The sequence below is a fragment of the Cellulomonas palmilytica genome (assembly GCF_021590045.1).
In the GTDB taxonomy this organism is placed as follows: Bacteria; Actinomycetota; Actinomycetes; order Actinomycetales; family Cellulomonadaceae; genus Cellulomonas; species Cellulomonas palmilytica.
Map to the genome: position 1 here is coordinate 3,156,191 of NZ_CP062221.1, position 115,343 is coordinate 3,271,533.

100 protein-coding genes, 2 tRNA genes and 1 pseudogene (2 of these 103 running past the window's edge) are annotated in these 115,343 nt (G+C 75.0%); 36 read left to right on the plus strand and 67 right to left on the minus strand.

Annotated elements, in window-relative coordinates; translation table 11 throughout:
- From F1D97_RS14280 to F1D97_RS14315, 8 genes are all read right to left on the minus strand, one after another.
- A protein-coding gene (locus tag F1D97_RS14280; RefSeq protein ID WP_236121179.1) for a dipeptide ABC transporter ATP-binding protein crosses the window boundary here: on the minus strand, positions 1–478 show its 5' portion. Its footprint begins 1,223 nt before the window's first position; the window shows 478 of its 1,701 coding nt (coding positions 1–478); the start codon lies at positions 476–478; its stop codon lies off the left edge, out of view.
- Positions 475–1,386 carry an ABC transporter permease gene (locus F1D97_RS14285; RefSeq protein ID WP_236121180.1) on the minus strand — a complete coding sequence of 304 codons (912 nt, stop codon included), beginning with the start codon at positions 1,384–1,386 and terminating at the stop codon, positions 475–477. The genes F1D97_RS14280 and F1D97_RS14285 overlap by 4 nt, the downstream gene beginning before the upstream one ends.
- On the minus strand, positions 1,383–2,393 hold the full coding sequence (locus tag F1D97_RS14290) for an ABC transporter permease (protein ID WP_236121181.1): 1,011 nt from the start codon (positions 2,391–2,393) through the stop codon (positions 1,383–1,385). The genes F1D97_RS14285 and F1D97_RS14290 overlap by 4 nt, the downstream gene beginning before the upstream one ends.
- Before the next feature lie 577 nt (positions 2,394–2,970).
- Positions 2,971–4,116 (minus strand): glutamate 5-kinase, encoded by a 1,146-nt coding sequence (gene proB / locus F1D97_RS14295; RefSeq protein ID WP_236121182.1) that lies wholly within the window; start codon positions 4,114–4,116, stop codon positions 2,971–2,973.
- A gap of 16 nt (positions 4,117–4,132) precedes the next feature.
- Positions 4,133–5,650 (minus strand): GTPase ObgE, encoded by a 1,518-nt coding sequence (gene obgE, locus F1D97_RS14300; RefSeq protein WP_236121183.1) that lies wholly within the window; start codon positions 5,648–5,650, stop codon positions 4,133–4,135.
- Positions 5,651–5,744: 94 nt separating this feature from the next.
- A complete protein-coding gene (rpmA, locus tag F1D97_RS14305; RefSeq protein ID WP_094180429.1) occupies positions 5,745–6,002 on the minus strand; it encodes a 50S ribosomal protein L27 in 258 nt (85 codons plus the stop codon).
- Positions 6,003–6,065: 63 nt separating this feature from the next.
- Positions 6,066–6,374 carry a 50S ribosomal protein L21 gene (gene rplU, locus F1D97_RS14310; RefSeq protein ID WP_174773827.1) on the minus strand — a complete coding sequence of 103 codons (309 nt, stop codon included), beginning with the start codon at positions 6,372–6,374 and terminating at the stop codon, positions 6,066–6,068.
- A gap of 298 nt (positions 6,375–6,672) precedes the next feature.
- Positions 6,673–9,996, minus strand: a complete 3,324-nt coding sequence (locus F1D97_RS14315) for an Rne/Rng family ribonuclease (RefSeq protein ID WP_236121184.1) — start codon at positions 9,994–9,996, stop codon at positions 6,673–6,675.
- A gap of 429 nt (positions 9,997–10,425) precedes the next feature.
- Here F1D97_RS14315 and F1D97_RS14320 point away from each other — a divergent pair, with 429 nt between their 5' ends.
- The 6 genes from F1D97_RS14320 (at position 10,426) to F1D97_RS14345 (ending at position 19,015) form a co-directional block, all read left to right on the plus strand.
- Positions 10,426–11,934, plus strand: a complete 1,509-nt coding sequence (locus F1D97_RS14320; protein WP_236121185.1) for a cytochrome ubiquinol oxidase subunit I — start codon at positions 10,426–10,428, stop codon at positions 11,932–11,934.
- A gap of 22 nt (positions 11,935–11,956) precedes the next feature.
- Positions 11,957–13,066, plus strand: a complete 1,110-nt coding sequence (gene cydB, locus F1D97_RS14325; protein ID WP_236121186.1) for a cytochrome d ubiquinol oxidase subunit II — start codon at positions 11,957–11,959, stop codon at positions 13,064–13,066.
- Positions 13,063–14,742, plus strand: a complete 1,680-nt coding sequence (gene cydD, locus F1D97_RS14330) for a thiol reductant ABC exporter subunit CydD (protein ID WP_236121187.1) — start codon at positions 13,063–13,065, stop codon at positions 14,740–14,742. Before cydB ends, cydD begins: the two co-directional genes overlap by 4 nt.
- A gap of 26 nt (positions 14,743–14,768) precedes the next feature.
- Positions 14,769–16,520, plus strand: coding sequence for a thiol reductant ABC exporter subunit CydC (cydC, locus tag F1D97_RS14335; RefSeq protein WP_236121188.1), 1,752 nt, complete (start codon positions 14,769–14,771; stop codon positions 16,518–16,520).
- A complete protein-coding gene (locus tag F1D97_RS14340; protein WP_236121189.1) occupies positions 16,517–18,298 on the plus strand; it encodes a GAF domain-containing sensor histidine kinase in 1,782 nt (593 codons plus the stop codon). Before cydC ends, F1D97_RS14340 begins: the two co-directional genes overlap by 4 nt.
- Positions 18,299–18,367: 69 nt before the next feature.
- Positions 18,368–19,015, plus strand: coding sequence for a DUF6318 family protein (locus tag F1D97_RS14345; protein ID WP_236121190.1), 648 nt, complete (start codon positions 18,368–18,370; stop codon positions 19,013–19,015).
- An 808-nt stretch (positions 19,016–19,823) separates the two neighbouring features.
- Here F1D97_RS14345 and F1D97_RS14350 read toward each other — a convergent pair.
- Positions 19,824–19,931 (minus strand): annotated as a pseudogene (locus tag F1D97_RS14350) (DNA-binding response regulator); the annotation flags it as partial.
- 219 nt (positions 19,932–20,150) lie between these two features.
- On the opposite strand from F1D97_RS14350, the gene F1D97_RS14355 reads away from it, so the two are divergent.
- Together F1D97_RS14355 and F1D97_RS14360 are read left to right on the plus strand one after the other, a co-directional pair.
- Positions 20,151–20,630 (plus strand): DUF6318 family protein, encoded by a 480-nt coding sequence (locus tag F1D97_RS14355; RefSeq protein WP_236121191.1) that lies wholly within the window; start codon positions 20,151–20,153, stop codon positions 20,628–20,630.
- Entirely contained in the window at positions 20,627–21,490 is an 864-nt protein-coding gene (locus F1D97_RS14360) for a PKD domain-containing protein (protein WP_236121192.1), read from the plus strand. The genes F1D97_RS14355 and F1D97_RS14360 overlap by 4 nt, the downstream gene beginning before the upstream one ends.
- Before the next feature lie 39 nt (positions 21,491–21,529).
- Here the strand turns inward: F1D97_RS14360 and F1D97_RS14365 are convergent, their stop codons facing one another.
- Complete coding sequence (locus F1D97_RS14365) at positions 21,530–22,156, minus strand: response regulator (RefSeq protein WP_094180452.1); 627 nt, start codon at positions 22,154–22,156, stop codon at positions 21,530–21,532.
- 67 nt (positions 22,157–22,223) lie between these two features.
- Between F1D97_RS14365 and F1D97_RS14370 the strand changes: the two genes are divergently transcribed.
- On the plus strand, positions 22,224–23,165 hold the full coding sequence (locus F1D97_RS14370) for an NAD(P)-dependent oxidoreductase (protein WP_236121193.1): 942 nt from the start codon (positions 22,224–22,226) through the stop codon (positions 23,163–23,165).
- 18 nt (positions 23,166–23,183) lie between these two features.
- Here the strand turns inward: F1D97_RS14370 and mutM are convergent, their stop codons facing one another.
- From mutM to F1D97_RS14420, 10 genes are all read right to left on the minus strand, one after another.
- Positions 23,184–24,137 (minus strand): bifunctional DNA-formamidopyrimidine glycosylase/DNA-(apurinic or apyrimidinic site) lyase, encoded by a 954-nt coding sequence (mutM, locus tag F1D97_RS14375; protein ID WP_236121194.1) that lies wholly within the window; start codon positions 24,135–24,137, stop codon positions 23,184–23,186.
- Between the two features lie 3 nt (positions 24,138–24,140).
- Positions 24,141–24,860, minus strand: a complete 720-nt coding sequence (gene rnc / locus F1D97_RS14380; RefSeq protein WP_236121195.1) for a ribonuclease III — start codon at positions 24,858–24,860, stop codon at positions 24,141–24,143.
- A 58-nt stretch (positions 24,861–24,918) separates the two neighbouring features.
- Positions 24,919–25,116 (minus strand): 50S ribosomal protein L32, encoded by a 198-nt coding sequence (gene rpmF / locus F1D97_RS14385; protein WP_094180454.1) that lies wholly within the window; start codon positions 25,114–25,116, stop codon positions 24,919–24,921.
- Between the two features lie 2 nt (positions 25,117–25,118).
- Positions 25,119–25,697, minus strand: coding sequence for a YceD family protein (locus F1D97_RS14390; protein ID WP_236123615.1), 579 nt, complete (start codon positions 25,695–25,697; stop codon positions 25,119–25,121).
- A 138-nt stretch (positions 25,698–25,835) separates the two neighbouring features.
- On the minus strand, positions 25,836–26,318 hold the full coding sequence (locus F1D97_RS14395; protein ID WP_236121196.1) for a hypothetical protein: 483 nt from the start codon (positions 26,316–26,318) through the stop codon (positions 25,836–25,838).
- Between the two features lie 128 nt (positions 26,319–26,446).
- The gene (gene coaD, locus F1D97_RS14400) at positions 26,447–26,926 is read right to left on the minus strand and encodes a pantetheine-phosphate adenylyltransferase (RefSeq protein WP_236121197.1); all 480 of its coding nucleotides are present in this window, start codon (positions 26,924–26,926) and stop codon (positions 26,447–26,449) included.
- 5 nt (positions 26,927–26,931) lie between these two features.
- Complete coding sequence (locus F1D97_RS14405) at positions 26,932–27,561, minus strand: GNAT family N-acetyltransferase (protein ID WP_236121198.1); 630 nt, start codon at positions 27,559–27,561, stop codon at positions 26,932–26,934.
- On the minus strand, positions 27,558–28,130 hold the full coding sequence (gene rsmD, locus F1D97_RS14410; protein ID WP_236121199.1) for a 16S rRNA (guanine(966)-N(2))-methyltransferase RsmD: 573 nt from the start codon (positions 28,128–28,130) through the stop codon (positions 27,558–27,560). The genes F1D97_RS14405 and rsmD overlap by 4 nt, the downstream gene beginning before the upstream one ends.
- A gap of 117 nt (positions 28,131–28,247) precedes the next feature.
- Positions 28,248–30,482 carry an ATP-dependent DNA helicase RecG gene (locus F1D97_RS14415; RefSeq protein WP_236121200.1) on the minus strand — a complete coding sequence of 745 codons (2,235 nt, stop codon included), beginning with the start codon at positions 30,480–30,482 and terminating at the stop codon, positions 28,248–28,250.
- 51 nt (positions 30,483–30,533) lie between these two features.
- Positions 30,534–32,201 carry a DAK2 domain-containing protein gene (locus F1D97_RS14420; protein WP_236121201.1) on the minus strand — a complete coding sequence of 556 codons (1,668 nt, stop codon included), beginning with the start codon at positions 32,199–32,201 and terminating at the stop codon, positions 30,534–30,536.
- Between the two features lie 390 nt (positions 32,202–32,591).
- On the opposite strand from F1D97_RS14420, the gene rpmB reads away from it, so the two are divergent.
- Together rpmB and F1D97_RS14430 are read left to right on the plus strand one after the other, a co-directional pair.
- Positions 32,592–32,783, plus strand: coding sequence for a 50S ribosomal protein L28 (gene rpmB, locus F1D97_RS14425; RefSeq protein WP_019136706.1), 192 nt, complete (start codon positions 32,592–32,594; stop codon positions 32,781–32,783).
- An 87-nt stretch (positions 32,784–32,870) separates the two neighbouring features.
- A complete protein-coding gene (locus F1D97_RS14430) occupies positions 32,871–33,395 on the plus strand; it encodes a GNAT family N-acetyltransferase (protein ID WP_236121202.1) in 525 nt (174 codons plus the stop codon).
- Positions 33,396–33,430: 35 nt separating this feature from the next.
- On the opposite strand, the gene F1D97_RS14435 is transcribed toward F1D97_RS14430, so the two are convergent.
- The gene (locus F1D97_RS14435; protein WP_236121203.1) at positions 33,431–34,408 is read right to left on the minus strand and encodes a thiamine-phosphate kinase; all 978 of its coding nucleotides are present in this window, start codon (positions 34,406–34,408) and stop codon (positions 33,431–33,433) included.
- Positions 34,409–34,485: 77 nt separating this feature from the next.
- Here F1D97_RS14435 and F1D97_RS14440 point away from each other — a divergent pair, with 77 nt between their 5' ends.
- On the plus strand, positions 34,486–34,971 hold the full coding sequence (locus F1D97_RS14440) for a DUF3515 family protein (protein WP_236121204.1): 486 nt from the start codon (positions 34,486–34,488) through the stop codon (positions 34,969–34,971).
- Between the two features lie 4 nt (positions 34,972–34,975).
- Here F1D97_RS14440 and F1D97_RS14445 read toward each other — a convergent pair whose 3' ends face one another.
- Positions 34,976–36,133 (minus strand): D-alanine--D-alanine ligase family protein, encoded by a 1,158-nt coding sequence (locus F1D97_RS14445; protein WP_236121205.1) that lies wholly within the window; start codon positions 36,131–36,133, stop codon positions 34,976–34,978.
- Between the two features lie 58 nt (positions 36,134–36,191).
- On the opposite strand from F1D97_RS14445, the gene F1D97_RS14450 reads away from it, so the two are divergent.
- On the plus strand, positions 36,192–37,349 hold the full coding sequence (locus F1D97_RS14450; RefSeq protein ID WP_236121206.1) for a trans-sulfuration enzyme family protein: 1,158 nt from the start codon (positions 36,192–36,194) through the stop codon (positions 37,347–37,349).
- Positions 37,350–37,357: 8 nt separating this feature from the next.
- Here the strand turns inward: F1D97_RS14450 and F1D97_RS14455 are convergent, their stop codons facing one another.
- The 8 genes from F1D97_RS14455 to leuC all read right to left on the minus strand — a co-directional run bounded on the left by F1D97_RS14455 (position 37,358) and on the right by leuC (position 46,595).
- Complete coding sequence (locus F1D97_RS14455; RefSeq protein ID WP_141317961.1) at positions 37,358–37,789, minus strand: hypothetical protein; 432 nt, start codon at positions 37,787–37,789, stop codon at positions 37,358–37,360.
- Between the two features lie 46 nt (positions 37,790–37,835).
- Entirely contained in the window at positions 37,836–40,118 is a 2,283-nt protein-coding gene (locus tag F1D97_RS14460; RefSeq protein ID WP_236121207.1) for an FtsX-like permease family protein, read from the minus strand.
- A complete protein-coding gene (locus F1D97_RS14465) occupies positions 40,108–40,776 on the minus strand; it encodes an ABC transporter ATP-binding protein (protein ID WP_236121208.1) in 669 nt (222 codons plus the stop codon). Before F1D97_RS14465 ends, F1D97_RS14460 begins: the two co-directional genes overlap by 11 nt.
- A 126-nt stretch (positions 40,777–40,902) precedes the next feature.
- Positions 40,903–41,961 carry an NAD(P)H-dependent glycerol-3-phosphate dehydrogenase gene (locus F1D97_RS14470; RefSeq protein WP_396022524.1) on the minus strand — a complete coding sequence of 353 codons (1,059 nt, stop codon included), beginning with the start codon at positions 41,959–41,961 and terminating at the stop codon, positions 40,903–40,905.
- A complete protein-coding gene (locus F1D97_RS14475; RefSeq protein ID WP_236121209.1) occupies positions 41,958–42,713 on the minus strand; it encodes a lysophospholipid acyltransferase family protein in 756 nt (251 codons plus the stop codon). The genes F1D97_RS14470 and F1D97_RS14475 overlap by 4 nt, the downstream gene beginning before the upstream one ends.
- 34 nt (positions 42,714–42,747) lie before the next feature.
- Entirely contained in the window at positions 42,748–44,064 is a 1,317-nt protein-coding gene (murA, locus tag F1D97_RS14480) for a UDP-N-acetylglucosamine 1-carboxyvinyltransferase (RefSeq protein WP_236121210.1), read from the minus strand.
- A gap of 370 nt (positions 44,065–44,434) precedes the next feature.
- Complete coding sequence (leuD, locus tag F1D97_RS14485) at positions 44,435–45,097, minus strand: 3-isopropylmalate dehydratase small subunit (protein WP_236121211.1); 663 nt, start codon at positions 45,095–45,097, stop codon at positions 44,435–44,437.
- 31 nt (positions 45,098–45,128) lie between these two features.
- On the minus strand, positions 45,129–46,595 hold the full coding sequence (gene leuC / locus F1D97_RS14490) for a 3-isopropylmalate dehydratase large subunit (RefSeq protein WP_236121212.1): 1,467 nt from the start codon (positions 46,593–46,595) through the stop codon (positions 45,129–45,131).
- Between the two features lie 127 nt (positions 46,596–46,722).
- Here leuC and F1D97_RS14495 point away from each other — a divergent pair, with 127 nt between their 5' ends.
- Positions 46,723–47,442 carry an IclR family transcriptional regulator gene (locus tag F1D97_RS14495; protein WP_094180472.1) on the plus strand — a complete coding sequence of 240 codons (720 nt, stop codon included), beginning with the start codon at positions 46,723–46,725 and terminating at the stop codon, positions 47,440–47,442.
- Between the two features lie 202 nt (positions 47,443–47,644).
- Here F1D97_RS14495 and F1D97_RS14500 read toward each other — a convergent pair.
- From F1D97_RS14500 to F1D97_RS14520, 5 genes are all read right to left on the minus strand, one after another.
- Positions 47,645–47,717: transfer RNA gene (locus tag F1D97_RS14500), tRNA-Glu, on the minus strand.
- A 94-nt stretch (positions 47,718–47,811) separates the two neighbouring features.
- Positions 47,812–47,883 (minus strand) — tRNA-Gln (locus tag F1D97_RS14505).
- A 191-nt stretch (positions 47,884–48,074) separates the two neighbouring features.
- Positions 48,075–48,542, minus strand: coding sequence for a DUF6912 family protein (locus tag F1D97_RS14510; protein WP_236121213.1), 468 nt, complete (start codon positions 48,540–48,542; stop codon positions 48,075–48,077).
- Positions 48,543–48,653: 111 nt separating this feature from the next.
- Complete coding sequence (locus tag F1D97_RS14515; RefSeq protein ID WP_236121214.1) at positions 48,654–49,982, minus strand: AAA family ATPase; 1,329 nt, start codon at positions 49,980–49,982, stop codon at positions 48,654–48,656.
- Positions 49,979–50,674, minus strand: a complete 696-nt coding sequence (locus tag F1D97_RS14520; protein ID WP_236121215.1) for a hypothetical protein — start codon at positions 50,672–50,674, stop codon at positions 49,979–49,981. Before F1D97_RS14520 ends, F1D97_RS14515 begins: the two co-directional genes overlap by 4 nt.
- A gap of 120 nt (positions 50,675–50,794) precedes the next feature.
- Here F1D97_RS14520 and F1D97_RS14525 point away from each other — a divergent pair, with 120 nt between their 5' ends.
- Positions 50,795–51,031, plus strand: coding sequence for a helix-turn-helix domain-containing protein (locus F1D97_RS14525; protein WP_236121216.1), 237 nt, complete (start codon positions 50,795–50,797; stop codon positions 51,029–51,031).
- A 24-nt stretch (positions 51,032–51,055) separates the two neighbouring features.
- Here F1D97_RS14525 and F1D97_RS14530 read toward each other — a convergent pair whose 3' ends face one another.
- Entirely contained in the window at positions 51,056–51,583 is a 528-nt protein-coding gene (locus F1D97_RS14530; protein WP_236121217.1) for a hypothetical protein, read from the minus strand.
- A 165-nt stretch (positions 51,584–51,748) separates the two neighbouring features.
- Between F1D97_RS14530 and F1D97_RS14535 the strand changes: the two genes are divergently transcribed.
- Both F1D97_RS14535 and F1D97_RS14540 read left to right on the plus strand, forming a co-directional pair.
- Positions 51,749–52,870: a LysM peptidoglycan-binding domain-containing protein gene (locus tag F1D97_RS14535; protein WP_236121218.1), complete on the plus strand. Its 1,122-nt coding sequence runs from the start codon at positions 51,749–51,751 to the stop codon at positions 52,868–52,870.
- Positions 52,867–53,475 (plus strand): Rv3235 family protein, encoded by a 609-nt coding sequence (locus F1D97_RS14540; protein ID WP_236121219.1) that lies wholly within the window; start codon positions 52,867–52,869, stop codon positions 53,473–53,475. Before F1D97_RS14535 ends, F1D97_RS14540 begins: the two co-directional genes overlap by 4 nt.
- 98 nt (positions 53,476–53,573) lie before the next feature.
- On the opposite strand, the gene secA is transcribed toward F1D97_RS14540, so the two are convergent.
- The 5 genes from secA to F1D97_RS14565 all read right to left on the minus strand — a co-directional run bounded on the left by secA (position 53,574) and on the right by F1D97_RS14565 (position 60,589).
- The gene (gene secA, locus F1D97_RS14545; RefSeq protein ID WP_236121220.1) at positions 53,574–56,342 is read right to left on the minus strand and encodes a preprotein translocase subunit SecA; all 2,769 of its coding nucleotides are present in this window, start codon (positions 56,340–56,342) and stop codon (positions 53,574–53,576) included.
- Positions 56,305–57,309, minus strand: a complete 1,005-nt coding sequence (locus F1D97_RS14550) for a DMT family transporter (protein ID WP_236121221.1) — start codon at positions 57,307–57,309, stop codon at positions 56,305–56,307. The genes secA and F1D97_RS14550 overlap by 38 nt, the downstream gene beginning before the upstream one ends.
- Positions 57,310–57,378: 69 nt before the next feature.
- Entirely contained in the window at positions 57,379–58,722 is a 1,344-nt protein-coding gene (locus F1D97_RS14555) for a winged helix-turn-helix domain-containing protein (RefSeq protein ID WP_317618888.1), read from the minus strand.
- A 144-nt stretch (positions 58,723–58,866) separates the two neighbouring features.
- Positions 58,867–59,499, minus strand: a complete 633-nt coding sequence (gene hpf, locus F1D97_RS14560; protein ID WP_236121222.1) for a ribosome hibernation-promoting factor, HPF/YfiA family — start codon at positions 59,497–59,499, stop codon at positions 58,867–58,869.
- A 223-nt stretch (positions 59,500–59,722) separates the two neighbouring features.
- The gene (locus F1D97_RS14565) at positions 59,723–60,589 is read right to left on the minus strand and encodes a ComF family protein (RefSeq protein WP_236121223.1); all 867 of its coding nucleotides are present in this window, start codon (positions 60,587–60,589) and stop codon (positions 59,723–59,725) included.
- 281 nt (positions 60,590–60,870) lie between these two features.
- On the opposite strand from F1D97_RS14565, the gene F1D97_RS14570 reads away from it, so the two are divergent.
- Together F1D97_RS14570 and F1D97_RS14575 are read left to right on the plus strand one after the other, a co-directional pair.
- Positions 60,871–61,038 (plus strand): hypothetical protein, encoded by a 168-nt coding sequence (locus tag F1D97_RS14570; protein WP_236121224.1) that lies wholly within the window; start codon positions 60,871–60,873, stop codon positions 61,036–61,038.
- 75 nt (positions 61,039–61,113) lie between these two features.
- Positions 61,114–62,034, plus strand: coding sequence for a PH domain-containing protein (locus F1D97_RS14575; protein ID WP_236121225.1), 921 nt, complete (start codon positions 61,114–61,116; stop codon positions 62,032–62,034).
- A gap of 37 nt (positions 62,035–62,071) precedes the next feature.
- Here the strand turns inward: F1D97_RS14575 and F1D97_RS14580 are convergent, their stop codons facing one another.
- From F1D97_RS14580 to mtrA, 3 genes are read right to left on the minus strand one after another with little or no spacing between them, the layout of a single operon-like run.
- Entirely contained in the window at positions 62,072–63,760 is a 1,689-nt protein-coding gene (locus F1D97_RS14580; protein ID WP_236121226.1) for an LpqB family beta-propeller domain-containing protein, read from the minus strand.
- Entirely contained in the window at positions 63,757–65,460 is a 1,704-nt protein-coding gene (mtrB, locus tag F1D97_RS14585; protein ID WP_236121227.1) for an MtrAB system histidine kinase MtrB, read from the minus strand. The genes F1D97_RS14580 and mtrB overlap by 4 nt, the downstream gene beginning before the upstream one ends.
- Positions 65,461–65,488: 28 nt before the next feature.
- Entirely contained in the window at positions 65,489–66,172 is a 684-nt protein-coding gene (gene mtrA / locus F1D97_RS14590) for an MtrAB system response regulator MtrA (protein WP_236121228.1), read from the minus strand.
- Between the two features lie 172 nt (positions 66,173–66,344).
- Between mtrA and F1D97_RS14595 the strand changes: the two genes are divergently transcribed.
- From F1D97_RS14595 to F1D97_RS14615, 5 genes are read left to right on the plus strand one after another with little or no spacing between them, the layout of a single operon-like run.
- Positions 66,345–67,634 carry a hypothetical protein gene (locus F1D97_RS14595; protein ID WP_236121229.1) on the plus strand — a complete coding sequence of 430 codons (1,290 nt, stop codon included), beginning with the start codon at positions 66,345–66,347 and terminating at the stop codon, positions 67,632–67,634.
- On the plus strand, positions 67,631–68,311 hold the full coding sequence (locus F1D97_RS14600; protein WP_236121230.1) for a DUF4129 domain-containing protein: 681 nt from the start codon (positions 67,631–67,633) through the stop codon (positions 68,309–68,311). The genes F1D97_RS14595 and F1D97_RS14600 overlap by 4 nt, the downstream gene beginning before the upstream one ends.
- The gene (locus F1D97_RS14605; protein ID WP_236121231.1) at positions 68,308–69,513 is read left to right on the plus strand and encodes a DUF4350 domain-containing protein; all 1,206 of its coding nucleotides are present in this window, start codon (positions 68,308–68,310) and stop codon (positions 69,511–69,513) included. Before F1D97_RS14600 ends, F1D97_RS14605 begins: the two co-directional genes overlap by 4 nt.
- On the plus strand, positions 69,510–70,658 hold the full coding sequence (locus F1D97_RS14610; RefSeq protein WP_255701576.1) for an AAA family ATPase: 1,149 nt from the start codon (positions 69,510–69,512) through the stop codon (positions 70,656–70,658). Before F1D97_RS14605 ends, F1D97_RS14610 begins: the two co-directional genes overlap by 4 nt.
- Positions 70,659–70,667: 9 nt before the next feature.
- A complete protein-coding gene (locus F1D97_RS14615) occupies positions 70,668–72,008 on the plus strand; it encodes a DUF58 domain-containing protein (RefSeq protein WP_236121232.1) in 1,341 nt (446 codons plus the stop codon).
- A 43-nt stretch (positions 72,009–72,051) separates the two neighbouring features.
- Here the strand turns inward: F1D97_RS14615 and F1D97_RS14620 are convergent, their stop codons facing one another.
- Positions 72,052–73,041 carry a stage II sporulation protein M gene (locus F1D97_RS14620; protein ID WP_236121233.1) on the minus strand — a complete coding sequence of 330 codons (990 nt, stop codon included), beginning with the start codon at positions 73,039–73,041 and terminating at the stop codon, positions 72,052–72,054.
- Between the two features lie 103 nt (positions 73,042–73,144).
- Here F1D97_RS14620 and F1D97_RS14625 point away from each other — a divergent pair, with 103 nt between their 5' ends.
- Positions 73,145–73,963 carry an RDD family protein gene (locus F1D97_RS14625; protein ID WP_236121234.1) on the plus strand — a complete coding sequence of 273 codons (819 nt, stop codon included), beginning with the start codon at positions 73,145–73,147 and terminating at the stop codon, positions 73,961–73,963.
- Positions 73,964–74,011: 48 nt separating this feature from the next.
- On the opposite strand, the gene F1D97_RS14630 is transcribed toward F1D97_RS14625, so the two are convergent.
- From F1D97_RS14630 to F1D97_RS14650, 6 genes are all read right to left on the minus strand, one after another.
- Positions 74,012–75,274 (minus strand): SGNH hydrolase domain-containing protein, encoded by a 1,263-nt coding sequence (locus F1D97_RS14630; RefSeq protein WP_236121235.1) that lies wholly within the window; start codon positions 75,272–75,274, stop codon positions 74,012–74,014.
- Between the two features lie 49 nt (positions 75,275–75,323).
- Positions 75,324–76,739: an SGNH hydrolase domain-containing protein gene (locus tag F1D97_RS14635; RefSeq protein WP_236121236.1), complete on the minus strand. Its 1,416-nt coding sequence runs from the start codon at positions 76,737–76,739 to the stop codon at positions 75,324–75,326.
- Between the two features lie 118 nt (positions 76,740–76,857).
- Positions 76,858–77,076: a Trm112 family protein gene (locus F1D97_RS14640; protein WP_236121237.1), complete on the minus strand. Its 219-nt coding sequence runs from the start codon at positions 77,074–77,076 to the stop codon at positions 76,858–76,860.
- Positions 77,073–78,551 carry a phosphomannomutase/phosphoglucomutase gene (locus F1D97_RS14645; protein ID WP_236121238.1) on the minus strand — a complete coding sequence of 493 codons (1,479 nt, stop codon included), beginning with the start codon at positions 78,549–78,551 and terminating at the stop codon, positions 77,073–77,075. Before F1D97_RS14645 ends, F1D97_RS14640 begins: the two co-directional genes overlap by 4 nt.
- 70 nt (positions 78,552–78,621) lie before the next feature.
- On the minus strand, positions 78,622–78,747 hold the full coding sequence (locus tag F1D97_RS17385) for a hypothetical protein (protein WP_255701577.1): 126 nt from the start codon (positions 78,745–78,747) through the stop codon (positions 78,622–78,624).
- Positions 78,748–78,896: 149 nt separating this feature from the next.
- Positions 78,897–79,289 (minus strand): DUF3499 domain-containing protein, encoded by a 393-nt coding sequence (locus F1D97_RS14650; RefSeq protein WP_236121239.1) that lies wholly within the window; start codon positions 79,287–79,289, stop codon positions 78,897–78,899.
- A 167-nt stretch (positions 79,290–79,456) separates the two neighbouring features.
- Between F1D97_RS14650 and F1D97_RS14655 the strand changes: the two genes are divergently transcribed.
- On the plus strand, positions 79,457–79,942 hold the full coding sequence (locus F1D97_RS14655; RefSeq protein WP_317618889.1) for a metallopeptidase family protein: 486 nt from the start codon (positions 79,457–79,459) through the stop codon (positions 79,940–79,942).
- A 4-nt stretch (positions 79,943–79,946) separates the two neighbouring features.
- Here F1D97_RS14655 and F1D97_RS14660 read toward each other — a convergent pair whose 3' ends face one another.
- The 3 genes from F1D97_RS14660 to F1D97_RS17505 all read right to left on the minus strand — a co-directional run bounded on the left by F1D97_RS14660 (position 79,947) and on the right by F1D97_RS17505 (position 85,738).
- On the minus strand, positions 79,947–81,539 hold the full coding sequence (locus F1D97_RS14660; protein WP_236121240.1) for a DUF5719 family protein: 1,593 nt from the start codon (positions 81,537–81,539) through the stop codon (positions 79,947–79,949).
- Positions 81,536–85,312 carry a glycosyltransferase gene (locus tag F1D97_RS14665; RefSeq protein WP_236121241.1) on the minus strand — a complete coding sequence of 1,259 codons (3,777 nt, stop codon included), beginning with the start codon at positions 85,310–85,312 and terminating at the stop codon, positions 81,536–81,538. Before F1D97_RS14665 ends, F1D97_RS14660 begins: the two co-directional genes overlap by 4 nt.
- A gap of 87 nt (positions 85,313–85,399) precedes the next feature.
- Entirely contained in the window at positions 85,400–85,738 is a 339-nt protein-coding gene (locus F1D97_RS17505) for a WhiB family transcriptional regulator (protein WP_317618891.1), read from the minus strand.
- Positions 85,739–86,000: 262 nt separating this feature from the next.
- On the opposite strand from F1D97_RS17505, the gene F1D97_RS14675 reads away from it, so the two are divergent.
- The 4 genes from F1D97_RS14675 to F1D97_RS14690 all read left to right on the plus strand — a co-directional run bounded on the left by F1D97_RS14675 (position 86,001) and on the right by F1D97_RS14690 (position 89,665).
- Complete coding sequence (locus F1D97_RS14675) at positions 86,001–86,843, plus strand: TIGR03089 family protein (RefSeq protein ID WP_236121242.1); 843 nt, start codon at positions 86,001–86,003, stop codon at positions 86,841–86,843.
- A 118-nt stretch (positions 86,844–86,961) separates the two neighbouring features.
- Positions 86,962–87,579, plus strand: coding sequence for an acyltransferase (locus F1D97_RS14680; protein ID WP_236121243.1), 618 nt, complete (start codon positions 86,962–86,964; stop codon positions 87,577–87,579).
- A complete protein-coding gene (locus F1D97_RS14685) occupies positions 87,576–88,676 on the plus strand; it encodes a DegT/DnrJ/EryC1/StrS family aminotransferase (RefSeq protein ID WP_236121244.1) in 1,101 nt (366 codons plus the stop codon). The genes F1D97_RS14680 and F1D97_RS14685 overlap by 4 nt, the downstream gene beginning before the upstream one ends.
- Positions 88,676–89,665 carry a Gfo/Idh/MocA family protein gene (locus tag F1D97_RS14690; protein ID WP_236121245.1) on the plus strand — a complete coding sequence of 330 codons (990 nt, stop codon included), beginning with the start codon at positions 88,676–88,678 and terminating at the stop codon, positions 89,663–89,665. Before F1D97_RS14685 ends, F1D97_RS14690 begins: the two co-directional genes overlap by 1 nt.
- A 115-nt stretch (positions 89,666–89,780) precedes the next feature.
- Here F1D97_RS14690 and F1D97_RS14695 read toward each other — a convergent pair whose 3' ends face one another.
- The 6 genes from F1D97_RS14695 to F1D97_RS14720 form a co-directional block, all read right to left on the minus strand.
- Positions 89,781–91,145, minus strand: coding sequence for a SpoIID/LytB domain-containing protein (locus F1D97_RS14695; protein ID WP_236121246.1), 1,365 nt, complete (start codon positions 91,143–91,145; stop codon positions 89,781–89,783).
- A complete protein-coding gene (wecB, locus tag F1D97_RS14700; protein ID WP_236121247.1) occupies positions 91,142–92,218 on the minus strand; it encodes a non-hydrolyzing UDP-N-acetylglucosamine 2-epimerase in 1,077 nt (358 codons plus the stop codon). Before wecB ends, F1D97_RS14695 begins: the two co-directional genes overlap by 4 nt.
- Entirely contained in the window at positions 92,215–94,440 is a 2,226-nt protein-coding gene (locus F1D97_RS14705; protein WP_236121248.1) for a SpoIID/LytB domain-containing protein, read from the minus strand. Before F1D97_RS14705 ends, wecB begins: the two co-directional genes overlap by 4 nt.
- Positions 94,440–96,950: a cell wall-binding repeat-containing protein gene (locus F1D97_RS14710; protein ID WP_236121249.1), complete on the minus strand. Its 2,511-nt coding sequence runs from the start codon at positions 96,948–96,950 to the stop codon at positions 94,440–94,442. The genes F1D97_RS14705 and F1D97_RS14710 overlap by 1 nt, the downstream gene beginning before the upstream one ends.
- A gap of 121 nt (positions 96,951–97,071) precedes the next feature.
- On the minus strand, positions 97,072–98,865 hold the full coding sequence (locus F1D97_RS14715) for a glycosyltransferase (protein WP_236121250.1): 1,794 nt from the start codon (positions 98,863–98,865) through the stop codon (positions 97,072–97,074).
- Positions 98,858–100,177, minus strand: a complete 1,320-nt coding sequence (locus F1D97_RS14720) for a glycosyltransferase (RefSeq protein WP_236121251.1) — start codon at positions 100,175–100,177, stop codon at positions 98,858–98,860. Before F1D97_RS14720 ends, F1D97_RS14715 begins: the two co-directional genes overlap by 8 nt.
- A gap of 173 nt (positions 100,178–100,350) precedes the next feature.
- Between F1D97_RS14720 and F1D97_RS14725 the strand changes: the two genes are divergently transcribed.
- Positions 100,351–101,652, plus strand: coding sequence for a nucleotide sugar dehydrogenase (locus F1D97_RS14725; RefSeq protein ID WP_236121252.1), 1,302 nt, complete (start codon positions 100,351–100,353; stop codon positions 101,650–101,652).
- Positions 101,649–103,409 (plus strand): glycosyltransferase, encoded by a 1,761-nt coding sequence (locus F1D97_RS14730; RefSeq protein ID WP_236121253.1) that lies wholly within the window; start codon positions 101,649–101,651, stop codon positions 103,407–103,409. The genes F1D97_RS14725 and F1D97_RS14730 overlap by 4 nt, the downstream gene beginning before the upstream one ends.
- Before the next feature lie 52 nt (positions 103,410–103,461).
- Here the strand turns inward: F1D97_RS14730 and F1D97_RS14735 are convergent, their stop codons facing one another.
- Positions 103,462–104,688, minus strand: coding sequence for a hypothetical protein (locus F1D97_RS14735; protein WP_236121254.1), 1,227 nt, complete (start codon positions 104,686–104,688; stop codon positions 103,462–103,464).
- A gap of 127 nt (positions 104,689–104,815) precedes the next feature.
- Between F1D97_RS14735 and F1D97_RS14740 the strand changes: the two genes are divergently transcribed.
- Entirely contained in the window at positions 104,816–106,135 is a 1,320-nt protein-coding gene (locus F1D97_RS14740) for a glycosyltransferase (RefSeq protein WP_236121255.1), read from the plus strand.
- Positions 106,132–106,488, plus strand: a complete 357-nt coding sequence (locus F1D97_RS14745; RefSeq protein WP_236121256.1) for a hypothetical protein — start codon at positions 106,132–106,134, stop codon at positions 106,486–106,488. Before F1D97_RS14740 ends, F1D97_RS14745 begins: the two co-directional genes overlap by 4 nt.
- Before the next feature lie 27 nt (positions 106,489–106,515).
- Here F1D97_RS14745 and F1D97_RS14750 read toward each other — a convergent pair whose 3' ends face one another.
- From F1D97_RS14750 to F1D97_RS14770, 5 genes are all read right to left on the minus strand, one after another.
- Complete coding sequence (locus F1D97_RS14750; RefSeq protein ID WP_236121257.1) at positions 106,516–106,785, minus strand: hypothetical protein; 270 nt, start codon at positions 106,783–106,785, stop codon at positions 106,516–106,518.
- Positions 106,786–106,874: 89 nt separating this feature from the next.
- Positions 106,875–107,972 (minus strand): glycosyltransferase, encoded by a 1,098-nt coding sequence (locus F1D97_RS14755; protein ID WP_236121258.1) that lies wholly within the window; start codon positions 107,970–107,972, stop codon positions 106,875–106,877.
- 25 nt (positions 107,973–107,997) lie between these two features.
- Positions 107,998–109,107 (minus strand): ABC transporter ATP-binding protein, encoded by a 1,110-nt coding sequence (locus F1D97_RS14760; protein ID WP_236121259.1) that lies wholly within the window; start codon positions 109,105–109,107, stop codon positions 107,998–108,000.
- Complete coding sequence (locus F1D97_RS14765) at positions 109,085–109,954, minus strand: ABC transporter permease (RefSeq protein ID WP_236121260.1); 870 nt, start codon at positions 109,952–109,954, stop codon at positions 109,085–109,087. The genes F1D97_RS14760 and F1D97_RS14765 overlap by 23 nt, the downstream gene beginning before the upstream one ends.
- A 7-nt stretch (positions 109,955–109,961) precedes the next feature.
- Positions 109,962–111,128 (minus strand): glycosyltransferase family 2 protein, encoded by a 1,167-nt coding sequence (locus F1D97_RS14770; protein ID WP_236121261.1) that lies wholly within the window; start codon positions 111,126–111,128, stop codon positions 109,962–109,964.
- A 372-nt stretch (positions 111,129–111,500) separates the two neighbouring features.
- Between F1D97_RS14770 and F1D97_RS14775 the strand changes: the two genes are divergently transcribed.
- Positions 111,501–112,760, plus strand: a complete 1,260-nt coding sequence (locus tag F1D97_RS14775) for an LCP family protein (RefSeq protein WP_236121262.1) — start codon at positions 111,501–111,503, stop codon at positions 112,758–112,760.
- A 2-nt stretch (positions 112,761–112,762) separates the two neighbouring features.
- Complete coding sequence (locus F1D97_RS14780; RefSeq protein WP_236121263.1) at positions 112,763–114,100, plus strand: LCP family protein; 1,338 nt, start codon at positions 112,763–112,765, stop codon at positions 114,098–114,100.
- 30 nt (positions 114,101–114,130) lie between these two features.
- Here F1D97_RS14780 and F1D97_RS14785 read toward each other — a convergent pair whose 3' ends face one another.
- On the minus strand, positions 114,131–115,343 hold the 3' portion of the coding sequence (locus F1D97_RS14785) for a sulfate adenylyltransferase subunit 1 (RefSeq protein ID WP_236121264.1). The gene runs 47 nt beyond the window's last position; only the last 1,213 of its 1,260 coding nucleotides appear in the window; the start codon falls outside the window, past its right edge — the gene reads right to left on this strand; it ends in the stop codon at positions 114,131–114,133.

Consider the following 115,343-nt stretch of genomic DNA (forward strand, 5'->3'; position numbering starts at 1 on the left):
CGACCTGCTCGCGCGCCGCACGCCGCGGCGTGCCCGCGGGCAGCGCCTCCGCGACCTGGCGCCCGATGCGCAGGCGCGGGTTGAGCGCAGGCGTCGGGTTCTGGAACACGACGCCGACGTGCGCGGCGAGGTGGGCCCGCCGGTCCCGCGGCGCGAGCGCGCGCACGTCACGCCCGACGACGTCCACGCCGCCCGACCAGACCTCGACGCCGGCGGGCAGCAGGCCGGCCACCGCGAGCGCGGTGAGCGTCTTGCCCGAGCCGGACTCCCCGACGAGCCCGACGACCGACCCCGCGGGGACGTCGAGGGACACCCCGCGGACGATCGGCACGGGCTCGGAGTCCCGGCCCGCCGCGCCTCGTCGTGCCGCCGGCCGTTCCAGGCCCACGACGAGGTCGCGCACGGCGAGCGCGGCGGTGCCGGTCGGCCGGGCCTCGAGCGTGGCGAGCGACGGACGGTCGTGCAGGTCGACGCTCATCGGTCGACTCCCTTCGACGAGGCGCCGGTCCGGCCGGCGCCGAACCGCTCCGCGAGGCCGTCGCCCAGCAGCTGCAGGGCGACGATCGTGACGATGAGGGCGACGCCCGGGACGAGCGAGAGCCAGGGGGCGGTCGCGAGGCGCGCCTGCCCGGCCGAGACCATCTGGCCCCAGTCGGGCTGCGGCGGCTGCACCCCGAGCCCCAGGAACCCGAGGCTGGACTCGAGCAGCAGCACGGCCGAGGCGGACAGGGTCACCGCGACGAAGAACAGCGGCAGCACGCTCGGGACCACGTGGCGGCACGCGACCGCACCGCGGCCCGCGCCGGCCACGCGCGCGGCCTCGACGTACGGCTGCGCGACGACGGCACGCGCGTGCCCGCGGATCACCCGGAACGTCAGCACCCAGGCGCCCAGCACGAGCACGACGACGATCGGCACGAACGAGTTGCCGACGAACGACAGGATGACGATCGCGAGCACGATCGACGGCACCGCGAGCTGCACGTCCGCGAGCCGACCGCCGATCGCGTCGACCACGCCTCCGAACAGCGCGCCGGCCACGGCGAGGCCGAGGCCCAGCACGGACGCGACGAGGCTCGCGACCGCCGTCACCGCGAGCGCCGTGCGCCCGCCGTGCACGGTGCGTGCGAGCAGGTCCCGTCCGAGCTCGTCGGTGCCGAACCAGTGCTCGGCCGACGGCGCCTGCAGGATCGCCGTGAAGTCCTGCGCGTACGGGTCGGCCACCAGCAGCGGCCCGACGACCGTGGCGGCGACGACGAGGGCGAGCAGCGACGCGCCCACCCACGTGCCCACGCTGAGCCGCGCACGGCGCCGCGGCGCGGCCACCTCGCGGACGGAGGTGGACGTGGCGCCGTCGACGACGACGGCGGCGAGCTCGGCGGTCATGAGCGCAACCTCGGTTCGGCGATGGCGGCCAGGACGTCGACGAGCAGGTTGATCAGCACGAAGCCGACCGCGATGACCAGCACGCAGACGATGACCAGCGGGTAGTCGCGGTTCTGGACCGCGTTGATGGACAGCTGCCCGATGCCGGGCCAGCCGAAGATCGACTCGGTCACCACGGCTCCCCCGAGCAGCACGCCCGCCTGGATGCCGACGACCGAGAGCGTGGGGCCGAGCGAGTTGCCGAGCACGTGGCGACGCACGAGCACGTGGCGCGACAGACCCTTGGCCCGCGCGGTCCGCACGTGGTCGGCGCCGAGCGTGTCGAGCACCGCGGTGCGCAGCACGCGGGCGATCGCGGGGACGAACGCGACCGCGAGCGTGAGCGCCGGCAGCACGAGGCCCGCCGGGCCGGTCCCGCCGGTCGCGGGGAGCCAGCCGAGGTTCACCGCGAACACGAGCGTCACGAGGATGCCGAAGAAGAAGGTCGGGATCGCGTCGAGCCCGACGACGAACGACAGCGGGACGCGGCGCCAGAACGCCGAGCGTGCGGTCGCCGAGACGTACCCGATCGTCCCGCCGACCAGGATGCCGAGCGCGAGCCCCGCGAACCCGAGCTGCAGGCTCGCGGGCAGCCGCTCGAGCGCGATCCCGACCGGGTCCGCGCCGTAGCGCAGCGAGTCCGGGAAGTCACCGCGCACCGCGGCGCCGAGGAAGCTGACGTACTGCACCGCGACGGGCCGGTCGAAGCCGAGCTGCGCGGTGAGCCGCGCGGCCTCCTCGGGCGGGGCGTCGGGCGCGATGAGCAGCAGCGCGGGGTTGCCGGTCGAGTACAGCGCGAAGAAGACGAGCGTCGCGGCACCCCACACGGCGACCAGCCCCGTGAGGAGGCGGCCGCCCAGGTAACGCCAGCCGACGGGCGGACGCAGGCGGCGCGCGACCGCGGCGAGCCGCGGGCCGGTGCCGGACGCCGCGGGTACCGCGGGCGGTCGGGCGGTGAGGACGGACATGGGTGCTCCGGAGGTCTGGGGCGGACCGGGACGGCCGGTCGGGCAGGAGGGGACGCACGACGACCGCGAGGGCGGCCGGCGAGACGCGCAGGGCGCGACGACGACGCGGGCCGGGCGGCGCCACGAGGCGGCCCGGTCCGGGCGTGCGGGAGGGCGTCGACCACCGTGACGGTCGACGGCGGGCGCGCGGCCCGCGGCGGGGTGCGGCGTGTCGAGGGCGCGCGTGGGCGCCCGCGCTCAGGCGTCGCTCAGGTCAGCGACAGCACGCGACGGCGGGACAGCAGCGCATCGCGGTGAGGTGGTGGTGCTTCGACATGGCCGCCTCCGGCGGGAGGTCGTACGGGGTCCGGCGCCGAGACGACGCGGACGCGGTGCGCCCGGGGACACGTGCCCGGTCGCCCGGGTCGCGCCGCACCGCCAGCCGGGCCTGACGGCGGTGCGTGAAACCGCGAGGAACGTACGAGCGCGCCCGGCAAGGGTCAATGGTCCCCCTCGTACGTCCCACGATCCGAGACCCGCCGCCCGCGATCAGGGCCGACGCCGTGCGGTCAGCCGGGGGGTCAGCCGTGCGGACGGGTCAGGAGGCGACGCGGCGGCGGGTGAGCACGAGGTCGTCGCGGTGGACGAGCTCACGGTCGTAGCCCGCGCCGAGCTCGCGGCGCAGGTCGCGCGTCGATCGACCGAGCAGGCTCGGCACCTCGTCGGAGCCGAACGCCACGAGACCCCGCGCGACGACGCGCCCGTCCGGGGCGACGAGCTCGACCGGGTCCCCCGCCTCGAAGTCGCCCTCGACGGCGGTGACCCCCGCGGGCAGCAGCGACGTGCGCCGCTCGACGACGGCCTTGACCGCGCCCTCGTCGAGGACGAGCCGACCGCGGACGCGCGCGGCGTGCGCGAGCCACAGCAGACGGATCGACTTGCGCCGACCGGTCGCCGCGAACCACGTGCCGACGTCGTCGCCCGCGAGCGCCTGGGCGGCCTGCGCGGCTGAGGTCAGCACCACGGGGATGCCCGACGCGGTCGCGATCGCGACCGACTCGAGCTTGGTGACCATGCCGCCCGTGCCGACCGCCGAGCCGCGCCGCGACACGTCGATGCCCTCGAGGTCGCGCGCGCTGTCGACGCGCGAGATCCGCCGCGCTCCCGGCGAGGACGGTGCGGCCGTGTACAGGGCGTCCACGTCGGTGAGCAGCACGAGTGCGTCGGCGTGCACGAGGTGGGAGACGAGGGCCGCGAGGCGGTCGTTGTCGCCGAACCGGATCTCGTCGGTCGCGACCGCGTCGTTCTCGTTGATCACGGGGACGACACCGAGGTCGAGCAGGCGCGTCAGCGCGCGGTGCGCGTTGCGGTAGTGCACGCGCCTGACCGTGTCGTCGGCGGTGAGCAGCACCTGCCCGACGCGCAGGCCGAGGTCCGCGAACGCCTTCGTGTAGTGCGCGACGAGCAGCCCCTGCCCCACCGACGCGGCCGCCTGCTGCGTCGCGAGGTCCCGCGGGCGCGCCGCGAGGCCGAGCGGCCCGATCGCCGCGGCGATGGCACCCGACGAGACGAGCACGACCTGGCCGCCCGCGGCGCGACGCTTCGCGAGGACGTCGACCAGCGCCCGGAGCCGCTCGGGGTCGAGCCTTCCGTCCGGGCTCGTCAGGGACGACGAGCCGACCTTGACGACGACCCGCGAGGCCGTGGCGATCTCGGCGCGGTCGTGCAACGGAGGGGCGGTCACCTGGGCATTCTCCCGGTCAGTCGGCGTCGGGGTCGGTCCACACGCCGTGCTCACGCTCGGAGCGCAGCTCGGCACGCGCGGCCGCCTTCGCGTCCATGCGCTCCTTGAACTCGGCGCGCTTCTCGCCGCGCGTCGGACGCGAGTGGTCCTCGAGGCGCAGGTCCGTGCCGCGCGCGCCGAGCAGCTCGGCACCCGTGACCAGCGTCGGCTCCCAGTCGAACACCACGGAGTTCGTCTCCGGGCCGATGCGCACCTCGTCGCCGGCCACGGCACCGGCCGCGAACAGCCGCTCCTCGACGCCGAGCCGCGCGAGGCGGTCCGCGAGGTAGCCCACCGCCTCGTCGTTGTTGAAGTCGGTCTGGCGCACCCAGCGCTCGGGCTTCTCGCCGCGCACCTGGAACCAGACCTCGCCCCCGGCCTCGCGCCGCGTGACGGTGAAGCCCGCGTCGTCGACCGCACGCGGCCGCAGCACGACGCGCGTCGCCTCGGGCGCGGGCGCCTCGCGGCGCGCCGTCTCGACGATCTGCGCGAGCGCGAACGTCAGCGGGCGCAGCCCCTCGTGACTCGCGGTCGACACCTCGAACACGCGCAGGCCGCGCGCCTCGAGCTCGGGACGTACCAGCTCCGCGAGGTCGCGGGCCTCGGGGACGTCGATCTTGTTGAGCACGACGACGCGCGGACGCTCGGTCAGCGGCACGCGGCCGCCCTCGATCTCCAGGTCGCCGGCGTACGCCGCGAGCTCGGACTCGATGACGTCGAGGTCGGACAGCGGGTCGCGGCCCGGCTCGAGCGTCGCGCAGTCGAGCACGTGGACGAGCACGGCGCAGCGCTCGACGTGCCGCAGGAACTCCAGGCCCAGCCCGCGCCCCTCGGACGCACCCGGGATGAGCCCCGGGACGTCCGCGACCGTGTAGCGCGCGTCGCCCGCCTGCACGACGCCGAGGTTCGGCACGAGCGTCGTGAACGGGTAGTCGGCGATCTTCGGGCGCGCCGCGGAGATCGCGGCCACGAGGCTCGACTTGCCCGCCGACGGGTACCCGACGAGCGCGACGTCGGCGATCGTCTTGAGCTCGAGCACGACGTCGGCGCTCTCCCCCGGCTCGCCGAGCAGCGCGAAGCCGGGCGCCTTGCGGCGCGGCGACGCGAGGGCCGCGTTGCCCAGTCCGCCGCGGCCGCCGGACGCGACGACGTACTCGGCGCCGACGCCCACGAGGTCGGCGACGACCTCGCCGTCCGGGGTCTTGACGACCGTGCCGTCCGGGACACCGAGGACGAGGTCCTCACCGGTCGCACCCGCGCGGTGGTCCCCCATGCCCTGCGTGCCGGACGAGGCGCGCCGGTGCGGCAGGTGGTGGAACTCGAGCAGCGTGGTGACCTGCGGGTCGACCCGCAGGATCACCGAGCCGCCGTTTCCTCCGTTGCCGCCGTCGGGGCCGGCGAGCGGCTTGAACTTCTCGCGGTGGATGGAGGCGCAGCCGTGCCCGCCGTCACCACCGGTCGCGTGCAGCACCACGCGGTCGACGAACGTCGCCACGGCGGACCTCCTGGGATAGCGGGACTTCGATGGTCGAACGACGAAGGGGCGCACCGAGACGGTGCGCCCCTTCGTGACGAGTCGTGGAGAGGACTCAGGCCTCGGCAGCGACGATGTCGACGACCTTGCGGCCGCGGCGCGTGCCGAACTGCACCGCACCGGCAGCCAGCGCGAACAGCGTGTCGTCGCCACCGCGACCCACGTTGTTGCCGGGGTGGAAGTGGGTGCCGCGCTGGCGGACGATGATCTCGCCGGCCTTGACGACCTGGCCACCGAAGCGCTTCACGCCCAGGCGCTGGGCGTTCGAGTCGCGACCGTTGCGCGAGGAGCTCGCGCCCTTCTTGTGTGCCATGACGAACCTGCTCTCGGGTTGCTCAGAACTGTCGCTGCAGCCGCGGCGTGCCGCGGCGCGAGATCACTTGATGCCGGTGACCTTGAGGCGCGTGAGGGCCTGACGGTGGCCCTGGCGCTTGCGGTAGCCGGTCTTGTTCTTGTACTTGAGGATGTCGATCTTCGGGCCCTTCTCGTCCCGGACGACCTCCGCCGTGACCTTGACCTTCGCGAGCGCACCCGCGTCGGTGGTCACCTTCTCGCCGTCGACGAGCAGGAGTGCCGGCAGCTCGACCGTCGAACCCGCCTCGGCGGCGAGACGGTCGACGACGACGACGTCGCCGACGGCGACCTTCTCCTGGCGGCCGCCGGCCTTCACGATCGCGTACACCACGTTGCTGCTCATCTCTGCTCGTCGAACTGCTCGGTCCAAGGTGTCAGGTGCCTGCCAGCGCCCGCGCGCGTCCCACAGCGTCCGGTCAGGACCGGTCCGTCGGGGAGTCGCGTTCGCGCCGACCTCGTTCGTCGATCGGCGGCACACATGACCAGCGCGCACACGGCGCACCGTCGATCTAGGTTACGGACCCCGCGCCGCAGGGTCAAACCTGGTGAGCGCTGCCGCCGTCCGCGGGACGAACGTCACACCGCTCGGGCGGTGCTCCCGCGACGTCGCCGCGGGAGCACCCTCGCCGTCAGCCGGCGTCGTCCGCCGCGCCCTCGTCCTGCGACGCCTCGTCGGCGTCGAACGTCACGAAGACCGACGGGTCGACCGGGGTCAGCTCGAGCCGCTCCGCGGGGGCGTGCTCCTTGCGCAGCGACGAGAGCTCGGCGAGCACGTCGAGCTCGGGTCCGGAGGCCTTGTCGGGCTCCCCCGTCCCGCCCTCGGGCGCGTCGACGTCCACCGTCTCTGACGTCGCCGCGACGGACTCGACGACGGTGTCGACGACGAGCTCCGCCGCCGGCTCCGTGACCGGCTCGGCCGCGGGCTCCACCGGCGCGGCGGTGGCCTCGACGCCCGTCACGGCCGGCTCGGGCGCCGGGGCGTCCCCGAGGTGCTCGTGGTCGTGCTCATGGTCGTGCTCGTGGGCGTGCGCAGCCGCCGCGGCGATCGTCGCGAGCGTCGCCTTCACGGCCGAGCGCTCCTGCGGGAGCACCGGGACGCCGGCGTGCGCGGCCGCGGGGGCCGTCTCCTTCGCCCCGCCGCGCTTGCGACGCGAGCGCTTGGGCTCGTCGGTCGCGGCGGGCTGCGGCGCGCCAGCGTCGGGCCGCGGGTTCTTCTCGACCGGCTGGTCGTGCACGATGAAGCCGCGCCCGTGGCAGTGCTCGCACGTCTCCGAGAACGCCTCGACGAGCCCCTGGCCCACGCGCTTGCGCGTCATCTGGACGAGGCCGAGCGACGTCACCTCGGCGACCTGGTGCTTGGTGCGGTCCCGCCCGAGGCACTCGACGAGCCGGCGCAGCACGAGGTCACGGTTGGACTCGAGCACCATGTCGATGAAGTCGATGACGATGATGCCGCCGATGTCGCGCAGCCTCAGCTGCCGGACGATCTCCTCCGCGGCCTCGAGGTTGTTGCGCGTGACGGTCTCCTCGAGCGTGCCGCCCGAGCCGGTGAACTTGCCGGTGTTGACGTCGACGACCGTCATCGCCTCGGTGCGGTCGATCACGAGCGAGCCGCCCGAGGGCAGCCAGACCTTGCGGTCCATGCCCTTGGTGAGCTGCTCGTCGATACGGTGCGCCGAGAACACGTCACCCGTGCCCGTGTACTTGGAGACCTTCTGCGCGAGGTCGGGCGCGAGCTCGTCGATGTACGACGAGATGGTCGACCACGCGTCGTCGCCCTGGACGACGAGCGACGAGAAGTCGTCGTTGAAGATGTCGCGGACCACGCGGATCGCCATGTCCGGCTCGCCCTGCAGCAGCGCGGGCGCCGACGCGGTCCTCGACTTCTTCTCGATGGCCTCCCACTGCGACTGCAGGCGCGCGATGTCGGCACGCAGCTCGTCCTCGCTCGCGCCCTCGGCGGCGGTGCGCACGATCACGCCCGCGGAGTCCGGCACGACCTCGCGCAGGATCTTCTTGAGGCGGTTGCGCTCGGTGTCGGGGAGCTTGCGGCTGATGCCGGTCATGCCGCCGCCCGGCACGTAGACCAGGTAGCGGCCGGCGAGCGTGACCTGCGAGGTCAGGCGCGCACCCTTGTGGCCGATCGGGTCCTTGGTGACCTGCACGAGCACCGAGTCGCCGGACTTCAGCGCCTGCTCGATGCGGCGCGGCTGACCCTCGAGCCCGGCCGCGTCCCAGTTCACCTCGCCCGCGTAGAGCACGGCGTTGCGGCCCTTGCCGACGTCGACGAACGCGGCCTCCATGCTCGGCAGGACGTTCTGCACGCGGCCGAGGTACACGTTGCCGACCATCGACGCCTGCTGCTGGTTGGAGACGTAGTGCTCGACGAGCACGCCGTCCTCGAGCACGGCGATCTGCGTGCGGCCGTCCTTCTCGCGGACGATCATCGACCGCTCGACCGACTCGCGGCGCGCCAGGAACTCGGCCTCGGTGATGATCTGGCGGCGACGGCCGGCGTCGCGGCCCTCACGGCGACGCTGACGCTTCGCCTCGAGGCGCGTCGACCCGCGCAGCGCGGTCACCTCGTCGCCCCGGCGACGCGGCTCGGCGCCACCGTCGCCCTCGCCGGAGCGCGACCCGCGACGACGGCGGCGGCGGCGACGGCTCGAGCCGCCCTCGCCCTGCTCGTCGTCGCCCTCGTCACCCTCGGGCTCGTCGGCGGCCTCGGCGTCGCCGGACGCCTGCTCGGCGCCCTCGGCCTCGTCGTCACGGTCGGTGGTCTCGGACCGGCGGCGCCCACGGCCACCGCGGCGACGACGACGGCGCTGGGCCGAGGTCCCCTCGGCGGTCTCGTCCTCGGTCTCCTCCGACGACGTCGCGGCGTCGGCGTCCGCCGTCACGTCACCGGTCGCGTCCTCGACGTCGGCCGCGACGGGCTCGGCGGTCTCGTCGGACCCGGTCTTCTCCTCGGGCTTGTCCTGCCCGCCCTCGGCGCGCGCACCGCGACCGCGGCGGCCGCGACGACGACTCGGGCGCTCGCCCTGCGCGTCGTCGCCGGTCTCGCCCGCGACGCCCTCGACGGACTCGGCGAGGGCCGAGGCGTCGACATCGTCGGGAGCGGCCTCAGGAGCGGCCTCGGCCGCGTGGCGGGCCGCCTGCGAGATCTCCTCGGGTGACCCGGCGCTCGAGGTCGCACGACGACGCCGCGGCCGGGCCGCGGTGAGGTCGGGGGCCTGGAACAGCAGCGCGGTGGTCGCGAGGCGCGGAGCGAGCGGCGCGGCCGTCTCGGGTGCGCTCTCGGACGCGGGCTCGGCGGGTGCCTCGTCGGTCGCGGCGTCGGCGTCCTGCTCGGCCGCCTCCTCCTCGTCCTCCTCGGAGGTCTCCTCGACGACGGGCTCCGGGGCAGTGGTGGCGCGGCGCGAGCGCCGGCGAGCCGGCTTCTCCGCCGCTGCCGGCGTCTCGGCGTCCTCGACCGGGGCGTCGACCGGCGTCTCGGCGGGCGCGTCGACGAGCGCGGCGTCGACGGGGACGGGGGTGGCGACCGGGCGCGTCGCGGCACGGCGACGGCGGGCGGGCTTGGCCGGGGCCTCGGCAGAGGCGGCGTCCGAAGCCTCCGGCGCGGCCTTCTCCGGCGCGGCGGCCTCGGCGGTTCCCGGCGCGGCGGCGTCGGCGGTGTCCGGCGCCGCGACCTTCTTCGCGCGGGTGCGACGGGCCTTCGCGGGCTTGTCCGCTGCCGGCGTGTCTGCCGCGGCCTTCTCGTCGGACGGCTCGGCCGCGGCCTCGGCGGAGACCGCCTCGACGGGCGTGTCCGCGGCGGCGTCGCTCGCGACCACCTCGGGCGGAGCGGCGGGGCGCGACGCGCGACGACGACGCGGGCGCGTGGTCGTCGGCTCACCCCCGTCCACGCTCGGTGCTGCTGCTGCGTCCAGCTCGGGGGTGTTCTGGTCGGTCACGCGGAGCGCTCCTGGGTACCGCGAACCACCGTCCACACGTGTGGCGGTCCTCGGTCGGTCGGTCGTCGCCCACGCGGCGCGTGGCGACGGAAGTCGTCGGTCGCGGCCGCACTCCGGGCCGGCGCGCACCATCGCCTGCCTCGTCCGTCCGGGCCGGGTGGGCCTCTCGACGGTGCAGCGGCGGCTGGCGCGCGCAGCGCACTGGGTGCGAGCTCACGGGTCCGCCTCGCGGTGTGGACGCTCGTCGGACCGCGGTCAGTATCGCACAGCACACCCGTCGAGGCGCGCTCACGACGCCCCGGCGGTTCACGACAGGACGTCAGGTCCCGGGACCTTGGTCCCGGATGCGTGGACGGTGCCGTCCTAGCGTTCCGTGCAGGTGGGGTCACCCCCCGATCCCATGCCGCCCGCACGCCTTTCGGAGAACACGTGGACGCCCTCGACCTGGCCCGCTGGCAGTTCGGCATCACGACCGTCTACCACTTCATCTTCGTGCCGCTGACGATCGGCCTGTCGCCGCTCGTCGCGATCATGCAGACGATCTGGTACCGCACGGGCGACGAGCGCTGGCTGCGCCTGACCAAGTTCTTCGGCAAGCTCCTGCTGATCAACTTCGCGATCGGTGTCGCCACCGGGATCGTGCAGGAGTTCCAGTTCGGGATGGCCTGGAGCGAGTACTCGCGGTTCGTCGGCGACGTGTTCGGTGCGCCGCTCGCGATGGAGGCGCTCGCCGCGTTCTTCGTCGAGTCGACGTTCCTCGGCCTGTGGATCTTCGGGTGGGACCGCCTGCCGAAGAAGATCCACCTCGCGACGATCTGGGCGGTCGCGGTCGCGACGACGTTGTCGGCGTACTTCATCCTCGCGGCGAACTCGTGGATGCAGCACCCGGTCGGCATCACGTACAACTTCGAGACCGGCCGCGCCGAGATGAACGACATCGGCGCGGTGCTCACGAACCCGACCGTGCTCGCGGCGTTCCCGCACACGATCACCGCGGCGTGGGTGACCGCGGGCACGTTCGTCGCCGGCATCGCCGCCTGGTGGATGGTCAAGAAGGTCCGCTCGGGCGACGTCGCCACGGCGCGTGACGTCTACCGCCCCGCGGTGATCGTCGGGCTCGTCGCGATGCTGGTCGGCGGCGTCGGCGTCGCGGTCTCGGGCGACGCGCAGGCCAAGCTCATGTTCGAGCAGCAGCCCGCCAAGATGGCGGCGGCCGAGGGCCTGTGCGAGTCGACCGACGGCGCGTCGTTCTCGATCCTCGCGATCGGCGACCTCACGAACGACTGCGACGGCGTCAAGCACCTCATCGAGATCCCCGGCCTGACCTCGTTCCTCGCGACGAACGACTTCGACGCGCACATCCGCGGCGTCGACGAGCTGCAGGAGTACTACACGCAGTGGATCGGCGAGTGGGAGGCCGAGCACGGCGTCGTGTTCGACGAGGACACGGCGTTCTACCCGAACCTCGCGATCACCTACTGGTCGTTCCGCCTCATGATCGGGTTCGGCGCCGGCTCGGCGGCCCTCGCGCTCGGCGCGCTGTGGCTGCTGCGCAAGAAGGGCTCGGTCACGGACAAGAAGTGGTTCGGCACGCTCGGCGTCGCCGCGATCGCCACCCCGTTCCTGGCCTCCTCGTTCGGCTGGATCTTCACCGAGATGGGCCGCCAGCCGTGGGTCGTCGCGCCGAACCCCGACGCGTCGGGCGTCGACGGCGTCTGGCTGCTCACCGCGCGCGGCGTGTCCACCGTGACGAGCCCCGCGACGATCTGGATCTCCCTGATCGGCTTCACGCTGCTGTACGGCGTGCTCGCGGTCGTCTGGTACCGCCTCATGCACCGCTACGCGGTCGAGGGCGTCGCCGCGAGCGAGAAGGACCCGAGCCCCGAGGCGCGCGCCGGGTCCGACGACGACACCACGACCCTGTCCTTCGCCTACTGAGCCGCGAGACGGAGACATCATCATGGAGCTGACGACCGTCTGGTTCGTCCTGATCGCGGTCCTGTGGACCGGCTACCTCGTGCTCGAGGGGTTCGACTTCGGCGTCGGGATGCTGCTCGGCATCCTGCCCAAGAAGAACGACCGCGAGCGCGAGCGCCGCGTCATGATCAACACCATCGGCCCCGTGTGGGACGGCAACGAGGTGTGGCTGCTCACCGCCGGCGGTGCGACGTTCGCGGCGTTCCCCGAGTGGTACGCGACCCTGTTCAGCGGGTTCTACCTGCCGCTGTTCCTCATCCTGCTCGCGCTCATCGTGCGCGTGGTCGCGTTCGAGTGGCGCGGCAAGATCGACGACGACCGCTGGCGGGCCTGGGCGGACCGCGCGCTGATCGTCGGGTCCTGGCTGCCGGCCGTGCTGTGGGGCGTGGCGTTCGCGAACATCGTGCGCGGCGTCGAGCTCGACGCCGACCACCAGTACGTGGGCGGGTTCTTCGCGCTGCTCAACCCGTTCGCGCTGCTCGGCGGCGTGGTGACCGCGCTGATCTTCCTCACGCACGGCGCGATCTTCCTGGCGTTGAAGTCCGACGGCGACATCCGCACGCGGGCGGGCGCGTTCGCCGCGCGCTCGTCGGTCGCGACGCTCGTCGCGGCGGGCGTGTGGGCCGTGTGGCTGCAGCTGTCCTACTCCGACGAGGGCTGGACGTGGGCCGCGGTCGCGGTCGCCGCCGTCGCGCTCGTGCTCGTCGTGCTCGCGACCCAGGCCCGGCGCGAGGGCCAGGCCTTCGCGGCGTCGGCGGTCGCGATCGTCGCGGCCGTCGTGCTGATCTTCGGCTCGCTGTTCCCCGACGTCATGCCCGCGTTCGACCCCGCGAACTCGCTCACGGTGACGAACGCGGCCTCGACGAGCTACACGCTCACCGTCATGACCTGGGTCGCGGTGATCCTCACGCCGCTCGTCCTGCTCTACCAGGGGTGGACGTACTGGGTGTTCCGCAAGCGCCTGACGACCGAGCACCTGCCCGCACCCGCCGGGCTGCGGTTCGAGCGCCCGGTCGAGGCGGGTGCCGGACGAGGCTCGGGTCAGGCTGCCGGTCAGGAGGACTCCGCGGGATCAGGCACGATCGACGGGTGAAGCCGCTCGACCCGCGCCTGCTGCGCCACGCCCGCGCAGCGCGGTGGTACGTCGCCCTGACCGTCGCGCTCGGCCTCGTGACGGCCGCCCTGGTGGTCGCGCAGGCGCTGCTGCTGGCGCATGTGCTGGGCCGGGCCGTGACCGACGGCGTGGGCCTCGGGGCGGGCGCGTGGGACGCGCTCGCCCCGCTCGTCGGCTGGCTCGTGCTGGTCGTCGCCGCTCGGGTGCTGACCACGGTCGTGCAGGAGCGGTACGCGCACCGCGCCGCGGCGCGCGCGGTGGCCGAGCTGCGCGAGCGCGTCGTCGCGCACGCCACGGCGCTCGGCCCGCGTCGCCTCGGCGACGGCCGCGCGCCGGAGGTGGTGGCGCTCGCGACGCGCGGGCTCGACGACCTCGAGCCGTACTTCGTGCGGTACCTGCCGGCGCTCGTGCTCGCGGCGACCGTCACCCCCGCGACGCTGCTCGTCGTGCTCGGCCTCGAGTGGGTCTCGGCGGCGATCCTCGCCGCGGTGCTCCCCCTCGTCCCGCTGTTCATGTGGCTCGTGGGCGTGCTCACGCAGGGCCGCTCGGAGCGCGGCCTCGCGGCGATGCAGCGGCTCTCCGCGCAGGTGCTCGACCTCGTCGCGGGCCTCTCGACGCTGCGCGCGCTGGGCCGCGAGCGCGGTCCGGGGGCGCGCGTGCAGGCGCTCGGCGACGCGCACCGCCGGGCGACGATGGGCACGCTGCGGATCGCGTTCCTGTCCGGGATGGTGCTCGAGCTGCTCGCGACGCTGTCGGTCGCGCTCGTCGCGGTCGGGATCGGGCTGCGGCTCGTGAACGGCCACCTGGACCTGGTGACGGGCCTCGCCGTGCTCGTGCTGGCGCCCGAGGTGCTCGCGCCGCTGCGGGCCGTCGGCGCGCAGTTCCACGCCTCGACGGACGGCGTCGCGGCCGCCGAGGCCGCGTTCACGCTCCTCGAGGAGCCGCTGCCCGTCGCCTCCGCCGCGACCCGTCCCGCGCCCGACCTGCGCCGCACGCCCGTGCGGCTCGAGCACGTCACGGTCCGCACCGCCCGCGGCGCGACGCCCGACGACCTGAGCGTCGTCCTGACGCCCGGGCGCGTGACCGCGCTCGCGGGCCCGCCCGGGTCCGGCAAGTCCACCGCGGTCGAGGTCCTGCTGGGTCTCCTGACGCCCGACGAGGGGCGCGTGGTGATCGGCGACGACGACGCCGTCGTCGTGGCCGCCGGCGCGCCCGGGACGGTCGACCTCACCGACTTCCGGCGCCAGGTCTCGTGGCTCCCCCAGCGCCCCGTGCTGGAGCCGGGGACGCTCGCGCAGGTCGTGGGTGGCGACGACGAGCAGCGCGCCGCGGCCGCCGCGGTCACCGGGCTCGACGCCGTGGTCGAGCAGCTGCCCGAGGGCTGGGCGACGCGCGTGGGCCGCGGCGGGCACGGCCTGTCCGTCGGGCAGGCGCAGCGCGTCGCGCTGACGCGCGCGCTCGTCGTGACCGCGCCGCTCGTCGTGCTCGACGAGCCGACCGCGCACCTCGACGAAGCGAGCGAGCGCGTGGTGCTGCGCACGGTCGCGGCGCTGCGCGACGCGGGACGCACGGTGCTGCTCGTCGCGCACCGCCCCGCGCTGCTCGCGTGCGCGGACGACGTCGTGACGCTCGCGGCCGAGCCGGTGGCGTCGTGACGGCCCCGACGAGCACCCGGCCGCGCGTGGCGACGGTCCAGGACTCCCCCGCGCGCGGCACGTTGCGCCGCGCCGTCGCGCTGCTCGAGGTCGACCGCGGCCGGTTCGCGCTCGCCGTGCTGCTCGGCACGCTCGCGCTCGGCTGCGCGGTCGCGCTCGCCGCGGTGTCCGCGTGGCTCATCGCGCGCGCGTCCCAGATGCCGCCCGTGCTGACCCTGTCGGTCGCGACGGTCGGCGTGCGCGCGTTCGGCGTCGGGCGCGGCGTGCTGCGGTACGTCGAGCGGCTCGTCTCGCACGACCTCGCGCTGACCGGCATGAGCCGGCTGCGCACCGCGCTGTACGAGCGGCTCGCGGCCGGCCGGCCGGGGGCCGTGCTCGCCGTGCGACGCGGTGACCTGCTCGCGCGCGTCGGCGCGGACGTCGACGACGTCGGCGACCTCGTCGTGCGCGGCCTGCTGCCCGCGGCCGTCGCGACGACCCTCGGGCTCGCGACGACGGTCGCCATGACCCTGATCTGGCCGCCGGCCGGTCTCGCGCTCGGGGTGTGCCTGGTGCTGGCGGGCGTCGTCGCGCCGTGGCTCGCGGACCGCGGCGCCCGCACCGCCGAGCGGCTCGGCACGCAGGCCCGCGCGGACGTCACGGCCGAGGCCCTCGGGCTGCTCGACGACGCCGGACCGCTCACCGTCGCAGGACGCGTCCCCGAGCGACTCGCGGCGCTGCGCGACGCCGACGCCCGAGCCCGCGCGGCGGTCGACGCGGGTGCCGGCCCGTCCGCGCTCGCCGCGGGCCTCGGTCAGCTCGCCATGGGCGTCGCGGTGCTCGCGGCGCTCGTCACCGGCATCCCGGCGGTCGGCGACGGCCGCCTCGACCCGGTGCTGCTCGCCGTGGTCGTCCTCACGCCGCTCGCCGCGTTCGAGGCCACGTCCGTCCTGCCCCAGGCCGCGGTCCAGGTGCACCGCTCGCGCGCCGCCGCCGCGCGCATCCTCGCGCTGCTCGACGCCGCCGACGAGCGGCCCACGGAGACGGCCGCCGCGTCGGCTGCCGGACCGGGATCCGCTGCAGGCCCGGTGGCGCACCTCGCGGCCCGCGACCTCGTCGTCGGATGGCCGGGCGGACCCGACCTGCTCTCCCTCGACCTCGACCTGCGCCCGGGGCGCCTCGTCGCGGTCGTCGGCCCGTCCGGGACGGGCAAGACCACGCTGCTCCTCACGCTCGCCGGCCTGCTCGCGCCGCACACGGGCAGCGTGACCGTGGACGCCGCGCCGCCCGTGCCCGGCCGCACCACGTCGCTCACCGCCGAGGACGCGCACGTGTTCGGCACGACGCTCCTGGAGAACCTGCGCGTCGCGCGCGGCGACGTGACGCCCGACGAGGCGCGCGAGGCGCTGGCCGCCGTCGGGCTCGGCCCCTGGTTCGCCGACCTGCCCGACGGTCTCGACACCCCGCTCGGACCCGACGGTCGCACACTCTCCGGCGGGGAACGTCGCCGCCTCCTGCTCGCCCGCGCGCTCCTGTCCCCCGCGCCGTTCCTGCTGCTCGACGAGCCGACCGAGCACCTGGACAGCGCGGGCGCCGACGAGGTGCTGCACGTCCTGCGCGCGCAGTCCGAGCGCGGCGTGCTCGTCGTGACGCACCGCCTCACGGGTCTCGAGATCGTCGACGAGGTGATCCGGCTCGCCGACGGCCGGGTCGCGGCGCGCGGCACGCACGCGCACCTCCTGGCGCACGACGGCGACTACCGTGAGGCCGTGCAGCACGAGCTCCAGGACCGGCGATGAACGACGAGAACCCCCGCGGGACGCACCGCCGCGCGACACCCGGCGAGGACGGGCTCGTCCCGGTCGCGGGCCAGCCGTTCACGGGCGGAGTCATGTCGGACTCGCAGGCCCCGCCCGTCCCGCTCACCGGCGACGCGCTGACCGACCTGCTCGACGCGATCCTGGCGGTGGCGTCCGAGCTCGAGCTGCCCGCCGTCCTCAACCGGTTCGTGCAGGTCAGCGCCGAGCTCACGGGTGCCCGGTACGGCGCCATCAACGTGCTCGACGACAACGGCACGTCCACCACGTTCGTCTACACGGGCGTGCCCACCGCGATCGCCCGGATGATGCGGCACGCCCCGCACGCGCGCGGCGTCCTCGGCCAGATCCCGGTCCTCGGCGCGCTGCGCCTCGACGACCTCACCGACCACCCCGCGTTCCAGGGCTGGCCCGCCAACCACCCGCCGATGGGCTCCTTCCTCGGCGCGTCCGTCCGGCTGGGTGACCACGTGTTCGGCCAGCTGTACCTGTCCGAGAAGCCGGGCGGGTTCACGGAGTCCGACGAGCAGACCGTGATCGCGCTTGCCGCCGCGACCGGCGTCGCGGTCGCGAACGCCCAGCTCTACGCCGAGTCCGGCCGCCGCGAGCACTGGCTGCGCGCGGGCCAGGAGATCACGACGATGCTGCTCGAGGGCATCGACGAGGAGGACGCGCTCGCGCACATCGCCGCCACGGCGCGCGCCGTCGCCGGGGCGGACACGGCCGCACTCGCGCTGCCCGGCGTGGGTGGCCGGCTCATGATCGAGCTCGCCGACGGGCACGACGCCGACCGCCTGGTCGGCGTGCAGATGCCCGAGCACGGGCGTGCCTGGACCGTCATGACCGAGGGTCGGGGTCTGCTGACGCCCTCGCTGTCCGCGTCACGCAACGTCAAGGTCGAGCAGATGCGCGCGTTCGGCCCCGCGATGTTCGCGCCGCTGCAGACCTCGGGCCGCGGGGTCGGGGTGCTGATCCTGCTGCGGCGCGTGGGGTCGCTGCCGTTCGAGGAGAGCGACCTCGCCACCGCCGAGTCGTTCGCCTCCCAGGCGGCCCTCGCGTTCGTCCTCGCCGAGGCCCGGCACGCGCAGGACATCGCCGCGCTGCTCGACGAACGCGAGCGCATCGCCCGCGACCTGCACGACATGGCGATCCAGCAGCTGTTCGCCACCGGCATGCAGCTCGAGACCGTGCGCCGGCGCGCCGCCCGCGGCGTCGACCCGTCCGAGCTCACCTCGATCGTCGAGGAGGCGCTCGACAACGTCGACTCCTCCGTGCGCGAGATCCGCAAGATCGTCCACGCCCTGCGCGACCCCGACGCCGCCACCGGCCTCGTCGAACGTCTGCGCCGTGAGGCGTCCCTCGCGCGTACCGGCCTCGGCTTCGCCCCGTCGCTCCTCGTGCAGCTCGACGGCGCTCCCCTGTCCGACGACGGGCTCGACGAGGACCGCCTCGACGAGCGCGTCGGCACGGAGCTGACCGACGACGTCGTCGCGGTCGTGCGTGAGGGGCTCGCCAACGCCGCGCGGCACGCGCACGCGTCGTCCGTGTCCGTCCGCGTGGACGTGTCGGGTCAGGGGCCGCTCGGCTCGGTGCGGGTCGACGTCGAGGACGACGGCCTGGGCCTGCCCACGACGCGCAGCCGCCGCTCCGGCACCGGCAACCTCGCCTCCCGCGCCCGCCAGCACGGCGGCACCTTCACCCTCGGCGCCGCACCGGGCGGCCGCGGCACCCTCCTGAGCTGGCAGGCCCCGCTGGGCTGAGATGCCACGCGTTGTCCACAGTTCGTGGCTATGGAACCGCCAGATGTCCGCGATGTGTAGTTTCGACCCGTGCGGCGCGTCGGGATCCTGCTTCTCGCCCTCCTCACGTCGGTCACTGCGGCCGGTTGCACCGATGATCGGCGACCGGAGGCCGAGTCGGCGACCGCGAGCCGCACCGAGTCACTCTCTGCGACATCCGCTCCGCCGACACCACTCACGGCCTCGCCGTCGCAGAGTCCGCGGGCTGCTGGGCCCACCGAGGGCCCTGACCAAGACCTGTCGACCGCGCCCGAGCCACCAGCAGCGCTCACGGGCCCGACGAGCGAGGAGAGCGCCGCTGACGTCGCCGTCTACTTCCTTCGCTCCTTCCCCTACGCGGCGTCGACGGGCGATCTCACTGCTTGGGAGCAGCTCAGCGGCCCGGCCTGTCAGTACTGCGAGGCGATCCGTCAGGCCATCGATGAGATCTACTCCGCGGGCAACCGCAGCACGGGAGGAGCGATCGACGTGGGCGTCGTCGAGACCCAGCGCCGCCGTGGGTCAGACACGTTCATCGTCACGCTCACGATGCGGCAGTACCCCTCCCAGACCCTGAGCCCCACAGGTGAGGTCATCGAGGACTTCCCTGACACCAAGGTCTTCCGGCCGCTCGTCGAGGTCCAGTCCACCCCGGAGGGGTGGGTCGTGACGGGCGTGCAGATGGATCGCGTCGCATGAAGGTTGCCCGTCCGGCGCTCATCGGACTGCTGGTGACGATCGGGCTCGCGCTGAGCGCGCCTGCGACCGGCGTGGACGCCGAAGTCCCCCCACCCAAGAAGGACAGGATCCGGCTCAACGACCAGGCGAGGGCGCACTACAAGTACCGGCAGCAGGAGCGTCGTGCGGCTGACCCCGACGAGTTCCTCGAGCGGTGGGCGCTGTCAGAACTCTGCAACGTGAACAGCCCAGTCCTGGAACCTGCTATTGAGGGTGGCTGCCCGCCTTCGAACGGCACTGTCCATCTACCAGGGTGCGAGGACGCGGAGCCGGTCATGCCTCTGTGGTACCAGTCGCGCCCCACTCTGAGCGCGCCGTGGAGCGCGTGGGAGATGGTGGTCGGCTGGTCCTGCCCCGGTGATCTCCTCCCGGGAATCACGGCCGAGGACTTCCGGGAGCTGACGATCGTCTCGCCGCCTGCACACCGACAACCAACCTCCGATGAGACACTCGTCAACAAGGACCTCATCGTCTACACGGAACAAGCAGAACAGCGCTTTCGAACCACGATCTTCGACTTCGCGATCGACGTCGTCGCGACACCGACGTCCTACTCCTGGGACTTCGGAGACGGCAGCGAGCCGCTGGTGACGACATCCCCCGGCGCCCCCTACCCGTCCTTCGAGCTGACGCACCGGTTCCACGACCCATTGACCACGTCGGTGACCCTCACGACGACGTGGTCGAGTCGATTCCGTGTCGACGATCCGTATGGGACTTGGCAGGACGTCGAGGGCACAGCCGTGCCCCGCGGTCAGCAGCGCGGACGTCAGTGGCCGGGCTCGGCGCGCCAGCTCGAGTGCTTGCGGGACGCGACCCACGCGGCCACCTGCGTGCGCCGCTGCAGGCCCATCTTCGCGAGCAGCGACGTGATGTGGACGCTCTGTCCACAGATCCACGGACACAAGCCACCCGCCATGTCCGTCATGGGTATTTTCTCCCCATGCGTCGGACCGGGACAGCACTCACCGTGCTCTTGACAGGATGCGCCGTTCTGGCCGGGTGCTCGCCTGGCACACAGACCCCCACCGTCGCGACGACAGACACGGCTCGGACCGCGCCGGCGACCAGACCCTCCGGAACCCCCGTGCCGACCGTGAGCCCAACCCCGACGCCGGTGCCCACCAGCGGCCCGGACCAGGACGTCACGCACCCGCCGACGGAGCCGTCCGCCCTCGCGGGCCCGGCGAGCAAGGCCAACGCCGCGCAGGTCGCAACGTACTTCCTGCGGCTCTTTCCGTATGCGGTGGCCACCGGTGACCTCGCCGCTTGGGACGAGCTCAGCTCGGACACGTGCCGTTACTGCGCGACTGTTCGACGCATGGTCGAGGAGATTCATGGACCTGGGAACCACGGGACCGGCGGCGCGTACGACATCACGAGTTCGGACTCCTACGTCAACGACGACGGCACGTTCGTCGTCGTCGCCGAGGCGACGCAGTACCCCTCGCAGACCATCGATCCCAAGGGGCGTCTCGTCGAGGACTTCCCCGGCGTCAACCACTACCGAGTTCGCGTCGGGCTCACTTTCGACGGCAGGTGGACGGTCACGGGCGTCCAGGTCGACGACGCATGACTCCTCGACGGTGGACGACCAGGCACGCGCTCGTCCTGACGGCAACCATCGCGGCGCTGGTCGCAGGCCCGCCCGCTGTCGCAGCCAGGGGAAAGGTGGATCCGCGCGAGGAGGACACGGTCGTCATCAACGACAGCGTGGCACGGGCGCACTACCGGTTCCGGCAGCAGCAACGCAGCGGGCTACCTCCCGAGCAACGACTGGAGGAGTGGGTTCTCTCCAGGTTGTGCAACGTCGACAGCCAGTTTCTCGAACCTGAGATCGACGGTGAGTGCGCGCCCTCGAACGGGACCGTCCATCCTCCTGGATGTGACGGCGACGAACCCGTTCTCCCTCTCTGGCACCGCTCGCGAGCGACGCTCGCGTCACCGTGGAGCCGATGGGAGATGGTCGTCGGGTGGTCGTGCCCGGCTGACCTGCTTCCGACGCTGACGCAGGAGGAGCTCCGCCGGCTGCGGATCGACCCCGCGCCGGCACACCGGCAGCCCAACGCTCCGCAGACGCTCGTCAACAAGGACCTGATCGTCTACACCGAGCGAGCGGAGCAGCGGTTCCGGACCACGATCTTCGACTACGCCATCGACGTGGTGGTCACACCCGCGACGTACTCATGGGACTTCGGCGACGGGACCGAGCCGCTCGTGACGGCCTCGCCCGGCGCGCCCTACCCGTCGTTCGAGCTGACCCACCGGTACGCCGAGCCGCTGACCGCCTCGGTGACCCTCACGACGACGTGGACCGCCCGCTTCCGCGTCGACGACCCGCACGGCGAGTGGCAGGACGTCGAGGGCACAGCCGTGACGACCACGCGCACCGACGAGTTCGAGGTCATCGAGCTGCGCTCGCACCTCGACGGCTGAGTACCGGCCGGGCACCCGGCCCCTCAGCGCCTGGGGAGCTCAGTGGCCGGGCTCCGCGCGCCAGCTCGAGTGCTTGCGGGACGCGACCCACGCGGCCACCTGCGTGCGCCGCTGCAGGCCCATCTTCGCGAGCAGCGACGTGATGTGGTTCTTCACGGTCTTCTCGGCGACGCCGAGCCGCTCCGCGATCTCGCGGTTCGACAAGCCCTCGCCGATGAGGTCGAGCACGCGCAGCTCGCTGGGCGTGAGGTTCTCGGTCGGGTCGTCCTGGCCCGCGCGACGGCGGGTGACCGTGCGCTCGTCGAGCAGCGTGCGGCCCGCGGCCACGGCGCGGATGACGTCGGTGATCTCGGCACCGCGCACGGACTTGAGCAGGTAGGCCGCGGCGCCCGCCTCGAGCGCGGCGGCGACCGCGTCGTCGTCGTCGAACGACGTCAGGACGATGGCGCGCGCCCCCGGCTGCTTCTCGTGCACCTGGTGCAGCAGGTCGATCCCCGTGCCGTCAGGCAGCTGGAGGTCGACGAGCATGACCTGCGGGTGGACGAGCGTCGCACGGCGCACGCCGTCGGCGACGGACCCCGCCTCTGCGACAACGGTCATCCCCTCGGTGCGCTCGACCACCTCGGCGATGCCGCGACGGACCACCTCGTGGTCGTCGACGATCATGACCGTGATCGGTCCCTGCTTCCCTGGGGCGGCGTCAAGGTTCGGCACAGTGGCATCGTAGCCAGGCATGAGGACGATCCTGCTGCCCACCACGCTCGAAGAGCGCGTCGCGCTGCCACAAGGGTGGCGTTCGCTCGACTACGACCCCGCGCTGCCGCTGCCGACCGCGGGGCTCGACGCCGAGGTGCTGGTGGTGTGGGGGAACCGTCGTCCCGCGCTGGCGGACGCCGCGCGACGCCTGGCGGGGCTGCGCTGGGTCGCGTGCCTCGCGGCGGGCACGGACGCGGTCGACGACGCGGGCTTCGATCCGTCGGTCGTCGTGACGTCCGGTCGCGGGCTGCACGACGGGCCCGTCACCGAGCACGCGCTCGCGCTCCTGCTCGCGTGCGCGCGGCGGCTGCCCGACCTGGTGCGCGCGCAGGACGAGCGCCGGTGGGCCGGGGAGCTCGGCGGCGTGCAGCGGGTGCACGACACGAAGTTCCGCACCCTGGCGGGGGCGCACGTCGTGGTCTGGGGGTTCGGGTCCATCGCGACCAGGCTCGCCCCGCTGCTGGTGGCGCTCGGGGCGAACGTCACGGGGGTCGCGCGGACCGCGGGCGAGCGCGAGGGGTTCGGTGTGGTCACGCCCGACGAGCTGCCGCGCGTGCTGCCGACGGCCGACGCGCTCGTCGGGATCCTGCCCGCCACCGCGCAGACCCGGCACGCGATCGACGCGCGGGTGCTCGCGATGCTCCCGCCGCGCGCGTTCGTCGTGAACGTGGGGCGCGGCTCGACGCTCGACGAGAGCGCGCTCGTCGACGCGGTGCGCACGCGGCAGATCGCGGGTGCCGCGCTGGACGTGTTCGAGCGCGAGCCGTTGCCGCCGTCGAGCCCGCTGTGGGGCGAGCCCCGCATCCTCATCAGCCCGCACGCGGCCGGCGGACGTCCGCAGCACGCGGGCGCGTTCCTCACCGAGGCGCTGCGCGCGTTCGACGAGGACCGTCCGCTGCCGAATGTCGTCCCGCGCTGACGCCGGGTCGGCCGCGGGTCAGGTGCGAGGCGACCGCGCCGCCCGTGGCGTCCGGGGCGCGGGCTGGCAGCGGGGGCAGAACGCCGAGCTGCGGTTCATGAACTCGACGCGCCGGATCGGCGTGCCGCAGCGCGGGCACGGGCGGCCCTCCTGCCCGTAGACGGCCAGGCTGCGGTCGAAGTACCCGGACGCGCCGTTGACGTTGACGTACAGCGCATCGAAGCTCGTCCCGCCCTGCGCGAGCGCCTCCGACATGACCTGCGCGGCCGCGTCGAGCACGCGCCGGACGCCGACCGGCCGCAGCGCCGAGGTCGGGCGCGCGAAGTGCACCTGCGCACGCCACAGCGCCTCGTCGGCGTAGATGTTGCCGACGCCCGAGACGAGCGTCTGGTCCAGCAGGGCGCGCTTGATGCCGGTCCTGCGCGAACGCACCGCGCGCACCAGGGTCGGCAGGTCGAGCGCCGGGTCGAGCAGGTCGCGCGCGATGTGGGCGACCTGCTCCGGGACGGTCGCGTCCGACGAGCCCCGCCCGCCCGGAGCGCCGTCCGGGGTCGGGACCAGGTCCTGCACGCTCACGTGGCCGAACGTGCGCTGGTCGACGAAGTCGAGCGCGCCCCCGTCGTCGAGCACGAACCGCACGCGCAGGTGCGGATGGACCGCACGGTCTCCCGCGGTCTCGGCCGCGAGCTCGTCCGACGAGCGCACCAGGAGCTGGCCGCTCATCCCGAGGTGGACGAGCAACGCCTCGTCGGCGGCATTCCGGTCCCCGGTGAGCGGCACCCACAGGAACTTCCCGCGCCGCACCGCCGCGGCGAGCGTGCGTCCCTGCACGCGGCCGACGAGGTCGGCGGGACCGCCCAGGTGCCGACGGACGCTGTAGTCGCGCAGCACCTGCGCGTCGAGCACGCGGCGGCCGACGACGTGACGTGCGAGCCCGTCGCGGACGGTCTCGACCTCGGGCAGCTCGGGCACGCGTCAGCCGGCGGCAGCCCCGGGAGCCGCAGCGTCGTCGTCCACCGCGCTCTCCGCCTGCAGCCGTCGGTACGCGGCCTCCGCGGCCTGCTGCTCGGCGACCTTCTTCGCCGGGCCGACGCCCGTGCCGCGCACCTCGCCGCCCACGACGGCGTGCGCGGTGAACGACCGCGCGTGGTCCGGGCCCTCGCCCACGACGTCGTAGTGCGGCGCACCGAGCCCGAGGGACGCGGAAAGCTCCTGCAGCGACGTCTTCCAGTCGAGACCTGCGCCCAGGTCGGCCGCCTGCGCGAGCGTCGGGCCGACGAGGCGCTCGACGACGACACGCGCGGTCTCGAGCCCGTGCGTCAGGTAGATCGCCCCGAACAGCGCCTCGAGCGTGTCGGACAGGATCGAGTCCTTGTCGCGGCCGCCCGTGGCGAGCTCGCCCTTGCCGAGCAGCACGTAGCGGCCCAGGTCCAGGTTTCGCGCGACGCCCGCGAGCCCGCGCTGCGACACGGTCGCGGCACGCATCTTCGCGAGCGCACCCTCGGGCTCGTCGGGACGCGTGCGGTACAGCGACTCCGTCACCACGAGGCCCAGGACCGTGTCGCCCAGGAACTCCAGGCGCTCGTTCGTCGGGATGCCGCCGGCTTCGTGCGCGAACGACCGGTGGGTCAGGGCGAGCACGAGAAGCTCGGGGTCCAGGTGGACCCCGAGCTTCTCGAGGAGTTCGGTGGCCATGTCGCCCCCGCCGGCACTCATGCCAGGGCCCGGGACGTCACGACTGCGCGCACCCGCTTCAGCGGGCGTCGTGCTCGCTGCGCAGCGCCTCGGCGTACTGACGGCCGTTGTAGGCACCGCACGACGGGCAGGCCGTGTGGGGCTTCTTGTCGGCCTTGCAGTTGGGGCACTGCGTGATCGTCGTGGCAGTGGTCTTCCACTGCGACCGACGCGCACGGGTGTTGCTGCGCGACATCTTGCGCTTCGGAACCGCCACGGCTAGCTCTCTTTCGTCTCGTCGTCCTGGCTCACCAGACCGCTCAGGGCGGACCAGCGAGGGTCAAGCGTCTCATGCGAATGGTCAGGGTCGTCCGCCAGGCGCGCTCCGCACTCGGAGCACAGACCCGGGCAGTCGGGCCGGCACAACGGCTGGAACGGCAGAGCCGGCACCACCGCGTCCCGCAGCGCGGGCTCCAGGTCGATCAGGTCGTCCTCGAGCTCGCGCACGTCCTCGCCCTCGTCACCCTCCTCGGCCGCGGCCTTCGCGCGCTCGGGGTACGCGTAGAGCTCCGTGAGGAAGACGTCGACGTCGTCGACGACCTCGCCCAGGCAGCGCACGCACTCCCCGACCGCCCGACCACGGACGGATCCGGTGACCAGGACCCCCTCCATGACGGCCTCGAGCCTCAGATCGAGCTCGAGGTCCGACCCTTCGGGGAAACCGATCACGTCGGTGCCGAGGTCCGCGGGAGCGGCGACCGTCCGCTGCACGGTCCGCGTCGATCCCGGACGTCGGCCGAGCTCGTGGGTGTCGAGCACGAACGGCGAGCGGGGATCGAGGTGAACTGGGCGGTGCACGGCCGTCCCCTCGTAGTGGTTCTCCTGCGGATTCTCGGTACCGCCAGACCGGCAGGACCAACGGACGATGCTACAGGTCCCGCCGGACGCCCCCAAATCGTCCGGGCGTGAGCGTCGCCACCGCGCAGGGCACGGCGGTCACGCGTCGGTCGAGAGCCTGCCCGCGAGCTTCGCGCGGCCCGCCTGCACCTGCGCGAGCACCTTGCCGAGGTCGATCTCGAAGTCCGCGAGGCGGCGGTCGCAGTAGTCGTCCGCGTCGCGCCGCAGCTCGTCGGCGGTGTGCTGCGCGTCGGCGACGAGCTGCGCGGCCTGCTCTTGTGCCGCGGTCACGACCGCCTCCTGCGCGACGAGCTCGGCCGCCTGCGCCCGTGCGCGCTCGAGGATCCGGTCGGCGTCCTCCTGCGCCGCGGTGCGCGCGGCATCCGCGTCCGCGAGCACCTGGTCGGCGCGCGTGAGCTGGTCCGGCAGCACCTCGCGCGCCTGCGCGACGAGGTCCAGCAGCTCGGCGCGGCTCACCAGCACCGACGACGACATGGGCATGTTCCGCGCGGCCAGGACGGCCTGCTCGATCGCGTCGAGCACCCCCGTCAGGCCTTCGGTCCGCTCCTGCGGCTCGCTCACGGGCGATCCTCCTTCTCTCGCACGCACGGGCCGGTCCGGCGCGTGCGCGGGTCCAGCCTCGCACCGCGGGCCGTGCGTCGCGGCCCGAGGGCGGCGCGAGGCGCCCTCGGGCGTGGCTCAGGCGTGACTCAAGCACGGCCCAGCGCGGCGCGCACGGCGTCCGCGACGCCCGCGGGGACGAGGTCGTCGACCGACCCGCCGAACCGCGCGACGTCCTTCACGAGCGACGACGCGATGTGCGCGAGCGCGGGGTCCCCCACGACGAACACCGTCTCGACGCCCGTCAGGTGCCGGTTCATGAGCGCCATCGGCAGCTCGCCGTCGAAGTCCGCACCGCCCCGCAGCCCCTTGACGACCGCGGACGCGCCGACCTCGCGCACGAAGTCCGCGAGCAGTCCCGGCACGACCTCGACGCGCACGCCCGCGTCCTGCGCGAACGCCGCTCGTGCGAGCGCGACGCGCTGGTCGACGTCGAGCAGCGGGGACTTCGAGGAGTTCCGTGCGATCCCGACGACGACCTCGTCGAACATCGACCGCGCGCGCCGCACGACGTCGACGTGGCCGAGGGTCAGGGGGTCGAACGACCCGGGGCAGACGGCGAGGCTCACGTCCGTCAGCGTAGGCCAGGGGCCCGCGGCGCCCGGTGCATCGCGCGCAGCGTCGCCGCGTCGTCGAGCGGCACCTGGCCGACGACCGCGAACCCGAGGCGCTCGTAGAACACCACGTCGCGCTCCTCTGCCGTGCAGAGCCACGTCGTGGTCCCGCGCTCGTCGAACGTCGCGAGCCCGTGCGACACGAGCCGCGAGCCCAGCCCGCGCCCCTGCAGACCCGGCCGGACCGCGAGCAGGTGCAGGTACACCGCGGGGTCGGCGGGCGCGTGCGCCGACGAGCCGCCGAGCGTCGCGAACAGGTGCGCCGTCCGCTCGGGCCCGACGACCGCGGCGACGATCCCGGGCACGGACGGCAGGCTCGCGAGCACCGGGTGGTCGTCGGGTGCGTCCGGCACGCGCCACGCGGCCACGCCCGCGACCTCGCCGTCGACCTCGACCACGTCGACCCGACCGACCGCGAGGTAGCGGTCGACGAACGCGCCGAACCACGCCGCGCACACGTCGTCGCGCGTCGTCTCGTCGGGCAGCGCCCAGCGGACCAGCGAGTCGTCGTGGAACGCCCGCCCGAGAACAGTCCGGATCGCCGGCATGTCCTCGGCGCGCGCCGCGCGCACCCGGTGCTCGACGGTCATGCGTTCCCCTCCTCGTCCTCGTCGGGCTCGGCGAACCACACCGCGGTCTCGCCGTAGGAACGCGCGTCGAACCGCGTCAGGCCCTGCGGCCAGTCGGGTTCGGGCGCCCGGCCGGAACGCTCGACGACGACCACCGCACCCTCCGCGAGGTTCCCGACGAGCCCGCGCAGCACGGTCACCAGGTCCGCCTCGGACAGGTCGTACGGCGGGTCGACCAGCACGAGGTCCCACGGCGCGAGCGGGGGCCGCTCGACGAACCGTTCGGCCTTCTCGGCGACGACGACGACGCGGTCCCCGACGCCGAGCGTCACGACGTTGCGGCGGCACACCTCGGCGGCCTGCCGCGCGAGCTCGACGAGCGTCACCGCCGCGGCACCGCGGCTCGCGGCCTCCAGCCCGAGCGCGCCCGAGCCCGCGTACAGGTCCAGCACGCGCGCGCCGGCGACGACGTCGAGGTGCTCGAGCCGCGAGAACAGCGCCTCGCGCACGCGCTCGCTCGTCGGCCGCGTCCCGGCGCGCGGCACCTGCAGCGAGCGCCCGCCGACGCTGCCCGCGACGATCCTCGTCACGCCGTCCTCCCGTCCTGCGACATCCCGTCCTGCGAGATCCCGTCCTGCGACGCCGCGGCGCCCGGACGGACGTTCACCGTGCGCACAGCCTCGCCCACGACGGGCCCGGGCGTCACGTCAGGCACGGTCGAGGAACTCGTCGCGCTCTCCGGCCAGGAGCAGGTCGATCGCGTCGCGCAGCGCCGGGTACGACTCGAGCTCGGGGTCCTGCTCGACGACGGCGCGCGCGTCGGCCCGCGCCTGCTCGATGAGGTCGCCGTCGCGCGTGACCCGCAGGAGCCGCAGCGACGTGGACGCACCGGACTGCGACGCCCCGAGGACGTCGCCCTCGCGCCGCTGCTCGAGGTCGAACGCCGCGAGCGCGAACCCGTCGAGCGTCTCGGCGACGGTGCGCAGCCGCTCGTGCCCGGGGCTGTTCTCGTGCGCCCCGGAGACGAGCAGGCACACGCCGGGCGCGCTGCCGCGGCCGACGCGGCCGCGCAGCTGGTGCAGCTGCGAGACGCCGAACAGGTCGGCGTCGAGGATCACCATCGCGGTGGCCTCGGGCACGTCCACGCCGACCTCGACGACCGTCGTCGACACGAGCACGGGCACGGCCCCGGACGCGAAGTCCGCGAGCGCGCGGTCCTTCTCGTCGGGCGCGAGCTTGCCGTGCAGCATCCCGACGCCCACACCGGCGAGCTCGGGCATGGACCGCAGCTCCTCGACGACCTCGAGCACGGCGCGCGGCGGGCGGCGGGGCGCGGCGCCCGCCTCGCCGAGCGTCGCGGGCTCGTCGGCCACGAGGTCCGCGCCGTCGTCGTCGTCGCCCGTGATCCGTGGGCACACCACGTACGCGCGCCCGCCCTTGGCGACCTCCTCCCGCACGCGGGCCCACGTGCGGGACATCCAGGCCGGCAGGTGCGCGGGCACGACGAACGTCGTGATCGGCGACCGGCCCGCCGGCAGCTCGTCGAGCACCGAGGTCTCCAGGTCCCCGAACACCGTCATCGCGACCGTGCGCGGGATCGGCGTGGCGGTCATGGCCAGCAGGTGCGGCTGCGCCGCGGCCTTCGCGCGCAGCGCGTCACGCTGCTCGACGCCGAACCGGTGCTGCTCGTCGACGACCACGAGCCCGAGGTCCGCGAACTGCACGGTCTTCTCCAGCAGTGCGTGCGTGCCGACGACGATGCCCGCGGCCCCCGACGCGGCGTCCAGCAGCGCCTGCTTGCGCGCCGCGCCCGTGACGGACCCGGTGAGCAGCGCGACGCGCGTGCCCTGCTCGGCCCCGCCGAGCATCCCGCCCTCGGCCAGGTCACCGAGCATCGCGCGCAGCGAACGCGCGTGCTGCGCCGCGAGCACCTCGGTGGGCGCGAGCAGGGCTGCCTGCCCGCCCGAGTCGACGACCTGCAGCATCGCGCGCAGCGCGACGACGGTCTTGCCGGACCCGACCTCGCCCTGCAGCAGCCGCTGCATGGGCACCTGCTGCGCGAGCTCGGCCGCGACCTGCTCCCCCACCGCGCGCTGCCCGGCCGTGAGCGTGAACGGCAGCCGCGCGTCGAACGCGTCGAGCAACCCGCCCGGCACGTGGGGCCGCGCGACCGCGGGCTGCGACGCGGCGCGCGCCCGGCGCCGCGCGAGCTCGGCCTGCAGGACGAACGCCTCCTCGTACCGCTGGCGTCGGCGAGCCTGCCGCCAGTCCTCCTCGGTCTCCGGGCGGTGGATGGCGCGCAACGCGGGCAGCAGGTCCCCCAGACCGCGTGCGTCGCGGACCTGGTCCGGCACCGGATCGGGCACGTCGCCGTCCCGCAGCGGGTCGAGGACGAGCTGCACGGCCGTCGCGATCTTCGCGCTGTCGAGCCCCGCGCTGGCCGGGTACACCGGCAGCGGGCGCGCGGCGTGCTCGAGCGCGGCACCCTCGTCGTCGGCGTCGAACCACACCGCCTCCGGGTTCGCGAGCTGCGCGCGGCCGTTGAACCAGCCGACCTTGCCCGTGAACAGCCCGCGCCGCCCGGGCCGCAGCTCACGCTCGAAGCGCTTGGCCATGTGCTCGCGCTGCGCGAAGAACGCGAGGTGCAGCACCGAGCGCCCGTCGGTGACCTGCGCCTCGACCCGCAGCTTGCCCGACGACCGCGAGCGCAGCACGCCCGAGCACGAGCGCACCTCGGCCACGACCGACGCCTTCTCGTCGATCACGAGGCCCGCGATGTCCGTCAGGCGGCTCGGGTCGGCGTACCGGCGCGGGTAGTAGCGCAGCAGGTCGCCCGCCGTGCGCACGCCCAGGGCCTCGAACTTCGGCCCCGTGCGCGGCACGAGCGACCCCACCGGTCGGTCGAGCCCCGCCGCGCGCGTCACCCCGTCCGCGTACCGCACACGCCCTCCTTCGTCCTCGTCCCCGCCGTGGTCCCGACCCGCCCGACCCGCTCAGTCCACCGCGACCAGCACGCGCGACGCGGACGCGTCCGCGAGCACCGTCGGCTCGAGGCCGTGCCGGGCCGCGACGCGCTCGACCTGCTCGGCCAGCACGTCGTCGAGCGGCCCGGGCACGACCACGGTGAGGCTCTCGGGCACCGCGGTCACGCCGGTCGGCGGCGCGCCGGGCCGGCCGTCGCGCGCGCCGTCGGAGACGGAGCGGACGAGGTCGTCGACGGCCTCGCCGAGCTGCTCGACCGACGCGGCGGGCTGCAGCGCGGCCACCCGGACCCGCCCCGTGGCGAGCGCCGCGGCGGCCGCCGCGGACGTGCCCGCCGTGACGAACGCGAGCGTCGCGACCGCCGCGCGCGCCTCGTCGTCCGCGCCGAGCACCTCGACGCCGTCGAGCTCGAGCAGCGCTTCGAGCTCGTCGGCCGCGACCGCGCCACCGGGGACGACGAGCACGGCGTGACCGGACTCGTCGCGCGCGTCCTCCACGGCGCGCCGCACGTGCACGGCGCTGACCGGGGCCTCGGGGCAGCGCACGACGACGACCGCGCCCGCGGTCGCGTACCAGGCGGCGAGCCCGGGCGACGCGGTCACGACGACGAGCCCCCACCCGTCCGGGCGCGGCCCGAGCGCCGCGTCGACCACGTCGAGCCGCCGCACGACGACCTGCTCGCGCGCACCCGCGGCGCACGCGTCGATCGCCGCGACCGGCTCGTCGGTGTGCACGTGCGCGTGCCACCACCCGTCGGCGCCCACGACCGCGACCGAGTCGCCCACCGCGGCGAGCGCGTCGCGCAGGTGGTCGCCCAGGTCCTGGTGCGGCGCCTGCACGACGAGCATGACCTCGAACGCCCCGCCGCCCGCGGCGTGCTCGGCGACGAGCACGTCGCCCGTCTCGTCGTCCGTCTCGTCGGCGGTGTCGTGCCCGGCCGTGCGGTGCTCGGCCGTGCGGTGCTCGGCCGTGCGGTGCTCGGTGTGCGGCGCGGCACGCTCGGGCAGCCACTGCGCGGGGTCACGCGCGGGCTCGCGCGTCACGGCCCCCACGAGCGCGTCCACGACGACGAGCAGTGCGCACGCCCCGGCGTCCGGCACGTGCGCGCGCCGCAGCACGGGGTGCGTCGCGCTGATCCGCGCGAGCGCCTGGTGCCCCGCGGACGCGGCCTGCGCGACGACGTCCTCGACCGGGGCGCCGGCGTCCGCCGCGAGCGCGGCCGCCTGCGCGACCTCGTCGGCGAGCGTGAGGACGGTGCCCTCCTGCGGGTCCGCGAGCGCGACCCGAGCCGCGCGTGCGGCGTCCCGCAGCGCGGCCGCGAGCACCCGGGCGGGTCCGTCGTCGTGGTGCCGCGCGCGCCGCACGAAGCCCGCGAGCCACTGGCTGAGGATCACGCCCGAGTTGCCGCGCGCCGAGAGCATCGCGCCGCGCGCGAACGCGACGAGCACCGTCTCCGGGCCGAGCTCCTCGCGGTCCGGCCCGGCGCCCCCGGGCGACGTGGCGGCGAGCAGCTCGTCGACCGCGCGCCCACCGCCCTCGACCGTGAGCCACGCGTTGGTGCCCGTGTCGGCGTCGGCCACGGGGAACACGTTGACCGCGTCGATGCGGCCGCGTGCGCCCACGAGCCCCGTGCGCGCACCGGACACCCAGGCGAGGGCCTGGTCGGTCCCGAGCAGCACGCGCACTCCCTCCTCGTCGTCCCGTCGATGACGTCCTGTCCCTGCGACGTCCTGTCCCTGCATCCTGTCCCTGCGACATCCTGTCCCTGCGGGCCGCGCGTCGGCACGTGCGTGCAGGGTCGGCGCGGTGTCAGCCCACCAGCCTGCCCGACGGGCGGGCGGTGGTGCGGCGCATCTCACCCTGCACCACCGCGCCCACATTTGGGGGCCCTGCACGCCATGGGCTAGTCTTGACCGGTTGCCCGACGGGTTCGGGCGCGCCCTGACGGGTGCGGTGAGGTTCGTCCGGCGGTTTCGTCCGACGATCCGCGACCGCCGCCCAGCGGGAACCCCGACTTCGCCGCGGACCTCGCGGCTGTTCAAGTTCGACCAGAGCAACAGGAGAAGACCGTGGCCGCCACCTGCGACGTCTGCGCCAAGGGCCCGAGCTTCGGGCACAGCATCTCGCACTCGCACGTCCGCACGAAGCGTCGTTGGAACCCCAACATCCAGCGCGTCCGCGCGGTCGTCGCCGGGACGCCGAAGCGCCTCAACGTGTGCACCTCGTGCCTCAAGGCCGGCAAGGTCCAGCGCGCCGTCTGAGTCGCACTCCCCCGCTTTTCCGCAAGGCCCGCGAGGAAATCTCCTCGCGGGCCTTGCGTCGTCCCGGCCTTGTGGCAGGGTGACCACATGGCCGAGCAGATCGAGGAGCTGACCATCCGGGCGGCAGGCCCCGCCGACGCCGCCGCCATCGCGGGCGTGCACGTGCGCTCCTGGCAGGAGGCGTACATCGGGATCGTCTCGGCCAGCTATCTCGAGTCGCTCGACCCGCAGGCCGCGGCCGAGAAGTGGACGCACCACCTCGAGCACGGACCGGCCGACGGCGTGCGGACCTGGCTCGCGCAGGACGGCGGACGCCTGCTCGGCTTCGCGTCGATGGGCCCCAGCCGCGACGAGGACGCCGGCCGCGGCGACCTCGAGATCTACTCGATCTACCTCGACCCGGGCACGTGGGGCCACGGCGTCGCGCGCGAGCTCATGAAGACGCTCATCGCCGAGGCCGGCGACCACACGGCCATCTCGCTGTGGGTGCTCGCGGCGAACGAGCGCGCGCGTCACTTCTACCGTCGGCACGGCTTCCAGCCGGACGGCGTCGAGCGGTACGAGGAGGTCGGCGGGGAGGAGCTGCTCGAGGTCCGCTACCGCCGCGGCTGACGGAGCCGACGGCCCGCCCGAGGACGGTGGGGTTCTCAGCCCGCGCGGCCCGCGAAGTGGTCCCAGCCCGTCGCGACGCCGGGGTCCGCCCCGTCGAGCGTGACCGCGGGCTCGTCGTCCCCGGCGGGAAGCACCCGCCCGATCGCGCGGAACGGCGCAGGCAGCACGGTCCCCGCGGGGAACGTCGCGAGCAACCCGTGGTCCTCTCCCCCGCCCAGCACCCACGCCCACGGGTCGGCGGCCACGTCGTGCGCCACCGCGGCGAGCGCGGCGGCGTCCGGGGCGAGCGCGTCACGGTCCAGGTCGAGCCGTACTCCGCCGGCCCGCGCGAGCCGCCCGCCGTCCTTGAGCAGCCCGTCCGACACGTCCATCATCGCCGTCGCCGCCGCGTCCGCCGCGTCCGGCCCCGCGGCGAGCGGTGCGCGCGGCCGCAGGTAGGCGCCGACGAGGCGCGCACGCTCGTCGTCGGCCGCCGGGACGCCCGCGGAGAGCAGCGCCAGACCGGCGGCCGACCACCCCAGGACCCCGGCGTGCGCGACGACGTCGCCGGCCCGAGCGCCGGACCGCAGCACGGGCGCGCGTCCCTGCAGGTCGCCGTGCGCCGTGACCCCGACGACCACGAGCGGCCCGCCCGACAGGTCGCCGCCCACCACGCCCGCGCCGAGAGGCGCGCAGACGGCCGCCAGACCGCGCGCGAGACCGACGACCCAGTCCACCTCGAGGTCCCCGGGCACGGCGAGCGTCACGACGAGACTCGTCGGCACCGCGCCCATCGCGGCCACGTCGGCGAGGTTCTGCACAGCCGCGCGGCGCCCCACGTCGTGGCCGGACGACCACGCGCGGCGGAAGTGCCGATCCTCGACGAGCACGTCCGTCGTGACGACGAACCGCCCGTCCGCGGCCGCGACCACCGCCGCGTCGTCACCCGGGCCGAGGAGCGTCGCCGCACCCCTCGGCAGCTCCGGGACGATCCGGGCCAGCAGCTGCTCCTCGGTCAGGTCCGCGACTCGCACCCGGCCACGCTAGCGCCCGCCCGGGACCCGGACCCGGCGCGTCCGGGGCAGCCCTCCCGAGTCGTTACGGTGGTGGCGTGCCCCGCGCTGCTCGTCGTGCCCTGACCGTCGCCCTCGTCCCGGCCACCCTGGCGGGCTGCGCGTCGGCCGTCGCCACCACGGCCGGGCCGTACGCGACCGACCCGGTGTGCGCGCAGGTCGTCCTCGCGACCCCCGACGAGCTGAGCGACCTCGAGCGCCGCGACACCGACGCGCAGGCGACGACCGCGTGGGGCGACGGCTCGGGCGCGGTCGTGCTGCGCTGCGGCGTCGAGCCGCTCGGACCGACCACGGACCGCTGCGAGACCGTCGAGTCGCCCGACGGCACGTCGGTCGACTGGGTCGTCGTCGCCTCCGACCCGGACGACGAGGCAGGCACCGACTGGACGTTCACCACCTACGGCCGCGTCCCCGCGGTGCAGCTGCTCGTGCCCGCCGCGATCGCACGCACGCACCCCACGTCGTTCCTCGACGCGCTCGGCCCGGCCGTCCAGCACACCGCGCGCGAGCGCGGGTGCCTGTGACGCGTCAGCGCAGGCCGGTGGGCCGCTCGAGCGCGAGGCGCACGAGCTCGTCGACCAGCTCGGGGTAGGTCAGCCCCGTGGCCTCCCACATGCGCGGGTACATCGAGAACGGCGTGAACCCGGGCATGGTGTTGATCTCGTTGACGATCACCTCGTCGTCGGGCGTGACGAACACGTCGACGCGCGCGAGGCCCTCGCAGCCGAGCGCCTCGAACGCCTGCACGGCGATCTCCCGCACGCGCTGCGTGACGTCCTCGGGCAGGTCGGCGGGGCACGCGAGCCGCACCGCGGCTTCGTCGAGGTACTTGGCCTCGAAGTCGTAGAACGCGTGCTTGCCCGCGTCGACCACGATCTCGCCGGGCAGCGACGCGCGCGCCCGCTCGCCGTGGTGCCCGCCGAGGACGCCGCACTCGATCTCGCGGCCCACGATCGCGGCCTCGACGACGATCTTCGGGTCGTGGCACTGGGCCTCGGCGATCGCGGCGGGAAGGTCCGCGAGGTCGTCGACGCGCGTGATGCCCAGGCTCGAGCCGGCGCGCGCGGGCTTCACGAACACCGGCAGGCCGAGCGCACGGACCCGCTCGGTCTGCGCCTCCGGGTCACGGTCGTACGCACCGGGCAGCAGCACGACGAACGGTCCGACGGGCAGCCCCTGGCCCGCGAACACGAGCTTCATCATGTGCTTGTCCATGCCGACCGCGGACGCCAGCACGCCGTCGCCGACGTACCGCACGTCGGCGAGCTCGAGCATGCCCTGCAGCGTGCCGTCCTCGCCGAAGGGGCCGTGCAGCAGCGGGAACACGACGTCGACCTCGCCCAGCGGGAGCGGGACGTCGCCGTTCTGGACGAGGTGCACCTCACGGTCCGACGAGGACTGCGGCAGCTGCACGTGCGCCTGCGCGTCCTCGACCTGCGGCAGCCTGCCCTCGGCGATCGACCAGCGGTCCGGGTCGTCGTCCGCGAGCACCCAGTGCCCCTCCGGCGTGATCCCGACCGCGAGGACGTCGTACCGGTCGCGGTCGAGCGCGCGCAGCACGCCGCCGGCGGTCGCGCAGCTGATCGCGTGCTCCCCGGAACGGCCACCGAACAGGACCATGACGCGGGGACGACGGGCAGGGGAAGCGGGGGCGCCCGCGTCGGCGGGCTGCGGCTGGGCGTTCATCGGGGACGACCCTACCCGCCGCCGACCGCGTGCCGACCGGCGCGCGTACGCTGACGCGGTGACCTCGCCGCACGCGCACCAGGCGCCCTCGACGCTCGTCGTGACCGCCGGACGCCCCGACCGCGGGCAGGGTGCCCCGCTGAACCCGCCGCTGGTGCTGTCCTCGACGTTCGTCTCGCAGGGCGTGCCGGGCGACGAGCCGATGTACGGGCGCGCGGACACCCCCGCGTGGCACGCGTTCGAGGAGGCCCTCGCGGCGCTCGAGGCGTGCCCGTCGCCCGCGCTCGTGCTCGGCTCGGGCATGGGCGCGATCGCCGCCGCGCTCTCCCTCGTACCCCCGGGCGGCCGGCTCGTCCTCCCCCGGCACAGCTACCAGGTCACGCTCGGCTACGCGGCCGACCTCGCGCGGCGCAGCGGCGTGCAGGTCGAGGTCGTGGACGTCGCGGACACCGACGAGGTGCTGTCCGCGGTCCGCGGCGGCGACGGCACCCGGCCCGCGGACCTGCTCTGGGTCGAGTCCCCGACCAACCCGATGCTCGAGGTCGCGGACCTGCCCGCGCTCGTCGTCGGCGCGCACGAGGCCGGCGCGCTCGTCGCGGTCGACAACACGTTCGCCACGCCGCTCGTGCAGCGGCCGTTCGAGCACGGCGCGGACGTCGTCGTGCACTCCGTCACCAAGTACCTCGCGGGGCACAGCGACGTCGTCCTGGGCGCGGTGCTCGCGGCCGACGCGGCGGTGCGCGCCCGCCTGCACGAGTACCGCACCGTGCACGGTGCGATCGCCGGCCCGTTCGAGGTGTGGCTCGCACTGCGCGGCCTGCGCACCCTCGCGCTGCGGGTCGAACGCGCCCAGGCCAACGCGCTCGAGCTCGCGCGCCGGCTCGCGGCCCACCCGCGCGTGCTCGCCGTGCGGCACCCCGGCCTGCCCGACGACCCCGGCCACGCGCGCGCGGCGAAGCTCATGGACGGCTACGGCTCGATCATCGGCATGCGCCCCGTGGGCGGGCCCGACGCGGCCGACGCGCTCGTCGACGCGCTGCGGCTGTGGGTGCCCGCGACGAGCCTCGGCGGGGTCGAGTCGACGCTCGAGCGCCGCCGCCGGTTCACCACCGAGTCCGTCACCGTGCCCGAGGACCTCCTGCGCCTGAGCGTGGGCATCGAGGACGTCGAGGACCTGTGGCGCGACCTCGAGGACGCCCTCGACCGGACGGCCTGACCCGCGCCTCAGCTCGGTGTGGTGACCATCCAGCGGCCGTCGGCCCGGGTGAGATGGAGCGTGCCCTCGACAGCGCCGAAGGCCTCCGCGACGGAGCCACGAAGTCCGGTCGCGACGTCCGCAGCGGCATCGCCGTCGAGCACGACCTCACCGACGCTGCCCTCGATCTCCTCGTCGAGCTCGCCGAGCCGTTCGACGCCGGTCAGGCACGACGAGGCCGCAGTGGCGACCTCGAGCGAGCGTTGAGCCTCGACCGTCAGAAGGGAGCAGACACGTTCCGGCTCACCGCCGGCGAGGCCGCCCAAGAACGCCTCGACCGTCAGGCGCGCCCCCTTCTCGCCGGGCTCGAGCCCAGGATCGAGCGGCTCACCGTCCGCACACCCCCCGCACAGCACCACTGCGAGCACGCCCGTCGCGCACCACACCGCGCGGATCCCCATGTCGTTCCCCTTCGTCGTCGCGGTCGATCGACCGCGCGTGGCTTCATCAGTCGCGAGAAAGATCGCGGTGGTGCGTGGTGCGCATGGCCGGGAGCACGGCCGTCGACGCGACGAGCGGGAGCAGCAGCGCACCCGCGGCGATCGCCCCCATGCCGCCCCACGGGATCCGCGCGGGGCCGCTGCCGTCGAGCGCGAGGAAGACCGCACACAGCGCGACCGCCAGCAGCCACGAGACCGCGACGCCCGGCACGGCCGCGAGCGCTGCCTGCGCCACGGTGGACCTCGCGAGCTCGGCCTCGCGCACGCCGACGACACGGAGCAGCGCGCGCTCCCGACGCTGTGCGGCGATCTCCGCCAGCAGGGCCGCGCACAGCAGCATGGCCGCCATGGCGCCCGCCGCGGCCACGACGGCGATCGTGATCCGCCGGTAGGTGATGCTCGTGCGCTCTGCGTCCTGGATGCGCTCCTCGAGCGTCAACGCGGAGTCGGGCCGAACGGGTGCGACCGCGGTCCGTGCGGCCTCCGTTCCGTGCGCACCGGGAAGGACAAGGGCTGTCGCGTGCACGGCGGCGTCAGCCACCGTGATCGGGTCGAGCGCCGAGCGGTCGATCACCCCACCGTTCGCCGGCAGCAGCTCGCGGACCTGCTCGAAGGTCTCGGACGTCGGCTGGACCGGCAGGCGCCCGACCGCGCCGAGCTCGTCGTACGTGATCGTGCCGTCGGGCTCGACCCGCTCGCGGACGACCTGCGAGCCGGGCGGCAGGGCTGCGTCCCAGACGAGCGCGGCGCCACCGGGCACGCAGGGCGGATCGACGACGAGCAGCTCGCCGAGCGCCGCGCAGTCCACCACCGCGACCGCCCGGACGTCCGGGCCCACCGCCACCTGGATGACGTCGACCCGGACGACGGCGGCGACCTCGTGGCCGTCGACCTCGCCGTCGCGGTCCTGCACGTCGGCGAGGACGAGGTCGTCGACAGTCGACGCTCGAGCAGCCCGCAGGTCGGCGCTCTCCGCCCCCGCGAGGAGCGGCAGGAGCGACAGGAGCAGCCCGCTGACCAGCACGACGACGGCTGAGCCGGCGACCACGCGCGCGTACCGCTCGGGCCGGCGAGCGACCCTGGCCGACGCGAGCTCCGCGACCCACGATCCCGTGAGCCGTCCCGTGACCGACGCGCACCAGCGGACGACGAGCGGCGTCGCGACCGGGACACCGACAAGGACTCCTGCGAGCGCGGCGATGAAGAGCCATGCGGCCACCTCGACGTCGCCCTGAGCCCCCATCGCAACCACCGAGCCCGCCAGCAGTGCGAGGCCCACCGCCAACGGCCACCCCCGCGCACGCGAGACCCCGGCCCTGCTTGCTCGCCGCAGGACGGCGAGGGGACCGACGTCGAGCCGACGGAGAGCGCCGACCACCACGACCGTGGCAACCCCGAGGACGGTCGCGGTCGCAGCGAGCAGCGCGGGCAGCGAGACGTCGACCATCCCGGGCCACACACCACCGTCGAACGGCAGCGACGGGGCCGCCCATCGCGCCGCCGGTCGCAGGACCAGAGCGGCAGCCAGCACGCCGGGCAGCACCGGGATCACCGACTCCAGCACGACGACTCCTCGGGCCGACGTCCTCGACAGACCGAGCAGTCGCAACGCCGCGAGCCGACGCTCGCGCCGCTCGGCCCCGATCGCGGCGGCAGTCGCGAACAGGATCACGACGGGCAGCAGGAAGACGACGACCAGCACCGGGACGGCCACGCGCAGGTCCGACGGCACGCGCAGGACATCGGCCGCATCGGTCCCGAAGCCCGACACCCGCAGGTCAGGTGAGAGCTCCGAGTCGTCGCGCCCGACCCAGACGACGAGCTCGTGCGGCCCGAGCAAGCCCGACGGACCCACGGTCGCGACGACGTCGCCCGGGTACCTGTTCGCCAGGGTGCTCCCCTCACGCCGCCTGAGCTCGCCGAACGCCGGCGACACCACGAGCTCACCCGCACGTGGCATCCGGGTGACGCCTGGAGCCGCGTGGCTCGTCGGGTCGGACGCCCAGACGTCCACGACGTGTATGGACCGGCCGGCGAACCGACCTTCGGACACCTGGACCCTCAGGCCGTCCTCATCCCCCACGATCGGCATCCGGGCCGCGGTCACCTCGGCCCGGTCGAGCGCGACATCGATCGTCGCGGCCGCACCGAGCACCACGAGCGTGCCGCCGAGCGCGGCGAGGAACGGCACGAGCGCGATCGTCGGCGCCCGGCGCAGTCCCGTCCAGGCGATGTCGAGAAGGAGACCCGCTCGTGCTCCCCACGCCCGTGGCGTCCCGTCACGGCTCACGTGTGCGCCCGTCCGCCATCGTCACCACGCGGTCGGCCATCGCGGCGAGCCCCGAGTCATGCGTCACGAGCACGACCGCCGCTCCGGCCTCCCGTGCGCTGCTCCGCAGCGCGGCGGCGACCACAGCACCGTTCGCCGAGTCGAGCGCACCCGTGGGCTCGTCGGCAAATACCACTGCGGGACGTGCGCACAGCGCGCGTGCGACCGCGACGCGCTGCTGCTCCCCACCCGACACCTCGCCCGGTAACCGCGACGCGAGGTGGGCCACCCCCAGCGACTCGAGCAACGGCATGACGTTCGCGAGCGCCTGGCGACGCGTGGCGCCGAGCAGGCGTAGCGGCATCGCCGCGTTCTGACCGAGCGTGAGCTCGGGGACGAGCTGGCCGTGCTGCATCACGAAGCCCAGGCGCTCGCGCCGCAGTCGGGTGCGCTCCGCGTCGGACGCGGCGACGACGTCGACGCCCCCGAGCGTCACGCTTCCCTTGTCGGGCACGACCAGCCCGGCAAGCGCGTGCAAGAACGTCGACTTGCCGGACCCGCTCTGCCCGACGACGGCCACGAACTCGCCCTCGGCCACGTCCAGCGACGCATCTCGCAGCGCCCACTGCGCGCCGTAGCTCACGCCCACGCCCTGCGCGGCAAGCACCGTCGGTGCCACAACTGCCTCCCCCTGGCCGGCCCTTGAGCACCGTACCTGGAACGACGCTCCCGAATGAGCGACTCCACGTCCCGGTGGTCTCCGCCCGTGAGGGCGGTGCGCAGGGCGCCGATGACCGCATCGGCGTCAGCGGCCGACGACCTCCGCGCGGCGCGGGCGCGACAGCAGCATGGGCGCGAGCTGGTCGACCGGCAGGCCCTCGTAGAGGACCTTCACGACCGCCTCGGTGATGGGCATCTCGATGCCGAGGCGTCGTGCGAGCTCGAGCACGGGCCGGCAGGTCTTGACGGCCTCGGCCGTCCCGCCCGTGGCGGCGATCGCCTCGTCGAGACCCATGCCGCGGCCGATGTGCCCACCCAGGGTGTGGTTGCGAGAGTCCGGCGACGCGCACGTCGCCATGAGGTCGCCCATGCCGGCGAGCCCGGGGAACGTCTCCGGGGTCGCACCGAGCGCCAGGCCGAGCCGCGTGATCTCGACGAGACCGCGCGTGATGACGGTCGCCATCGTGTTGTAGCCCAGGCCGCGGCCCTGCGAGATGCCCACCGCGAGCGCGATGACGTTCTTCACCGCGCCGCACAGCTCGACGCCGACGACGTCGGGGTTCGTGTACGGGCGGAAGTACGACGAGGCCACTGCGCGCGCGACGAGCGCGGCGGTGTCGGGCGAGGTCGACGCGACGACCGTCGCGGTCGGCTGGTGGCGCGCGATCTCACGCGCGAGGTTCGGGCCCGAGACGACGGCGACGCGCTCGTCGGGCAGGTCGAGCGTCTCCGCGACGACCTCGCTCATGCGCTTGTCGGTGCCGAGCTCGACGCCCTTCATGAGCGAGACGACGACCGCGTCGTCGCGCAGCGCGCCGCGCAACGGCGCGAGCGTGTCGCGGGCGACCTGCGACGGCACGGCGACGGCGACGATGCGCGCGTGCGCCACCGCGGCACGCGCGTCCGTCGTCGCGGTCACGGACGCGGGCAGGTCGATGCCCGGCAGGTACGCCTCGTTGCGGTGCTGGTCCGCGATCTGCCGCACGACGGCCGCCGAGCGCCCCCACACGGTCACGTCGCAGCCCGCGTCGGCCAGCACGGCCGCGAACGTCGTGCCCCAGCTCCCGGTGCCGAGGACGGCCGTGCGCAACGTCTCGCCGTTCTGGTCGGACGTCTGTCCGGACAACTGGTCGGGCGCCGTCACGGGTGCTCCGGCCGGGTCGCGTGGTCGCCGCCCACGCGGTGCGAGTCCGGCTTGCGCATGTCGTAGCGCACCGCGGGGGCCTTCTCGCCGCGGACCTCCTCGAGCAGCCGCGTGATGGCGTCCATGACGCGCTCGGTCGCCTCGCGCAGCGTCGCGGTGTCCTGCGGACGGTCGTACAGGTCGTCGAGCACCACGGGCGGGCCGGCGACGACCGTGACCTTCTTGCGCGGGATCGGCTTGAGCAGCTTCTTGTAGCGCCCGAGCAGGTTCTGCGGTCCCCACTGCGCGACGGGGATGACGGGCGCGCGCGTGCTCAGCGCGAGCCGCGCGACGCCCGTCTTGCCGACCATGGGCCACAGGTCCGGGTCGCGCGTGAGCGTGCCCTCGGGGAACACCGCCACGACCTCGCCGTCGGCGATCGCCTTCTCGGCGGCAGCCAGCGACTCCCCCGCCGCCGCGGTGTTGCGGTACACGGGGATCTGACCGGTCGCGCGCAGCACGGGCGCGACGACCGGAACCTTGAACAGCGACGCCTTGGCGAGCACACGCGGCACGACGCCGTTGTCCCACAGGAAGTGCGCGAACGTCAGCGGGTCGACGTTCGTCATGTGGTTCGACGCGACGATGAACCCGCGATCCGTCGGGAAGTTCTCCACCCCGTGCCAGTCCGCCTTGGTCGTCGCCTTGAGCAACGGACGGACGATCCTGGCGACGTTGCGGTAGGCACGGTTGGAACGAGCAGGCGGACGCACGACGAGCAGGCTACCCGGTACCGGCGTGACGGGATCAGTCGCGGCTGAACTCGGCGCCGAGCGCCGAGAGCTTGTCCATGAAGTGCTCGTAGCCGCGGTCGATGAGGCTGATGCCCCGCACCTGCGACGTGCCCTTCGCGGTGAGCGCCGCGATGAGGTGGCTGAAGCCACCACGCAGGTCCGGCACCTCGATGTCCGCGGCCGACAGGGGCGTCGGGCCGCTGATGACCGCCGAGTGGTAGAAGTTGCGCTGGCCGAACCGGCACGGCCGCCCGCCCAGGCACTCCTTGTAGACCTGGATCGTCGCGCCCATGCCGACGAGCGCGTCGACGAACCCGAACCGGTTCTCGTACACCGTCTCGTGCACGATCGACAGGCCCTTGGCCTGGGTGAGGGCCACGACGAGCGGCTGCTGCCAGTCCGTCATGAAGCCCGGGTGCACGTCGGTCTCGAGCTGGATCGAACGCAGGTCGCCGCCCGGGTGGTAGAAGCGGATGCCCTCGTCGTCGACGACGAACTCGCCGCCCACCTTGCGGAACGTGTTGAGGAACGTGGTCATCTCGGGCTGCGTCGCGCCGCGCACGTAGATGTCACCGCCGGTCGCGAGCGCCGCGGACGCCCACGACGCCGCCTCGATCCGGTCGGACAGCGAGGTGTGCTGGTAGCCCTCGAGCCGCTCGACGCCCTCGATGCGGATCACGCGGTCGGTGTCGACCGAGATGATCGCGCCCATCTTCTGCAGGACGTTGATGAGGTCCATGATCTCGGGCTCGATCGCCGCGCCCGACAGCTCGGTGATGCCGTCGGCACGCACGGCCGTGAGGAGCAGCTGCTCGGTGGCGCCCACGCTCGGGTACGGCAGGGCGATCTTGGTGCCCTGCAGGCGGGTGGGTGCGCTGAGGTAGATGCCCTGGGGGCGCTTCTCGACGACCGCGCCGAACTGCCGCAGGATGTCGAGGTGGTAGTTGATCGGCCGGTCGCCGATCCGGCAGCCGCCCAGGTCGGGGATGAACGCCTCGCCCAACCGGTGCAGCAGCGGGCCGCAGAACAGGATCGGGATCCGGCTCGAGCCGGCGTGGGCGTCGATGTCCGCGACGTGCGCGATCTCCACGTCGCTCGGGTCCAGGTGCAGCGTGCCGGCCGCGTCGTCGGCATCGACCCGCACACCGTGCAGCTCGAGCAGACCGCGCACCACCGCCACGTCGCGGATCTGCGGCACGTTGCGCAGCACGCTCGGGGTCTCACCCAGGAGCGCGGCCACCATGGCCTTCGACACGAAGTTCTTGGCGCCACGCACGGTGATCTCTCCCCGCAGCGGGTTGCCACCGTTGACGTACAGCAGATCGTTCACGCGCCCATCCTCGCCTACCCACGGCACCGGTCCCCGTCTCCCCGGGGTCCTGGCACCCTGCTCCGCACGACACCTTCACAGACCGCCGACACCCGCGCGCGCGGGACACGACCCGCGCGGCGACTGCGTGGCGACCTCTTGCCGGGCGGCTTGCCCCCACCCGGTTCGTTCTTGGTCTTCGTCCTCCCGCCGCCGCCGCACCTCGCGCCGACCGGCCGGAGTCGTCCTGCCCCGAGCACTGCCAACCCGGACGGCAGCGGGGTTCTTCCCCGCGCGACGGGCCGCCGCCCACGCTAGCGCGAAGACGGTGGTCGCACGCGACGACCCCGGCGCGCCCGCGAGAGGCGCACCGGGGTCGTCGTCGGACCGGTCAGGCGGGGCGTCGCCCGATCGCGACCTCGACCGGACGCGCGGCCTTGATCTCCACGGGCGGAAGATGCTTGGCGGGCAGCGTCGCGGGACGCCACGACTCGCGACGCTCCTCGAACGCCTGGATCTCGTCGACGTGCTGCAGCGTGAGGCCGATGTCGTCGAGGCCCTCGATGAGGCGCCAGCGCGTGTAGTCGTCCACGTGGAACGGGACGACGACGTCGTCGCACGTCACCGTGCGGGCCTCGAGGTCGACCGTCACCTCGGTGCCAGGACGCGTCTCGAGGATCTTCCAGATCAGCTCGATGTCCTCCTGGGCGACCTGGGCGGCCAGCAGGCCCTGCTTGCCCGAGTTGCCGCGGAAGATGTCCGCGAACCGCGCCGAGATCACGACCTTGAAGCCGTAGTCCTTGAGCGCCCACACCGCGTGCTCACGCGACGAGCCGGTACCGAAGTCGGGGCCGGCCACGAGCACGGAGCCGTTGCGGTACGCGTCCTGGTTGAGGACGAACGCCGGGTCGCCGCGCCACGCCGCGAACAGCGCGTCCTCGAACCCCGTGCGCGTGACGCGCTTGAGGTAGACGGCGGGGATGATCTGGTCGGTGTCGACGTTGCTGCGACGCAGCGGGACCCCGACGCCGGTGTGCTGGGTGAACTTCTCCATGGGTCTGTCTCTCTCGTTCGTCGTCGGGTCGTCAGACCGTCTGGAGGCCGGCGTCGGCGTCGGCCAGCGGCGAGCCGTCCGGCGCGGGCTCACCCGTGCCGAGGTCCGCGTAGGACGACAGCGTGCCGCGGATGGCGGTCGCGGCCGCGACGAGCGGCGAGACGAGGTGCGTGCGCCCGCCCTTGCCCTGACGACCCTCGAAGTTGCGGTTCGACGTCGACGCCGAGCGCTCCCCCGGCGCCAGCTGGTCGGGGTTCATGCCGAGGCACATCGAGCAGCCCGCGTTGCGCCACTCCGCACCGAAGTCGAGGAAGATCTTGTCGAGCCCCTCGGCCTCGGCCTGCAGGCGCACGCGCGCCGACGACGGGACGACGAGCACGCGCACGTCGTCGGCCTTCTTGCGGCCGCGCACGACCTTCGCGACCGAGCGCAGGTCCTCGATGCGGCCGTTGGTGCACGAGCCGATGAAGACCGTGTCGACCTTGATCGACCGCAGCGGCTGCCCCGGCGTCAGGCCCATGTACTCGATCGCACGCTCGGCGGCCACGCGCTCGTTGGCGTCGGCGATCTGCTCGGGGACCGGCACGTCGGCCGACAGCGGCAGGCCCTGGCCCGGGTTGGTGCCCCACGTGACGAACGGCTCGAGGTCCGCCGCGTCGAGGACGACCTCGGCGTCGAAGACCGCGTCGTCGTCCGAGCGCAGCGTGCGCCAGTACTCGACGGCCGCGTCCCAGTCGGCGCCCTCGGGCGCGTGCGGACGGCCCTGCAGGTACGCGAACGTGGTCTCGTCCGGCGCGATCATGCCGGCGCGCGCGCCGGCCTCGATCGACATGTTGCAGATGGTCATGCGCGCCTCCATCGACAGCGCGCGGATGGCCTCGCCGCGGTACTCCAGGACGTAGCCCTGGCCGCCGCCGGTGCCGATCTTGGCGATGACCGCGAGGATGATGTCCTTGCTGGTCGCGCCCTCGGGCAGCCGGCCGTTGACGGTGATCGCCATGGTCTTGAACGGCGCGAGCGGGAGCGTCTGGGTCGCCAGGACGTGCTCGACCTCGGACGTGCCGATGCCGAACGCGAGCGCGCCGAACGCACCGTGCGTCGAGGTGTGCGAGTCACCGCAGACGACCGTGAGGCCCGGCTGCGTGAGCCCGAGCTGCGGGCCGACCTGGTGGACGATGCCCTGGTCCGCGTCGCCGAGCGAGTGGATGCGCACGCCGAACTCCTTGGCGTTGGTGCGCAGGGTCTCGATCTGCGTGCGGCTCGTCGTGTCCGCGATCGGGCGGTCGATGTCGAGCGTCGGCGTGTTGTGGTCCTCGGTGGCGAGCGTCAGGTCCGGGCGGCGGACCTGACGGCCGGCCAGACGCAGACCCTCGAACGCCTGCGGGCTGGTGACCTCGTGAACGAGGTGGAGGTCGATGTAGAGGAGGTCGGGGGCTCCGTCGGTGCCTCGTCGCACGACGTGCGCGTCCCAGACCTTCTCCGCCAACGTACCGGCCATGTGCTGCGGTCCTGTTCTGCTCGTCCGGGTGGGGGTGTTCCCGGTTCTTGCGGCCGATCGGGGCTGACTTCTCGGGACTTGTGCCTTCGCACTTGCATCTCAGCCTGCGAGACGCCAATATCGGCCTATGGACAACTCTAGCGGAGTCGGCGTCCTGGACAAGGCCGCAGCCGTCCTCAGCGCGCTCGAGGCCGGTCCGGCGACCCTCGCGCAGCTCGTGACCGCCACCCATCTTGCTCGCCCCACCGCCCATCGTCTCGCAGTTGCGCTCGAGCACCACCGGCTCGTCGCCCGCGACATGCAGGGCCGGTTCGTCCTCGGCCCGCGCCTGTCCGAGCTCGCCACCGCGGCGGGCGAGGACCGCCTGCTGGCCGCGGCCGGACCGGTGCTCGCCGCCGTGCGCGACCACACCGGGGAGAGCGCGCAGCTCTACCGACGGCAGGGTGACCAGCGCATCTGCGTCGCCGCGGCCGAGCGGCCGATCGGCCTGCGCGACTCCATCCCCGTCGGCGCGACGCTCACCATGCAGGCCGGCTCGGCCGCGCAGGTGCTGCTCGCCTGGGAGGAGCCCGACCGGCTGCACCGCGGCCTGCAGGGCGCGAAGTTCACGGCGACGATCCTGTCGGGCGTGCGTCGCCGCGGCTGGGCGCAGTCGGTCTCGGAGCGCGAGGTCGGTGTCGCGTCCGTCTCCGCGCCCGTGCGCGGGCCGTCAGGACGCGTCGTCGCGGCCGTCTCGGTATCCGGACCGCTGGAGCGGCTGACGCGCCAGCCGGGCCGCCTGCACGCCGCCGCGGTGGTCTCCGCCGCGAACCGCCTCACCGAGGTGCTGCGCCGCACCGCGGAGTGACGTCCGGCCTCCCCTTGATCCCCCGTCCCCCGATCTCCCGCGCGACCCGAAGGCCCCGGCCCCCCGCCGGGGCCTTCGGCGTCCCCCGCGCGGTACGGGCCGCACCGACGCGCGACGATCCCCCCGGCTCGTCGACGCCCGCACGCACCGACTCGCGAGAACGACGAAGGCCCGGTCACCGTGGTGACCGGGCCTTCCGACGTACCCCCGACCGGATTCGAACCGGCGCTACCGCCGTGAGAGGGCGGCGTGCTAGGCCGCTACACAACGGGGGCCTATCGCCTGCGTGACCCGTGGGCCTCGCTTGCGTGTGAACACTTTACCCGACGTTCGCTCGTGCTCCGAACCGTCCGATCAGCGGTGCTCGCGCTGGGGTACCAGGACTCGAACCTAGACTAACTGAACCAGAATCAGTCGTGCTGCCAATTACACCATACCCCATGGGGTATGACTTCCGTGCCTCCCGGCAGCCCCACGACGGGTCGTGAGGGCCACTCGGTTCGGACTCATCCGGACGTCGTACCGCCCGAGAACGTTACCCGGTCGCACGCCCGTCGACCAAACCGCCACCAGTGAGAGCCGCGCCACGTCAGCACGCCCACGCTCCCCTGCCGCCGGCCGGCATCGGACGCTCAGCGCGGGATCTGCGCGATCTCGGCCGCGTCGTACCAGAGCAGGTCGGCGTCGTCGACACGCTCCGCCGCCGCCGCGTCCCCGTCGAGCGCCCGCGCGACATCGGCGGCGACCTCCGGCTCGTCGACGTGCACGCACGCGATCGCGTCGCCCCCGACGGCGTCCACGAGCGCGACCGCGCTCGGGCCCGCGTCGTCCGGCGCCCCGTCGAGGCGGACCGCACCGTCGGGCACGTCGACCGTCACGACGAGCCGCAGCCGCGGGGCGTCACCGCGCGCGGCGAGCAGCGCGAGGCTGTCGTCGGCCGCCATGAGGTGCGCGGAGAACTCGAGCCCCTCCTCGTCCTCGTCGGGCAGCGCGGCGCGCAGCGCCGGCGTGACCGTGTGGGCGGTCCGGGGACCGATCGTGACCGAGCCGTCGGCGGCCGGCTCGAGCTCGTCGAGCGTGGCGGGCAGGTAGAGGCGCACGACGTCAGTGTGCCGCGCGTGCGCCCCATCCGTCGCACCGGCCCGCTGCCGACTCACGCGATCAGCGTCAGACGATCCGGCGTCAGGCGAGATGGCGTCAGAGGAACGGCGTCAGGCGAACGGCGCCACCGACGCGACCGGCGGTACCCCGGCAGCCGACCGCACGTGCCCCACGCGCTCCGCGAGCCCGACGAGCGCGCGACGCGCCGGCGAGCCCGGGGCGATCTCGCGCAGCGTGCGCGCCTCGAGCACCGCGGCGTCGAGGCTCGGACGGTCGTCGGGCACGAGCACCGCGTCGCGGACACCCGCGTACCGCTCGAGCGCACGGGCGACCGCACGCGCGGGCTGCGGCCCGGCGACCGACGCGCGGACGCGGTTCACGACCACGTGCTGCGGGCTGATGCCGAGCTCACCCAGGTCGGACAGCGCACGCACCAACCGCTGGATGCCGACCGGGTCCGCCGAGCCGACCACGACGACCTCGTCGGCCGCCGTCAGCGCACCCAGCGTCGCGGCGTTGCGGCGCGGCGCGCGCGTGTCGTAGCTGAGCACCTCGTCCTGCTCGACCGAGAACCCGCAGTCGACGACGACGAGCGCGGCGAGACGCCGCGCGACGACCCACACCGCGTCGAGCGCCGAGCCCGGCAGCTCGGGCCAGCGGTCGGCGCGCGTGATGCCCGACAGCAGCCGCAGGTCGGCGCTCACGTACGGCGCGAGCCGCGCGAGCGTCACGAGGTCGAGCGAGCCCTGGCCCGCCGCGCGCGCCGCCGCCGCGAGACCCGGCGACTCGTCGAGCAGGCCGAGGAGCTGCGCGAGGCAGCCGCCGTACGTGTCGGCGTCGGCGAGCAGGGTCGACCTGCCGGCGGCCGCGGCCTCCGCGGCCAGGTTGAGCGCGACCGTGGACCTGCCCGGCGCCCCCGTGGGACCCCAGACCGCGACGAGCCGACCGCGCTCCACCGGCGGGACCGGGGTCTCGTCCCAGGGGTCCGCACCCGACCAGTGCGGGCTGTCGGGTCCGACGGGCCCGCCCGGGACAGCGGGCACGGCCGGGCGGTGCATCCCCTGCACGAGCGCAGCGACACGGTCCGCGAGCGCGGCTGCTCCCCCGGCGTCGACCGGCGCGTCGAGCACCAGGTCGGCCGCCGCGACCCGTGCGCGGTCGGCCGCGGACGTGCGCTCCGGGTCGAGCAGGACGACGACCGCGGCACCTGCCGCACGCAGCACCGCGACCGCCGTGAGGTCGAGCTGCTCGACGTCCGCCGAGACCACCGCGACCCGGCCGAGCCCGGCGTCGGCGGCCGCCTGCAGCTCCGCGAGGTCCGCGCACCGCCGCGTGACACGCAGCGCGGGGTCGTCGTCGAGCGCGCGGACGACCGCCACCTCCGCGGTGCCGCGCACGGCGCACAGGACGCCGACGACACCCGGCGTCTGCTCGCTCATCGGCCCGCCGGCCCGGGGACGGGCAGGACGTCGATCGCCCCGTCGGCCGAGAGCGCCGCGAGCAGCGGCGCGAGCGCGTCCTGCGGGACCAGGACGTGCACGACGGCCGACCCGCTCGCCGCGAACGTGCCGTCGGGCCGGTTCACCTCGGCGACCGTCACGCCCGCGGCGAGCGTCCTGGGCGCGAAGGCGCCCTTGTCGTCCTTCGCCTCCTTGCCGTCGCCCGACGAGGACATCGGCGGCTTGGGCGTGAACCACACGTCGACGACCGCGCCGGGCACGACGTCGTCGGACGGCGCGGACCGTACCGGCACGGCGACCGGGCGCAGCGCCACGTCGGCGGCCGACCCGAGCGCGTCCGCGGGGACGAGCTCGCCCGCGCCGACCGTGCGCAGCGCGACCGCGTCCTCGGGCAACGGGCGCGCCGCCGAGACGTACTCGGCGCTCGCGAGGTCCGGCAGCCGCACCTCGACGACCACGAGGTCGTCCGACCCGACCGCGGCGCCGGGTACGAGCACGCCGCGCGTCGCGTACACGGGCACGGTCTCCTGCGCCGAGCGCACGGCCCACGCGCCGAGCGCGACGGCGGCCGCGACGAGCACGACGCCCGCGAGGAGCCGCGGGTCGCGCCAGCCCGGGCGGCGCAGCCGCGCCGCGGTGGGCGCGGGGAGGTCGAGCAGGGCGGTGTCCACGCAGGGCTCCTTCGGTCGTCGGCGCTCCGCATCCTGCCGCAGACGAACGGGGCACAGCGGGCGAAACGGAAGGATTGTGGATAACCGGAAGTGCCCGCCACCGCGTGCCACACTGCGGTCATGCCACAGCGGTACCTCTCCCTCGCCGACGTCGCCGAGACCCTCGGGGTCTCGGTCGGTCAGGTGCGCACGATGGTGACGACGGGCGAGCTCGAAGGCTTCCAGATGGGTGGTCGCAAGATCTGGCGCGTCGACGTGGCCGACCTCGAGGCCTACGTGCAGCGCGCGAAGGCGCGTACCCGTGAGCGCATCACGAGCGGCGCGGGGTTCGACGACGAGAGCGCGGACGAGGCCTGACGCCCGGGTCCCGGACCCGACCCCTCACCCCGAGCGCACGACGAGCAGGGCGTCGAACGCGAACGTCCAGCCCGCAGCGCCGCGAGCGACGTCCGCCGGCATGACGTCGACGTGGTCGGCGCCCACCCGGTCGATCCGGCCCGAGACGCTCACCCCCTGCGCGTCGACCCGCACGACCGTGCGGTCGCGCGCCACGGCACGCAGCGCGTGGCCGAGCGCGAGCCTGCGCTCGACCTCGCCCGCCGCCGGGGCGGCCCACGCGCCGAGGCCGACGACCGCGCTGACGGCGGACGTCGGCACGAGCGCGCGCCGCACGCCGTCGGGGGCGAGCAGCACCCACTGCGGCGCCGCGTCGACCACGACGCCGTCGACCGCCTGACCGTCGCGCAGCACGAGCCGCAGCGTCGTCGCCCGCGCCGCCCGGAGCCGGTCCGCGAGGTGCACCTGCGCACGCTCCGCCCGCGTGAGCTCGGCGACCTCGTCGCGCAGGTCCTGCGCCCGCGCGGCGTCGAGACCGCTCTCCAGGTCCGCGAACAACGCCTCCCACCGCACGCGCCCACGGTAGCGGCGCGCCGGCGGGCCGCGGCGTGCTTCGTCGTGAACGGTCCCGAGCGACCGCGAAGCGGACACGACTGGACAGACCGGACACCGCTGCACTAGACCTAGGCCAACCAAACGGCATCAAACGACATCATCAGCAAGCAAGCGGGGGGAAACATGACAAGCAGCGCTCGTCGACGACCACTGGCGACGACCGCGGCGACGCTCGGCGTCGCCGCTCTGACCGCCGCGGGCGTCGCGGTCGCACTGGTGCTCGCCGCGCTGGCCGCCGCGCACCCGGACCGGCCCCTGGCGGTGCAGGACGTCGTCAACGTCGCCGTCGCCGGGCTCGGCGCGATCGTGGCCGCGTGGCTCGCGGTGTCGTGCGCGCTCGGCTCCGCGTGCGTCGCCGGGCGCCTGGTGGGGGCCGGCTGGCGCTCCGGAGAGGCCCTCCTGCGGCGCTGCGCACCGGTCGTGGTGCGCCGCGCGGTCGCCGGCGCGGTGGGCGCGAGCCTCGGTCTCGGGCTCGTCGCGACCGGGGCGCACGCCGCACCCGTCGACCCGTCGCCGACCGCGTTGAGCGTCGCCGACGAGGCGAGCACGTCCACCGGCGCCGCGTCCCGCACCGGCGCCGACGGGGTCGCCGAGGGCGTGCTGGAGGGGCCGGCCCAGGCCGCCGGAGCCGTCGGGTCGGCGGGCTCCGTACCCGTCGTCGCCGCCCGGGACACCGGCACGGCCCCGCAGGCGCCGGTCGGCGCGCCCGACCCGGCGTCGCCCGCGCTCACCTGGCAGGTCACCGCGCCTGTGCCGTCGGACGCCGGGACGCCCGCGGACACGTCGCCCAGGGACGACACCGGCCCTGCGGACGGCGCGTCCCCGGAGCCCGTCGCCACGGGCTGGGTCCCGACGACCGGCACGGCTGCCGGCGGCGGAGACGGTCGAGGCGACGGCAGCACCGACGCCGCCGGGGCGTCCCGGCTCGCTGACGACGTCTCGGGGCAGTCGGCGAGCGGCGCCACCGCGCCCCAGGCCCTGGCCGGGGCATCGGGCGCGACCCTCGCATCGGCCGTCGCGCCCGCCGCGGCGCACGGGAACGGGTCCGCGGTCGTCGTCGTCGAGGCCGGCGACTCGCTCTGGTCGATCGCGGCGGCGCACCTGCCCCACGGCGCGAGCGACGCGCAGGTCGCCGCCGCATGGCCGCGCTGGTACGAGGCGAACCGCGACGTCGTCGGGGACGACCCCGACGTGCTCCTGCCCGGCCAGGTGCTCACCGCTCCCGTGACGGAGGTCGCCCGATGAGCGCACTCACCGTCGCCGAGGTCGTCTCGCCGCTCGAGGACGCGCTGGCGGCCGGGATCGCCGCACCGCGGCGCACACGCTCGGGCGCGCACCTGCGCGTGGCCGGTGCGCCGCGCGTGCGCCCGCTGCCCGACCTCGCGCCCTCCCCCGCCCCGCTCCCCGAGGTCGAGCACGACCGGCGGCCCGTGCACACGCTGCGCACCCGTATCGCCGTCCTGCGCAGCGCCGACCGCACGGACCTCGTGGAGACCGCGGACGAGACGACGCCCGCCGCGCCCGTCGACCCGCGCGCGCTCGTCGGGTCGCTCGCCCTCGCGAGCGTCGAGTCGCTCGTCGGGCGACGCTCGGTCGCCCAGCTCGCGCGGTGGCTCACGCCGGGCGTGTACGACGCGCTGCACGCGCGCGCCTCCGCCTCCGCGCGAGTGCTGGCCTCGCGCGGCGGCGGACGGTCGGTGGTGGTCCGCAGCGTGCGCGGCTGCCGCACCGAGGAGCGGGTGCTCGAGGCGAGCGCGGTCGTCGACGACGGCGTGCGCGTGCGCGCGGTCGCGATGCGGCTCGAGGCGCACCGCCGCTCGTGGCGGGTGACCGCGCTCGAGATCGGCTGACCCGGCGCGGCGCCCTCGGGTGCAGCGCGAGACGCCGCCCGCGGGGTCCCCCGCGGGCGGCGTCTCGTCGTGCGTCTCGGGCCGGACGGCCCGCGGCGTCAGCGCTTGCGCTGCTGCTTGGCCGCGCGGCGCCGCGCCTCGCGGTTGCCCGCGTCCGAGGCCGGGGCGGCCGGCTCGTCGTCGGGCGCAGCGGCCTGCGCGACACCGCTCGCGTCGCCGTCCACCGACGGTGCCGAGTACTGCAGCGGCACGCGCCGCTCCGGGCCGTCGATGCCCTTCGCGACCAGGCGCGGCCCGCCACCCGCGGCGGCCGCCGCGGAGTCGGCGGTCACCACGGGGCCGTCCTGCGTGGCGGTCTCCTCGTCGGTCTGCACCTGGACCTGGAGGTTGTACAGGTACGCGACCGTCTCCTCCTTGATGGCGTCGGTCATCGCGTTGAAGAGCTGGAAGCCCTCGCGCTGGTACTCGACCAGCGGGTCACGCTGGGCCATCGCCCGCAGACCGATGCCCTCCTTGAGGTAGTCCATCTCGTAGAGGTGCTCGCGCCACTTGCGGTCGAGCACGGACAGGGTCACGCGACGCTCGAGCTGGCGCATGTTGTCCGAGCCGATCTGCTCCTCACGGTCGGCGTACGCCACCTCGGCATCCGAGAGCAGCTCGCGCGTGATGAGCTCGGCCGTGAGGCGTGTCGACCCACCGACCTCCTCGATGACGTCCTCGGGCGTGATCGACACCGGGAACACGGCACGCAGCGCGGTCCACAGCGCGTCGAGGTCCCAGTCCTCCGGGCGGCCCTCGGCCGTCGCGCCTTCGACGTACGCGGAGATGACGTCGGACCGGAAGTGGCCGATCTGCTCGTGCAGGTCCTCGCCCTCGAGCACACGCCGGCGCTGGTCGTAGATGACCTCGCGCTGACGGGACATGACGTCGTCGTACTTCAGGACGTTCTTGCGGATCTCGAAGTTGCGCGACTCGACCTGCGACTGCGCGGACTGGATGCCGCGCGTGACGATCTTCGACTCGAGCGGCAGGTCCTCCGGGAAGCCCGCGCGCGTCATCATCGACTCGGCGAGACCCGAGTTGAACAGGCGCATGAGGTCGTCCTGCAGCGACAGGTAGAACCGGGACTCGCCCGGGTCGCCCTGACGGCCGGAGCGGCCGCGGAGCTGGTTGTCGATGCGGCGCGACTCGTGGCGCTCGGTACCGAGCACGTACAGGCCACCGAGCTCGACGACCTCGTCGTGCTCCGCGGCGACGGCCTGGCGTGCCTTCTCGAGCGCACCGGGCCACGCGGCCTCGTACTCCTCCGCGTTCTCGGCGGGGTCGAGCCCACGCGCGGCGAGGTCCGCGACGGCCATGAACTCGGCGTTGCCGCCGAGCATGATGTCGGTACCGCGGCCGGCCATGTTCGTCGCGACCGTGACGGCGCCCTTGCGGCCCGCCTGCGCGACGATCGCGGCCTCACGCGCGTGCTGCTTCGCGTTGAGCACCTCGTGCGGGACGCCGAGCTTGCGCAGCTTGGTCGACAGCAGCTCGGACTTCTCGACGCTCGTCGTGCCGACGAGGACGGGCTGACCCTTGGCGTGCCGCTCGACGATGTCCTGCACGACCGCGTCGAACTTGCCGGTCTCGCTCTTGTAGACGAGGTCACGCTGGTCGATGCGCTGCATCTCGCGGTTCGTCGGGATCGGCACGACGCCGAGCTTGTAGGTGCCCTGGAACTCGGCGGCCTCGGTCTCGGCCGTACCGGTCATGCCGGAGAGCTTGGAGTACAGGCGGAAGTAGTTCTGCAGCGTGATCGTGGCGAGCGTCTGGTTCTCGGCCTTGATGGCCACGCCCTCCTTCGCCTCGATCGCCTGGTGCATGCCCTCGTTGTAGCGACGGCCCGGCAGGATGCGGCCCGTGTGCTCGTCGACGATGAGGACCTCACCGTTCATCACGACGTAGTCCTTGTCGCGCTTGAACAGCTCCTTGGCCTTGATCGCGTTGTTGAGGAACCCGATGAGCGGGGTGTTGAGCGACTCGTACAGGTTGTCGATGCCGAGGTAGTCCTCGACGCGCTCGATGCCGGGCTCCAGGACGCCGACCGTGCGCTTCTTCTCGTCGACCTCGTAGTCGCGCTCGGGCTGCAGCCGGCGCACGACCTTCGCGAACTCGGCGTACCAGCGGTTCGCGTCGCCCGACGCCGGGCCGGAGATGATGAGCGGCGTCCGCGCCTCGTCGATGAGGATCGAGTCGACCTCGTCGACGATCGCGAAGTTGTGGCCGCGCTGCACGAGCTCCTCGGTGCTCCACGCCATGTTGTCGCGCAGGTAGTCGAAGCCGAACTCGTTGTTCGTGCCGTACGTGATGTCGGCGGCGTACTGCTCACGGCGCTCGGCCGGCGTCATCGACCCCAGGATGCAGCCGGTCGTCAGCCCGAGGAACCGGAACACGCGGCCCATGAGCTCGCTCTGGTAGCTCGCGAGGTAGTCGTTGACCGTGACGACGTGCACGCCCTTGCCGGTGAGCGCGTTCAGGTACGCGGGGGCGGTCGCGACGAGAGTCTTGCCCTCACCGGTCTTCATCTCGGCGATGTTGCCGAGGTGCAGGGCCGCACCGCCCATCAGCTGGACGTCGAAGTGACGCTGCCCGAGCGTGCGGCGTGCGGCCTCGCGCACCGCCGCGAACGCCTCGGCGAGGATCTCGTCGAGGGTCTCGCCGTCCGCGAGGCGCTGCTTGAAGCGGTCGGTCTCCTCCCGCAGCTCCGCGTCGCTCAGCGACTCGAACGCGTCTTCCAGGGCGTTGACCTGCTGGGCGATGCCCGACAGCTTCTTGAGGACCCGACCCTCACCGAGCCGGAGGACCTTCTCGAGAATCGCTGACACGCATGACTCCTGGTGTAGACGCCCCGTGCGTGGTCGGCGCGGGGTGGCGCGGGAGCTCGGCGGCGTCGCCGAGCCCGACCATGGTAGGCGAGGAGGCGCTCCGTGGGCGCAGGACGACCACAGCAGTCACCAGCAGAACTGCGCCGACGACACCCCAGAGGCCGAGCCGCTCGCCCCGGACGAGGACCGCGAGCACCGCGGCGGTGACCGGCTCGAGCAGCGACAGGAGCGTCGCGGTCGTCGCCGGCACGGTGCGCAGGCCCGTGAAGTACGCGCTGTAGGCCGCGGCGGTGGGCACGACCGCGAGGAACGCCAGCCACGCCCACCCGGCGGCGTCGTCCGGCACGCGCAGACCGACCGCGGCCGCGTAGGGCACGAGCAGGACTCCGCCGAGCGTGAACGCGAGCGCGGTGACGGCGAGCCCGTCGAGCCCGGGGACCTCGCGCGTGTTCACCGCGGTGAGCGACGCGAACGCCGCAGCGGCGACGAGCGCGAGCGCCACTCCCCCCGCGTCGACCGCGTGCCCCGCGTCCCGGCCCAGCACGAGGGCCGTGAGGCCCGCGAGCGCGAGGGCCAGCGCGAGCGTCGTGGTGCGCCCGGGCCACGCGCGCGAGCGCAGCGCGGTGGCGGCCGCGACGAGCAGCGGCGCCGCACCGAGCGTCACGAGCGTCGCCACCGCGACGCCGGCACGTGCGACCGCCTCGAAGTACGCGGCCTCGAACACCGCGATGAGGACCGCGGTCGCCACGACGCGCTCTGCCGCGGCCCGCGTGCGCGGCACGACCCGCAGACGCCCCGTGACCGCGAGCGCGACGAGCAGCAGTCCGCCACCACCGAGCAGGCGGAAGGCCGCGACCGCGGCGCTCGTCAGACCGGCGGCGTCACCCAGCTCGGCCCCGGCGAGCCCCCCGGTCCCCCACAGCACGCCCGCGAGCGCGACGAGCCCGAAGTCCCCGCGACGACCCACGCGTCCTCCCTCCGCCCGCAGGCGCGGCCGAGGCGCTCGTGCACCGCCCTGACCTGCGGCACGGTCGTCTCAGCGACCGTGCGCCAGCCTACGGGCCAGCGGGGCGACGAGGTCACCGCCGACCCCCTGCGTCCCGACGACGACGTCGGGCACACCGGTCCACCGGGCGACGAGGGCGAGCTCGTCCGCGAGCGCGGCCACGACCTCGTCGTCCCCGGGCACGCTCGTGCCCCGCGTCGGGACGCGGTCCCGTGCACCCGGAGCCCGGTGCGCGGCCTGCACGAGGAGCCGGCCCGTCGCACGGTCGGCCTTGAGGTCGACGAGCGCCTCGATCGACTCGTCCATGAGGAACGGCAGCACGTAGTAGCCCCACTGCCGCTGCGGCGCGGGCACGTAGATCTCGATCCTGTACCGCAGGCCGAACAGCTCCTCGAGCCGTCGACGCTCGAACACGAGCGGGTCGAACGGGCTGAGCAGCGCACGCGCCGTGCCGCGTCGCGGCAGCACCGCCTCCACGTGGCGGTACGCCTCGCGCCAGCCGTCGACCTGCACGGGCACGAGCACGCCCGCGTCGACGAGCTCCGCGACGGCCCGGCGCGTGGGCGCGGTCTTCAGCCGGAAGTAGTCCGCGAAGCAGCCGAGGGTGCCGACGCCGTGCGCGCGCGCCGCGATCTCGACGAGCGAGCGCACCGCCTCGTCGTCGTCCGGCGGCGGTGCGTCCGCGACCTCGCGCGGCAGGACTCGACCGGGCAGGTCGTACAGCCGCTCGAACGCCGCGTTGCGCCCGCTGACGGCGACGCCGCCGGAGATGAACAGGTACTCCAGGACGCTCTTGGCGACGGTCCAGTTCCAGCCCCACTCGCCCGAGGGCCGCGGGAAGCGCTCCGCGAACAGCGCGTGCACCTGCTGGGAGGTGACCGGCCCGCGCTCGGTGACGACGGTGAGCACCTCGTCGAGCACCGGCGAGTCCCGCATCGGGACGCCCTCGACGAGCTGCCCGCCGTACCGCGCCCGGTCCGCACGGCGCCGCCACTCGAGCAGGCGGTAGGTCTCCGGCGGCACGTAGGACGCGACGTGCGCCCACGACTCGACGAGCCGACGCGGCGCGCGGCCGGCCGCGCGGTCGAGCATCGTGGTGTCGTACGGTCCGAGCCGCGAGAACAGCGGCACCTGGTGTGCGCGCGCGAGCACGTTGACCGAGTCGATCTGGAGCAGGCCGATGCGGTCGATCACCTGCTGGACCTGGCGCATCGTGACGGCCCGCCCCGTGCGCGGGCGCTGCAGGCCCTGGGCGGCGAGCGCGATGCGCCGCGCCTGCGCGAGCGTGTAGCGCTCGGCGCCGGCGGGCGCGGCCGTCGCCGCGGAGCCGACGGCCCGCACGGTCGTCCTGAGGTTCTCGGTGCGCGTGACCACACGGCCATGCTGCCGTCGACCACCGACATGCCACACCGCGCGAGACCCTGGCGCTCACCCGGCCCGGCGCCGGACCGGACGCGACAGCGCCCGGCCGGGGTCGAGCCGCCGGCCGGGCGCGTCGGTCAGTGGGAGCTCAGCCGGTCAGCCGACCGCCTGCGCACGCTCGGTGCCCGCGACGGGCGAGTCGAGCTTGATCACGCCGTAGCTCCAGCCGCGTCGCCGGTACGCGACCGCGGGCTGCGCGGTCTCGGCGTCGACGAACAGGAAGAAGTCGTGGCCGACGAGCTCCATCTCGTAGAGCGCGTCGTCGATCGTCATGGGCTGCGCCTGGTGCGTCTTCTCCCGGATGACCACGGGCGAGTCACCGAGCGTGACCTCGACCGTGCCGTCGGCCGCGACCTGCGGGGCGGCCTCGGCGGGCTCCTCCTGCGGCGGCCGCACGTCGACGGGGGTCAGCGGAGTGTGGTTGCGGTGGTCCTTGCGCCGGTCGCGCGTGCGGCGCAGCCGCTCGAGGAGCTTGTTGAGCGCGAGGTCGAGCGCGGCGTACCGGTCGTCGGCACACGCCTCGGCGCGGATCACGGGCCCCTTGTCGATGACGGTGAGCTCGACGCGTTCCGAGCTGTCCGCCTGACGCGGGTTGACCTCGTGCGAGACGAGGACGTCGATCCGCTGGGCGCGGGGGGCCAGCTGCTCGATCTTCGCGAGCTTGTCCGTCAGGTGTGCCCGGAACTTCGGGGACACCTCGGTACGCCGGCCTGCAACCACGATCTCCATGTGAGCCTCCTGGGAGGTGAGGGGCGGCGGGACCGCCGCCCGGTGTCTGCGGTCGTGGCCCTCGAGAGGGCCGCTGTCGGCATCACCTCCTCACGCGCCCGAGGCCCGGAACGGACCCGTCCGTGCGGCGCCGTCGGCTCGGACTGCCACGCTAACGCCGCGCGGGGCACGTGACCACTGTGCGCGCCCGGATCCTCGCCGCGTCGGGCGGAAGGTCCCGGATTCACCCGGTCGGCCCACGCGGCCCGGCGGGGGCCGGGAGCCGGTTCGGGTCCCCGCTCGCCGGGCCGGGCGTGGACGCGAGCGTCACCGCGGCGCACGGGAGCGCACCGGCGGCGACGAGCGCGCGCTGCGCGGCCGCGAGCGTCGCGCCGCTCGTGAGCACGTCGTCCACGAGCACGACGACGCGACCCCGGACGCCGGCCCGGTGACGCGCCGCGACCCGGACGTCGAGCCGTGCGCGGTCCCGCACGCCACGACCGACCTGGTCGGCCCCGGGCGGGCGGCGCAGCACGCGCGCCACGCGTGCCGGCCGACCGGCGGCGCCCAGCCCCTCGGCCGCACCGCGCGCGAGCTCGTCCACGTGCGCGAACCCGCGGCGCCGACGCGCGACGGACGTCGAGGGTGCGGGGACGACGAGCACGACGGGCGAGCCGTGCCCGACGGGCTCGACGGGCATCCCGGGCGCCGCTCGGCCACCGCCCGGCCGGACCGCCGCGCACGCCTCGTCGAGGAGCTCGCCGCAGGCCAGCCCGAGCCGGCGCGCGTGCCCGACGAGCGGGCGGGTGAGGTCGCGGCGCCCGCGGTCCTTCCAGGCGATCACGGCCGCGCGGACGGGTCCGGCGCAGTCCGCGAGCGTGAGGACGGGCAGCGCCGGCGCGCCGACGGGGTCCAGCCGGCCCGCACGGTGCTCGCACCGCCAGGGCTCGTCGTCGAACGCGGACCGGCACGGCGGGCACCACGCGACGTCCGCGGCGTCGCACCCCGCGCACCGCACGGGCAGGACCAGGTGCGCGACCTCGGCCCACCACGCGCGGACCGCCGCCCGGACCGTCCGCACCCACGCCGTCGCGCGCTCGTCGTCCCGCATGCGGTCGAGGGTGCCCGGGGGCGTCGTGCCGTCCTGCGCCTCCGGGGACCGCCTGTGGACGGGCACGTGCGCGCACCGGGCTGGGGTCGGGTCGCGGCGCACGACCGGATCGCTTCAGTTCTCCGACATGCCGCGTGCCCTTTTCACACGCTTCCTCCCGTTCTGTACTGTGTGCGCCGTCCGAGGTCGCGCACGTGCCCGCGGATGACCGGCCGGACGACGACGTCTGCGGTGCCCAGCAGCCCTGACCACGCGACGACGAACGAGCCGGAGGGTCGACCATGCCGCCGAGAGCGAAGAGCATCCTGATCTGGATCGTCGTGGTCTTCCTCATCTACGCCGTCGTGCGCAACCCCGACAAGGCCGCCTCCGTCGTGCGGTCGATCTGGGACTTCGTCTACGGCGCGTTCGCGGGGTTCGCGCAGTTCTTCAGCAACCTGGCGGCCTGACGGGCTCGTCGGCGACCACGCGGCCGGCGCGGCAGCGCGCGCTCGTCGGCCGGCAGAAGGACGGGAGGTGACGGCGTGGACGACCGCGCGACACGCATCGTCATGTCCCACCGGCTGCTGCGCCGCTACATCCTGCCCGGCGAGCGCGTGGTGCTCGCGGCGCGACGGCACTGGGCGCAGCTCGTCGAGCCCGCGCTCACCGCGACGGGCGTGTTCGTCCTGTGCGCGTGGCTCACGCTCGTGCTGCAGCCGACGCTCGGCGACAGCGCGCTGTGGGTGTGGTGGCTGTGGATCGGGGCCCTCGCGCGGTTCGGCTGGCTGATGCTCGTGTGGCGCGTCGAGTGGTTCGTCGCGACCGACAAGCGGATGCTCCTGCTCACCGGCCTGGTCACCCACCAGATCGGGATGATGCCGCTCATGAAGGTCACGGACATGCGGTACTCGCGGTCCGTGCTGGGGCAGCTGCTCGGGTACGGCCAGTTCCTGCTCGAGTCCGCCGGGCAGGACCAGGCGCTGCGCCAGATCAACTGGGTCGCCCGGCCCGACGCGACGTACCGCGACCTGTGCGCACTGATCTTCACCCCGGCGGAGCCGCCACCCTCCGACGGCGAGGACGACGCGGGTCCCCTCCCGCCCTCCGTGCTGCCCGCACGCCTCACGAGCCACGGTCGCCACGCGGCGGGGGTGCCGGAGCGCGACGACCAGCCCGACGACGGGCTCGACGAGTACGCCGACGACGGCTATGCGGACGACGACCTCGACGGCGCGCGCGAGCACGAGTACGAGTACGAGCCGCACGACACGCAGCCGCTGCGGGTCCGCCCGCGCGCGGTGCGTCCGGCCGGCGAGGAGGTGGTCGAGCGCTCGTGGGACGTCTCCGAGCCGACCGCGCGGTTCGTCGACCTGACGGGCCGCGGTCGGCGCCACGAGGACGACGTGCCCGACGCCCCGCCGTGGCCACCACGCCCGGGACGCGACGACGGGCGAGCCCGCTAGCGGACCCGGCGCACGGGGCGCCGTCCCGGGCCGCCCGTCAGCCGGGGTACGCCGGGTCGCGCACGCCCTCGACGTGCGTCACCGCCGCCCACGTGGAGCCGACGAGCCGGTGCAGCGACCCGTCGGTCGTCGCGACGTACACCACGCGCCCGCCCGCGAGCCCCGCGAGGTCCGGGACCTCGGCCTCGGTCGTCGTGCGTCCCGCGACGGGCACGCGGTGCACGAGCACCGACGAGTCGCTCGACCCGACGACGCCCAGCACGGACTCGTCGAGCCACACCACGTCGGTCGCGTCCGCGAGCACGGCGCCCGCGCGCACGGGCTCGCCGATGCTCTGCGGCGTGCCCTGCGCGTCGCGCACGACCGCGGCGACGTTGACGGACACGCCGTCCGAGCCGCGCGACACGACGGCGAGCCGGGTCGCGTCGCGCGCCATGCGCAGCGCCACGACCGTGCGGCCGTCGAGCCACTCCGCCGGGACGTGCACGGGCTCGAGCCCCTGCTTGACGGCGATGACGCCCTCACCGGGCCGTGCGGTCCACACCCAGCCGAGCCGGTCGACCGACGGCGCGACGAGCCGCGGTCCGGGCACGAGGACCTGAGACGGGGTGTCCTCGAGCGGCACCGTCAGGAGGGCTCCGGTGGAGTCGAGCACGACGCGCACCGTGCCCTCCTCGTCCCGTGCGGGTGAGCTGGCTCCCGCGGGCAGCGGCGCGACGCCCGCGACCTCGCCGAGGCCGTCCTCGCCGAGCGTGACGAGCCGGTCCTCCTGGATCATCTCCACCGGCCCGTCGGGCAGGCCGCCGCGCTGCACCGAGCGCGAGTCGACGATCGGCACGGACCCGGCGGTGACCTTGACCTCGCGCACGCCGGGCACCTGCCGCAGCGTCGCGTCGAGCTGGGCGTACAGGCTCGCGGTGTCGCCCTTGAGGACGGTCGTGCCCATGTCGAGCGGGACGGTCGCCACGCCCGAGTCGTCGACGACGACCGTGCCGGCCTGCAGCTGCACGCCCTCGGGGACGGCGGTGGTCACGGCGTCGCGCAGCCACGGCGACGGCCCGGCGAGCAGCGCGCGGGCGACCCACGTCTGCAGGTTGTGCGACTGCGACGGGAACCAGCGCGTCTCGGGCACCAGGAACGTGCCGTCGGCCGACAGGAAGTACAGGGACGTCGCGCGGAACTGCTTGTCGAACACCGCCTGCGACAGCACCAGACCGTCGGGGGCGTCCGCGATGCGCCACTCGCCCGCGCTGTTGCGCACGAGCTCGTAGCTGAGCGCGCGCTGCGCGTCCCGGGGCGCCTCGGTGAACCGGCCGTCCTCGTCGACGCGCGCGGTGAGCGGGATGGTCGCGATCACGGTCCCCGCCTGCGTGGACGCGGGGATCACGGGGTCGTCGTACACGAGCACCTCGGCGAGCGGCTCCCACGTCTGCAGCGCCGCACCCGTGAGGTACTCGCGCGCCGTGGAGAACTCGCCGACGAAGCCCGCGGCGCCCGCGAGCTGGAAGCCCTCGACGATCTGCTGCGGGGTCGCGCCCGCGCGCGGGCCCTCGGCGAGCACGTCGACGTCGCGGCTCTCCGAGACCGTGCCGTCGCCCTCGCGCACCGCCCCCGACGTGGGGATCGCGGCGCACGCGCCGAGCGCGGCGACCACGACGAGCGCGCCGAGCAGGCGCGTCGCTCGTCGGGCCGGGCGCAGGTTCGCTGACCGACGGGGCGTGCTCATCGCACCTCCTGGCGCTCGCGCGGGTCCGTCGACGGCTCGTCGCCCAGGTCCGGCAGCGCGGCCGGGTCGGTGCGCGGGCGGCTCACGGTCCGCGTGACGGGGTCGGGCGGCACGGTGTCCTCCGGGACCAGCGGGAGCGGCGAGTCGGTCAGCCGGATGCCCGCGCGGCGCGGCAGCGTGAGCCGGAAGCTCGCGCCGCGGCCCGGGCGGCCCCACGCCTCGAGCCAGCCGCCGTGCAGGTGCGCGTCCTCGAGCGAGATCGCCAGCCCCAGGCCGGTGCCGCCCGTGGTGCGGGCGCGGGCCGGGTCGGCGCGCCAGAAGCGGTCGAACACGTGCTGCGCCTCGTCGGCCGTCATGCCGACGCCGTGGTCGCGCACCGTGACCGCCACGGCGTTGCGGTCCGCGGCCACGACGACCTCGACCGTGCTGCCCTCGGCGTGCTCGACGGCGTTGACGAGCAGGTTGCGCAGCACGCGCTCGACGCGGCGCGGGTCGATGTCCGCGACGCACTCGGACGCCGACAGGTCGACGTGCAGCCACGACCCGCGGCGGCCCGCGAGCGGGAACGTGTGCTCGACGGCCGCGAGCACGACGTCGCGCACGTCGCGCGAGTCCGCGTCGAGCACCGCCGCGCCCGCGTCGAACCGGCTGATCTCCAGCAGGTCCGCGAGCAGGTCCTCGAACCGGTCGAGCTGGGTCTGCAGCAGCTCCGCGGAACGCTTGACCGCGGGGTCGAAGTCGTCGCGCGACGCGTGGATGACCTCGCCGGCCATGCGGATGGTCGTGAGCGGGGTGCGCAGCTCGTGCGACACGTCCGACACGAACCGGCGCTGCACCGCGGAGAGCTCCTCCATGCGGCGGATCTGGTCCTGCAGGCTCGCGGCCATCTCGTTGAACGAGCTCGCGAGCGTCGCCATCTCGTCCTCGCCTCGGACGGGCATGCGCTCGGCGAGGTGCCCGTCGGCGAGGCGCTCGGCCACCTCGGCCGCGCGGCGCACGGGTCGCACCGCCTGCCGGGTCACGAGCCACGTCATGCCGCCCAGCAGGACGACGAGCGCGGCGGCCGCGGCCGCGAGCGTCCGCAGCAGGAAGTCCAGCCGTTCCTGCTCGGCCTGCAGGCTGTACAGGAAGAACAGGCCGTACTCGCCGGCCTGCGGCACCGTGACCGCCTGCCCGACGACGACCGCGGGCTCGACGTGGCCGCCGACCTCCCACGCGACGGACTGCCAGTGCTGGCCGCCGTCGGACGTCGCACGCTGCAGCGGCTCGCTCACGAGGCCCGCGAGCGCGAGCTTCGAGCCCGCGACGCCGACGGACAGCGCGGACTCCTCGCCGGGCGCGCGCAGCAGGAAGACCTCGCGCTCGCCCGTGCCGCCCGACGCCTGCGCGGCCGCGACGTCCCGCAGCAGTCGCTGCACGTCGACCGCGGTCTGCGCGTTCGACGAGTCGAACGTCGTCTGCGCCTGCGCGGTGCTGCGCGCGCTCTCGGTCAGCAGCTGCTCGACACGGCCCGTGTACAGCCCGTCCATCATCCGCTCGCCGACGTACAGGCCGATCGCGCCGAGCGCGACGAGCCCGAGCGCGAGCGTCGTGGTGATGACGCGGACCTGCAGCGACGAGCGCCACGCGTGCCCCCAGCGCCGCAGCCGCCGGCCGGCGCGCGCCCGCAGCAGCCGCCCGGTCCCCCTCAGCCGCGGCATCGCGCGCGCTCCCCGGCGGTCCTCGACGTCACGTGGGCGTCACACCGGCCTTGTAGCCGACCCCGCGCACGGTCACGACGATCTCCGGCTGCTCGGGGTCGTTCTCGATCTTGCTGCGCAGACGCTGCACGTGGACGTTGACGAGACGCGTGTCCGCGGCGTGCCGGTAGCCCCACACCTTCTCGAGCAGCACCTCGCGCGTGAACACCTGCCACGGCTTGCGCGCGAGCGCCACGAGCAGGTCGAACTCGAGCGGCGTGAGCGACACGGGACGTCCCGCCCGCTCCACGCGGTGGCCGGGCACGTCGATCGTGACGTCGCCGATCGTGAGGTGCTCGGGCGCGGGCTCGTCGGAGCGGCGCAGCCGGGCGCGCACGCGTGCGACGAGCTCCTTCGGCTTGAACGGCTTGGAGATGTAGTCGTCGGCGCCCGACTCGAGGCCCAGGACGACGTCGACCGTGTCGCTCTTGGCGGTGAGCATGACGATCGGCACGCCCGACTCGGCGCGGATCTGACGGCAGACCTCGTTGCCGTCCTTGCCGGGCAGCATGAGGTCGAGCAGGACGAGGTCCGGCTGCGTCTGCCGGAACACGCCCAACGCCTCGTCGCCGTCCTCGCAGAACACCGGGTCGAAGCCCTCCGACCGCAGCACGATGCCGATCATCTCGGCCAGGGCGGTGTCGTCGTCGACCACCAGCACGCGTCCCTTCATGGCGGCATTCTCGCACCGAGACCTGTCAGGACCGGGTGAGGCGGCGCCGCCGACCGGGTGAGTCTGCCTGGCGGAGGGGCTGACGTGGCACGATGAGGGCGCGCTCGGCCCGACCGTGCGCACCCACCGACCGGGCGACGGACCCGGCCACGACGCGAGGGAGCGACGCTCGATGACGGGCCCCCAGGACGCCGACCAGACGCCCACGTGGGCCGCGCCCGGGTCGACGCCGTCGACCTCCCCGACGCCCCCGGCTCCCGGCGCTCCCGGCGCGCCGCCTGCCGCTCCAGGCGCGGCGCCGCAGCCCGGGGCGTGGGGGCCGGCGCCCGGCACCCCGCCGCCGGCGCCCTACCCGCCCGCGGACCAGGCGGCGCCGGGGTACGGGCCGGGGTACGGACCCGCACCCGCGTACGGCACGCCGACGCCGCCGGGCCACGGACCCGCACCCGCGGGCTACGGGCCGACGCCGCCCGGCTACGGGCCGACCGCCCCCGGGTACGGGCCCGCGGGGTGGCAGCCGCCGGCCGCGCGCCCGGGGATCATCCCGCTGCGCCCGCTCAACCTCGGCGAGATCCTCGACGGGGCGTTCCGCGCGGTGCGCGCGAACCCGGCGGTGATGTTCGGGTTGTCGTTCGCGGTCGTCGCGGTCGCGGTGCTGCTGCAGGGCATCCTCACCTGGTACGTCGGCGGTCTCCTCGCGCAGGAGTGGTCGACGGCGCTCGACGACCCGAACCTCGCCGACACCGGCCTCGCGGACGAGGGCGCGAGCACGCTCGGGGCGACCAGCGCGCTTCTCCTCACGCAGCCGATCACGGCGCTCGCGACCACCATCCTGACCGGCCTCCTCATCGTGAGCGTCAGCCGGTCCGTGATCGCGCGCAAGGCCACGATGTCCGAGATCCTGCGCTCCGGGCGCGTGTGGCACGTCGTCGGGTTCTCGCTGCTGCAGGGCACCGCCGTCACGGTCGTCGGCGCGGTCGGCATCGGTCTCGGCGTCCTCCTCGCCACGCAGACGTCGTGGGGCTGGGTGCTCCTGTACGGCCTGGTGGCGGGCCTCGCGTTCGTCGTCGCGGTCATCTGGTTCGCGGTGCGCACCCTGCTGGTGCCCGCCGCGCTCATGCTCGAGCAGCGCCGGTTCTGGCCCACGGTGGCGCGCGCGTGGCGCCTGACGCGCGGCAGCTTCTGGCGCCTGTTCGGCATCCAGCTGCTCGCGGGGCTCATCGCCTGGGTCGTCTCGCAGATCATCCAGGTGCCCGTCGTGCTGGTGCTGACGTTCGTCCTCGGCACGAGCGACTCGCTGAGCGGCGGTGCGATCGCCGTGACATCGATCGGCAACGTGCTCGCCCTGACGCTGACGACCGTGTTCACCGCGACCGTCGTCGCGCTGCTGTACATCGACACGCGCATGCGCCGCGAGGGCCTCGACATCGAGCTCGCGCGCGCCGCGGAGCAGACCGCGTGACGCCAGGCGCGCTGCTGGTCCGCGTCGTCGCCGCCATGGAGCCTCCCGTGACGCCCGACGCGGACACCGCGCGCCGCTGGATGCACGAGGAGCTCGCGAGCCCGGAGTACCAGGACCGTCGCTCGATCCTCGAGCGCCTGCTCGAGTGGCTGCAGCAGCAGTTCGCCGACCTGCAGGGGGTCTCGGTCGACGGGCCCGTGCTCGCGGCCGTCCTCGTGGGCGCGGTGGCGGTCGCGCTGCTCGTCGCGTGGTGGGTCGCCGGACCCGTGCGCAGCGGCCGGGCGTCGGCCGCGCGCTCCGTGCTGGACCACGACGACGCGCGGACCGCGGCGCAGCTGCGCGCCGCCGCCGACGCGGCAGCGCGGTCCGGCGACTGGACCACCGCGGTGCTCGAGCGGTTCCGCGCCGTCGTGCGCGACCTCGAGGAGCGCGCGGTCCTCGACGAGCGTCCCGGGCGCACGGCGCACGAGGCGACGCTCGACGCGGGTGCCCGCCTGCCCGACGTCGCCGCGGACCTCGTCGCGGGGGGCGCGCTGTTCGACGACGTCGCGTACGGCGGCCGGCCGGCGACGCAGCCCGACGACGAGCGGTTGCGCGCGCTCGTCGCCGCCGTGTCCGCCGCCCGCCCGACCGCACCCGTCGGCCGGACCCCCGACGCCGTGGCGGTGCCGCGGTGAGCGCCACCGACGTGCACGCGGGCGCCCACCCGGCCGGGGTCGTGGGCGACGGGACGACGACGCGCTCGCGGGCCACGAGCCGCTGGCGGCGGCTGCGCGTGCCGCTCGCGCTCGTCGCGACGCTCGTGGCGATCGGCCTGCTCGCCGCGCTGCCCGAGCCGCGCACGTCGACCACGCCGCTGGCCCCCGACAACCCCGGACCGGCCGGGGCCCGCGCGGTCGCGCAGGTCCTCGGGCGGCACGGGGTCGACGTGCGGTACACGCGCCGGTTCGCCGACGTCGTCGCGGCCGACGCGTCCGGCGTCACGGTCGCGGTGCTCGGCGAGGCGTCCCTGACCGACGCGCAGGTCTCCGCGCTGCGCGACCTCGAGTCGGACCTCGTGCTCGTCGCCGCGCCGTGGGCCGCGGAGCAGGTCGCCGGGATCCGCGGCGGGGCGGGCACCTCGGACGACGACCGGCGACCCGCCCGGTGCGACGACCCGGACGCGCTCGCCGCGGGCGCCGTCCAGACGGCCGGGTCCCTGGTCGCCGGGCCCGGCCAGGTCGCCTGCTTCCCCGTCTGGGGCGCGCCCGACTCCTCGGGCGGCGCGTACGTCGTCGCGCAGGTCGACGGCCGCCGCGTGGCGGCGCTCGGCAGCGGCGACCTGCTGATGAACGACCGCGTCGACCGCGCCGGCAACGCCGCGCTCGCGCTGCGCGTGCTCGGCCGCGGCGAGCAGCTCGTCTGGTACATCCCCTCGTGGGACGACCCGTGGGACGGCACCGCGCCCGACGACGAGGGGCTCGCGAGCACCATGCCGCCCTGGACGGAGCCCCTGCTGTGGATGCTCGCGCTCGTCGTCGTGGTCGCGGGCGTCTGGCGCGGCCGACGCTTCGGGCGGCTCGTCGTCGAGCCGCTGCCCGTCGTCGTCCGCGCGGGCGAGACGACGCGCGGACGCGGACGGCTCTACCGTCGGGGACGCGCGCACGGGCACGCGGCCGCCGCGCTGCGCGCCGCGACGGCGAGCCGGTGCGCGGCACGGCTCGGCCTGCCACGGTCGGCCGCCGCGCCCGACGTGATCGACGCCGTCGCGCGCGCCACCGGCCGCGACGCGGCCGTCGTCGAGGACCTGCTGTACGGCCCGCCGCCGACCACCGACTCCGCGCTGGCCCGGCTGGCCGGCCGGCTCGACCACCTGGAGAGCGAGGTTCACCGATCGTGACCGAGGACGCCACCGTGCCCCCGACCAGCGGACAGCCCGCCGCGGCGCCGACCCCGCCGCCTCCCGCACCCGCGGCGCCACCGGCACCCGCCGCACCTCCTGCGGCGGCACCCGCACCGGCACCCGCACCGGCACCGGCACCGGCACCCGCACCCGCACCCGCACCCGCACCCGCACCCGCAGGGTTCACGCCCAGCGCCGAGCTGCGCCAGGCGCTCGCCGACGTGCGCGCCGAGGTCGCGAAGGCCGTCGTGGCCCAGGACGCCGCCGTGTCCGGCCTCGTGATCGCGCTGCTGTGCCGCGGGCACGTGCTGCTCGAGGGTGTACCCGGCGTCGCCAAGACGCTCCTGGTGCGCACGCTGGCGGCGAGCCTCGAGCTCGACACCAAGCGCGTGCAGTTCACCCCGGACCTCATGCCGGGCGACGTCACGGGGTCGCTCGTGTACGACGCGCGCACCGCGCAGTTCTCGTTCCGCGCGGGCCCGGTCTTCACGAACCTGCTGCTCGCCGACGAGATCAACCGCACGCCTCCCAAGACGCAGTCCTCGCTGCTCGAGGCGATGGAGGAGCGGCAGGTCTCGGTCGACGGCGAGCCGCGCCGCCTGCCCGACCCGTTCCTCGTGATCGCGACGCAGAACCCCGTCGAGTACGAGGGCACGTACCCGCTGCCGGAGGCGCAGCTCGACCGGTTCCTGCTCAAGCTCACGCTGCCGCTGCCGGAGCGCGAGGACGAGGTCGAGGTGCTCGCGCGGCACGCCGCGGGCTTCGACCCGCGCGACCTCGCGGCCGCGGGCGTGCGGCCCGTCGCCGACCGCGCGGTGCTCGAGCGCGCCCGGGCCGAGGTGCAGCGCGTGCAGGTCGCGCGCGAGGTCCTCGCGTACGCGGTCGACGTCTGCCGCGGGACCCGCCGGTCCCCGTCGCTCTCGCTCGGCGTCTCGCCGCGTGGCGCCACCGCGCTGCTCGCGACCGCCCGCGCGTGGGCGTGGCTCTCGGGCCGCGCGTACGTGACGCCCGACGACGTCAAGGCGCTCGCGCACCCGACGCTGCGGCACCGCGTGCAGCTGCGTGCCGAGGCCGAGCTCGAGGGCGTGACGGCGGAGAGCGTGCTCGACACGGTCCTCGCCTCGGTCCCCGTCCCCCGCTGACGGTCCGCCGTGGCGTTGACCTGGCGGGCCGTGCTGCTCGCCGCGCTCGGGATCCCCGTGGTCCTGCTCCTCCCGGCGACCGGGACGGTGCTCGTGTGGGGCGCGTTCGTCGTGCTCGCGTGCGCCGTGGACGCGCTGCTCGCGGCCTCCCCGCGCGAGGTCGCGGTGCGCCGTGAGGTGCCCGCGTCGGTGCGGCTCGGCGAGCCCGTCCGGTCGACCGTCACGCTCACGCACGTGGGTCGGCGGCGACGCCTGCGGGCGCACGTGCGCGACGCCTGGCCGCCGTCGGCCGGTGCGTCGCCGGGCGGCGACCCCGGCACGGGTGGGCGCGACGCTCAGGCGCACCCCGACCGCCACGCCGTCGACCTCGCACCGGGCGACGCGAGGCGCGTACGCACGGTGCTCGTGCCGACGCGACGCGGCGACCTGCACGGCGACCGCGTGACGATCCGCGCGTGGGGCCCGCTGGGCCTCGCCGGGCGGCAGGCGTCGGTGGACGTGCCGACGCGGCTGCGGGTGCTCCCCGCGTTCCGGTCCCGCCGCCACCTGGCGTCGCGGCTCGCCCGGCTGCGCGAGCTCGACGGGCGTGCCGCGGTGCAGATCCGCGGCGCGGGCACGGAGTTCGACTCGCTGCGCGAGTACGTGATCGGCGACGACGTGCGATCGATCGACTGGCGCGCGTCCGCGCGACGCGCCGACGTCGTGGTCCGCACGTGGCGTCCCGAGCGGGACCGGCGCGTGATGATCGTGCTCGACACGGGCCGCACGTCGGCCGTGCGCGTGCAGGACGAGCCACGGCTGGACGCGGGCGTCGAGGCCGCGCTGCTGCTGTCGGCGCTCGCGCAGCACGCGGGCGACCGGGTCGAGCTGCTCGCCTACGACCGGCGCGTGCGGGCCCGCGTCGCCGGGACGTCCGGGCCACGGCTGATGCCCGCGCTGGCCGACCAGCTCGCGGGAGTGACGCCCACGCTCGTCGAGACGGACTGGCCCGGGGTCGTGGCACAGGTGCGCGCCCGCATGTCGCAGCGCGCGCTCGTCGTGCTGCTGACGACGCTCGAGCCCGTGGTCGTGGAGCACGGCCTGCTGGACGTGGTCGCCGGGCTCACCGACCGGCACCAGGTGGTCGTGGCGTCCGTCGCCGACCCGGAGGTCGCGGAGCTCGCACGAGGGCGGGAGGACGCGACCGCGGTGTTCGACGCGGCCGCGGCCGAGCGGGCGGGGCTCGAGCGCGCCGCCGTCGCGGTGCGGCTGCGCCAGCGCGGCGCCGAGGTGGTGGAGGGGCTGCCCGACGACCTCGCGCCGCGGCTCGCGGACACGTACCTGGCGCTCAAGGCGGCCGGCCGGCTCTGACCCCCGGAGGGTTCACCGGGGCCTGCCGAGGGGCGACGACCCGTCAGCCCGCGGTCGCGAGCGCGTACCCCGCGCGGTCGTCGGTGAGGTCGCCCGTCTCCCCCGCCCGCACGGCCCGCCCGCCGAGCACGATCGTGTACGTCCAGAACGCCGCGAGCGCGAGCGCGCCGATAGCGATCTTCACCCACCACCACAGTCCCGAGCCGGTGACGAAGCCCTCGACGAGCCCCGACACCCCCAGCACGCCGACCAGGCCGACCGCCGCGGTGAACAGCGCGCGGGCCTCCTGCGACAGCGCACGCCCGCGGGTGCGGGGCCCCGGTGCGACCCACGCCCAGAACACCTTGAGCCCGGCCGCACCGGCCACGAACACGGCCGTGAGCTCGAGCAGCCCGTGGGGTGCGATGAGGGTGAGGAACACGTCCAGCGCACCGTGCGCGGACATCATGCCGCCGATGTTGCCGATCGACACCGCGTTGGACCACAGGAAGTACACCGGACCGATGCCCGTGACGCCCGTGCCCACGCAGATCGCCGCGAGCAGCGCGTTGTGGGTCCACACGGTCGCCGCGAAGCCCACGCCCGGGTCGTAGTAGGACGCGAACGCGCTGTCGACGTACTCCTGCCGGTCCGCGGGCGAGCCCATCGCCGCGAGCGCGTCCGGGTTCGTCGCGACCCACACGCCCGCGACCACCGCGACGGCGACGAACGCGACCATCACGGCGACCGTCCACCACCGCAGGCGGTAGAACGCGGCGGGCACGGTCACGACCGCGAAGCGCACGACCTCGCGCCACGACGGCTCGTGCGTGCCCGCGACCGCCGCGCGCGCCCGGGCGACGAGCTGCGACAGCTGCGCGACCGCCTCCGGGTCGGGCGCGGCCGAGCGGATGGTCGACAGGTCGGTCGCGGCGGCCTGGTACAGCCGCACGAGCTCGTCGGACTCGGCGCCCGTGCGTCGGCGCGTGCGCGTGAGCTGATCCAGCCGCTGCCAGGACGCGGCGTGCACCGCCTGGTAGGCGTCGAGGTCCATGCGGGACAGCCTGCCATCCCGTCCGACCCGCTAGGGTGCGGACGCGACGAGCGACGCGCCACGCGGCGGGTGCCCGTCGCCGGACCGGGCGCAGGAGGTGGGCGTGGACACGATCGTCATCGGCGAGGCCGTCGAGCTCGACGCACGCCCCGCGTCCGCCCTCTCGCGGATGCTCGGTGCGCTCATCGACCTCGCGGTGCTGGCCGTGGTCGTCATCGCCGCGATGCTCCTGCTCGCGAACGTCGTCCGCGTCACCGCTTCCGAGGCCGTCGCGAGCGTCGGCGGGACCGTGATGATCGCGTTCCTGCTGATCGGGTTGCCCACCCTCGTCGACACGCTCACGCGCGGCCGCTCGCTCGGCAAGCTGGCCGTCGGGATCCGCGTCGTGCGCGACGACGGCGGCCCGATCGTGTTCCGGCAGGGGCTGGTGCGCGCGCTCGTCGGCGTGGTCGAGCTGTGGCTCACGTTCGGGTCGGTCGCGCTGATCACGTCGATGGTCCACCCGCGCGGCAAGCGCGTCGGCGACGTGCTCGCGGGCACGTACGCGGTGCGCGTGCGCGGCGGGTCGCGGACGCGCGCGCCGCTCGTCATGCCGCCGCACCTGGCGGCGTGGGCGCGCAGCGCGGACGTCGCGCGTCTGCCCGACGGGCTCGCGCTCTCGACGCGCCAGTTCCTGGGGCGCGCGCCGCGCCTGCACGTGGGCTCGCGCGTCGAGCTCGGGACCCGCCTCACGCAGGAGGTGCAGCGCTACGTGCACCCCCTGCCGCCCGCGGGCACGCACCCCGAGGCGTTCCTCGCGGCCGTCCTGGCGGAGCGGCGGGACCGCGAGCTGCTCGCGGAGCACCGCGCGGCCGAGCGCCGCGACCAGGAGGCCGCCCTCCTGCACCGCCTGCCGCACGGCGTGCCGGACCCGCAGTCCTGACACCCCCGCCGTCGGGGCGGCCCGGGCGCCCGCGACCGTCCCGCGGCGTCAGAGCGCGGCGGCGATCCGGTCGAGCCAGTACGGCGCGAGCGTCCGGCTCATCGTCGCGGACAGGTGGTGGCGGTCCCGGTAGGCCATGACGTGCCCGACGACCGGCCGGCAGGCCGACGGCGTGCACATGAGCGACGTCGTGTCGACGAGCACGCTCCCCGGCACCAGGTTGTGCGTCCTGCGCAGCGGGTCGGGCGTCGCGAGCGCGACGTCGCGCGGCGTGCGGCACGCGAGGGCGGCCCGCACCGTGCGGGCGCTCGTCGCGCACGTCAGGGACGACTCGCTCATCGTCGGGTTGTCCGAGATCGCGACGACGAGCGTGCCCGCCTCCTGCAGCCGGCGCCACGCCACGGCCATGGCGTCGGGCGTCGCGCCCGTCTCGCGGTAGCCCGTCACGACGACGACGTCGTACCGGCCCGCGACGAGCCGGCGCAGCAGATCCTTGCGGCGCTCGTGGCACACGTGGTCCTTCGGGCCGGGGTCCGCGAGCAGGCAGCCCATCGCGACGTACGTGTCGAGGCGCCAGTTCAGCCGCCCCGCCGCGTCCCGCAGGCCGGGCAGCGACATCGCGCCGTGCGAGTCCCCCGTGACGGCGACGCGCAGCGCGTCCTTCGAGCGGGAGCCGTACCTGCACGAGCGCACGCGCTCGTCGGCCCCGCCCACGTAGCAGGAGAACGCACCGCCCGTGTCCTTCTTCCACCCGGTGCGGCGCGGGTCGGGACGGATCGTGCCCGACAGGTCGGGGTTGCTGCACGGCTGGTCGCGCGGGTCCATCGCGGCCGCACCGAGGCACGGCACGCCCGCGAGGACGCGCGTGAGGTCCCCGTACGCGCCCTCGTCGAGCACCCGGCTCGCGACCCACGGCCGCCCGTACCAGGCGGGGGCGACGACCCGGTACTGGCGGTTGCCGAGCGCGTCCGGACGCGCGCGCAGCTCGAACCCGCCGCCGGCGCTCGTGCGCGAGCGGGCGACGGCGACCCACGAGCCCGCGGTCCAACGCTGCAGGACGACGGGCGCCTGGTCGGCGGCCGGCAGCACGCGACCGGAGAAGACGCGCAGCGTCCCCGGACCGCCCGAGCCGCGCACGGCGAAGCCGGTGACGCGCCGGGACGACGCGAACGCGGTGTCCGCGGTTCGCTCGTCGGCCCGCGCGTCGACGGCCGTCCCGGCCTGCGCCGCCGGCGTGGGCAGCCCGACCGCGAGCAGCGCGACGAGGGCCACCAGCACGCCGAGCAGGCGCGTGCGGCGGGAAGCGGTCATGGCGTCCTCCTGGGACGTGCGAGGTGCGAGGGGCGTGACGAGGGCGGCCTCATCCGACGATGCCGCGCTCACCCGCGGCCCGCTCGTCGAGCGCCGCCACCACCGGGCCCAGACGGTACGCGAGGATCGAGCGCCCGAACGTCGCCGACAGGTGGTGCAGGTCGCGGTACGCCATGACGTGCCCGACGACGGGCCGGCACTCGTCCGACGAGCACATGAGGTCGACCGTGTCGACCAGCAGCGTCCCGGGCGCCTGCGCGTGCGCCTCGAGGAGCGGGTCGGGCGGCTGCAGCGCCGCGGCGCGCGGCATGCCGCACGCGACCACCTGAGCAGCCGTGGCGGTCCGGGTCGTCGCGCACGCGAGCGTGGCCTCGTCGAGCTTGGGCCCGTCGCCGAGGACCGCGACCACCGCACCGGTGCCGAGCAGGCGCCGCAGCGCGAGCGCGATCGCGTCGGGCGCCGCCGCGGTCTGCCGGTAGCCGGTCAGGATCACGACGTCGTACCGGCCGCCGAGGAGGCGGCGCAGCAGGTCGCCCCGCCGGAAGTGGCACTCGTCCTCGACGGGGCCGGGGTCCGCGAGCAGGCAGCGCGCCGCCGCGTAGCTGTGCAGCTCCCAGTTGAGCCGCTCGGCGGTGTCACGCAGCCCCGGCAGGACCATCGCGGCGTGCGAGTCGCCGACGAGCGCGACGCGCAGCGCGTCGCCGCGCGTCGACCCGTAGTCGCACCGCTCGACGGGCACGTCGGTCTCGCCGTGGAAGCACTTGAACGCGCCGTGGGTGTCGTGGTGCCAGTCGTCGCCGCGCCGCGGGTCCGGGATGATCCGGCCCGCGAGCTCGGGGTTCTCGCAGCCCGGCTCGGCGAACGCGACCGCGCCCTGGCACGCCTCGTCGGGCGGCAGCGCCTCGCGCAGGTCGCCGTAGGCGCCCACGTCGAGCGCGTCGGTCGCGGCGCGCGGCTGCCCGAGAAACCGCGGCGCGACGACGCGGTACTGCGCGTTGCCGAAGCCGCTCGTCACGAGTCGCAGCGCGAACGCCCCGTCGGCCCGCGTGCGGGCCGCGTCGACGGTGCGCCAGCCCGCCGGGGCCCAGTGCTGCAGCTCGACGGGTGCGCCGGACGCGGCGGGCCGCACGAGGCCGGTGACGTCGCGTGCGCTCCCCGGCCCGCCCGTCCCGGTCACGGCGACGTCGGCCACGAACCGTCCGGTGCCGGTGGCGATCGACCGGAACGGCTCGGCGACGGCCCACGGGCCGGCCGTGGTCGGCGCACCGACGCCTCCCGGCACGCCTGCGACCTGCATGCCGGCTCCACCCGACAGCGTGACGACCGTCGTCGGCAGCGCCACCTCGCGTGCGCGGGCCGCGCGGGACGCGTCGGCCCGGTCGGTCGCAGCTCCTCGCGAGCCCGTCGCGCTGGGGACCACCAGCACGGTGGCCGCGAGCGCCACGGTGAGCGCCGTCGCGGCCACCCGGACGAACGACCGGGCGAACGACCGGACGGACGGCCGGACGGACGACGAGGCGGTCGACGGGACGGACGACGAGGCCCTGGGAGTCGTCACGCGGTGCGCGCGCACGGCGCGCGGCTCAGCGCGGCGTGAGGGGCGTGGCGGCGGACTCCAGCAGGACGGGGATGCCGTCGCGCACGGGGTACCGCAGCGGCCGCTGCGGGTCCGTGGAGTCCAGGCACGGCGCGCCCTCCGCGTCCGTCGCGTCCACGAGCGTCGCGCCCGTCACCGGGCAGCGCAGCAGGTCGCGTGCCCACGCCTCGAGCCCGCCGCTCGCGGCGGTCAGGTCGGCGCTCACGCCTCGCCGCCCGCGTAGGCCGGCTCGCCCTGACGCACGAGCGCGAGCACGTCGTCGCGGACCTTCTCCATGATGTCCGCGTCCGCCGCCTCGACGTTCAGCCGCAGGAGGGGCTCGGTGTTGGAGGCACGCAGGTTGAACCACCAGCGCGGGTGGGCGTCCCAGTGCGAGACGGTCAGGCCGTCGAGCTCGTCGACGGTGACGGGGCCGGCACCCTGCTGCGTCACGTACGCGTCGACGACGCGCGCCCGCGCGTCCGGCACGGACACGACGCGAGAGTTGATCTCGCCGGACGCGACGTACGGCTGGTAGGAGTCCGCGAGCGCGGACAGCGGGTGCGGCTGGCCACCGAGCGCCGCGAGCACGTGCAGCGCGGCGAGCATTCCCGTGTCGGCGAAGAAGAAGTCGCGGAAGTAGTAGTGCGCGCTGTGCTCGCCGCCGAACACGGCCTCGTGCTCGGCCATCTGGGCCTTGATGAACGAGTGGCCGACGCGCGTGCGCACGGTGCGCGCGCCCGCCGCCTGCAGCAGGTCGGGGACGACCTGCGACGTGATGAGGTTGTGGATCACGGTCGACTCGCGGCCCGCGGCCTTCTCGCGCTCGACCTCGCGCAGCCCGACGAGCGCGGTGATCGCGGACGGCGAGACCGGGTCGCCGTTCTCGTCGACGACGAAGCAGCGGTCGGCGTCGCCGTCGAACGCGAGCCCGATGTCCGCGCCGTGCTCGACGACCGCCTTCTGCAGGTCGACGAGGTTCGCGGGCTCGAGGGGGTTCGCCTCGTGGTTGGGGAACGTGCCGTCGAGCTCGAAGTACAGCGGCACGACGTCGAGCGGCAGCTCGGGCAGGCCGGCACCCGTGCCGAGCACCGCGGGCGCCGTGTACCCGCCCATGCCGTTGCCCGCGTCAACCACGACCTTCAGCGGCCGGATGCCGGACAGGTCGACGAGCGAGCGCAGGAACGCCGCGTAGTCGGCCAGCATCTCCCGCTCGGTCACCGTGCCGCGCTCGTCGTCGGCGACCTGCGGGACCTCGCCTCCCAGGTAGTCCCCCGCGAGGTCGCGCACCGCCGCGAGGCCCGTGTCCTGGCCCACCGGGCGCGCACCGGCACGGCACAGCTTGATGCCGTTGTACTGCGCGGGGTTGTGGCTCGCGGTGAACATCGCACCGGGCACGCCCAGGCTGCCCGACGCGAAGTACAGGCCGTCGGTCGAGCACAGCCCGATCGTCACGACGTCCACGCCGCGACCTGCGAGTCCGTCGGCGAAGCCCGCCACGAGCTCGGGGCCCGAGGGGCGCATGTCGTTGCCCACGACCACGGTCGGCCGGGCCCCCGCCGGCGTCTCGGGGATCACCACGACGTCGGCGAACGCCGCGCCGATGGCACGCGTGACGCGCGCGTCGAGCTCGTCGGGGACGACCCCCCGCACGTCGTACGCCTTGATGAACGCGGACAGGTCGACTCGTTCGGCACTCACCCGGGCATCGTATCCGGCAACGGTCGAACCGCCGGACGTCGGACGCGCCGCGGGCACGCCTCGGCGGGACTCACGCGCCGCCCGTCACCTCGTCGCGGGACAGCGGCGTTCCGTCACCCTCCAGGGCGAACCAGTTGGTCACCTCGCACGACGGGCACGACACGAACGTCGCCTGCCGCCCGTCGGGCAGCGCCATCCGGATGCGTGTGAGCCGTGTCTCACCGCACGACACGCACGCCTCCGTCCCGGGAGGGAGCACACCCTGGGGCTGGCTGATCGAGCCCAACGGCTCCGTCGGCGCGGCCGCGCGCGCGCGTGCGGCGTCCCCCTTGCGGCGCGCCACCCCTAGACCGTCCCCTCGCCCGGGTCCGCCCCCGCCCCGCGCAGCACCCGCAGGTGTCCTCGGCGCGGCGCGTCCGCGAGCGCTGCGGGCTCGGGCGCGCTCGGCGCCGCGACCGGCTCGGGCGCGCGACCGGCCTCGCGCACCGCGTCCGCGAGCGCGAGGAGGTCGTCCCGGCTCGGTGCGAGCGGCTCGAACTCGGGGAGCAGGCGGACGACCTCCCACCCGCGCGGCGCGGTCAGACGCTCGGCGTGCGGCACGCACAGGTCGTAGGAGTGCGGCTCGGCGTGCTGGGCGAGCGGGCCGAGCACGGCGGTCGAGTCCGCGTACACGTAGGTCAGCGTCGCGACGGCCGGGCGGCCGCACGCGGTGCGCGAGCACTGCCGGACGGATCTCACGGGGCGAACCTACCCCCACGCGTGCGGGGCGTCGCGCGCCCACGCCGCTCGTCGGCGCGCGGCCACCCGCACGCGACGCGCCTGCATCCCGCCGGCATCCCGCCACCGCTCGCGCCCGACGCGCCACGAGACGCTCGCGCGCGCCAGCAGCGACTATCGTGCGGACGGTGAGCCCGTCCTTGCCCGACCGCGCCGGACGCCGCGCGCTCGGCCCGCGCGAGGCGGCCCCGGTCCAGCCCGTGCGCCGCCGCGACCGCCGTGGTCGCGGGCTGCGCGGACCCCTCATGCCGAGCACGATGCCCGCCTACCGCACGCGTGCCCAGCGGTTCGACGACCTCGTGCTCGACGCGGTCGAGCACCTCGAGCGGCGCTGGGCGCGCCAGCTCGAGGGCACCGAGTTCGCCGTCGAGGACGTCCCGCCGTCGAACCCCGCGCCGTGGGAGCACGGCGGCGTCCCGCTCGGCCGCTACTTCCCCGCCGACGCCGGGCTGCCCGCGCGCGTCGTCGTGTACCGCCGGCCCGTGGAGGGTCGCGCGCACGACCCGCTGGACCTCGCCGACCTGGTCCGCGACGTCGTCGTGGAGCAGGTCGCGCACATGCTGGGCCGCTCACCCGAGGACGTCGACCCGACGTACGGCGACGACCCGCGCTGACGCCTCAGCGCGTCCCGAGCCGCGGGTCCTCGCGGACCTCGGTCGCGCCCGCCACGAGGTCTCCCGGGACCGGGACGAGCACCGACAGCAGCGTCCCGTCGGGCCGGTCCGCCTGCGCGACGAGGGCGCCCGCGAGCCACGCGCCGTCGTCCGGCACGACCTGCACGCCCCGCACGCGCGTCCCCGCGGGCACGAGGTCCGTCAGGTCCCACGCGGCCGTGCGGCCGAGCTCGAGCTCGACCCGCTCGCGCGCGACCGGCTCGCCGTCCGCGCCGAGCACGCGTACCTGCGCGGTCGCCGTGCCGTCGCCGTCGAGCGCGCCCGACGTCGCCACGGCGCCGAGCACGAGCGTGCCGGTCGCACGGTCGGGCACGGCCACGACCTGCGTGTCCGTCGCCGCGGCGGCGTCCGCGGGGGCGACCGACGGGACCCAGGCGCGCTCACGCGTCGGGACGTCCGGGTCCTGCGCGGTCGGGTCCCCCGGCCGGGCGAGCATCGCGCTCGCGACGACGGCGCGGTCCGCCTCGACGACGAGCGTGTACGCACCCGCGGGCAGCCCGCCGAGCGGGACGTCGGTCACGACCCCGGGGTCGAGCCGCAGCTCGCCCGCGCCCGGCAGGTCCTCGACACCGTCGGGTCCCAGCAGCCGCACGCGCGCCGTCGTGGCCGCGGTGCCGGGCGCCAGCAGCCGCAGCACGCCCGCGTCCGGGTCGTCGACGTCGGTCGCGAGCAGCACCACGCCGGGCACGACCTGCCGGCGCGACGGCGCCGCGCTCGCGACGACGAGGTCCGTGCCGGTCGGCGTGAAGCCGTCGAGCGTCGAGTCCTGCACGTGCGCCGTGACGCGGCCGCCGCTCGCGGTCACGTGCACCGCGACCCTGCGCTCCTCGGGTGCGAGGCCGCCCAGCACGACGACGCGCTCGGCGCCCGGTGCGACGAGGTACTGCTCGGTGGCGAGGTCGACCGGACCCGTGGCGCCGTACACGTCGAGGTGCACGACCGCCGCCGTCGACCCCGCGTTCTGCAGGACGAGCAGCGCGGTCGCGCCCAGCTCGGTCGAGCCGCCGACGAGCCACGCGTCCGTCGTCGGCGCCTGGCACGACGCGGCGGCGAGCCCACGCAGGTCGCCCGCCGTCACGTAGGAGGACGTCGCGGCAGCGACGGTGGCGGGGTCGTCGGTCGGCTCGGCCTGCACGACGAGCGCGTCGGTGACCCAGCGCCGCGTCGTCGCGGTCGCGCCCGCGCCGAGGCGCTCGACGACCACGCCCCCCGCGAGGTCGGTCACCGTGCCGCCACCGCTCGACGTGACGGCCGCGACGAGCGAGGTGAGCGGTGCGACGGGCACCGGGTCGAACGCGTCGTCCGCGTCCCGCTCCTGCGGGAGGACGAGCGGCGCCGCGCACACGAGGCGCGTGGGCGAGAACGGCACGTCGACGAGCGCGCCCGGGACCGTGACCTCGTCGGTCGCCGGGGACGGCAGCCGCGCGCCGAGCACGGCGACGCCCGCGACCAGCGCCGCCACGGCGACCCCGGACACGACCCGCACCGCGGCGACCTTCACGGCGGGCGCGCCCGCCGCCGTCGTGCTCGCGCTCATCGGCCCGCCCTCCGTCGTCGTACCGGCATCGCCAGCAGCACCGTCAGGCCGAGGACGACCGCGTCGACGACGAGCCACGTCGTGCGCTGCGGCGCGTCGTGCCCGACCACGAGGTGCCCGCCCGACGGACCGAGCTCGAACGTCTGCCGCCAGCCGTTGTCGACCGAGCGCAGCGCGACCCCGTCGAGCGTCGCGTGCCAGTGCGGGTCGGCGCGCTCGGCGAGCACCAGCAGACGTCCCGGCGCACCCTTCCCGACGCGCGTGTCGACCGAGCGTCCGCGCGCGTCCACCGCGACGGCGTCCGTCGCGACGTCCCGCACGTCGCCGCCGGGCACGACACGCGCCCACGCGGTGACCACGTCGGGCGCCTCGCCGCCGCCCACCGGCGCCGCGGGCTGCACGCGCCACAGGATGCCCGACGCGTTCTGCGTGACGCGCTCGAGGCCGGCGGTCGAGTCGAGCTCGGCGACGAGCGCGTCCCGCTCGCGGTCGGCCGCCGCTTCGTCCTCCTCGGACAGGCCGTCGGGCAGGACGGGGACGAGCACGTCGCCGACCGCGAGCGCCCCGAGCGGGCCGGCGACGTCGCCGCTCGCGCCGGCGGCGAGCCGCGCGACGAGCGCGTCGACCTCCTGCGTCGCGGCGTCGGCGTCGGCGCCGTGGGGCGCGTCCGCGGGTCCCTCGACGGCGCGCGTCGCGACCGCGGCGGCGACGTCCACGAGCTGCGGACCGTCCGCACGCAGGAGCTGCCAGGTCACGGTGCCGTCGGCGTCACGCGCGAGCGCGAGCACGCGCGACGCGTTCGCCGACCCCTGTGCCTGCCGCCCGACGGCGGGCACGACCGTGCGCTCGGACGCGGTGACGGCCAGCGCGGCGCCGTCGCGTGCCTGCACACCCCACCCGGCGAGCCACGCCACGGGGACGGCGAGCGCGACGACCGCGACGACCCCGACCCCGGCCTGCCGCCAGCCGAACGCGTGGCGCGAGAGCCGGCGCAGCACGCCGTCGGCACCCAGCAACGCGGCCATGAGGAGGCCGAGCAGCGCGAGCGAGAGCGCAGGGCCGGTCCAGCCGTACGCGACCACCCCGTCCTGCACGCCCACGGGGAGCAGGGACACGAGCGTCGCGGCCGCGAGCGCGACCGCCGCGACGGCCCAGCCGAGCCGCACGCCGCGCGCGACCGCGCCGCGCAGGAGCGCGAGCGCCGCGAGACCGAGCACGACCGCGCCGAGCGCGAGCGGCCACGCGCGGGTGACCACCCCGTCCGGGACGCTCTCCGGGACGAGCGCACCCGCCGCGCCCGGCAGGCCGAGCAGGCGCTCGAACGCGCCCTCGGGCCGGGTCGCGACGCTCAGGCCGGGGTCGGCGACCAGCAGCCGCACGCCCGTCGCGCCGCGCGAGAACGCCTCGACGAGCAGCGGGCCCGCGACGACGAGCGCAGGGACGACGACGAGTGCGACCCGCCGCCGGTACCGCGGCGCGCACGCCGCCGCGACGAGGACCGCGAGCACCCCGGGCAGCAGCAGCGCCGGCGCGCCCGCGACCACACCCGCGAACGCGAGGGCGGCGGCGGCCGCGGCGGTCACCGAGCCGGTCGGCCGGGCCGCGCCCACCCAGTCGGTCTCGGTGGCGGTGACGCCCGCCGCGCGGGCACGTTCGGCGCGTGCCGCGACGCGCTCGTCGCGCCGGGAGCGGCGCGTCTCGGCCGCGGCGGCGCGCGCGTCGGCGGCGGCCCGCTGCGAGTCGGTCGTCTCGTCGGCGCCGTCGTCGGCAGCACCGTCCTCGGCAGCACCGTCGTCAGCAGCACTGTCGTCGGCAGCACCGTCGTCAGCAGCACCGTCGTCAGCAGCACCGTCGTCAGCAGCGCCGTCGTCGGAAGGCGCTGAGGTACCCGGCTCGTCCGGAGCGTGCCGCTCGGGCGCGCGGCGCGGCTCGTCGTCGCGTCGGCGCGCGGTCGCGACGCCGGACAGGACGAGGTCCACGCGCTGCACCCCGACCGCGCGCGCGATCCCGAGCGCGACCCACGGCAGCAGGACGTGCGCGAGGACCGGCCCCAGGCGGCCGTCGCCGACCGCGAGCAGCAGCGCGGGCGCACCGGCCCACACGACCGCGGCCCACGCGCGGGACGTCACGGCGCGCGTCGCGGCACCCGCCGCGGCCCACGCCCCGAGGCCCGCGAGCACCACCGAGCCGAGCACGACGAGCGCGACGGCGACCGACGGGCGTCCGCCCGCGAGCGTCGTCGGGACGACGAGCGCGCCGAGCAGCGCGTCCACGGGGCCGGGTCCGCCGAGCCCGCCGGACACCCAGCTCGACGTCGCGGCGGCCCACAGGTCACCGAGCCCGTCCGCGAGCGGCAGCAGCCCGCCGCCGACGAGCCGGGCGCCGCGTCCGACCGCCGCGACGAGCGGGCCGAACGCGACCGCGGAGACCGCGACGAGCGCGACGAGAACGGTCGCGAGCCCGGCCCGGCGCCGCGACGCGAGCGCGGCGAGCTCGCGCAGCTCGAGCTCGGAGGGCGCCTGGACCACGCGCCTCGCCTCGCGGCGCGCGAGCCGACGGTCGCGCGCCTGGCGCCAGACGTCGCGCCACGTCGCCTGCAGCGGTCGCAGGGCGCGTCGAGGGAGCCGGCGGGTGCGACGGGCGCGGCGGCGCGCGGCGGCGACGGCACCGGGGCGGGCGAGCGCCTCGAGGGGTCCGCGCAGCTCGTCGACCGCGAGGCCCGGCTGCTTGGCGGCGACCTGCACGAGGCAGCGCACGACCGCGCTCACGAGCGCGAGCACCACGACGAACGGGACGAACGGCAGCGGGGCGGTGGACAGGCGCTGATGCGTCAGCGCGCGGCGGCGGGCCGCGAACGAGCGGCGCGGGTCGGCGCTGTCGTCCTCGCCGTCGCCGTCCGCGTCGAGGCCCGAGGGCCCCGCGCCCCGCAGCCCCAGGTAGGAGGCCTGCGCGTGCCGGACCACGGCGCTCGGCACGACGACGACCCGGTGCCCGGCGAGCCGGGCGCGCCGCGACAGGTCGAGCCCGTCGCCGAACGGGCCCAGCGCGGGGTCGGGGCCGCCGAGCTCGTCCCACGCGTCGCGGCGCACGAGCGCTCCCGCGGTCCCGACACCCAGCACGTCGTCGCGCGCGTCGTGCTGGCCCTGGTCGAGCTCGCCCGGCTCGACGTCCGTCATGCGCCGCCCGGAGCGGTCCGTGCGCACGCCCAGCTCGAGCAGGCGGACGGGGTCGGTCCACGTGTGCTGCTTGGCGCCCGCGACCACCACGGACGGCGCACGGGCCACGGCGCGAGCGAGCTCGGCGAGCGCGGTCGGTGCGGGCGCGCTGTCGTCGTGCAGGAGCCACAGCCAGGTGGTGCGCGCGCCGTCGTCGGACGCGAGCGCGTCGCGCACCGCCTGGCCGAAGGTGCGCGCGTGCGGTGCCTGCAGCACCCGCACCTCGGGCAGCGGCCCGGTGTGCGCGGACGCGGCCACGGCGAACGCACGCTCCACCGTGAGCGGCAACGGGCCCTCGGGGTCGTCGGTGCGCGGGGCGACGTCGACGACGAGCACGCGCGACGGACGGCGGGACTGGCCCGCGAGCGCGTCGAGCGTGGTCGCGAGGTACGGGGTCCGCCCGCGGGTGACGAGGACCGCGGTGACCGACGTCGTCGTCGGGACGGGTGCGGTCGCCGGACCCCCGAGGTCGACGACGGGCGCGCCCAGGCCGGTCGTCGGGTCAGGCGTCGTCGCGGGGTTCGCCGCGGGGTCGTGCGGCGGGCGGGTGGAGTTCATGCTCGGGCCATGATGCACGCCGGGGCCGTGGGCGCCGGGACCGACTCGCCACGCTCCCCCGACCGGCGGCGGACGGCGCCTCGGACGTCAGACGACGCGGCGCTTGAGCTTGCGGCGCTCGCGCTCGGACAGCCCGCCCCAGATGCCGAAGCGCTCGTCGTTCGCCAGGGCGTACTCGAGGCACTCCGCGCGGACGTCGCAGCCCGAGCACACCTTCTTGGCCTCGCGCGTCGAACCGCCCTTCTCCGGGAAGAACGCCTCGGGGTCGGTCTGGGCGCACAGAGCGCGCTCCTGCCAGCCCATCGGGCCGTCGTCGTCCGGCGTGCCGAACAGCGACAGGACGTTCGACGCCGCGACGGGCGCCTGGCGGTGCGCGTCGGAGGGGAACTCGGACGTGGCCCCGTCATCGTCGAGCAGGTTCCACATGCGTGCCTCCGGTGGTGCTTGGATCTGATGATCGACTGGTCGAGGCTCGACCTGTGCGGCCCCTGCGACGCCCCGCCGTCGGCGGGCCGGAGACCAGGGTGCTGCGACAGTTGGTTCTCGGACAATCCGAATTACACGCGTGTCGTTCCGGGCCGTCAACCGGGGGCGTGGTAGTTGTCCCGGTTTGTCGGGTGAACTTTCACATCTTGGCCACGCGGTCGGCGCGCCGCGGCCCGCGAGGCCCCCCTCTAGGGTGAAGCCCATGCCCTCCGACACCCCCGCGGACGCCCCCGAGCGGGCCCCCGAGCAGCCCCCGGTCCCGCGCGACACGGCCGGTCTCCTGCAGCTCCTGACCGCCGACCCGGGCCGCCCACGTCTCACCTGGTACGGCGACGACGGCGAGCGGGTCGAGCTGTCGGGCGCGGTGCTCGCGAACTGGGTCGCCAAGACCACCAACCTGCTCGTCGAGGAGCTCGACGCGGGCCCCGGCACCCGGGTCGGCAGCGACCTGCCGCCGCACTGGCGCACCGTGCTGTGGGCGCTGGCGACGTGGCGCGCGGGCGCGACGCTCGTCGTCCCCGCCGCGGCGCCCGACGAGGTGCCCGGCGAGGTGCCCGACGACCTGCCCGACGAGGTGCCCGACGACGTCGACGTGCTCGTCACGACGAGCGCCCCCGCCGCCCCGACCCGCGCCGCGCTCGTCGTCGTGACGCTCGCCGCGCTCGCGCGCCGCGCGGACGGGCCGCTTCCCGCCGGGGCGGTCGACGCCGCGGCCGCGGTCATGACGTACGCGGACCAGCTCGGCTGGGTACCGCCGGGCGAGCCCGCGCGTGCGGCCCTCACGACGACGCCCGAGGACCCGACCTCCCCCGTGTCGCACGCGGACCTCGCGACCTGGTGGTCCGGCGAGGACGCGCCGCGCGCCCGCGTGCTGCTCGCGCCGCGCACCGGCGTCGCCGGCTGGCTGCGCGACGTCGCGCGCGTGCTCGCGGCGGACGGCTCGCTCGTCCTGCTCTCCCCCGCACGTGCCGCGCGGCTCGCGCAGGACGACGCCGAGCGCGAGCGCCTCGTGACGACCGAGCGGGTCACGCGCACCGCGCTGTGAACGCCCGTCGGACGTGGGACCTCCCGTCCCCGACAGGCCGCGACGCGTCGGTAGGCTGTGCGGGGTCCCGGCGCCAGCCGGGATCGTCCCCGCCCGCAGCCGACCGGAGAACTGCCTGGTGAACGTGCGCATCGTGGCGTCCGCTGACGTCGATCCCACCGCGACGATCGGCGACGGGACGTCCGTCTGGCACCTCGCGCAGGTCCGTGACGGCGCGACGCTCGGCGAGGGCTGCGTCGTCGGCCGCGGCGCCTACATCGGCTCCGGTGTGCGGGTCGGCGACCACTGCAAGATCCAGAACTACGCGCTCGTGTACGAGCCCGCGGTCCTCGAGGACGGCGTGTTCGTCGGGCCCGCGGCGGTGCTGACCAACGACGAGTTCCCGCGTGCGGTCAACCCCGACGGCTCGGCCAAGAGCGCGCACGACTGGACCGCGGTCGGCGTCACGCTGCGCGAGGGGGCGTCGGTCGGCGCGCGCGCGGTGTGCGTCGCACCCGTGACGGTCGGACGCTGGGCCACGGTCGCCGCGGGCGCGGTCGTGACGAAGGACGTGCCGGACCACGCGCTCGTCGCGGGCGTCCCGGCGCGCCGGCTCAAGTGGGTCGGTCGCGCGGGGGTGCCGCTCGAGGACGCCGGCGGCGGCGTGTTCCGCTGCCCCGTCACGGGCGAGGTCTACGACGAGCACGACGGCGTGCTGACGCGACGCGCGTCGGCGGACGAGGAGCAGGACGCATGAGCGGAACGACGCCCACCACGATCCCGGCGGCCAAGCCGCTGATCGGTGACGAGGAGCGCGCCGCGGTCGACCGCGTGCTGCGCTCCGGGATGATCGCGCAGGGACCCGAGGTCGCCGCGTTCGAGAAGGAGTTCGGCGACGCGCTCGTCGGCGGGCGCGCGTGCGTGGCCGTCAGCTCGGGCACCACGGGCCTGCACCTCGGTCTGCTCGCCGCGGGCATCGGCCCGGGCGACGAGGTGATCGTCCCGTCGTTCACGTTCGCTGCGACCGCCAACTCGGTCGCGCTCACGGGCGCGACGCCCGTGTTCGCTGACATCGACCCGCTGACCTACTGCCTCGACCCCGCGTCGGTCGAGGCCGCGATCACGGACCGCACCGCGGCGATCATGCCCGTGCACCTGTACGGCCACCCCGCGGACGTCACGGCGCTCGGCGCCCTCGCGCAGGCTCACGGGCTGCAGCTGTTCGAGGACGCCGCGCAGGCGCACGGCGCGACGTGGCAGGGCGAGCCCGTCGGATCGTTCGGCACGTTCGCGATGTTCTCCCTGTACCCGACCAAGAACATGACGTCCGGCGAGGGCGGCATGGTCTCGTGCGCGACCCCCGAGGTCGTCCGCCAGGTCCAGCTCCTGCGCAACCAGGGCATGGAGCGCCGGTACGAGAACGAGGTCGTCGGGTTCAACGCGCGCATGACCGACGTGCACGCCGCGATCGGCCGCGTGCAGCTCGGCAAGCTGCCCGCGTGGACCGCGCAGCGCCAGGCGAACGCCACGTTCCTGTCCGAGAACCTCGAGGGCATCGGCGTCCCGCACGTGGCCCCGGGCGCGACGCACGTGTGGCACCAGTACACGATCCGCGTGCCGCAGGACCGCGACGGGTTCGCCAAGGCGCTGCTCGCCGAGCACGGCGTCGGCTCGGGCGTCTACTACCCGATCCCGAACCACCAGCTCCCCTCGTTCGGCCTCGAGTTCGACCTTCCGGTGACGCGCGAGGCGTGCGAGCAGGTCCTGTCCCTGCCGGTGCACCCCGCCCTGAGCACCGACGACCTCGAGCGCGTCGTCGCGGGCGTCAACGCGGTCGCGAAGGCGGGTGCGTGATGGCGAACCTGCGCGCCGGGCTCATCGGCCTGGGGATGATGGGGCGCCACCACGCGCGCGTGCTGCGCTCGCTGGACGGCGTCGACCTGGTCGCGGTCGCGGACCCGAGCGGCGACCGGCACGGCGTCGCGGGCGGTCTGCCCGTGGGTCGCTCGGTCGAGGACCTCATCGCCGCGGGGGTGGACTACGTGACCGCGGCGGTCCCGACGACCCTGCACGAGCAGGTCGCGATCACGCTCGCCGAGGCGGGCGTGCACTGCCTCGTGGAGAAGCCGCTCGCCCCCGACACCGAGTCGGCGCAGCGCGTCGCGGACGCGTTCGCGTCGCGCGGGCTCGTCGGCGCGGTCGGGCACATCGAGCGCTACAACCCCTCCCTGCAGCACCTGCGTGAGCGGCTCGCCTCGGGCGAGCTCGGCGACGTGTACCAGGTGGTCACGCGCCGCCAGGGGCCGTTCCCGGCCCGCATCGCCGACGTGGGCGTGGTCAAGGACCTCGCGACGCACGACATCGACCTCACGGCGTGGGTCACGCAGTCGCGGTTCGTGTCCGTCGCGGCGCAGACCTCGCTCCAGAGCGGTCGCGAGCACGAGGACCTCGTCGCGGTCGTCGGCACGCTCGCCGACGGGACCGTCACGAGCCACCTCGTGAACTGGCTGTCGCCGTTCAAGGAGCGCGTCACGGTCGTGACCGGTGAGCGCGGTGCGTTCGTGGCCGACACGCTCACCGCCGACCTGACGTTCTACGCCAACGGCACGGTCCCGACGACGTGGGAGTCGATCGCCAAGTTCCGCGGCGTGAGCGAGGGCGACGTGGTCCGTTACGCCATCCCGAAGCCCGAGCCGCTGCGCACCGAGCACGAGGCGTTCCGCGACGCGGTGCTCGGCAAGGACGTGGACATCGTCACGATGCAGGACGGTCTGGCGACCGTACGCGTCGCGGAGGCCGTGCTGCGCTCGGCCGCGACGGGCACCACGCAGCTGCTCGACTGAGGCACCCGGCCCCCGCACAGGCGCACGCAGGGCGCTGCCCCCTCCGGGGAGCCGCGCCCTGCGTCGTGCTGTCGTCGTGCTGTCGTCGTGCTGTCGTCGTGCCCGTCGTCGGGCGCTACGACGCGACCTTGACGGTGAACAGCGTCGAGCGCAGGCCGAGCGCGCTGCGGAACGCGTCGCCCGTGAGCGTCTTGCTCCCGCCGGTGCCCGTGACCGTCACGCTCGTCGCGCGGCCCCCGTGCGCGCCCTTGCCGTCGCGCGTGACGGTGACCTGCGTGACCCGCCCGACGCCGAAGACGCTCTCGGCCGTCGCGCGGCTGACCGTCACCTGCCACGCGGGGTACGCGTCGTACGTGTCCGCGTTCGCCTTCAGGTACGGCTGCGAGCCCTTGACGCTGTAGCCGCCGTTCGACGCACTGAACTGCGTGAACGCGGGCTTGCCGTCATAGGTGCGGATCTGGCCGGCGGTCGCCTTGACGGCGGTCGTGGTGCTCGACGCGGTGAACGTCGCGAGCCTGGTGCCCTTGAGGTCGTACTCCGCGAGCCCCTGGAAGACCTGGCACGCGGTGGTGTCGCACGTGTCGTACCACCAGGGGCGGTACCCGCTCGCGGCCTCGTACGCGGCGTACGTCCGCGCCGCGACGGCCTGCGCGCGCAGCGCCTGCTGGTGCCAGTACGACGGCATCTCGGACGGGACGACCGAGATGAGGTACGACGTGTAGCTGGTGCTCGCGGTGATCTGCACCGAGCTCGCGCCCGACCCGGTGAGGTTCGTCGAGAGGCTGCCCCGGTACTCGCGCGCCTTGGAGCCGTTGACGTTGCGCACGGTGTTGTCCCCGGTCCGCAGCGTCACCTTCGACGCCCCGGCGAGCGTGGTGCGCACCCGCGTGCTCGAGTAGGGGTACCAGGTGCCGTTCGCCTTGGCCTGCACGGCCCACGACGAGCCCGAGCGACGCACCTGCCAGAACGTCACCGTCAGGCGCTTGCCGTTCTGCACGATCGTCTCGGGCAGCGGCGTCGCGGCGTTCGACCGTCCCTTCACGGGGTTGCTGCCCGCGATCGTCATGCCCTTCTCGGCGACGACGGTCAGCAGGCGGTCGGTGTCGTTGCGCAGCCACACCTTGAGCGAGCGCGAGTCCGAGAGCGTCTTCGACGACGTCCCGCGGTAGTAGAACGCGAGGATCGTGCTGGCCGCGCGGCCGGCCTCGGCCTGACCCTTCGCGCCGTACTGCGAGAGCCCGATGCCGTGGCCGAACCCGCGACCGTCGATCGTGAGGTCGCCCGCCGCGGCGGCCCGGTCACCCGCGAGCGGCGCGGCGGTGGCGGCCGCGACCGCGGTGTCCGCGGTGCCGCCCAGCACGCCCGGACGCTCGAGGCCGTCGTCGTCGGCCCACGCGCCGGGCGCCGACGCGCCGACGAGCACGCCCGTGACGAGCGCCGCCACCAGGCCACGGCGCACCCGGCGCTCGCGCGCGCTCATGACCGGGCCGCCAGCGCGTCCTGCAGGACCCGCACCACGCGGTCGGCGGCGTCGCCCGACCCGTACGGCGTGGCCTGCGGCAGCGCACCGGGCCCGCGCAGCGCGACCTGGGAGAGCCGCGCGAGGTCCGCCTCGTCCGGAAGCAGCACGTTCCATCCCCCTTCGAGCGTCTCCACCCACTCCGTCTCGGTACGCAGTGTCGTGCACGCGCGCCCCAGGAGGAAGGCCTCCTTCTGCAGACCTCCCGAGTCCGTGACCACGCCCACCGAGCCGAGCACGGCCGCGACCATCTCGGGGTAGGGCAGCGGGTCCGCGACGACGACCGACCCCTGCTCGAGGTCGATGCCGTGCTCGGCGCAGCGCGCGCGCAGGCGCGGGTGCGCGAGCAGCACGAGCGGCACCGGGAGCGCGGCGAGCGCCTCGACGATCGCGCGCAGGCGCGCCGGGTCGTCGGTGTTCTCCGCGCGGTGGATCGTCGCGACGAGGTAGTCGCCGTCGGGCACGCCCGCCGGACGCGTCCCGGATGCGGCGACCGCGTCGCGCACGCGGAAGCACACGTCGGTCATGACGTCGCCGACGAGCACCGACCGCGGCGCGAGACCCTCGTGCGCGAGGTGGTCCATCGCGACCTGGGTGGGTGCGAGCAGCAGGTCCGCGGCGTGGTCGGTGAGCACGCGGTTGTGCTCCTCGGGCATGCGCCGGTTGAACGAGCGCAGCCCGGCCTCGAGGTGCGCGAGCGGCAGGTGGATCTTCACCGCGGCGACCGCGGCCGCGAGCGTGGAGTTCGTGTCGCCGTAGACCAGCACCCAGTCGGGCCGGTGGGCCTGCATGACCTGCTCGAGCGGACCGAGCATCGCGCCCGTCTGTGCGCCGTGCGAGCCGGACCCGACCGCGAGGTGCACGTCGGGCGCGGGGATGCGCAGGTCGGCGAAGAACACGTCCGACATCCCCGGGTCGTAGTGCTGACCGGTGTGCACGATGACGTGCTCCGCACCCGCGCGGCCCAGGGCCTCGGCGATCGGGGCGAGCTTGACGAACTGCGGGCGAGCGCCGACGACGCTCAGGACCTTCAACGCACTGCCTCCACCGCGGAGTCCGGGACCGCGCCGGTGCCGCCGAGCACCTGCAGCAGCGACACCTCCCGCGCGGCGAACCAACGGTCGGTCACGGCGGGGACGCCCGCACCCGCGGTGAGCAGGGTCAGTCGACCCAGCACGCCGCCCGTGAGGGAGTCGACGAGGTTCGCGTCCAGTCCGGACGCGAGGACCACCGTACCGGCCTTGACGGAGCCCTCGTACGCGGTCGCGACCGCCGCGGCCGTCGCGTAGCGGTCGGCGCCGGACAGCCGGGCGAGCTTCAGACCGTCGGCCCGCAGCACGTCCGTGACGTCGGTCGTCACCACACCGGTGCCGCCGACGACGGTCGCGCTGCGCGCCCCGAGGGCCTTGATGGTGTCGCGCGTGCCCGCGGGGACGCTCGAGCGCGGCACGAGCAGCACCGGCTGACCCGACGCGGCGGCCGGTCCGCCCGCGGCGGCGGCGTCGACGAGGTTGGCGGTGACGCCGGACGCGACGACCACGGAGCTCGCGGAGCCGAACGCGCGCGCGACCGCGGCCGCGGTCGCGTACCGGTCCGCACCCGACAGGCGCGTGACCGACAGGCCGGCGGCGCGCAGCTGCGCGGACACGTCGGTCGTGAGGACGCCGGTCCCGCCGACGAGCACGGCCTTCGTGGCGCCCCGTCGCGTGATCTCGGCCATCGACGCCGGTGGCACGGCGGTGCGCGTCGAGAGGAGCACCGGAGCCTTGATCGAGCGCGCGTACGGTGCGGCGACGAGGCCGTCGACGAGCGAGGCCTGCTGGCCGGAGACGATCACGACGGTGCCGCCCGCGGGGAACGCGGCCCGCCCGATGGCCGCGGCCGTCGCGAACCGGTCGTCGCCCGACAGGCGCTCGACGTCCGACCTCGGGTCCGGCGCCGGGGGCGTGTCGAGGGAGAAGTACGCGGACATGATGCCGAGGCGTGAGCCCAGGGTGGTGCGCACGCCGTCCGTGGTGGGCTTCGCCAGGAGGTACTGCACCGAGCCCGCCGAGGACGTCGCCTTGAGCTGCATGACCGCGCCGGAGCTGGCGCGCTGGGAGACCTCGAGGCGCGCGACGTCGGACAGGCGCGGGAACTTGGCCTTCATCTGCGCCTGCGTGATCGTCGTGGTCCACGACGCGTACGGGTTCTTCACCCGCGGGTCGACCGACCAGTGGTCGTCGCGGCTGCGCAGGTAGGCGATCGTCGCGCTCCCCCACACGTCCTCGGAGTTCGTGGTCTTGCCGCCCGTCGACGACGAGTAGTACGTCTCGGCGAGCTTGCCGTCGGGCGCCTGGATGACGCGCGCCTTGCCGGACGTGCGCGTGGCGTCGACCGCCGCGACCCAGTACTTGCCGTACCCGGCCTCGGCCTCCTTGTTGTACGCCGTGTACTTCTGGTCGGTCGTCTCGTCGGTGATGTGCGCGTCGATCGACGAGCGCACGCCGGCCTGGTACTTGCGGTAGGCGTAGGTGCGCGCGGCGATCGCCTGCGCCTGCAGCGCCGACGCGGGCCACGACGAGGGCATCTCCGCGATGCCGTACAGGTACTCGCTGTTGAGCTTCACGACGCTGACGGTGTTGACGCCGCCGCTGAGCGGGCCGAACGCGAGGCTGCCGCGCTTGTAGCGCACCGAGCCCGTGCCGCCGTTGGCTCCGGGCACCGTGACGACGCCGTTCTTCCACGTGAGCGTGAGCTCGGGCCACGTGGACGGGTTCGTGCGGTACTGCGTGCCGTCGATGGTCGTCGAGACGCGGGCCGTGCCGCTCGCCGTGGAGTACGTGAACGTGATCGACGAGGCGGCCACGGACACGGTGGTGCCGGGCGCGGTGCCGAGCGTCCAGGTCGTGCCCGACTCCCGGCTGACGGTGACCGACGTGACCCCGCTGCGGACCTGGACCCGGATCGTCGGGTCGTCCGTGCGGGTCGTGACCTTCGCGGGCGCGTAGTAGTGCTCGAGGATGTTCGTCGCCGAGCGCCCGTCGAGCGCCATGCCGTACGCGCCGTACTGCGACATCCCGAGGCCGTGGCCCCAGCCGCTGCCGTGCACCGTGAACGACGCGGGCGCGGCGGCCGGCAGGACGACCGACGCGGCGGCCCGTTCGGTGGGACCGCTCGCGGTCGGGGCCACGGGCGTGTCCATCGCGGCGGCGGGCGTGGCGACGAGCGCGCCGGCGACGAGCGCCGCGACGACGGGGAGGAGGATCCTGCGCATCAGATCGCCGCCACCAGGCTCCGCAGCGCACCGGGCGTCACCGCACCCGCACCGCCCGCGACGTCGAGCCGGTCCGTCCCGACCCTCTTGAGCCACGTCTGCACGCCTCCGTGGCTCGCCGCCCCCGGGACCAGGACGACGAGGCGCGCGAGGGCGCCGGCCGTGACCGAGTCGATCAGGTGGTCGTCGGACCCGGCCGCGACGACGACACGCGACGTCCCGACCCTCGACGCGAACCCCTTGGCGACCGCGAGCGCGGTCGCGTAGCGGTCGTCACCTCCGTACCGCACGACCTGTCCCTTCGTCACGGTGCGCACCGACGAGGTGACGGCGAGCGACACGGCACCCGTGCCGCCCACCACCGTCGTCGTGCGCACTCCTCGAGCCTGCATGGCGTTCTTCGTCGCGGTCGGCAGCGTGCCCGGTGCCGTGAGCAGCACGGGCTGCCCGGTCGCGGCCGCGGCCCCGCCCGCTGCGGCGGCGTCGACGAGGTTGGCCTGCGCGCCGGACGCGAGCACCACCGAGCGTCCCGCGGGCATCCGCGCGGCGACCGCCGCCGCGGTGCCGTACCGGTCGGACCCGGCCAGCCGCCGCACGTCGTCGACGCCGAGCGCTGCGAGCTGCTTCTCGACGGCGCGTCCGAGCACGCCGGTCCCGCCGACGAGCCACACGCGCTTCGGGGCACGGTGGCGGAGCTCGGTGGTGGTCGCCTCGGGCAGCCCGTCGACCGCGCCGAGCAGCACGGGTGCGTCGAGCGACGCCGCGAACGGACCCGCGACGAGGCCGTCGACGATCGAGGACTGCGTGCCCGCGACGAGGACCACGTCGTCGACCTGCCCGGCGCCCCCGGTCGCGGCGCGGCCGAGCGCGACCGCGGTCGCGTACCGGTCGGGTCCGCCCCAGCGCGAGATCCCGCACGACTCGTCGCCGTAGCCGCCCTTGGGCAGCGCCTCGACGTACACCGTGTCGGTCAGCCCGTGCCGGGTCGTCGTCACCGAGTACAGCCCGGGCCGCGCGGCGGAGCCGTCCGCGAGCTTCTGGTTCCATCGCACCGGCATCCAGCCGCGGCTCTTGCCCGTCAGCGTCGCGACGACCTGGCCGGTGCACACCGACCGCACCGAGGCGCGCCACGTCGACCACGACCGCGCGTACGCCTCCGCCGTGACGTTGCGGCCGGGTGTGTTCGCGGGCGTCGCGACGCGCGACGCCACTCGGTCGACCTGGTCGGCGGCGTAGGAGCGGATCGTCGCGAGCCGGTTGTAGACCATCTGACCCGGGCACGCCGTCGACGCGACGTCGCGGTGGCCCATGACCACGGGCAGCGACCCGCGCCAGCCGGGCTTGCGCTTCGGGTGCGTGCTGCCGCTGCGCGCCGTGAGCACCGTGGTGCCGAGGGGGTCGCGTCCGTACGACGCGAGCTTCCACGAGGCGACCTGGGCGACGGCGCGCAGGATCGTCGTCGAGGGGACCTTGCTGGTGAACTCGCCGATGATCGCGATGCCGATGGTGTTGGTGTTGAAGCCGCCCGAGTGGACGCCGAGCGGCACCTTGTCGAGCGAGCCCTTGCGCCCCTCGTACACCGTGCCGAACCGGTCGACGAGGAAGTGGTAGCCGACGTCGCTCCAGCCGCGACCCTTGATGTGGTACTCGTAGATGCCGCGCACGAGCGCCGGTGCCTGCGCTCGCGAGTAGTCGTTGGCGTTCACCGTGTGGTGGACGACGGCCGCCTGGATGGTCGAGCTCCAGTCGATCGGCTTGCGCAGCCGCTCGTTCGCGCGCCACTGCGCGCGCGTCACGATCGCGGGCCGCAGCGCGGCGGGGCTCACGCCCGCGACGGCGTTCGCCGTGTCGAGCGCCTGCCCGCCGGTCGCCGCGCGACCTGCGGCGGCGTCCGCGACCTGCGTGACGGCCGCGTCCGCGAGGTCGTCGACCCCTGCGTCGACGAGCGTCGCCGACAGGTCGGCCGGCGCGGCGCCCGTCGCCGTCTCGAGCCGGACCTGCAGCCCGTCCGAGCCCGTGTCGACGAGCGGCGCGGTCCCGCCGCGGGCTCCGGCGGCCTCCGCGGTGCCCTCCTCGGGCGTCGCCGGGTCGACCTCGAGCTCCTGCCACGACGACCAGGTCCCTGCGTGCCGCGTACGCACGAGCACGCGCGTGACCTGCGCCCCCTGCGCCCACGTCACGCCGACGAGGTCGAAGTCCGCGGTGCCGCGCGCGGGGGTCAGCACCGCGAGGCTCGAGGCTGCCGGCACGTCGTGGTCGTGGTCCGCCTCGACCGGCAGGTCGAGCGTGCGCCTGCTCGGGCCGTCGACGCCGCCGGCGAGCGGCACGGTCGTCGTCCGGACCGGGGCGTCGGGGGCGACGGGCACGCTCGTCGCACCGACGTCGGTCCCCGAAGCTGCCGCCGCGCCGACGACCCCGTCACGTGCGGGCGCCGCCGCGGCCGGAGCGGCCGTGACGGCCAGCGACCCGGCGAGGGCGCACGCGAGCGCGAGGTGTCGGCGTCGTCGCATGGTGGTGCCCCTCGCTGCTCGCGGTCCAGACCGCGGTCACAGTAATTCACACCTGTCACACATGCACGGAGGCCGAGGACGGCGGCGGGGCGTGGCGGTGCCGGGCCCGTCGCGCGGCGCGTCAGTCGGTGTCGCGCGTGCCCCGTGCGCCCTGCGCGCCGCCGAGCACGTCGACGACCACGTCGTGGTGCGCGGTCCGCACGACGAGCGCGTCGGGGTTCGCCCGCGCGATCCGCGTCGCCAGCGGGATGCCGCGCGGGTCGCCCCACGTCACCAGGACCGGGTCGACGAGCAGGTCACCCCACGCGCGCTCGACGTACCCCGCGAGCACGAGGGGGTCGACGTGCGCGTGCACCGCCTTCTCCCCCAGGTTGCGCTTGAGCCACGCGCTCGCACCCTGCTGCCGCTCGGCGAGCGCGTCGACGGTCGCCTCCCGGCCCACGGCACGGGCGAGCGGCCGCGCCGCGCCGAGCAGGACGCGCGGCACGCCGTCCACCGTCCACCGCTCGAGACGGTGCGTGACCACCCGGTAGCGCGCGGGCGACACGTCCAGCACCGTCACCCGGTCGTCCACGTCGACCGCGTGCGGGCCGTCCGTGACGAGGTACGCGCGCGCCCCGCGCCGCGCCGCGTCCCGCACGATGCGCGCCGCACCGGGCACGACCGCGCGGTGCAGGGCGATCGCGACGACGACGGGCGCGTCGGACGGGATCTCGGGCTCGGGCTCGCCGCGCAGCGTGCGGCCGAGCGTCGCGGCGATCGTCCCGGGTCCGAACCGCAGCGCGAGGTCCTCGCGCACGAGTGCGGGACGGGCCGAGCGGTGCCGTGCCTCGAGGCCCTCGACCGCGGCCAGCACGTCGTCCACCTGGTCGCCGATCTCGACGAGCCACGCCATCCACAGGTCCTGCGCGACGTCGAGGTTGCGCTGGGCGCCGCGTGTCGCGGTCGCGACGACCGGCAGCCCGGTCGCGAGCGCCTCGACCGCCGTCAGCCCGAACGTCTCCGACACCGACAGGTGCACGAGCACGTCCGCGTCGCGGTAGACCGCGCCGATCTGCGCCGGGTCGACGCGGCCGAGGAACCGGACCGCGTCCGTCACCCCGAGCTCGTCCGCGAGCGCGACGGCTCGCGCGGTGTCGGCCCCGCCACCGGCGACCGTGAGCGTGGCGTCCGGGCGCCGCTCGCGCCACGCGGCGAACGCGCGCACGAGCCGCAGCACGCCCTTCGACTCGAGCACGTTGCCGACGTACAGCCACCGGTCGAGCCGGTGGGGCGTCTCCTCGCGCGGCTCGAACCGCGCGACGTCGACCGGGTTGGGCACCGTGTGGACCCGGTCCGCGACGTCGGGGTACCGGCGGCGCACGGCCTGCGCGGTGTCCTCGCCGACGGTCGTGAACCGCGCCGCACCACGCACGGTGTCCGCGTACATCGCGGACGTGCGCTCGTCGGCCCACAGGCGGTTGAGGTAGGACGCGTGCTCGCTCACGACGACGCGCGTGCGCTCCCCCACGAGGTCGACGACGGCCCACCCGGTCGGCATGCCGACGTGCACGTGGACCACCTGGGCGGCCGCGAGCTCGTCGGCGTACGGCGCGAGCGCCTCGCGCGTGAGCTCGGCGACGCGTGCCCGGGGCGTGGTCGGGTCCGCGACGAACGGCACGCGCAGCACCTCGAGCCCGTCGACGACGTCGCGGGTCGTCGCGACCTCGGGGGCGTCCGGGACGCGCGCCTCGACGTGCACGACGAGCGGGTCGGGGAACTGCTCGAGGAGCGCGAGCGTCGTCTCGCGCACGAATGCGCCCCAGTACGGGTGCTCGGGCGTCGGGTACCAGGGCGTGACGACGACGAGCCGGTCCGGCCGGCTGCTCGTCGTGAACGGGCGCTCCTGCTCGGCTCCCTGCGTGGTCTCAGGCACCGGCCACCTCCGCGACCTCGGCGACGAACGGCTCGAGCAGCGCGTCGCGCCGGTAGGTGCGCGCGTGCACGAGCGCCTCGACGTGCTGACCCGCGGTCTGCTCGCGCGCGCCGCGCGCCGTGGCGACGAGCGCGTCGGCGACGCCCTGCGGTGTGAGCTCGGCGGCCGACCACGCGAGCGGGTAGCCCGCGAGCGGCTCGGCGATCGCGGTGGTCGGCGAGAACACGCCGGTGATCGGCTTGCCCGACGCCATGCACTCGAAGACCTTGCCCGACGTCACGTACCGCGAGTCCGCGGCCATGAGCAGGATCGCGTCGAGGTCGTCGTAGACCTTGCCGATCGTCGCCTTCGAGACCGGGCCCTCGTACGTCACGCCCACGCCCTCCTCGAGCGGCAGCAGCGCCCGGATGCGGTCCGCCTGCCCCGCGAAGAAACCCAGGTGCCCGTACACGTGCGCCGTCGCCCCGGCCATCGCCGGGTCACGGCGGGCGAGCTTCCAGCCCTCCCACATCGCCTCGTGCGGGTGCCGGTCGGTGACCGTGCCGATGAACCCGAACCGCAGCGGTGCCCCGGGTTCCGGGGCCCGGAACCCGGGCTCGCCGAGCAGGTCCGCGTCGTAGCCGTTGGGCAGCACGCGCATGCGGTCGGCCGCCGCCGGGTAGCGCTGCGCGTGCCAGTGCCGCAGCGCCTCGTTGACGAACGTGACGCGCGCGGCCGAGCCGATGAGCCGGGACTCCCAGCGCCGCGCGAGGTGCCCGGGCGGGAACGCGTCGGTCTCCTCGAACAGGTCGAGGGTCCACGAGTCGCGGTAGTCCACGACGTACGGGATGCGGTGCCGCACGTGCGCGGCGTAGGCCGCCGCGAAGTCGGACCAGGGGTTGCCGGTCGCGACGACGACGTCGACCGGGTGGTGGCGGTGCACGCGGCCGATCTCGCCGGCGACGGGCAGGATCCACGAGCCGTACTGCTCGGGGAACACGTACTTCTGCCCCGCGATCGTCAGCGCGCGGTGCACGAACGGCAGCGTCGTCGCGAGCCGCCCGCGGTGGCGCAGGTCCGGGTCCAGGTGCGACATGGGCAGCGGCACGCGCACGACGTGCACGCGCGGGTCGATCGTCGCGAGCAGCGAGTCGTCGCGCGAGCCGACGACCCGGTCGAAGAAGTCCTCGGTGACGGTCACGACCGTGACGTCCCAGCCCGCCGCGGCGAAGTGGTTCGCCATGGCCAGCGGCCGGAACACGCCGCTCGCACGCGACGGCGGGTAGTACAGCGCGACCAGCAGGACGTGCGGGCGTCGCCCGTCGTGGACCACTCGACCTCCTCGGGAGACGCGGAGCGCGTCGCCACGTCGACAAGGGAAGACCTCCGCGGGGGTCCCGGGAGCGTCCCGGGGACAGCGCGAAGGCCGTCGTTAGTATAGGGACGCCGTTTCGCACGGTTCCTGTCGACGTCCCGCACGACCCACCCCGCACCCTCGAGGATCCTGTGAAGATCGCTGTCGTCGCCCTTGGCAAGATCGGCCTCCCGCTGGCCGTCCAGTTCGCGTCGAAGGGGCACGACGTCGTCGGTGTCGACGTGAACCCGCAGGTCGTGGAGCTGGTGAACGCGGCGACGGAGCCGTTCCCGGGCGAGGCGCACCTGCAGGAGAAGCTGACGGAGCTCGTGCCCGCGGGCCGGCTGCGCGCGACCACGGACTACGCCGACGCGATCGCCGGTGCGGACGCCGTGGTGCTCGTCGTGCCGCTGTTCGTCGACGACGAGACGTGGCAGCCGGACTTCGGCTGGATGGACGCCGCGACGCGCTCGCTCGGCGAGCACCTGACGCCGGGCACGCTGGTGTCGTACGAGACGACGCTGCCCGTGGGCACCACGCGCAACCGCTGGAAGCCGCTGCTCGAGGAGGTCTCCGGGCTGACCGAGGGTGTGGACTTCGACCTCGTGTTCTCCCCCGAGCGCGTGCTGACGGGCCGCGTGTTCGCGGACCTGGGCCGCTACCCCAAGCTCGTCGGCGGCCTGTCGGAGCGCGGCGCGCAGCGCGCGGTCGCGTTCTACGAGCAGGTCCTCGACTTCGACGAGCGTCCCGACCTGGCCCGCCCGAACGGCGTGTGGGACCTCGGCTCGGCCGAGGCCTCGGAGCTCGCCAAGCTCGCCGAGACCACGTACCGCGACGTCAACATCGGCCTCGCGAACCAGTTCGGCCGGTTCGCGGAGAAGAACGGCATCGACGTGCACGCCGTGATCGAGGCGTCGAACTCGCAGCCGTACTCGCACATCCACCGGCCCGGCATCGCGGTCGGCGGGCACTGCATCCCGGTGTACCCGCGCCTGTACCTGTTCAACGACCCGGACGCGACGATCGTGCGCGCGGCGCGCGAGGCGAACGCCGCGATGCCGTCGCACGCGATCGACCTCGCGCGTGCCGCGGCGGGCGGCTCGCTGTCGGGCCTGCGCGTCGTGGTGCTCGGCGCCGCGTACCGCGGCGGGGTCAAGGAGACCGCGTTCTCGGGCGTGTTCGCGACGGTCGACGCCGCACGGGCCGCGGGCGCGCAGGTGCTCGTGCACGACCCGCTGTACTCCGACGAGGAGCTCGGCAAGCTCGGCTGGGACGCCTACCACGTGGGCGAGCCGGTCGACGTCGCCGTCGTCCAGGCCGACCACGGCGAGTACCGCACGCTCACCGCGGCCGAGCTGCCGGGCGTGCGCGTGCTGGTCGACGGCCGCCGCGTGACCGGCGAGGCCGGCTGGGACGGCGTGACGCGCATCGTGCTCGGCGCGGCCACGGCGTGACGCGACCCGCGGACGGCGAGCCCCGGCTCGTCGTGCTGACGCCGTGGTACCCCACGGCCGAGGCGCCCTACCACGGCTCGTTCGTCGAGCAGTCGGTCGCCGCGCTCGCGCACCCCGCGGACGCGACGACGATCGTGCAGGTCACGTCCGTGGACCCCGCCGAGGCCCCCGCGCTCACGCGCGAGGGCACCCCGCTCGGGACGGTCGTGCGCATGCGCGTGCCGCTCGACCCGATGACGCCGCGCGTCGCGACGGGGCTCGCGCACCGCGAGGCGATCGCCGCCGCGCAGGCCGCGGGCGACCTGCCCGAGCTCGCCGCGGCGGACGTCGTGCACGCGCACGTCGGCATGCCGTCGGGCTTCGCGGTCGCGCCGCTGCTGCGGCCCGGGCAGCGGCTCGTGACGACCGAGCACGCGACGTACCTCGAGACGATCCTGCGCACGCCCGACGGGCTCGCGGCGTACCGCTCGATGCTCGAGCGCGCGCACGTGCACCTCACGGTGTCCCGCGCGCAGGCACGCGACCTGCGCCGCCGCGTTCCCGACCTGCGGGACAAGGTCGACGTCATCGGCAACCCCGTGGACGACGCCCGGTTCGTGCCCGTGCCCGCGCCGGACGGCCCGCTGCTGCGCTGGGTCTACGTGGGCAACCTCGTCGAGCGCAAGAACGTGCGCACGGTGCTCGAGGCGCTCGCCGTCGCCGACCCGCGCGCACGGCTCACGCTCGTCGGGGACGGCCCGCAGCGCGACGAGCTGGGGGCGCTCGCCGACCGGCTCGGCGTCGCCGGCCGCGTGACCTGGCACGGTCCGGCGCGGCCCGACGAGCTGCCCGGGCTGCTCGCGGCGGCCGACGTGCTCGTGCACCTGTCCGACTACGAGACGTTCGGGCTCACGGTCGTCGAGGCCGCGATGGCCGGCCTGCCCGTCGTCGTGACCCGCAGCGCGGGCCCGCCCGAGACGCTGTCCGACGCGGCCGAGCAGGGGCTCGTCGCGTTCGTGCGCGTGCGACCGTCGCCGCACGAGGTCGTCGCCGCGGTGACGGCGCTCGGCGCACGCGCCGCGACGTGCGACCGTGCCGCGGTGCGGGACGTGCTCGTCGCGCGCTACGGGACCGCGGCGTACCGCGCCGCGCTGCGCCACCACCTGGTCGACGCGGCCCTGCCGACCGGCCCGTCGACGGCGCGGGTCGTGCTGCTCGCGACGAGCGAGGCGGGCGCCGCGGCCCTCGTGCCCGTGCAGGCCGAGGCCGTGCGGTCCGGCGCGCGTGTCCGGCTCGTGACGCAGCTGTCCACCGAGGCCGTGGCCGCCGAACCCGGCGTCGACGTCGTGGACCTGTCCCCGGGCGTCGCGCGGCAGCCGTGGCGCGTGGCGTGGCGCGGCCTCGAGCTCGCGCCCGAGCTCGTGCTGCGGACCGTGCGGCGTGCGTGCGCGCTCGTGGCTCGCGTTCCCGGTCCCGTGTCCCCGCTCGCGGCGCGCGGCGAACGCGCGACCAGCGCGGTGCTCGCGCGCTGGCGCGGCGCGGCGACGCGCGCGCGGCGTGCGGCGGACCGCGCGCTGTTCGCGCGGCTCGAAGGTCGGGTCCTGCCCGGGGCCGCCGACCGGCTCGCGCCGGGCTGGTCGGACGAGCCCGCCGACGTCGTCGTGCTGGGCGACCGCAGCGCCAACGCGCTCGCCGCGGTGCTGCGCGAGCGGCACCCGGACGCGCGCGTCGTCCGACCGCCGGGGGACGCGACGCTGCGCCGGCTCGTCGGGGCCTGACGACCCGGACGTCCTGCCCCGCGACCGGTCCGACGACCGGCCCTCACGCGGCTCAGCCGTCGAGCAGCACGCGCCGCAGGACCTCGGCGCTGCGGCGCCCGTCGTGCAGCTCGGCCACGAGCGCGGGACCCTGGGCGGCGATCGCGCGCGCGGCGTCCCGGGCGTCGAACGCCGCGCGCAACGTCACGCCCAGCGTGTCGCCCGTCGCCTCGACCACGGGCAGCTCGCGCCCGGTCGCGGCCCGCACCTCGTCGCGCACCTGCGCGTCGACGTGGCTCACGACGAGCCGGCCCGCGGCCATCGCCTCGCACGCCGCGACACCGTAGATCCCGAGCCGGAACTGGTCGAGCACGACGTCCGCGCCGCGGTACAGCGCGCGCACCTCGTCGGCCGGCACGCCCGCGACGACGCGGCGCTGGATCACGCCGTCGAGGACGAGCGGCGCGAGCGCGCGCCCGACGCGGTCGGCGCCCTTGAGCACGGGGTTGCTCGGGGCGAACACGACGAGGGGCGCCGCACGCTCGAGCACGGGGGCGTCGCTCGCCCACGCCGCGGCGTCGACGACCACGGGGCACCACACCGCTCCCGGCCACCCGGGCAGCAGGTCGGGCGTCGAGACGAGCACGGGGCCGTCGAACCCCGCCGCGCGGCGCCGGTTGCGCAGCGCGACCGACTCGAGCGCGCGCGTGCGGGGGTCCCCGTCCGGCCCCGGCCGGAACGGCGAGTCCGGATGCGTCGCGGCGTGCGCGCTCGGGACGCGGACGTCCGTGCCGTGCCACAGCAGCGCGACCCGCACGCCCCGGGCCCGCAGCGCGTGCGCCTCGGCCACGGGGTCGAACCCGTGCAGGCGTCCGAACAGCGGCCGCCCCGCCTCGATCACGACGGCCTCCACGGTCGAGGCGACCGCGTCGAACACCCGCTGCTGGTACGCCCGCGACGCGCGGTGCACCGCGCCCAGCGGCGCGACGTGGTCGGCGCCGTACCGGAACGTCGGGTCCGCCGTGAACGCCCACGCCACGGCGGGCACGCCCGCCCGGTCGAGCGCCGTGGCCCACGCGAGCCCCTGCCCCGCGAAGTTCGCCGGCCCGACGAGCACGCGTGCGGGCTCGCCCGAGCGGGGCGAGACGAGCGTCGGCACCCCCTCCGGGTCGGTCGTCCACGGCGCGCGCGCCCACTTGGCCGCGTCGAGCGCGCGGTCCACGGCGGGCGGGAGCACGTGGCGCCTCGTCGTCAGGACGGACGCCGCTCGAGCGGCGAGCGCACGGGCTCGTCGTGCCACGGTCGTCCTCCTGGTCCGCGCCTCGTCCGCGCCTCGTCCGCGCCTCGTCCGCGCCTGTGTGGCGCACCGCCCCATTCTGTCGTCCCGTACCCTCGGGGACGGCCCGCACGCGCTCACCCGAGGGACGATGAGACCACCGAAGCACCTGCTCTACCTCGCGTGGGGCTTCCCGCCGTCGCGCGCGGGCGGCGTGTACCGCGCGCTCGCGACCGTCAACGCGTTCGCCGCTGCGGGCTGGGACGTCACGGTCGTCACCGCGAGCCGCGAGACGTTCGAGCGGTACACGGGCGCCGACACCTCGCTCGAGGCGCTCGTCGACCCCCGCGTCACGGTGCGGCGCATCGGGTTCGACTGGCCCGCGCAGGACACGGACATCCGCCGGTACCCGGCGCTGCGCGTCGCGCTGCCTCCCGTGTGGGCGCGGCTGCGCCGCCTCGCCGACGAGGTCCCGTTCCCCGAGGCGTCGTACGGGCCGTGGCGCGCGCCCCTGGCCGCGGCCGCGCGCGCGGTGCACGACGAGCACGCGGTGGACCTGACCCTCGCGACCGCGAACCCCCACGTGACGTTCGCCGCGGCGCACGACCTGTTCCGCACCGCGGGCGTCCCGTACGTCATGGACTACCGCGACGCGTGGCGGCTCGACGTGTTCTCGGGCGCGACGACCGCGTCGCCGCGTTCCCGGGTCGGCCGGTGGGAGCGCCGGCTGGTCGCCGACGCTCGCGAGGTGTGGTTCGTCAACGAGCCGATCCGCGCGTGGCACCAGGAGCGCTACCCGGACGCCGCGGCCCGCATGCACGTCGTCGCGAACGGCTGGGACCCCGGGCTGCTCGAGGTGCCCCTCGCGCGCACGCCCCACCCGGGCCCCGGCCTGCGGCTCGCGTACCTCGGCACGGTGACGCCCAAGGTGCCGCTGACCGAGCTGCTCGCGGGCTGGCGCCTCGCCCTGGCCGACGGCCGCCTGCCGGCGGGGTCCACACTCACGCTCGGCGGCCACCTCGGGTACTTCGCCGTGCCGCAGGGCACGCTCGCGCAGGCCGTCGCCGACGCCGCGGCCGACGGCGTGCGCTACGTCGGGCCCGTCGCGAAGGCCGAGGTCTCGCGGTTCTACGCGGACGCGGACGCGCTCGTGCTCGCGCTCGGGTCCGGGCGGTACGTCTCCAGCGGGAAGGTCTACGAGTACGTCGCCGCCGGACGGCCGGTCGTCGCGGTCCACGACCCGCGCAACGCGACCACCGACGTCCTCGCCGAGCACCCGCTGGTCGCGCGCGTCGCCGCGGTCACGCCCGACGAGGTCGCGCGCGCGCTCGGCGAGGTCCCCGCGCTCGTCGCGGCGGCCCCGGCCCACGCCGACGAGCTCGCGCGCCTGGCGCTCGCGTACCGCCGCGACGCCCAGCTCGCCCCGCGCGTCACCGCGCTCGGCGCCGCCGTCGGGCAGGAGGTCGCATGAGCACGCGCACCGTCCTCGTGGTCGCCGCCGCCGGGACCTCGGACCAGGCGGTCGACTCCCTGGCCGCTCCCCTGCGGGACGCGGGCGCCGAGCTCACGGTCGTCGACCTGCGCCCGCGACGGGGTGCCGCCGCGGGCGGACGCGTCGCCCGCGCGCTGGCGGCCACCACGGCGTCCTGGGCCGCGGCCCGCCGCGTCTCGGCGTCCGACCGGGCCGCGCTGCGCGACGCCGCGCTCGTCGTCGCCGCCGACCGCGAGGCGGTCCCCGCGGTGTGGCGCGCGCGCCGCACCAACCGCACCGCGCAGCTCGTCAACGGCCTGCCCGCGGCGCTGCGCTCCCTCGGCGCCACCTGACGTCGGACCGAGGGAGCCCAGCGCGCGTCAGAACTGCGCCTTGGTGTACGCGAGCGTGTAGTCGCCGATCGGGACGATGAGGTCCAGCACATAGGTCGTGGGAAGCACCTGGTCGAGGATGTAGCCCTTGAACGTCAGCCGCGCCTTCGCGGGTGCGCCCTTCGCCGCGACCGGCTTGGTGATCGACAGCTTCTTGTCGTGAACCCCGTACACGCCGCCGATCTGCGCGTTCGACACCTTCGTGATCGACGCCGACCTGACCCAGGGGTCCGACAGCGAGGCATAGGTGTACTGCACAAGAATGCAGGTGCCCGTTCCGGGAGTCGCGCGTCGAAGCCGCACCGCGTCTCACGAACAGCAGCCCAGAGCCCGCGGTCTGCACGGGCTTACTTCGCGACGGCCGCGGGTGCGCTCTTGAGCAGGCTCGCGATCGCGTCGGCGAACGCCGCCAGGTCGTCCTCCGCGACGTAGGACCGACCCGCGGTCTCCGCCGCCGCGCGGGCACGGGCGAACAGGTGGGCATCGGACTCCCAGGCCCGCAGCGCGTCGGCCGCCCCGGCCGCGTCGTCGACCACGACACCCGCGCCGCTCCCGCGCACGACGCGCGAGCTGCGCGGCAGGTCCGTCGCGACGACCGCGAGACCGCACGCGAGGTACTCGTAGAGCTTGCTGGGGATCGCGTCGCGGAACGCCGGCGTCTGGTCGAGCAGCAGCAGCCCGACCCACGCGCCGCGCGCGAGCGTCCACGCCTCCCGCGGAGGCTGACGGCCGTGCCACCGCACGCGGTCCGCGAGCACGGGCGAGGCGAGCCGCTCGAGGAACGCCTCACGGTCCGCGGGGGCGATCGGCCCGACGAGGTCGAGCTCCCACCCGGGCGCCGCCTCGAGCGCGTCGAGCATCGCGAACAGCCCACGGCTGCGCCGCAGGTCCCCGACGTACAGCGCGCGCGGCGTGGGCCCGGGCGGCGTGGGCCCGGGCAGCATCGACGTGTCGGCGAGGTTGCGCACGACGAGGCGCCGGTCGACGTCCGTCATGAGGTGCTGGTCGGCGACGACGAGCAGGTCCGCGCGCCGCGCGGCGCGGATGCCGAGGCGCGCCCAGACCGACGCGAGCGCACCGCGCACGCCGGACGCCCACGGCCGGTCCTGCAGCAGCAGCTCGTAGTCCTCGTGCACGTCGGTGACGATCGCGATCCGGCGGCCCGTGAGCCGGCGGACGCCGCGCGCGAACCACACGCCCGCCGCGGAGTCCGGGTCGAGCGCGACGACCACGTCGCCTCTGGCCCGCAACGGCAGCGTGAGCGCGTGCCACGACCGGCGCAGTCCCCCGCCGCGACGCCACGAGCGCGTGGCGGCCTCGGGCGGCCCGGCGACGGCCCGGCCCAGGCCGAGCACCTCGACCTCGAGACCGCGGCGGCTGAGCGCCGCGACCTCGCGGTGCAGGCGCGCGTCCGCGACGTCGTGGCCCGACGTCACGATGCTCACCTGCGGCCTCATCGCGCGCACCCGCTCAGAAGTCTTCGAGCGTGAACGCGGTCTCGCCGACCTCGAGGAACTTCGTGTACGCGGCGCCGCACTCCTCCGGGGTGCCGCGCATCATGAGCTTGCCCTTGTGGATCCAGATCGCGTCGTTGCACAGCTGGCGGATCGAGCCGAGCGAGTGCGAGACGAGGAACATCGCGCGCGCCGAGGACATGAGCTCGTCCATCTTCGCGGCGGCCTTGTTCTTGAACTTCGCGTCACCCGCGGACAGCGCCTCGTCGATCAGCAGGATGTCGGGCTCCATGTGGACCGACACCGCGAACGCGAGCCGCTGGGACATGCCCGACGAGTACGTGCGCATCGGCATGTCCATGAACTCGCCGATCTCGGCGAAGTCGGCGATCTCGTCCGCCCGCTCCGCGACCTGCTCGCGTGTCAGCCCCTGCGCGAGCCCGCCGAGCACGACGTTCTCGCGCCCGGTGAGCGCGGAGTTGAAGCCGACGCCGAGCGACAGCAGCGAGCTGATCTTGCCGCGCACCTCGATGCGGCCCGACGTGGGCGGCAGGACACCTGCGAGGGCCCGCATGAGCGTCGACTTGCCCGCGCCGTTCGCGCCGAGGATGCCGAGCGCCGTGCCGACCGGGACGTCGAACGACATGTTCTGGATCGCCTCGACCTCGCGCACCGCGCGCTCGCCGCGGCCGAACCGGACCAGGGCGCTCTTGAGCGTCGGGACCTTCTCGAACGTCGTGCGGTACGTGATCGACACGTCCTGCACGCTGACCGCGGGCGGGACGCTCATGTCGACCTGGTACTTGCGCTCAATGCGCGGCTCCGTCTTGGCCGCCGGCTTCTTGGGTGCGGGCTTCTTGGCGGCCTTGGGCTTCGCAGCGGGCTTGGCGGCGGGCTGGGCGGCGGGCTCGTCGGCAGCGGGTGCGTCGGCCACGGCCTTCCCGGTGGCTGCGGCCTCCTGCGCCGTACCCTCCTGCGCGGGCGCGTCGGGGGCGGACGGCGCCGCGGGCGCGTCGGGCTGCTGCGGGGCAGCCGGCTGCGCGGGCGCGGTCGCGCCCGTCCCGGTGCCGGACGGTCGTCGGGAGTCGCCCGACGTGCTCACCTCAGAGGCGGACAGCGAACTCACGCTCCCTCGACATGAAGAACAGGCTCCCGACGACGGCGATGCCCACGGACCAGCAGGCCGAGACGACCCAGAACGTCGGGGAGGGGATCGTCCCCTCGAGGACCAGCTCGGTCCATCCGCCGACCATCGTGAACAGCGGGTTGCCGTACAGCAGGAGGTCGGCGAACCTCTCGAACTTGCCGGTCTGGACGCTGTCGACGGTCCAGATGATCGGCGACATGTACAGCCAGATGCGCGTGAAGAACGGCAGGAAGCTCGACGTGTCGCGGAAGTAGACCTGGAGCGTGGCGAGGATCGACGCGATGCCGATCGAGAAGATCACCATGAAGCCCAGGAAGACGAGGCCGAGGAGCATCTGCGGCCCCCACTCCTCGTCCGTGAAGGCCTTCATGACGAGGACCACCGGCAGCGTCGGCAGGAACCGGAAGAACGCGGTGCGCACCGCGGACATCGGCATGAGCAGGCGCGGGAACGCCATGTTCATGATGAGCCGGCCGCCGCCCGTCACCGAGCTCGCACCTGCCGACATCGAGCCCGACACGAGGTGGAAGACGAACAGCCCGCTGACGATGTGCGCGAGCACGTCGATGCCGCCCCTGCCGCCGATGATGACGACGAGCAGGAAGTACACGAACGACATGAGCAGCGGGTTGATGATCAGCCAGAGCTGCCCGAACACCGTCTGCGAGTGCGCCGCGCGGATGCTGGCCTTCGACGACTCGGCCGCGAACGGCAGTCGCGCGCGCAGGTCGCGGAAGTACGGTCCGAACCTCGGCAGGCCCGCCCGGTGGGGCGAGTAGACCTGCAGGTCCGCGTCGGCGTCGCGCACGACGTCCTTGGTCGACATGTGGTGGTCAGTCCTCCGTCACGTGACGGTCAGGCCCCGGGCCGTCGGTCCGGGCCGGACGGGGCGCATTCGCCGCAACAGGATAGACGACACCCGTCGTCGTCCCCGACGGAGCGGACGAGTCGCCCACCGCACGCGGGGGCGTCGGCGCCGCCCCGCGCGGCAGGCCGCGCAGGAAGCCGGAGCCCCACGCGAGGTGCATGGTCGCGACCACGCCGGGCAGCCGCCGGCGTGCGGCCGGGGGCAGGTCACGGCCGACGAGCGCGGCGCCGGCGACCACGGCCGCGGCGTACCCCACGGGTGCCGCGGCGCCGACGAGGAGCCAGCGCGGGCCGGTGGTCGCGCCGACGACCGCGAGCACGGTGCCCAGCGCGATCCCTGCGACCGCGGCGGGCGGTGCGAGGTAGCGCAGCCCCGCGGTCTGCGGGTGGTGCCTCATCACCTGACGTCGCCACTGGCCCGTGCGGAAGAACTGCCGCGCGAGCGCGCGCACGTCCCCGCGCGGCCGGTAGGTCACGCCGAGGTCGGGCACGAACCACACGACCTCGCCGGCCTCGCGCAGCCGGTGGTTGAGCTCCCAGTCCTGCGCACGCACGAAGTGCTCGTCGTACCCGCCGACGCGCTCGAGCGCGTCGCGCCGGAACACCCCCAGGTACACGGTCGGCGCGGGCCCGGGCTCACCGCCGGTGTGGAACGCGGCCGAGCCGATGCCGAGCGGGCTGCTCATCGCGCGCGCGACCGCCTCCTCGAACGGCGTGGTCCCGACCGGGACCATGCGCCCGCCGACGTTCGCGGCCCCCGTCTCGACCAGCGCGTGCACCGCGCGTCGCACGTAGTCGGGCTCGAGCTCGCTGTGCCCGTCGACGCGTACGAGCACGTCGTGCCGCGCGGCGGCGACCGCGAGGTTGAGCCCGTCGGGCGTGCGGCCGGTCGGGTTGTCGATCACGCGGACGCGCGCGTCCCGCCGCGCGAGCGCGTGGGCGATCTCCAGCGTGCGGTCGTGGCTCGGCCCGACGGCGAGGACGACCTCGAGCTCGCCCGCGTAGTCCTGGCCCAGGACCCGCTCGATCGCGGCCGCCAGGTGCCGTTCCTCGTCGCGGACCGTGAGGAACACGGAGACCGGAGGCAGGTGGCTGGTGCCGTCGGGCTCCGACGGGCTCATCGCGGGGGACATCGCCGACAAGGCTAGCCCAGGCAACGATGTGGGAAGGCTCGCGCGGCGTCCACGACAGGGCGATGCGCGTCGGTTGCCCGCGCGCGCCGTGCCGGTCGTCGGCCGGTCGTCGGCCGGTCGTCGGCCGGTAGTCGGCCGGTCGTCGGCAGGTCGTCGGACGGTCGTCGGACGGCCGTCCGGGGCGCGGTTCGCCGGCAGCTCGCGAACCCGCGGCGACGGTCGGCCCGGGCACTCGTCGCGGACCCCGGTTCCAGCGCTGTGACCTGCGATGTCACCCGTTCACAGCGCGTGCGGCTTTCTCCACAATCTCTCCACCGGGCGCCTGCGAGCGCTCCCCCTCTCACGCCGAGGTGGCTCCCTAGGATCAACCGCGTGACCAGCAACCCTGCCTCCTCGGCCCGCCACGCCTCCGCGGCGCGCCCGACGACCGTGCGCCACGCCCGTCACCACCGCACCGCCCGCATCCTGCGCGGTACCGCGCTGGTGACGGTGGGTCTCCTCGCGTTCGGCGGCACCGCCGCCTACGCCGTCTACGCCCGTCTCAACGGGAACATCAACCACGTCGACGTGTCGGGCCTCATCGGCCCGCGCCCGACCGGCGGCACCGAGGTCGGCGAGGACCCGAACGCCGGCAAGGACGTCAACGTCCTCCTGATCGGCTCGGACTCGCGCGAGGGCGTCAACGGCGAGATCGGCGGTGACGTCGCGGGCGGCATGCGCTCCGACACGACGATCGTCATGCACATCTCGGCGGACCGGGACCGGGTGGAGATGGTCTCCATCCCGCGCGACTCGATGGTCGAGATCCCCACGTGCCAGACCACGAAGGGCGAGACGCGCTCGAGCAGCTACGCGATGTTCAACGAGTCGTTCGCGCGCGGCTGGGACACCGGCCTGGACCTGGAGTCGGCGGCCGCGTGCACGTGGCGGACGGTCGAGGCGAACACGGGCATCACGATCGACGACTTCATGCTGGTCGACTTCGCGGGCTTCCAGACGATGGTCGACGCGATCGGCGGCGTCCAGATCTGCATCCCGCAGGACATGGACGACCGCAAGGCGAAGCTGCACGTCACGGCCGGCGAGAAGACGCTGGACGGCAAGACCGCGCTCGCGTTCGCACGCTCGCGGCACAGCCAGGCGAGCGACGGCTCGGACATCGGCCGCATCGGCAACCAGCAGCGCCTGCTCGCCGCGATGGCCTCGCAGACGCTGTCGAAGAACGTCCTGACCGACTGGACGGACCTGCTCGGCCTGCTCAACGCCGCGACCAAGTCGCTCACGACGTCGATGCGGACTCCCGACATGGCCGGGCTCGCCTACAGCGCTCGGAGCATCCGCACTGGCAACATCACCTTCATGACGATCCCGTGGGGTGCGGCACCCGACGACAAGAACCGCGTGGTGTGGACCGACGAGGCCGACATCATCTGGTCGAACATCGCCTCGGACACGCCGCTGCTCACGGGCACGTCGCAGGACCCCGGCGCCAAGGCGACCCAGGAGCCGACCGCGACCGCGACGCCCACGCAGGGCGAGTCCGCGAAGCCGACGAAGGCGCCGACGCCGAAGGCCACCCGCAAGGCCGGCCGTGAGGCGTTCACCCTCGACGACAACACGGGCAGCTGCTGAGCATGGCGCGCGACGAGCGGGGGACGCCACCCAGCTTCGCCCCGGGGGCCGGCGGGAGCCGGCCCTCGGGCGAGGACGCGGTCGTCGTCGGCTCGTCGAGGAAGCCCGGTGCGGCTCCCCGCGCTGCGAGCAGCACACGTCCGACCACCCCGCGGGGCGGGGGCGCTCCCCCGTCGTTCACCCCCGGCGACGAGATCGCGGGCGCCGCGGCGCCGCGGCGCACGACGGGGCAGCCCCTGGGCGCGGCGACGCGCTCCGCGACGTCGGCCGGCCGGCCGGCGGCGGGTCGACCCACCGCGCGCCCGCCGGCCCGGCCCTCGGGTGCGGGGGGTCGTGGTCCGGGCGGTCCCGCTCGTCCGGCCGGAGCCACGGTCGACGGCGACGACCGGGCGTCTGCCCGGCCGCGCCGCCGCCGGCGGATCGCCCTCGCCGTCGTCGCGCTCGTGCTGGTCCTCCTGCTCGCGTGGCCCATCGGCCTGCTCGTGTGGGCGAACGGCAATATCCAGCGGACCGAGGCGCTCTCGGGTGCGGACGGCACGCCGGGCACCACCTACCTCATCACCGGCTCCGACTCGCGCGCCGACGGCGGCGTCAAGGACGACGGCACGCAGGGTCAGCGCTCGGACACGATCCTCGTGCTGCACGTGCCCGACAGCGGCCCGACCGCGCTCATCTCGCTGCCGCGCGACACGTACGTCGAGATCCCGGGACACGACCCGAACAAGATCAACGCGGCGTTCGCGTTCGGCGGCGCGCCGCTGCTCGTCGAGACGGTCGAGCAGCTCACGGGGCTCACGGTCGACCACTACGCCGAGATCGGCATGGCGGGCGTCAAGGACGTCGTCGACGCGGTCGGCGGCGTGCGCCTGTGCTACGACCGCGACGTCGACGACCGCGACTCGCACATGAAGTGGTCCGCGGGCTGCCACTCCGTCGGCGGCCAGAAGGCGCTCCAGTTCGCCCGCATGCGCAAGGCGGACCCGCTCGGCGACATCGGCCGCGCGCAACGTCAGCGCCAGCTCGTCGGCGCGGTGCTCGAGAAGGTCGACCCGAAGTCGCTCGCGCTGCACCCCTCGCAGCAGGTCTCGCTCGCGTCCGCCGCGACGGGCGCGCTGACGGTCGACGAGTCGAGCGACATCGTCGACCTCGCGCGGCTGGCCCTCGCGTTCAAGGCCGCCAACGGCAAGGGTGGCATCACGGGGACGCCGCCCATCGCGAGCATGGACTACCGCCCCGGCGGGGTCGGGTCGACGGTCCAGCTCGACCCGGACAAGACCCCCGCGTTCTGGGTCGCGATCCGCGACGGGAAGCTGGAGCCCGGGACCGTCGGGGACGACTGACCCGAGCGCCCTACCGGGACCGTGGGCGCGTCAGTCGCGGGCCGCGGTCACGATGCCGGCACCGACGGTGCGCAGCGTCGACTCGTCCACCAGGATGAACGACCCGGTCTCGCGGTTGAGCTCGTACTGGTCCACGAGCACGGGCGCGGCGGTGCGCAGCCGCACCCGACCGATGTCGTTGAGCTCCAGGCTCTCGGCGCCCGGGTCGCGGTGCAGCGTGTTGATGTCGATGCGGTAGTCGACGCCCGTGACCTTCGCGCGCGTCGAGCGCGTCGTGTGCTTGAGCCCGTAGACCACGCCGGGCCGCAGCGGTGCGCTCTCGTCCATCCAGCACACCTGCACGTCGAGGTCCTGCGTCGCGTGAGGCGTGTTCGCGGGGCGGCACAGCATGTCGCCGCGGCTGATGTCGAGCTCGTCGGCGAGCCGCACGACGACCGACATGGGCGGGAACGCGACGTCCACGGGCTCACCGGCCTGCTCGATCGACGCGATCGTCGAGGTGAACCCGCTGGGCAGCACGACGACGGGGTCGCCCGCCCGCAGGACGCCGCTCGCGACCCGACCCGCGTACCCGCGGTAGTCCCGCGCGGAGGTCGACTGCGGGCGGATGACGTACTGCACGGGGAAGCGCACGTCGATGAGGTTGCGGTCGCTCGCGACGTGCAGGTGCTCGAGGTGGCCGAGCAGGGTCGCGCCGTCGTACCAGGGCGTGTGGACGCTGCGGTCGACGACGTTGTCGCCGAGCAGCGCGGACACCGGGATGAACGTCAGGTCGTGCGTGCGCAGGCGCGCCGCGAAGTCCGCGAAGTCGGCGCGGATCTCGTCGAACACGTCCTGCGACCAGTCGACGAGGTCCATCTTGTTGACGCACACGACGAGGTGCGGCACGCCCAGCAGGGTCGCGAGGAACGCGTGCCGGCGGCTCTGCTCCGTCATGCCCTTGCGCGCGTCGACGAGGATGAGCGCCGCGTCCGCGGTCGACGCGCCCGTGACCATGTTCCGCGTGTACTGGATGTGCCCCGGGGTGTCCGCGATGATGAACTTGCGCCGCGGCGTGGAGAAGTAGCGGTACGCGACGTCGATCGTGATGCCCTGCTCGCGCTCGGCCCGCAGGCCGTCGGTGAGCAGCGCGAGGTCGGTGTAGTCGTCGCCCCGGTCGGCGCTGACGCGCTCGACCGCCTCCACCTGGTCGGTGAACAGCGACTTGCTGTCGTACAGCAGGCGGCCGATCAGCGTCGACTTG

Excerpts from the sequence above, each read along its gene's own strand:
- F1D97_RS14285 (WP_236121180.1), bottom strand. The coding sequence starts at position 1,386 with ATGACCGCCGAGCTCGCCGCCGTCGTCGTCGACGGCGCCACGTCCACC.
- F1D97_RS14290 (WP_236121181.1), bottom strand. The coding sequence starts at position 2,393 with ATGTCCGTCCTCACCGCCCGACCGCCCGCGGTACCCGCGGCGTCCGGC.
- rpmA (WP_094180429.1), bottom strand. The coding sequence starts at position 6,002 with ATGGCACACAAGAAGGGCGCGAGCTCCTCGCGCAACGGTCGCGACTCG.
- cydB (WP_236121186.1), top strand. The coding sequence starts at position 11,957 with ATGGAGCTGACGACCGTCTGGTTCGTCCTGATCGCGGTCCTGTGGACC.
- F1D97_RS14340 (WP_236121189.1), top strand. The coding sequence starts at position 16,517 with ATGAACGACGAGAACCCCCGCGGGACGCACCGCCGCGCGACACCCGGC.
- F1D97_RS14360 (WP_236121192.1), top strand. The coding sequence starts at position 20,627 with ATGACTCCTCGACGGTGGACGACCAGGCACGCGCTCGTCCTGACGGCA.
- F1D97_RS14365 (WP_094180452.1), bottom strand. The coding sequence starts at position 22,156 with ATGATCGTCGACGACCACGAGGTGGTCCGTCGCGGCATCGCCGAGGTG.
- F1D97_RS14370 (WP_236121193.1), top strand. The coding sequence starts at position 22,224 with ATGAGGACGATCCTGCTGCCCACCACGCTCGAAGAGCGCGTCGCGCTG.
- rnc (WP_236121195.1), bottom strand. The coding sequence starts at position 24,860 with ATGGCCACCGAACTCCTCGAGAAGCTCGGGGTCCACCTGGACCCCGAG.
- F1D97_RS14405 (WP_236121198.1), bottom strand. The coding sequence starts at position 27,561 with ATGACCGTCGAGCACCGGGTGCGCGCGGCGCGCGCCGAGGACATGCCG.
- F1D97_RS14430 (WP_236121202.1), top strand. The coding sequence starts at position 32,871 with ATGGCCGAGCAGATCGAGGAGCTGACCATCCGGGCGGCAGGCCCCGCC.
- F1D97_RS14445 (WP_236121205.1), bottom strand. The coding sequence starts at position 36,133 with ATGAACGCCCAGCCGCAGCCCGCCGACGCGGGCGCCCCCGCTTCCCCT.
- F1D97_RS14455 (WP_141317961.1), bottom strand. The coding sequence starts at position 37,789 with ATGGGGATCCGCGCGGTGTGGTGCGCGACGGGCGTGCTCGCAGTGGTG.
- leuD (WP_236121211.1), bottom strand. The coding sequence starts at position 45,097 with ATGGAGAAGTTCACCCAGCACACCGGCGTCGGGGTCCCGCTGCGTCGC.
- leuC (WP_236121212.1), bottom strand. The coding sequence starts at position 46,595 with ATGGCCGGTACGTTGGCGGAGAAGGTCTGGGACGCGCACGTCGTGCGA.
- F1D97_RS14495 (WP_094180472.1), top strand. The coding sequence starts at position 46,723 with ATGGACAACTCTAGCGGAGTCGGCGTCCTGGACAAGGCCGCAGCCGTC.
- F1D97_RS14515 (WP_236121214.1), bottom strand. The coding sequence starts at position 49,982 with ATGAGCGAGCAGACGCCGGGTGTCGTCGGCGTCCTGTGCGCCGTGCGC.
- F1D97_RS14525 (WP_236121216.1), top strand. The coding sequence starts at position 50,795 with ATGCCACAGCGGTACCTCTCCCTCGCCGACGTCGCCGAGACCCTCGGG.
- F1D97_RS14535 (WP_236121218.1), top strand. The coding sequence starts at position 51,749 with ATGACAAGCAGCGCTCGTCGACGACCACTGGCGACGACCGCGGCGACG.
- F1D97_RS14540 (WP_236121219.1), top strand. The coding sequence starts at position 52,867 with ATGAGCGCACTCACCGTCGCCGAGGTCGTCTCGCCGCTCGAGGACGCG.
- hpf (WP_236121222.1), bottom strand. The coding sequence starts at position 59,499 with ATGGAGATCGTGGTTGCAGGCCGGCGTACCGAGGTGTCCCCGAAGTTC.
- F1D97_RS14565 (WP_236121223.1), bottom strand. The coding sequence starts at position 60,589 with ATGCGGGACGACGAGCGCGCGACGGCGTGGGTGCGGACGGTCCGGGCG.
- F1D97_RS14570 (WP_236121224.1), top strand. The coding sequence starts at position 60,871 with ATGCCGCCGAGAGCGAAGAGCATCCTGATCTGGATCGTCGTGGTCTTC.
- F1D97_RS14580 (WP_236121226.1), bottom strand. The coding sequence starts at position 63,760 with ATGAGCACGCCCCGTCGGTCAGCGAACCTGCGCCCGGCCCGACGAGCG.
- mtrB (WP_236121227.1), bottom strand. The coding sequence starts at position 65,460 with ATGCCGCGGCTGAGGGGGACCGGGCGGCTGCTGCGGGCGCGCGCCGGC.
- mtrA (WP_236121228.1), bottom strand. The coding sequence starts at position 66,172 with ATGAAGGGACGCGTGCTGGTGGTCGACGACGACACCGCCCTGGCCGAG.
- F1D97_RS14595 (WP_236121229.1), top strand. The coding sequence starts at position 66,345 with ATGACGGGCCCCCAGGACGCCGACCAGACGCCCACGTGGGCCGCGCCC.
- F1D97_RS14620 (WP_236121233.1), bottom strand. The coding sequence starts at position 73,041 with ATGGACCTCGACGCCTACCAGGCGGTGCACGCCGCGTCCTGGCAGCGG.
- F1D97_RS14630 (WP_236121235.1), bottom strand. The coding sequence starts at position 75,274 with ATGACCGCTTCCCGCCGCACGCGCCTGCTCGGCGTGCTGGTGGCCCTC.
- F1D97_RS17385 (WP_255701577.1), bottom strand. The coding sequence starts at position 78,747 with ATGGCGCTGCCCGACGGGCGGCAGGCGACGTTCGTGTCGTGCCCGTCG.
- F1D97_RS14660 (WP_236121240.1), bottom strand. The coding sequence starts at position 81,539 with ATGAGCGCGAGCACGACGGCGGCGGGCGCGCCCGCCGTGAAGGTCGCC.
- F1D97_RS14665 (WP_236121241.1), bottom strand. The coding sequence starts at position 85,312 with ATGAACTCCACCCGCCCGCCGCACGACCCCGCGGCGAACCCCGCGACG.
- F1D97_RS17505 (WP_317618891.1), bottom strand. The coding sequence starts at position 85,738 with ATGTGGAACCTGCTCGACGATGACGGGGCCACGTCCGAGTTCCCCTCC.
- F1D97_RS14675 (WP_236121242.1), top strand. The coding sequence starts at position 86,001 with ATGCCCTCCGACACCCCCGCGGACGCCCCCGAGCGGGCCCCCGAGCAG.
- F1D97_RS14685 (WP_236121244.1), top strand. The coding sequence starts at position 87,576 with ATGAGCGGAACGACGCCCACCACGATCCCGGCGGCCAAGCCGCTGATC.
- F1D97_RS14690 (WP_236121245.1), top strand. The coding sequence starts at position 88,676 with ATGGCGAACCTGCGCGCCGGGCTCATCGGCCTGGGGATGATGGGGCGC.
- F1D97_RS14695 (WP_236121246.1), bottom strand. The coding sequence starts at position 91,145 with ATGAGCGCGCGCGAGCGCCGGGTGCGCCGTGGCCTGGTGGCGGCGCTC.
- F1D97_RS14705 (WP_236121248.1), bottom strand. The coding sequence starts at position 94,440 with ATGCGCAGGATCCTCCTCCCCGTCGTCGCGGCGCTCGTCGCCGGCGCG.
- F1D97_RS14710 (WP_236121249.1), bottom strand. The coding sequence starts at position 96,950 with ATGCGACGACGCCGACACCTCGCGCTCGCGTGCGCCCTCGCCGGGTCG.
- F1D97_RS14740 (WP_236121255.1), top strand. The coding sequence starts at position 104,816 with ATGAGACCACCGAAGCACCTGCTCTACCTCGCGTGGGGCTTCCCGCCG.
- F1D97_RS14745 (WP_236121256.1), top strand. The coding sequence starts at position 106,132 with ATGAGCACGCGCACCGTCCTCGTGGTCGCCGCCGCCGGGACCTCGGAC.
- F1D97_RS14765 (WP_236121260.1), bottom strand. The coding sequence starts at position 109,954 with ATGTCGACCAAGGACGTCGTGCGCGACGCCGACGCGGACCTGCAGGTC.
- F1D97_RS14770 (WP_236121261.1), bottom strand. The coding sequence starts at position 111,128 with ATGTCCCCCGCGATGAGCCCGTCGGAGCCCGACGGCACCAGCCACCTG.
- F1D97_RS14780 (WP_236121263.1), top strand. The coding sequence starts at position 112,763 with ATGGCGCGCGACGAGCGGGGGACGCCACCCAGCTTCGCCCCGGGGGCC.